Origin of the sequence: Xanthobacter aminoxidans, assembly GCF_023571765.1 — a bacterium.
Taxonomy (GTDB): domain Bacteria; phylum Pseudomonadota; class Alphaproteobacteria; order Rhizobiales; family Xanthobacteraceae; genus Xanthobacter; species Xanthobacter aminoxidans.
Genome location: NZ_JAMJXC010000005.1, coordinates 168099 through 281029, shown reverse-complemented (window position 1 = coordinate 281029; position 112931 = coordinate 168099). Strand labels below are relative to the sequence as shown.

106 protein-coding genes, 1 pseudogene and 1 riboswitch (2 of these 108 cut by a window edge) are annotated in these 112931 nt (G+C 68.9%); of the genes and pseudogenes, 73 read left to right on the top strand and 34 right to left on the bottom strand.

The window, feature by feature from the left end:
* The 5 genes from EJ105_RS11055 to EJ105_RS11035 all read left to right on the top strand — a co-directional run.
* Nucleotides 1–529: the 3' portion of a tetratricopeptide repeat protein gene (locus EJ105_RS11055; protein WP_250166365.1), read on the top strand. Its footprint begins 44 nt before the window's first position; the window shows 529 of its 573 coding nt (coding positions 45–573); its start codon lies off the left edge, out of view; it ends in the stop codon at nt 527–529.
* Nucleotides 529–1503 (top strand): vWA domain-containing protein, encoded by a 975-nt coding sequence (locus EJ105_RS11050; protein WP_250166364.1) that lies wholly within the window; start codon nt 529–531, stop codon nt 1501–1503. Before EJ105_RS11055 ends, EJ105_RS11050 begins: the two co-directional genes overlap by 1 nt.
* Nucleotides 1500–2048, top strand: a complete 549-nt coding sequence (locus EJ105_RS11045; RefSeq protein WP_250166363.1) for an SRPBCC family protein — start codon at nt 1500–1502, stop codon at nt 2046–2048. The genes EJ105_RS11050 and EJ105_RS11045 overlap by 4 nt, the downstream gene beginning before the upstream one ends.
* Complete coding sequence (locus tag EJ105_RS11040) at nt 2045–2992, top strand: YncE family protein (RefSeq protein WP_347881312.1); 948 nt, start codon at nt 2045–2047, stop codon at nt 2990–2992. Before EJ105_RS11045 ends, EJ105_RS11040 begins: the two co-directional genes overlap by 4 nt.
* A 144-nt stretch (nt 2993–3136) precedes the next feature.
* Complete coding sequence (locus tag EJ105_RS11035; RefSeq protein ID WP_250166361.1) at nt 3137–3928, top strand: bestrophin-like domain; 792 nt, start codon at nt 3137–3139, stop codon at nt 3926–3928.
* A gap of 62 nt (nt 3929–3990) precedes the next feature.
* Here EJ105_RS11035 and EJ105_RS11030 read toward each other — a convergent pair whose 3' ends face one another.
* Nucleotides 3991–5511, bottom strand: coding sequence for an aldehyde dehydrogenase (locus EJ105_RS11030; RefSeq protein WP_029554834.1), 1521 nt, complete (start codon nt 5509–5511; stop codon nt 3991–3993).
* 20 nt (nt 5512–5531) lie between these two features.
* A complete protein-coding gene (locus tag EJ105_RS11025; RefSeq protein ID WP_245279239.1) occupies nt 5532–6215 on the bottom strand; it encodes a GntR family transcriptional regulator in 684 nt (227 codons plus the stop codon).
* Nucleotides 6216–6362: 147 nt separating this feature from the next.
* Between EJ105_RS11025 and EJ105_RS11020 the strand changes: the two genes are divergently transcribed.
* From EJ105_RS11020 to EJ105_RS10995, 6 genes and pseudogenes are all read left to right on the top strand, one after another.
* Nucleotides 6363–7610: an ABC transporter substrate-binding protein gene (locus EJ105_RS11020; protein ID WP_250166360.1), complete on the top strand. Its 1248-nt coding sequence runs from the start codon at nt 6363–6365 to the stop codon at nt 7608–7610.
* Nucleotides 7611–7811: 201 nt separating this feature from the next.
* Complete coding sequence (locus EJ105_RS11015; RefSeq protein ID WP_250166359.1) at nt 7812–8672, top strand: branched-chain amino acid ABC transporter permease; 861 nt, start codon at nt 7812–7814, stop codon at nt 8670–8672.
* A complete protein-coding gene (locus tag EJ105_RS11010) occupies nt 8669–9655 on the top strand; it encodes a branched-chain amino acid ABC transporter permease (RefSeq protein WP_250166358.1) in 987 nt (328 codons plus the stop codon). Before EJ105_RS11015 ends, EJ105_RS11010 begins: the two co-directional genes overlap by 4 nt.
* Before the next feature lie 64 nt (nt 9656–9719).
* Nucleotides 9720–10391, top strand: a pseudogene (locus tag EJ105_RS11005) (ABC transporter ATP-binding protein); the annotation flags it as partial.
* Nucleotides 10384–11100 carry an ABC transporter ATP-binding protein gene (locus tag EJ105_RS11000; RefSeq protein ID WP_029876933.1) on the top strand — a complete coding sequence of 239 codons (717 nt, stop codon included), beginning with the start codon at nt 10384–10386 and terminating at the stop codon, nt 11098–11100. The pseudogene EJ105_RS11005 and the gene EJ105_RS11000, both read left to right, overlap by 8 nt.
* Nucleotides 11100–11918 carry an alpha/beta fold hydrolase gene (locus EJ105_RS10995; RefSeq protein ID WP_250166356.1) on the top strand — a complete coding sequence of 273 codons (819 nt, stop codon included), beginning with the start codon at nt 11100–11102 and terminating at the stop codon, nt 11916–11918. The genes EJ105_RS11000 and EJ105_RS10995 overlap by 1 nt, the downstream gene beginning before the upstream one ends.
* Nucleotides 11919–11927: 9 nt before the next feature.
* On the opposite strand, the gene EJ105_RS10990 is transcribed toward EJ105_RS10995, so the two are convergent.
* From EJ105_RS10990 to EJ105_RS10980, 3 genes are all read right to left on the bottom strand, one after another.
* Nucleotides 11928–12086 (bottom strand): hypothetical protein, encoded by a 159-nt coding sequence (locus EJ105_RS10990; protein ID WP_155982261.1) that lies wholly within the window; start codon nt 12084–12086, stop codon nt 11928–11930.
* A gap of 162 nt (nt 12087–12248) precedes the next feature.
* Nucleotides 12249–13223 carry an aldo/keto reductase gene (locus EJ105_RS10985; RefSeq protein ID WP_250166355.1) on the bottom strand — a complete coding sequence of 325 codons (975 nt, stop codon included), beginning with the start codon at nt 13221–13223 and terminating at the stop codon, nt 12249–12251.
* Between the two features lie 67 nt (nt 13224–13290).
* Nucleotides 13291–13992 carry a TetR/AcrR family transcriptional regulator gene (locus tag EJ105_RS10980; protein WP_250166354.1) on the bottom strand — a complete coding sequence of 234 codons (702 nt, stop codon included), beginning with the start codon at nt 13990–13992 and terminating at the stop codon, nt 13291–13293.
* Between the two features lie 84 nt (nt 13993–14076).
* Here EJ105_RS10980 and EJ105_RS10975 point away from each other — a divergent pair, with 84 nt between their 5' ends.
* Nucleotides 14077–14886, top strand: coding sequence for a crotonase/enoyl-CoA hydratase family protein (locus EJ105_RS10975; protein WP_250166353.1), 810 nt, complete (start codon nt 14077–14079; stop codon nt 14884–14886).
* Nucleotides 14887–14889: 3 nt separating this feature from the next.
* Nucleotides 14890–15309 (top strand): DUF1330 domain-containing protein, encoded by a 420-nt coding sequence (locus tag EJ105_RS10970; RefSeq protein ID WP_250166352.1) that lies wholly within the window; start codon nt 14890–14892, stop codon nt 15307–15309.
* A 37-nt stretch (nt 15310–15346) separates the two neighbouring features.
* Here the strand turns inward: EJ105_RS10970 and EJ105_RS10965 are convergent, their stop codons facing one another.
* Nucleotides 15347–16237 carry a LysR substrate-binding domain-containing protein gene (locus EJ105_RS10965; RefSeq protein WP_250166351.1) on the bottom strand — a complete coding sequence of 297 codons (891 nt, stop codon included), beginning with the start codon at nt 16235–16237 and terminating at the stop codon, nt 15347–15349.
* A gap of 97 nt (nt 16238–16334) precedes the next feature.
* On the opposite strand from EJ105_RS10965, the gene EJ105_RS10960 reads away from it, so the two are divergent.
* The 3 genes from EJ105_RS10960 to EJ105_RS10950 are packed head-to-tail and all read left to right on the top strand — an operon-like array spanning nt 16335 to nt 17678.
* Nucleotides 16335–16808, top strand: coding sequence for a cupin domain-containing protein (locus EJ105_RS10960; RefSeq protein ID WP_250166350.1), 474 nt, complete (start codon nt 16335–16337; stop codon nt 16806–16808).
* Between the two features lie 7 nt (nt 16809–16815).
* Nucleotides 16816–17214, top strand: a complete 399-nt coding sequence (locus EJ105_RS10955) for a VOC family protein (protein ID WP_250166349.1) — start codon at nt 16816–16818, stop codon at nt 17212–17214.
* On the top strand, nt 17211–17678 hold the full coding sequence (locus EJ105_RS10950; RefSeq protein ID WP_250166348.1) for a nuclear transport factor 2 family protein: 468 nt from the start codon (nt 17211–17213) through the stop codon (nt 17676–17678). Before EJ105_RS10955 ends, EJ105_RS10950 begins: the two co-directional genes overlap by 4 nt.
* On the opposite strand, the gene EJ105_RS10945 is transcribed toward EJ105_RS10950, so the two are convergent.
* The 3 genes from EJ105_RS10945 to uppP form a co-directional block, all read right to left on the bottom strand.
* Entirely contained in the window at nt 17591–18835 is a 1245-nt protein-coding gene (locus EJ105_RS10945; protein WP_250166394.1) for an MFS transporter, read from the bottom strand. The two genes, EJ105_RS10950 and EJ105_RS10945, sit on opposite strands and share 88 nt — an antisense overlap.
* A gap of 221 nt (nt 18836–19056) precedes the next feature.
* On the bottom strand, nt 19057–19659 hold the full coding sequence (locus EJ105_RS10940; protein WP_250166347.1) for a cation efflux transmembrane domain-containing protein: 603 nt from the start codon (nt 19657–19659) through the stop codon (nt 19057–19059).
* Nucleotides 19660–19724: 65 nt separating this feature from the next.
* Complete coding sequence (gene uppP, locus EJ105_RS10935) at nt 19725–20597, bottom strand: undecaprenyl-diphosphatase UppP (protein ID WP_029554852.1); 873 nt, start codon at nt 20595–20597, stop codon at nt 19725–19727.
* 455 nt (nt 20598–21052) lie between these two features.
* On the opposite strand from uppP, the gene hflK reads away from it, so the two are divergent.
* Genes hflK through EJ105_RS10920 form a run of 3 tightly spaced genes read left to right on the top strand, consistent with a single transcriptional unit; the run spans nt 21053 to nt 24258 of the window.
* Nucleotides 21053–22138 (top strand): FtsH protease activity modulator HflK, encoded by a 1086-nt coding sequence (hflK, locus tag EJ105_RS10930; RefSeq protein WP_250166346.1) that lies wholly within the window; start codon nt 21053–21055, stop codon nt 22136–22138.
* Complete coding sequence (gene hflC, locus EJ105_RS10925) at nt 22135–23118, top strand: protease modulator HflC (RefSeq protein ID WP_250166345.1); 984 nt, start codon at nt 22135–22137, stop codon at nt 23116–23118. The genes hflK and hflC overlap by 4 nt, the downstream gene beginning before the upstream one ends.
* A 39-nt stretch (nt 23119–23157) precedes the next feature.
* Nucleotides 23158–24258, top strand: a complete 1101-nt coding sequence (locus tag EJ105_RS10920) for a YjbE family putative metal transport protein (protein WP_250166344.1) — start codon at nt 23158–23160, stop codon at nt 24256–24258.
* 9 nt (nt 24259–24267) lie between these two features.
* Here EJ105_RS10920 and EJ105_RS10915 read toward each other — a convergent pair whose 3' ends face one another.
* The 4 genes from EJ105_RS10915 to EJ105_RS10900 form a co-directional block, all read right to left on the bottom strand.
* Entirely contained in the window at nt 24268–25023 is a 756-nt protein-coding gene (locus EJ105_RS10915; protein WP_250166343.1) for an ABC transporter ATP-binding protein, read from the bottom strand.
* Nucleotides 25020–26006, bottom strand: coding sequence for a FecCD family ABC transporter permease (locus EJ105_RS10910; protein ID WP_250166342.1), 987 nt, complete (start codon nt 26004–26006; stop codon nt 25020–25022). The genes EJ105_RS10915 and EJ105_RS10910 overlap by 4 nt, the downstream gene beginning before the upstream one ends.
* A complete protein-coding gene (locus tag EJ105_RS10905) occupies nt 26006–26905 on the bottom strand; it encodes an ABC transporter substrate-binding protein (RefSeq protein ID WP_250166341.1) in 900 nt (299 codons plus the stop codon). Before EJ105_RS10905 ends, EJ105_RS10910 begins: the two co-directional genes overlap by 1 nt.
* 63 nt (nt 26906–26968) lie before the next feature.
* A complete protein-coding gene (locus EJ105_RS10900; RefSeq protein WP_250166340.1) occupies nt 26969–28942 on the bottom strand; it encodes a TonB-dependent receptor plug domain-containing protein in 1974 nt (657 codons plus the stop codon).
* A 106-nt stretch (nt 28943–29048) separates the two neighbouring features.
* Nucleotides 29049–29247: riboswitch (cobalamin riboswitch) on the bottom strand.
* A gap of 328 nt (nt 29248–29575) precedes the next feature.
* Between EJ105_RS10900 and EJ105_RS10895 the strand changes: the two genes are divergently transcribed.
* The 11 genes from EJ105_RS10895 (at nt 29576) to EJ105_RS10850 (ending at nt 43390) form a co-directional block, all read left to right on the top strand.
* Nucleotides 29576–30796, top strand: a complete 1221-nt coding sequence (locus EJ105_RS10895; RefSeq protein WP_029554860.1) for an ABC transporter substrate-binding protein — start codon at nt 29576–29578, stop codon at nt 30794–30796.
* Nucleotides 30797–31117: 321 nt separating this feature from the next.
* Nucleotides 31118–32017 (top strand): branched-chain amino acid ABC transporter permease, encoded by a 900-nt coding sequence (locus EJ105_RS10890; protein WP_029554861.1) that lies wholly within the window; start codon nt 31118–31120, stop codon nt 32015–32017.
* A gap of 5 nt (nt 32018–32022) precedes the next feature.
* Nucleotides 32023–34014 carry a branched-chain amino acid ABC transporter ATP-binding protein/permease gene (locus EJ105_RS10885; RefSeq protein WP_024278225.1) on the top strand — a complete coding sequence of 664 codons (1992 nt, stop codon included), beginning with the start codon at nt 32023–32025 and terminating at the stop codon, nt 34012–34014.
* A 10-nt stretch (nt 34015–34024) separates the two neighbouring features.
* Entirely contained in the window at nt 34025–34747 is a 723-nt protein-coding gene (locus EJ105_RS10880) for an ABC transporter ATP-binding protein (protein ID WP_024278224.1), read from the top strand.
* A 391-nt stretch (nt 34748–35138) separates the two neighbouring features.
* On the top strand, nt 35139–35228 hold the full coding sequence (locus EJ105_RS10875) for a K(+)-transporting ATPase subunit F (protein WP_081762578.1): 90 nt from the start codon (nt 35139–35141) through the stop codon (nt 35226–35228).
* An 11-nt stretch (nt 35229–35239) separates the two neighbouring features.
* On the top strand, nt 35240–36949 hold the full coding sequence (kdpA, locus tag EJ105_RS10870) for a potassium-transporting ATPase subunit KdpA (RefSeq protein WP_029554862.1): 1710 nt from the start codon (nt 35240–35242) through the stop codon (nt 36947–36949).
* A 1-nt stretch (nt 36950) separates the two neighbouring features.
* A complete protein-coding gene (locus EJ105_RS27805; RefSeq protein WP_284145389.1) occupies nt 36951–37082 on the top strand; it encodes a hypothetical protein in 132 nt (43 codons plus the stop codon).
* Nucleotides 37083–37099: 17 nt separating this feature from the next.
* Nucleotides 37100–39163 (top strand): potassium-transporting ATPase subunit KdpB, encoded by a 2064-nt coding sequence (kdpB, locus tag EJ105_RS10865; RefSeq protein WP_250166339.1) that lies wholly within the window; start codon nt 37100–37102, stop codon nt 39161–39163.
* A gap of 188 nt (nt 39164–39351) precedes the next feature.
* Nucleotides 39352–39960, top strand: coding sequence for a K(+)-transporting ATPase subunit C (locus EJ105_RS10860; protein WP_250166338.1), 609 nt, complete (start codon nt 39352–39354; stop codon nt 39958–39960).
* Between the two features lie 38 nt (nt 39961–39998).
* Nucleotides 39999–42704, top strand: a complete 2706-nt coding sequence (locus tag EJ105_RS10855) for a sensor histidine kinase (RefSeq protein WP_250166337.1) — start codon at nt 39999–40001, stop codon at nt 42702–42704.
* Nucleotides 42701–43390, top strand: coding sequence for a response regulator transcription factor (locus EJ105_RS10850; protein WP_024278219.1), 690 nt, complete (start codon nt 42701–42703; stop codon nt 43388–43390). The genes EJ105_RS10855 and EJ105_RS10850 overlap by 4 nt, the downstream gene beginning before the upstream one ends.
* Before the next feature lie 10 nt (nt 43391–43400).
* Here EJ105_RS10850 and EJ105_RS28000 read toward each other — a convergent pair whose 3' ends face one another.
* The 8 genes from EJ105_RS28000 to EJ105_RS10810 form a co-directional block, all read right to left on the bottom strand.
* Nucleotides 43401–44309: a CopD family protein gene (locus EJ105_RS28000; RefSeq protein ID WP_250166336.1), complete on the bottom strand. Its 909-nt coding sequence runs from the start codon at nt 44307–44309 to the stop codon at nt 43401–43403.
* Entirely contained in the window at nt 44309–44674 is a 366-nt protein-coding gene (copC, locus tag EJ105_RS10840; RefSeq protein ID WP_250166335.1) for a copper homeostasis periplasmic binding protein CopC, read from the bottom strand. The genes EJ105_RS28000 and copC overlap by 1 nt, the downstream gene beginning before the upstream one ends.
* Before the next feature lie 41 nt (nt 44675–44715).
* On the bottom strand, nt 44716–45627 hold the full coding sequence (locus tag EJ105_RS10835) for a hypothetical protein (RefSeq protein ID WP_051678684.1): 912 nt from the start codon (nt 45625–45627) through the stop codon (nt 44716–44718).
* Nucleotides 45628–45672: 45 nt separating this feature from the next.
* Nucleotides 45673–46062, bottom strand: coding sequence for a hypothetical protein (locus tag EJ105_RS10830; RefSeq protein ID WP_250166334.1), 390 nt, complete (start codon nt 46060–46062; stop codon nt 45673–45675).
* Between the two features lie 279 nt (nt 46063–46341).
* Nucleotides 46342–47304: an amidohydrolase family protein gene (locus tag EJ105_RS10825; protein ID WP_250166333.1), complete on the bottom strand. Its 963-nt coding sequence runs from the start codon at nt 47302–47304 to the stop codon at nt 46342–46344.
* An 88-nt stretch (nt 47305–47392) separates the two neighbouring features.
* On the bottom strand, nt 47393–48232 hold the full coding sequence (locus tag EJ105_RS10820; RefSeq protein WP_250166332.1) for a hypothetical protein: 840 nt from the start codon (nt 48230–48232) through the stop codon (nt 47393–47395).
* A 657-nt stretch (nt 48233–48889) separates the two neighbouring features.
* On the bottom strand, nt 48890–49525 hold the full coding sequence (locus EJ105_RS10815; RefSeq protein ID WP_029554873.1) for an NrsF family protein: 636 nt from the start codon (nt 49523–49525) through the stop codon (nt 48890–48892).
* Between the two features lie 9 nt (nt 49526–49534).
* Nucleotides 49535–50080, bottom strand: coding sequence for a sigma-70 family RNA polymerase sigma factor (locus EJ105_RS10810; RefSeq protein WP_024278211.1), 546 nt, complete (start codon nt 50078–50080; stop codon nt 49535–49537).
* Between the two features lie 451 nt (nt 50081–50531).
* Between EJ105_RS10810 and EJ105_RS10805 the strand changes: the two genes are divergently transcribed.
* From EJ105_RS10805 to EJ105_RS10775, 7 genes are all read left to right on the top strand, one after another.
* Nucleotides 50532–51590 (top strand): carbon-nitrogen hydrolase family protein, encoded by a 1059-nt coding sequence (locus EJ105_RS10805; protein ID WP_024278210.1) that lies wholly within the window; start codon nt 50532–50534, stop codon nt 51588–51590.
* A 76-nt stretch (nt 51591–51666) separates the two neighbouring features.
* Nucleotides 51667–52860: a branched-chain amino acid ABC transporter substrate-binding protein gene (locus EJ105_RS10800; RefSeq protein WP_250166331.1), complete on the top strand. Its 1194-nt coding sequence runs from the start codon at nt 51667–51669 to the stop codon at nt 52858–52860.
* A gap of 265 nt (nt 52861–53125) precedes the next feature.
* Nucleotides 53126–54046: a branched-chain amino acid ABC transporter permease gene (locus tag EJ105_RS10795; protein ID WP_029554877.1), complete on the top strand. Its 921-nt coding sequence runs from the start codon at nt 53126–53128 to the stop codon at nt 54044–54046.
* A 7-nt stretch (nt 54047–54053) separates the two neighbouring features.
* Nucleotides 54054–55247 (top strand): branched-chain amino acid ABC transporter permease, encoded by a 1194-nt coding sequence (locus tag EJ105_RS10790; RefSeq protein WP_250166330.1) that lies wholly within the window; start codon nt 54054–54056, stop codon nt 55245–55247.
* A complete protein-coding gene (locus EJ105_RS10785) occupies nt 55244–56020 on the top strand; it encodes an ABC transporter ATP-binding protein (protein ID WP_250166329.1) in 777 nt (258 codons plus the stop codon). Before EJ105_RS10790 ends, EJ105_RS10785 begins: the two co-directional genes overlap by 4 nt.
* Nucleotides 56017–56763, top strand: a complete 747-nt coding sequence (locus tag EJ105_RS10780) for an ABC transporter ATP-binding protein (RefSeq protein WP_250166328.1) — start codon at nt 56017–56019, stop codon at nt 56761–56763. Before EJ105_RS10785 ends, EJ105_RS10780 begins: the two co-directional genes overlap by 4 nt.
* A gap of 91 nt (nt 56764–56854) precedes the next feature.
* Complete coding sequence (locus EJ105_RS10775) at nt 56855–57904, top strand: phenylacetaldoxime dehydratase family protein (protein ID WP_029554881.1); 1050 nt, start codon at nt 56855–56857, stop codon at nt 57902–57904.
* Between the two features lie 189 nt (nt 57905–58093).
* Here the strand turns inward: EJ105_RS10775 and EJ105_RS10770 are convergent, their stop codons facing one another.
* Nucleotides 58094–58987, bottom strand: coding sequence for a LysR family transcriptional regulator (locus EJ105_RS10770; RefSeq protein ID WP_024278203.1), 894 nt, complete (start codon nt 58985–58987; stop codon nt 58094–58096).
* A 182-nt stretch (nt 58988–59169) separates the two neighbouring features.
* Here EJ105_RS10770 and EJ105_RS10765 point away from each other — a divergent pair, with 182 nt between their 5' ends.
* A complete protein-coding gene (locus tag EJ105_RS10765) occupies nt 59170–60348 on the top strand; it encodes an amidase (protein ID WP_250166327.1) in 1179 nt (392 codons plus the stop codon).
* Nucleotides 60349–60460: 112 nt separating this feature from the next.
* On the top strand, nt 60461–61366 hold the full coding sequence (locus EJ105_RS10760; RefSeq protein ID WP_250166326.1) for an AEC family transporter: 906 nt from the start codon (nt 60461–60463) through the stop codon (nt 61364–61366).
* 77 nt (nt 61367–61443) lie between these two features.
* On the opposite strand, the gene EJ105_RS10755 is transcribed toward EJ105_RS10760, so the two are convergent.
* Nucleotides 61444–61743, bottom strand: a complete 300-nt coding sequence (locus tag EJ105_RS10755) for a putative quinol monooxygenase (protein WP_029554884.1) — start codon at nt 61741–61743, stop codon at nt 61444–61446.
* Nucleotides 61744–61927: 184 nt separating this feature from the next.
* Between EJ105_RS10755 and trxA the strand changes: the two genes are divergently transcribed.
* The 3 genes from trxA (at nt 61928) to EJ105_RS10740 (ending at nt 64114) form a co-directional block, all read left to right on the top strand.
* Nucleotides 61928–62401 (top strand): thioredoxin, encoded by a 474-nt coding sequence (gene trxA / locus EJ105_RS10750; protein WP_250166325.1) that lies wholly within the window; start codon nt 61928–61930, stop codon nt 62399–62401.
* Between the two features lie 94 nt (nt 62402–62495).
* Nucleotides 62496–62834, top strand: a complete 339-nt coding sequence (locus EJ105_RS10745) for a Rieske 2Fe-2S domain-containing protein (RefSeq protein ID WP_250166324.1) — start codon at nt 62496–62498, stop codon at nt 62832–62834.
* Nucleotides 62835–62890: 56 nt separating this feature from the next.
* On the top strand, nt 62891–64114 hold the full coding sequence (locus EJ105_RS10740) for an NAD(P)/FAD-dependent oxidoreductase (protein ID WP_250166323.1): 1224 nt from the start codon (nt 62891–62893) through the stop codon (nt 64112–64114).
* A 184-nt stretch (nt 64115–64298) separates the two neighbouring features.
* On the opposite strand, the gene aroB is transcribed toward EJ105_RS10740, so the two are convergent.
* Nucleotides 64299–66089: a 3-dehydroquinate synthase gene (gene aroB, locus EJ105_RS10735; protein ID WP_394042000.1), complete on the bottom strand. Its 1791-nt coding sequence runs from the start codon at nt 66087–66089 to the stop codon at nt 64299–64301.
* 404 nt (nt 66090–66493) lie between these two features.
* On the opposite strand from aroB, the gene EJ105_RS10730 reads away from it, so the two are divergent.
* From EJ105_RS10730 to EJ105_RS10710, 5 genes are all read left to right on the top strand, one after another.
* Nucleotides 66494–68806 (top strand): sensor histidine kinase, encoded by a 2313-nt coding sequence (locus EJ105_RS10730; RefSeq protein ID WP_250166322.1) that lies wholly within the window; start codon nt 66494–66496, stop codon nt 68804–68806.
* 391 nt (nt 68807–69197) lie between these two features.
* A complete protein-coding gene (locus EJ105_RS10725; RefSeq protein WP_250166321.1) occupies nt 69198–70130 on the top strand; it encodes a GumC domain-containing protein in 933 nt (310 codons plus the stop codon).
* Between the two features lie 54 nt (nt 70131–70184).
* Nucleotides 70185–71765, top strand: coding sequence for a serine hydrolase (locus EJ105_RS10720; RefSeq protein ID WP_250166320.1), 1581 nt, complete (start codon nt 70185–70187; stop codon nt 71763–71765).
* 22 nt (nt 71766–71787) lie between these two features.
* Nucleotides 71788–72285 (top strand): DUF6790 family protein, encoded by a 498-nt coding sequence (locus EJ105_RS10715; RefSeq protein ID WP_250166319.1) that lies wholly within the window; start codon nt 71788–71790, stop codon nt 72283–72285.
* Nucleotides 72286–72316: 31 nt separating this feature from the next.
* Nucleotides 72317–73663, top strand: coding sequence for an ABC1 kinase family protein (locus tag EJ105_RS10710; protein WP_250166318.1), 1347 nt, complete (start codon nt 72317–72319; stop codon nt 73661–73663).
* 179 nt (nt 73664–73842) lie between these two features.
* Here the strand turns inward: EJ105_RS10710 and EJ105_RS10705 are convergent, their stop codons facing one another.
* Together EJ105_RS10705 and EJ105_RS10700 are read right to left on the bottom strand one after the other, a co-directional pair.
* Nucleotides 73843–74553, bottom strand: a complete 711-nt coding sequence (locus EJ105_RS10705) for a sulfate transporter family protein (protein ID WP_250166317.1) — start codon at nt 74551–74553, stop codon at nt 73843–73845.
* A 284-nt stretch (nt 74554–74837) separates the two neighbouring features.
* Complete coding sequence (locus EJ105_RS10700) at nt 74838–75320, bottom strand: DUF3574 domain-containing protein (protein ID WP_250166316.1); 483 nt, start codon at nt 75318–75320, stop codon at nt 74838–74840.
* A gap of 196 nt (nt 75321–75516) precedes the next feature.
* On the opposite strand from EJ105_RS10700, the gene EJ105_RS10695 reads away from it, so the two are divergent.
* From EJ105_RS10695 to EJ105_RS10655, 9 genes are all read left to right on the top strand, one after another.
* Complete coding sequence (locus EJ105_RS10695) at nt 75517–76167, top strand: TetR/AcrR family transcriptional regulator (RefSeq protein ID WP_029554895.1); 651 nt, start codon at nt 75517–75519, stop codon at nt 76165–76167.
* Between the two features lie 101 nt (nt 76168–76268).
* A complete protein-coding gene (locus tag EJ105_RS10690; RefSeq protein ID WP_250166315.1) occupies nt 76269–77513 on the top strand; it encodes an efflux RND transporter periplasmic adaptor subunit in 1245 nt (414 codons plus the stop codon).
* On the top strand, nt 77513–80644 hold the full coding sequence (locus EJ105_RS10685; protein WP_250166314.1) for an efflux RND transporter permease subunit: 3132 nt from the start codon (nt 77513–77515) through the stop codon (nt 80642–80644). Before EJ105_RS10690 ends, EJ105_RS10685 begins: the two co-directional genes overlap by 1 nt.
* Nucleotides 80645–80763: 119 nt before the next feature.
* Nucleotides 80764–81228 carry a nuclear transport factor 2 family protein gene (locus EJ105_RS10680; RefSeq protein WP_250166313.1) on the top strand — a complete coding sequence of 155 codons (465 nt, stop codon included), beginning with the start codon at nt 80764–80766 and terminating at the stop codon, nt 81226–81228.
* Nucleotides 81228–81791, top strand: a complete 564-nt coding sequence (locus tag EJ105_RS10675) for a TetR/AcrR family transcriptional regulator (RefSeq protein ID WP_250166312.1) — start codon at nt 81228–81230, stop codon at nt 81789–81791. The genes EJ105_RS10680 and EJ105_RS10675 overlap by 1 nt, the downstream gene beginning before the upstream one ends.
* Nucleotides 81792–82083: 292 nt before the next feature.
* Nucleotides 82084–83214 (top strand): methionine ABC transporter ATP-binding protein, encoded by a 1131-nt coding sequence (locus EJ105_RS10670; RefSeq protein WP_250166311.1) that lies wholly within the window; start codon nt 82084–82086, stop codon nt 83212–83214.
* Nucleotides 83215–83284: 70 nt separating this feature from the next.
* Nucleotides 83285–83893, top strand: a complete 609-nt coding sequence (locus EJ105_RS10665; RefSeq protein WP_250166392.1) for a methionine ABC transporter permease — start codon at nt 83285–83287, stop codon at nt 83891–83893.
* A 32-nt stretch (nt 83894–83925) separates the two neighbouring features.
* Entirely contained in the window at nt 83926–84717 is a 792-nt protein-coding gene (locus EJ105_RS10660) for a MetQ/NlpA family ABC transporter substrate-binding protein (protein ID WP_394041994.1), read from the top strand.
* A 137-nt stretch (nt 84718–84854) separates the two neighbouring features.
* A complete protein-coding gene (locus EJ105_RS10655; protein ID WP_250166309.1) occupies nt 84855–85196 on the top strand; it encodes an NIPSNAP family protein in 342 nt (113 codons plus the stop codon).
* 154 nt (nt 85197–85350) lie between these two features.
* On the opposite strand, the gene tam is transcribed toward EJ105_RS10655, so the two are convergent.
* Nucleotides 85351–86124, bottom strand: a complete 774-nt coding sequence (gene tam / locus EJ105_RS10650) for a trans-aconitate 2-methyltransferase (protein ID WP_250166308.1) — start codon at nt 86122–86124, stop codon at nt 85351–85353.
* Nucleotides 86125–86416: 292 nt separating this feature from the next.
* A complete protein-coding gene (locus EJ105_RS10645) occupies nt 86417–87451 on the bottom strand; it encodes a glutamine synthetase beta-grasp domain-containing protein (RefSeq protein ID WP_024278179.1) in 1035 nt (344 codons plus the stop codon).
* Nucleotides 87452–87989: 538 nt separating this feature from the next.
* Here EJ105_RS10645 and EJ105_RS10640 point away from each other — a divergent pair.
* The 4 genes from EJ105_RS10640 to EJ105_RS10625 all read left to right on the top strand — a co-directional run bounded on the left by EJ105_RS10640 (nt 87990) and on the right by EJ105_RS10625 (nt 91298).
* A complete protein-coding gene (locus EJ105_RS10640; RefSeq protein WP_024278178.1) occupies nt 87990–88187 on the top strand; it encodes a DUF2735 domain-containing protein in 198 nt (65 codons plus the stop codon).
* A 108-nt stretch (nt 88188–88295) separates the two neighbouring features.
* Entirely contained in the window at nt 88296–88610 is a 315-nt protein-coding gene (locus tag EJ105_RS10635) for a hypothetical protein (RefSeq protein WP_024278177.1), read from the top strand.
* A gap of 225 nt (nt 88611–88835) precedes the next feature.
* Nucleotides 88836–90548, top strand: coding sequence for a uracil-xanthine permease family protein (locus tag EJ105_RS10630; protein ID WP_250166307.1), 1713 nt, complete (start codon nt 88836–88838; stop codon nt 90546–90548).
* Between the two features lie 81 nt (nt 90549–90629).
* Nucleotides 90630–91298, top strand: coding sequence for a hypothetical protein (locus EJ105_RS10625; RefSeq protein WP_250166306.1), 669 nt, complete (start codon nt 90630–90632; stop codon nt 91296–91298).
* On the opposite strand, the gene EJ105_RS10620 is transcribed toward EJ105_RS10625, so the two are convergent.
* The 4 genes from EJ105_RS10620 to EJ105_RS10605 are packed head-to-tail and all read right to left on the bottom strand — an operon-like array spanning nt 91258 to nt 96405.
* Nucleotides 91258–91857: a sarcosine oxidase subunit gamma gene (locus EJ105_RS10620; protein WP_250166305.1), complete on the bottom strand. Its 600-nt coding sequence runs from the start codon at nt 91855–91857 to the stop codon at nt 91258–91260. The genes EJ105_RS10625 and EJ105_RS10620 overlap by 41 nt on opposite strands.
* On the bottom strand, nt 91850–94855 hold the full coding sequence (locus tag EJ105_RS10615) for a sarcosine oxidase subunit alpha family protein (RefSeq protein ID WP_250166304.1): 3006 nt from the start codon (nt 94853–94855) through the stop codon (nt 91850–91852). Before EJ105_RS10615 ends, EJ105_RS10620 begins: the two co-directional genes overlap by 8 nt.
* Nucleotides 94855–95142, bottom strand: a complete 288-nt coding sequence (locus EJ105_RS10610) for a sarcosine oxidase subunit delta (protein WP_250166303.1) — start codon at nt 95140–95142, stop codon at nt 94855–94857. The genes EJ105_RS10615 and EJ105_RS10610 overlap by 1 nt, the downstream gene beginning before the upstream one ends.
* A 9-nt stretch (nt 95143–95151) precedes the next feature.
* On the bottom strand, nt 95152–96405 hold the full coding sequence (locus EJ105_RS10605; RefSeq protein WP_250166302.1) for a sarcosine oxidase subunit beta family protein: 1254 nt from the start codon (nt 96403–96405) through the stop codon (nt 95152–95154).
* Nucleotides 96406–96881: 476 nt separating this feature from the next.
* Between EJ105_RS10605 and EJ105_RS10600 the strand changes: the two genes are divergently transcribed.
* The 6 genes from EJ105_RS10600 to EJ105_RS10575 are packed head-to-tail and all read left to right on the top strand — an operon-like array spanning nt 96882 to nt 104348.
* Nucleotides 96882–97802, top strand: a complete 921-nt coding sequence (locus EJ105_RS10600) for an AAA family ATPase (protein WP_051460815.1) — start codon at nt 96882–96884, stop codon at nt 97800–97802.
* 13 nt (nt 97803–97815) lie between these two features.
* The gene (locus EJ105_RS10595; RefSeq protein ID WP_250166301.1) at nt 97816–98802 is read left to right on the top strand and encodes a DUF58 domain-containing protein; all 987 of its coding nucleotides are present in this window, start codon (nt 97816–97818) and stop codon (nt 98800–98802) included.
* Nucleotides 98799–99434, top strand: a complete 636-nt coding sequence (locus EJ105_RS10590) for a DUF4381 domain-containing protein (RefSeq protein ID WP_250166300.1) — start codon at nt 98799–98801, stop codon at nt 99432–99434. The genes EJ105_RS10595 and EJ105_RS10590 overlap by 4 nt, the downstream gene beginning before the upstream one ends.
* Nucleotides 99431–100489: a vWA domain-containing protein gene (locus EJ105_RS10585; protein ID WP_250166299.1), complete on the top strand. Its 1059-nt coding sequence runs from the start codon at nt 99431–99433 to the stop codon at nt 100487–100489. Before EJ105_RS10590 ends, EJ105_RS10585 begins: the two co-directional genes overlap by 4 nt.
* Nucleotides 100489–102555, top strand: coding sequence for a VWA domain-containing protein (locus EJ105_RS10580; RefSeq protein WP_250166298.1), 2067 nt, complete (start codon nt 100489–100491; stop codon nt 102553–102555). The genes EJ105_RS10585 and EJ105_RS10580 overlap by 1 nt, the downstream gene beginning before the upstream one ends.
* Nucleotides 102552–104348 (top strand): BatD family protein, encoded by a 1797-nt coding sequence (locus EJ105_RS10575; RefSeq protein WP_250166297.1) that lies wholly within the window; start codon nt 102552–102554, stop codon nt 104346–104348. The genes EJ105_RS10580 and EJ105_RS10575 overlap by 4 nt, the downstream gene beginning before the upstream one ends.
* Before the next feature lie 87 nt (nt 104349–104435).
* Here EJ105_RS10575 and EJ105_RS10570 read toward each other — a convergent pair whose 3' ends face one another.
* Entirely contained in the window at nt 104436–105329 is an 894-nt protein-coding gene (locus EJ105_RS10570) for a LysR substrate-binding domain-containing protein (RefSeq protein WP_250166296.1), read from the bottom strand.
* A gap of 126 nt (nt 105330–105455) precedes the next feature.
* On the opposite strand from EJ105_RS10570, the gene EJ105_RS10565 reads away from it, so the two are divergent.
* From EJ105_RS10565 to EJ105_RS10535, 7 genes are all read left to right on the top strand, one after another.
* A complete protein-coding gene (locus tag EJ105_RS10565) occupies nt 105456–106166 on the top strand; it encodes an isochorismatase family protein (protein ID WP_250166295.1) in 711 nt (236 codons plus the stop codon).
* 91 nt (nt 106167–106257) lie between these two features.
* Nucleotides 106258–107325 (top strand): ABC transporter substrate-binding protein, encoded by a 1068-nt coding sequence (locus EJ105_RS10560; RefSeq protein ID WP_250166294.1) that lies wholly within the window; start codon nt 106258–106260, stop codon nt 107323–107325.
* 11 nt (nt 107326–107336) lie between these two features.
* Nucleotides 107337–108263, top strand: coding sequence for an ABC transporter permease (locus tag EJ105_RS10555; protein ID WP_250166293.1), 927 nt, complete (start codon nt 107337–107339; stop codon nt 108261–108263).
* A gap of 7 nt (nt 108264–108270) precedes the next feature.
* Nucleotides 108271–109077, top strand: coding sequence for an ABC transporter permease (locus EJ105_RS10550; protein ID WP_029554920.1), 807 nt, complete (start codon nt 108271–108273; stop codon nt 109075–109077).
* Nucleotides 109078–109088: 11 nt separating this feature from the next.
* The gene (locus tag EJ105_RS10545) at nt 109089–110144 is read left to right on the top strand and encodes an ABC transporter ATP-binding protein (RefSeq protein WP_250166292.1); all 1056 of its coding nucleotides are present in this window, start codon (nt 109089–109091) and stop codon (nt 110142–110144) included.
* Between the two features lie 39 nt (nt 110145–110183).
* The gene (locus EJ105_RS10540) at nt 110184–111158 is read left to right on the top strand and encodes a dipeptidase (protein WP_250166291.1); all 975 of its coding nucleotides are present in this window, start codon (nt 110184–110186) and stop codon (nt 111156–111158) included.
* Nucleotides 111159–111183: 25 nt separating this feature from the next.
* On the top strand, nt 111184–111714 hold the full coding sequence (locus EJ105_RS10535) for a 4-vinyl reductase (protein ID WP_250166290.1): 531 nt from the start codon (nt 111184–111186) through the stop codon (nt 111712–111714).
* Nucleotides 111715–111784: 70 nt separating this feature from the next.
* On the opposite strand, the gene EJ105_RS10530 is transcribed toward EJ105_RS10535, so the two are convergent.
* Nucleotides 111785–112931, bottom strand: partial view of a carbohydrate porin gene (locus EJ105_RS10530; RefSeq protein WP_250166289.1) — the 3' portion only. It continues 338 nt past the right edge of the window; only the last 1147 of its 1485 coding nucleotides appear in the window; the start codon falls outside the window, past its right edge; it ends in the stop codon at nt 111785–111787.

Sequence of the window (112931 nt, the reverse complement as noted above, 5' to 3'; positions counted from 1 at the left end):
CTCCCTCGCGGTGTTGACAGTGGCACTGGCAATGCTGGCCATAACGGGAACCCGCATGGCCCTCCATGCCAAAGCCAACCGCACCATCGCGGCGCTCGCTGCAGGCCGCGATCTGCCGGTCGAACTCGATGCGCCGGATCGACTGCTCATGGCCCGCGCGCATTTCCTCATGATCCGCGACCGGCTGGACGAGGCGCAGCCGCTTGTGGATCGGCTCGCCGCGGACCGCAGCCCGCTTGCGGTGGCCGCACTCTACGATCTCGCCAACGCCCGCCTCGCGACCGCCATCTCGTTCCTGGAGAAGACAGAGATCGATCCCGCCGTGCCGCAGGTGCGTCTCGCCAAGGCGGGCTATCGCGCGGCGCTGGTGCGCGCGCCGGACTTCTGGGACGCCAAGTACAATCTCGATATCGCCATGCGCCTCGTGCGCGATTTCCCGCAGATCGAGCAGGACCAGCAGGACGAGGCGCAGGAGACGCCGAAGCGGCTCTGGACCGACCTTCCCGGCCTGCCCAAGGGACTGCCGTGATGGGGCGACCGGACGCCCGCAGCCTCACCCTCGCCGCGGCATTCCTACTGGCCCTGTCTGCCATCGTCGCGCCGAGGCTCCAACGGCCAACCGACGCCTACCGGCTGCTGGCGGTGGTGGACATCACCGGCTCCATGAATGTGCGCGACTACAGCTTCGAGGGCCGCCCGGCCTCGCGGCTCGACACCGTGAAGCGGGCTCTCAGCGGCCTCGCCGCCCGGCTGCCGTGCGGCTCGCGCATGGGGCTCGGTATCTTCACCGAGCGGCGCACCTATCTGCTGTTCGAGCCGGTCGAGGTCTGCTCCGACTTCGCGCCGCTCGATGGTGCCATCGGTGCGCTCAACTGGCGGATGGCATGGGAGGGGGACAGCTACATCTATTCCGGCCTCTATTCCGCCATCGACCTCGCCGGGCCACTCGACGCCGACCTCATTTTCTTCACCGACGGGCAGGAGGCGCCGCCGCTGCCAGCCTCGGGCGCGCCTGCCTTTTCCGGCGAGTCGAGCAAGGTGCACGGCTTGGTCGTCGGCGTCGGCGGCATCGAGCCGGCCCCCATTCCCAAATTCGACCGGGACGGACGGGAGATCGGCTTCTACGCCATGACCGACGTGCCGCAGGAGAACCGACACGGCCTGCCGCCCTCCGGCTCGGAGCAGCGCGAAGGCTGGCACCCGCGCAACGCGCCGTGGGGCGCCGACGAGGCGACCGGGCAGGAACATCTCAGCGCCGTCCGCACCGACCATCTCAAGGATCTCACCGAGGCGACGGGCCTTGCCTACGCGCCTCTGGCCGATGCCGGGACTCTCGCCGCCGAAGTCGAGGCATCGGCCCGCCCCCATCCGGTCGCCGGCATCATGGACACCGCGCCCCTGCCGGCCGCCCTCGCCTTGCTGCTGCTCACCGGGCTCTACCTCGCCCAAGTGTGGGACCGGCGCCCGACTTTCCTGCGCAACCGAAGGATTTCCACTTCATGATTTTTGCCCGCCTCTCCCGCCGCGCCGTCCTGCCCGCCCTCGGCGTCCTCCTCGCGCTTGCCGCGCCCGCACAGGCCCACGGCCCGACGCCGCAGAAGGCCGAGGCCAAGGCTACCATCGCCGCGACGCCCGACGCCCTGTGGAAAATCGCCGGCGATTTCGCCGGCATTGGCGCCTGGCATCCCATGGTCAAGGCGGTGAAAGCCAAGGGCGGCAATGTGGCCGGCGCGGAGCGTGTGCTGGTGCTGGAAAAGGGCGAGATCACCGACGGGCTCGATGATGTGGATGCAGCCCAGCGCAGCCTCTCGTGGCGGCTCAACACCGAGAATGTGGAGGCGCTGCCGGTCAGCTTCTACACCATCACCCTCAGCGTGAACGATGCCGGTGGCGGCAAGAGCGAGGTGGTGATGGCCGGCCGCTTCTATCGCGGCGATACCTCCAACTTCCCACCCGACGAACTCAACGACGAGGCTGCCGTCGCGGCCATGACGGCGTTCTTCGAGGCCGGCGTCAATGGGCTCAAGACCAAGGCCGAAGGCAAGTGAAGTTACTGGCGGCGCTTGTCTTTTCCTTTCTCGCCGCCCTGCTCCTCGGCTGCAGCGCGCCCGCGACCGCTGGCACGCTCCTCGCCCTGTGCCAGGGGGCCGCGGAGGTGGATGTGATCGACACCGCGACCGGTGCGGTGTCGATGCGGGTGAAGGTGGACAAGGTGCCGGCCGGGATCGCGATTTCTTCTGACGGCACAGCCGCTTACATCACCCACCCGGACATCGGCCTTCTCACCCGTCTCGATGTGAAGACATGGACAGTCGCGGGCACCGCCCATATCGGCGGCCAGCCGTTCGGCATCGTGGCGGCGCCGGATGGCGGGGCGTTGTATGTAAGTGACTGGTCTGGCGACAGAATTCTCCGCATTGATGCCCGCAGCCTCGCCGTCACCGGCACCCTTGCGGTAGGGCGGTCGCCGGCGCATCTCGCCATCGATCCGGATGGGCGCACGCTCTACAGCGCCGATCGTGAGAGCGATGAAGTGAGCATTATCAACGCCTTAGACTTCACCCGCACCGCCGTCATCCCGGTCGGACGGGCGCCTTATGCGCTGGATGCCTCCCATCCCGAATTGGTGGCGGTGGCGGATGTACGGAGCGGCGATATCGCATTGATAACAAAGGAAAAAAACAATACCAAACGCATCACCGGCATGAAGATGCCCTATGGCGTCGCATTCGTGCCCGGCAAGGGGCTCCTGCTGGCGACGGACCAGCAGGCGGGCATGCTCGATGTCATTGATATTGCGACCGAAACCATCATCCACCGCATCCGGCTGGGCGGTTCCCCGGAGGGGGTGGTGGTGGATGCGGCGGCGGGGCGGGCCTATGTTGCCGAATGGTTCGCCAACCGTATAACCGCTTTAAATATCGACGATTTTTCCATCGCGACGCGCATCCCGGTCTGCGACGGGCCGCGGGTGATGGCGCTCGTGCCCTGACCCTTCCCGGCATGACCGGATTCAGCTGCATTCGGCTGCGTTTCACCACCGGAATCGGTATGTTCAGGCCGGTGTCAGCGGACAGTCAGCGCGAGAGTCAGATTTTCGCGCCGCCCCCCGCCCGGAACGGATGACGAGTCGCACATGAACGCATGGGTTGCAGCCGGGGTTGCATTCGTCACCATGGCCGTGACGATGGCGGCGGGGATGGCCATCGGCAGCCGGCTGTCGAACTCCCGCTACGAGGACGGCTCGGTCAAGAACCTGCGGACCAGCGTCGCCATCATCGCGACCATGTCGTCCCTGCTGCTGGGTCTAATGGTGAACTCGGCCCGCTACAATTTCAGCGACGCCTATTCCGACGTCCAGAAATACGCCGCCGTCCTCCAGATCACCGACCTCAACCTGCTGAGCTTCGGCGCGCCGGCCTGCCCGCTCCGGGGCGACCTTCAGGCCTATGCCCGCCAGCTCGTGGCGGAGACCTGGACCACGGGCGAGGATGAGGCCTCAAGCTCCGCGCAGGTGTCGGCCCTCACCGCGCTGCTGCGGTTCGATGCCGGGGTGCGGAACCTCAAGAGCGAGACCGCCGACCAGCAGGACGTGCGGGGCACCCTGCTCGCTCTGTCGCGGCAATTGGTGGAGTATCGCTGGAAGGTGACGGGCGTCGCCCGCACCACCACGCCGGCCGGCTTCATCTTCGTGGTCATCTGCTGGTTCGCGCTGATCTTCCTCTATTCCGGCGTGTTCGCGCCGCGCAACGCGCTGGTGCTCACGGGCCATGCGCTGGGCATGATCGGCATCTCCGCCGCCATCTTCCTGGTGATGGAGATGGGCCAGCCCTTCACCGGGCCGATCAAGGTGTCCCCCGCCCCGGTGGAGCGCCTGCTGGCGCGCATGCAGGCGGAGCCCTGCCCCACGGTGGCGCCGCAGCGCTGAAACGGCGACGGCCGGATCGCGCAAAGCACGACCCGGCCGTCGAATGCCCCGGACGAAGCCGATCAGTTCAGGCGCGGCTGCTGCGACGTGCCCTTGTACCAGTCGAACGGCTTGCCCTCGGTGGAGAGCATCACCGACTTCACGTCGAAATGGTCGTTGAAGCTCTCGATGCCGAACTCGCGGCCAATGCCGCTGTCGTCCACGCCGCCCCAGGGCGAGGCGGGATCGAGGCGGTGGTGGTCGTTGATCCAGACGATGCCGGCCTTCACCTTCGCCGCCACGCGATGGGCGCGGTGCACGTCGCGGGTGCGGATGGCGGCGGCGAGGCCGAACGGGCTGTCATTGGCGATGGCGAGGGCCTCCTCCTCCGTCTCGAAGGGGATCACCACCGTGAACGGGCCGAACACCTCCTCGCGGGCGATGCGCATATGGGGCGCCACGTCGGCGAACACGGTGGGCTCCACGAAGAAGCCGTTCTCGTGGCCGGGCACGATGCGCCGCTGGCCGCCGGCCACGAGGCGCGCACCATCGTCATGGCCCGCCTGCACGAAGGAGAGCACGCGGTCGAGCTGGCGCTGGGAGACCACGGGGCCGAGCTGGGTCTCGGGATCGCGGGGATCGCCGATGCGGATGGCCTTGGTCTTGGCGGCGAGGCGCTCCACGAACTCGTCATAGATGGTCTTCTGCACGATGTGCCGGGCGGCGCAGACGCAGGTCTGCCCGGCGCCCACGAAGGCGCCGAAGGCGGCATAGTTCACCGCCTGCTCCACATCGTAATCGTCGAACACCATCACCGGCGTCTTCCCGCCCAGTTCCAGCGTCTGGTGGGCGAAGACCTTCGCCGCCGCCGAGCCGGCGATGCGGCCGGCCTCGGTGCCGCCGGTGAGCACCAGCTTGTTGATGTCGTGATGCTCGGCGAGGAAGCGGCCGGAACTGGCACCGATGCCGTTGACCACATTGAACACGCCGGGCGGCAGGCCGTTGTCGCTCATCAGCTTCGCCAGGCGCAGCGTGGTGAGCGGGGTGTATTCCGAGGGCTTCACCACCGTGGTGCAGCCGGAGGCCAGCACCGCCGCCAGCGACTTGCACAGGATCATCAGCGGGTGGTTGAAGGGCGTGCAATTGGCCACCACGCCGATGGGCGTGCGGCGGGTGTAGTTGAGATAATTGCCTTCCACCGGGATCACGTCATCGCGGCGGGCGAGCGCGAGGCCGCCGAAATAGCGCAGGAAGTCCGGCAGGCGGCCGAGCTGGGCGCGGGTCTCGTTCACCGGCCGGCCGTTGTTCTGGGTTTCGAGCTGGTACAGCTCGGGCAGCGCGGTCTCGAAGGCGTCGGCGATGCGGTTGATGAGCTTCACCCGCTCGCGGATGGCCATGCCGCCCCAGGCGTCGCCGTTGAAGGCGGCGCGGGCGCTCTTCACCGCCGCATCCACGTCCTCGCGGGTGCTGTCGGGAATGATGGCGATGACGGCGCCGGTGGCGGGGTTCTTCACCTCCACCGTGCCGCCGCCGATGCTCTCCACCTCGCGGCCATCGATGAAATTGCCCCGCGCCGCGACGGCGGCTTCGGCTTTGGCGTTCATGACGTTTCTCCGGTTTTTTCTCAAAGGACGACGGCGTGGCGCGACAGAGCCGCGACCACCCGTTTTTCGGCATCGGCGATATGGTCCCGCAGCAGGCGGGCGGCCTTGCGGCCGTCGCGGGACTGGAGCGCCTCGATGATGGCGACGTGTTCGGCGATCAGCCGGTCGGGGTCGCGCCCCTGCATGGTGCCGATGCTGACCAGCACCAGCCGGTCGGCCTGCGCGACCAGATCCACCACCTCTTCCCGCATGCGCCGATGGGGGGAGCACATGGCCACCGCGACATGGAAGGCGCGGTTGTAGCGGATGAAATCGGACTTCGACGCATCGAAGGTGCGGAAGGAATCAAGGGCGGCCAGCACCTCGTCGGTCGCGTGGCGGGCGGCGTCGGCCGCGCAGGCCGGCTCCATCACCTCGCGAAAGCGGAAGATGTCCCGCGCGTCGGCCAGCGACACCGGGTTCACCCGGTAGCCCTGGCGCGGCAGCACGGTGATGAGGCGCTCCTGCTCCAGCCGCAGCAGGGCCTCCCGCACGGGCTGCTTGCTCACCTCGAAACGCCCGGCCAGCTCCTGCTCGCGCAGCTCCTCGCCGGGCTGGAGACGGCAGCCGAGAATCTCGTCCTTCAGCCGCGCATAGACCGCGTCCCGCAGCAGCCCGGAGCCGCCCATGGCCTTATCAGAGGCGATGTTTTGATCGATCAACATATTTCATGCCCTGACGAACTGGCGGAAGTTTGGAGGAGAGATAACGACAGAACAACGGAAAAATGTCGCTTGACGTGGGTTTTCGGTTCTGTCTGAAATATCACGACAAAAAATTTAGCCGTCAAGAGCATCTCAGGGAGAGAAAAAATGCCCACACTCACGAAGCGCACAACAGCCTCGTGGCTCGCCGCGACGGCGCTGTCCGCGCTCGCGGCCCTGCCCGCGGCGGCTCAGCAGCCGCCCATCAAGATCGGCTTCATGACCGTGCGTTCCGGCGCGCTGGCGGCCGGCGGCAAGCAGATGGAGCAGGGCATGGAATATTGCCTTGCCGAGCGGAACGGCATGATGGGCGGCCGCAAGGTGGAACTCATCACGGTGGACACCGCCGGCCAGCCCGCCACCACCAAGACCCGCGCCCAGGAGCTGGTGGAGCGCGAGCGCGTCAACGCCATCATCGGCCCGCTCGCCGCCTTCGAGGCGCTGGCCATCGACGACTACATCCGGCAGGTGGGCGTGCCGGTGATCTCGCCCTCGGCGGCGGCGGAAGACCTCACCCAGCGCAAGCAGAATCCGTGGTTCGTGCGCGCCGTGGGCACCTCGGCCCAGGCCAACCATGCGCTCGGCGAATATGCCGCCAAGGATCTCAAGCTGAAGCGCGTCGTCACCATCGGCGACGACTTCGCCTTCGGCCACGAGGCCACCGCCGGCTTCCAGCGCGCCTTCGAGGACAATGGCGGTCAGGTGGTGCAGAAGCTGTGGCCGCCGCTGAACGTCGCCGACTACGGCAGCTACATCAGCCAGATCCGCACCGACGTGGACGCGGTCTACGCCGCCTTCGCCGGCGGCAACGGCCTGCGCTTCCTCCAGCAGTATGCCGAATACGGCGCGCCGGTGAAGGTGATCGCGCAGATGACCACGGTGGACGAGGGCATCCTCAAGTCCATGGGCAAGGAAGCCGTGGGCGTCATCTCCTCCGGCTGGTACACGGCGACCCAGGACGTGCCCGGCAACAAGGAATTCGCCGCCGGCATTCGCGCCAAGTACGGCGCTGATCCCGGCTACTACACCGCCGGCGCCTACGAGGCGTGCGCCTTCCTCGATGCGGCCGTGAAGGCCATCGACGGCAAGGTGGAGGACAAGCAGGCGCTCATGAAGGCGCTGCGTTCCGTCAAGCTGGAGAAGGGACCGTACGGCGAGGTCACCCTCGACGAATACGGCAACCCCATCATGAACGTCACCATCCGCAAGACCGAGGAGAAGGACGGGCGGCTGCAGAACGTGGTCATCAAGACCTATCCGAAGGTGACGCAGTTCTGGACCTACGACCCCAAGGCCTTCCTCGCCGAGCCGGTCTACAGCCGCGACTACCCGCCGGCGAAGAACCTGGGGAAGTGATTTCGGGGATTTAAGCCCCGGACTTCTCCCTGCTGAGAGCCGTCATGCCCCGGCTTGTCCGGGGCATCCACCACGCCGCTTGCCGGCTGCATGACTCCCGGCAACCGGCCCGGTCGCATCGTGGATCCCCCGGACAAGCCGGGGGATGACGGCTCGATAGGCATCGTCCCGGGCCCCCTCTTCCTTATCCGAGGACCAATCATGACCTTCTGGGTCAGCCAAAGCCTCAACGCCCTCGCGCTCGGCGGGCTCCTGTTCATGCTGGCGTCGGGCTTCAGCCTTATCTTCGGGCTGATGCGGGTGGCGAACCTCGCCCACGGCGCGCTGTTCATGCTGGGCGCCTATCTCGGCCTTGCCGCGGTGAAGGCCGGCTTCGGCTTCTGGGCGGCGGCGGCTTCGGCGGCGGTGGCCGTTGGGCTGCTGGGCGGCATCATCGAGCGCACGCTGCTGCGCCGCCTTGCCGGGCGCACCCTGCCGCAGGTGCTGCTGACGCTGGGCCTCGCCTTCATCATCGCCGACGCCTGCCTGATGATGTGGGGTGGCGACCCCATGCGCCTGCCGCCGCCGCCGGAACTCTCCGGCGCGGTGCGCATCGGCGATGCGGTGTTCCCGCGCTACCGGCTGTTTGTCATCGGCGCCTCGGCGGCGGTGGCGCTGGGGCTGTGGCTGCTGGTGGAGCGCACCCGCGCCGGCGCCATGATCCGCGCGGCGGTGGACGACGTGGGCATGGCCCGCGCCATCGGCGTCTCCGCCTCCACCCTGTTCACCGCCGTCTTCTGCCTCGGCACGGCGCTGGCCGGCCTCGGCGGGGTCATCGGCGGCCCCATCCTCTCGGTCTATCCCAGCCTCGACCAGGACATGCTGCCGCTGGCGCTCCTCGTCGTGATCCTCGGCGGCGCCGGGAGCCTCGCCGGGGCGTTCGTCGGCGCCTACGTCATCGGCTTCATCTACACATTCGGACAGGTGCTCGTGCCCGACCTCGCCTATGTGATCCTGTTCCTGCCCATGATCGCGGTGCTCTCCGTGGCGCCGCAGGGCCTGTTCGGCCGGAGGCTCGGATGAGCGCGCGCGCCCTCCCCTTCGCGGTGGCGCTGGCCGCCATGGCCATGGTGCCGCTGTTCTCCACCTCGCCCTTCTACGTGAACCTGACCAGCCAGGTGACCATCGCCGCCATCGGCGCGCTGGGCCTGAACGTGCTGGTCGGCCATGCCGGGCTGAATTCGCTGGGCTTCGCGGTGTTTCCGGGCCTCGCCGCCTATCTGGTGGCGTGGCTCTCCACCGTGGGCGGGATCGATCCGGTTTTCGCGGCGCTGGTGGCGCTGGGCGGGACGCTGGCGGTGGCCGCGCTGTTCGCCCTCGTCGCCTTGCGCACCACCGGCCTCGGCTTCGTGATGATCACCATGGCCCTGTGCCAGATCGTCTGGGGCGCCGCCTATCGCTGGACCTCGGTGACAGGCGGCGACAACGGCCTCTCCGGCGTGCCGCGCCCCGGCGGCGCGTGGCTGCCGCTGGAAAAGCCGGAATACTTCCTGTGGCTGTGCCTCGCGGTGCTGGCGCTGGCCCTCGTCCAGCTCGGCCGCTTCTTCGACAGCCCGCTCGGCGTCGCGCTGCGCGGCACGCGGGACCAGCCGCGCCGCATGGGGGCGGTGGGCTATGACGTGTGGCGCATCCGCTTCGTCGCCTGGATGCTCGCCGCCGCCTGGGGCGCCGCCGCCGGCCTGCTCTATGCCTGGTACCACCAGTTCGTCAGCCCGCACATGATGGCGGTGACGGCCTCCGCCGAGGTGCTGCTGATGGTGGTGGCGGGCGGGGCCGGGACGCTGGCCGGCCCGCTCATCGGCGCGGCGCTGGTGGTGCTCCTGAAGAACCTCGCCTCCATCTGGATCGACCGCTGGGTGATGCTGCTCGGCTTCACCTTCGTCGTCATCGTCCTCCTGATGCCGGACGGCATCGTGCCGGGCTTCAACCGCCTCACCGCGTCGCTGAAGCGGCTCAGGCCCGGCCCCGCCCCCAAACTCGTGCCGAGGGAGCGCGCCGATGGCTGAGCCCGCACTCCACATCGACGGCTTGACCAAGCAGTTCGGCGGCCTGCCCGCCATCGCGGACGTCAGCCTCGACATCATGCCCGGCGAGCGGCACCTGCTGCTCGGCCCCAACGGCGCGGGCAAGACCACGCTGTTCAACCTGATCTGCGGCGATCTCACCCCCACCGGCGGCTCCATCCGCCTGTTCGGATCGGAACTGGTGGGCCTGCCGCCGCGCAAACGCACCGGCTTCGGCCTCGCCCGCACCTACCAGATCCTCACGCTCTTCCCGCACGAGACCCTCTGCCGGAACGTGATGCTGGCCCTGAACGGACTGCGCCGTGACAAATGGCGGGCCTGGTCCCCCTTCGGTGCCGATGCGTCGCTGCGGGCGGAGGCGCTCGCCATCCTCGACCGGGTGAAGCTCGCCGACCTCGCGGACCGGCCGGTGTCCCAGACCGCGTATGGCGACCGGCGGCGGCTGGAAATCGCCATGGCCCTCGCCCTTGCCCCGCGCGTGCTGCTGCTGGACGAGCCCCTCGCCGGCCTCTCCCGCGACGAGCGGGTGATGGTGCAGGACCTCCTCGCCAATCTGCCGGAGGAGATGACGGTGGTGCTCATCGAGCACGACATGGATGTCGCCCTCGCCTTCGCCGAGCGCATCACCCTTCTTCATCACGGCCGGGTCGTGACCACCGGATCGCGCGCCGACATCGCCGCCGATCCCCGCACACGGGAGGTGTATCTCGGTGCCTGAAGCCCTCACTTTGTCCAACCTCCACGTCTATCACGGCGAGATCTGTGCCGTGCGCGGGCTGGACATCACCTGCGCCGAGGGCGCCGTGACCGCCCTGCTCGGCCGCAACGGCGCGGGCAAGTCCACGACCCTCTCGGCCATCGCCGGCCTCAACGACGCCCGGCAGGGCCGCATCGAACTGTTCGGCACGGCGCTGGAAAACCGCAAGCCGGAGGCCATCTGCCGGCTCGGCGTGGGGCTGGTGCCGCAGGGGCGGCGCATCTTCCCGTCCCTCACCGTGCAGGAACACCTCGCCATCGCCTACCGGCCGCCGCGCCACACCGCGGCGCGGGTGTTCGACATCGCCTCGGTGGAGACCCTCTTCCCGCGCCTCAAGGAAAGGCGCCGGCAGCTCGCCGGCTCCATGTCCGGCGGCGAGCAGCAGATGCTGGCCATCGCCCGCGCGCTCGTGACCAATCCGCGCGTGCTGCTGCTGGACGAGCCGGCGGAAGGGCTCGCCCCGCAGATCGTCGCCGAGGTGGCCGACGCCATCGCCGCCCTCAAGGCGGACGGACTTTCCATCCTCCTCGTTGAACACAATCTGCCGCTGGCGCTGCGGCTCGCCGACACCTGCGTCGTCCTGTCTTCGGGAGAGGTGGTCTGGCGCGGACCGCCTCAGGTCCTCGCCGACGATCCCGCCCTCATGGCCCAACATCTGGGAGTGCACTGATGCTCACCGCCAACACAAGCGCCGCCGGCCTCTCCGCGCACGTCACCGGCACCGGCCCCAGCATCGTGTTCCTGCATTCCCTGCTGTCCGATCGCGGCAGCCTCGAACCCATGGTGCCGCTGCTGTCCGACAGGTTCCGGCTGGTGCTGCTCGATCTGCCGGGCTTCGGCGGCTCACCGCGCGCGGGCGGGCTCGATGCGCAGGCGGATGCGGTGGCAGCGGCGGTGGCGGCGGCCTGTCCCGGCGAGACGCCGATCCTGTTTGGCAACGGCTACGGCTCGTTCCTCGCCCTCGCCACGGCCCTGCGCCATCCGCACCTGTCGAGCGGCCTGTTCCTGGCCGGCTGCGGCGCCGGCTTCACCGAGGAGGGGCGCGGGGCGTTCCGCTTCATGGCCGCGAAGGCCGGGACGGACGGGCTGGAGGCCATCGCCGAGACCGCCATGCTGCGCCTGTTCCCGGCGGCCATGGCGGCGCGGGTGCCGCAGACGCTGGCGGAGCGGCGGGCGGCCTTCGTCGCCACCAATCCGGAGGTGTTCGGCGAAGCCTGCGGGATTCTCGCGACGCTGGATCTGAAGGACGCGGCGCGGCATCTCGCCGTGCCCGTGTTCGCCTGCGCCGGGACGCTGGATGCGGCGACGCCGCCGGTGATGGCACGGGAACTCGCCGACCTCGTGCCCAACGGCACGTTCCACGAGATCGCCGATTGCGCGCACGTGCCGACCCTTCAGGCGCCGGCCGAGGTGGCGGTGCTGCTCACGGGGTTCGTCCGTACCGTGGAGGCGCCGCCGGAGCCGGTCGCCGCCTCCCAGGCGGGCTGAGCGCGCGCGTCAGGCGACGGTCGGCACGTCCATGGCGAGGGCCACCAGCGTGGCGCCGAGCGCGAGCAGGAAGTTGAGGCCGCCGCTGCCGCCGAACACAAAGGTGACGCCGACGCTCAGCAGACCGGCGACGACGGTGAGGAGAATTCCGAAAGCGATGCCCTTCATGGGTCTTGTCCAGAAACACGATCGGGCCAACCTGCCCGCTCTCGTCTGATGCTCCGGACGGCGGGCGGAATTTCGACGGCAAAGCGGCGACTTTGCTGCGGGCGGAGCGGACGCCCACAGATCGACGAAACGTGATCTTTTCGCCACGGCGGACGCGGGGGCTCAGTCCGTGAAGCCGGCGACGCCGTGCGGCACGTAAGGCGCCTCCAGCGCCTCGATCTCCTCCGCCGTGAGGGTCAGCGAGAGGGCGGCCACCGCGTCCGTGAGATGGCCGGGCTTGGACGCGCCGATGATGGGCGCGGTGACGCCCTTCTTCTGCAGCAGCCACGCGAGGGCCACCTGCGCGCGCGGCACGCCCCTGTTGGCGGCGATGGCGCCCACCGCGTCCACCACCTCCCGGTCGCCCGCCACATAGAGCGTCTTGCCGAATTCGTCGCTCTCCAGCCGATAGGTCGCCTCGTCCCAGGCCCGCGCCAGCCGGCCGCGCGCCAGCGGGCTCCACGGGATGACGGCCACCCCTTCCTCGATGCAAAGGGGCAGCATCTCCCGCTCCTCCTCGCGATAGAGGAGGTTCATGTGGTTCTGCATGCTCACGAAGCGGGTCCAGCCGTTGAGGCGGGAGATGTAGATCGCCTTGGCGAAGCGCCATGCCGGCATGGAGGAGGCGCCGATGTAGCGCGCCTTGCCCGCCTTCACCACATCGTGCAGCGCCTCCAGCGTCTCCTCGATGGGGGTCGCATGGTCGAAGCGGTGGATCTGGTAGAGGTCCACATAGTCCGTGCCGAGCCGGCGCAGGCTGGCGTCGATCTCGGCCATGATGGCCTTGCGCGACAGGCCCGCGCCATTGGGGCCGGGACGCATCCGGTTGAACACCTTGGTGGCGAGCACCACCTCCTCGCGCCGCACGAAATCCTTCAGCGCCCGGCCGACGATCTCTTCCGACGTGCCGTCCGAATAGACGTTGGCGGTGTCGAGGAAAGTGATGCCGAGATCGAGTGCCTGGCGGATGAGCGGGCGGCTCTCCTCCTCCTTCAGGGTCCAGGCGTGGGAACCCCGGTTCGGCTCGCCGAACGTCATGCAGCCGAGGCACAGCTTCGAGACTTCAAGGCCGGTCGCGCCGAATTTCACGTAGTCCACTGCCCGTCTCCCGCGATTGAGGCGCCTACCATCGCCGCCGGCGGCGGACTTGCAAGCACTCAATGCATCACGATACCGCGCTCGGGCTCGGCTGGCGCGGATGGGCGCGCACCAGTGCGCCGGCGGCGGCGCCCGCCTCCTCGAACCAGCTTGCATCCCGATGCACCAGCGAGGCGGAGAAGGCGCCGTCCAGCAGCAGCAGGATCTGCCGCGCCAGCGCCGTGGGCGCATCGAAGCCGGCGGTTTGCAGTTCACCCGCCAGCCACGTGGCGAAGGCCGCCTTGTGGCGGGCGCCGATCTTCACTGCCGGATGTCCCGGCAAGGCGGCGAGTTCCGCCGTGGTGCGCAGGAAGCCGCAGCCCTTCCATTTGGGATGCCGCGCGCTCTTGGCGAGCGCCGCGAAGATGGCCGCGACCTTCGCATCCGCACCACCCTCGGCGGCGGCGAACCACCCCGCCATCTGCGTCAGGTTGGGCTGGTCGCGGGCGTCGAGATAGGCGGCGACGAGGTCGTCCTTGCTGTCGAAATGATAATAGAGCGTGCGCTTGGTGACGCCCGCGTTCTCCGCCACCGCATCCATGCTCACCCGGCCGATCCCCTCCGCATAGAACAGCTTGGAGGCGGCCTGGACGATCTTCGCCCGTGTGTCCTTGGCGCGGATGTCCTGGGCCCGGCCGTCCTGGGCGCGCCGGTCCTGGGAACGGGCATTTTGGGCGCGGGCTTCTTGGGCGCGTTTGTCTTGAACGCGGGCATTCGGGGGCTTCTGCATGGCCGCAAGGTATACCGTACAGTGAGTATACTCAACCGGACGCCGCGGGCATGGTCGGGGCCTCATCGAACGGGGAGTTCCCTCATGACGGACCTTGTGCTGAAGACGGTCGACGGCGCCATCGCCACCCTCACCCTCAACCGCCCGGAAAAGCTCAACGCCCTGAGCTACGCCACCATCGAGACGCTGCTGCGCCACCTCGACGAAATCGAGGGCGACGACGCCATCCGCGGCGTCATCCTCACCGGCACCGGGCGCGCCTTTTCGGCGGGCGGCGACATTCCCGAATTCTCGCGCTCGGTGGCGCAGAGCCCCGAGGCGGCGTTGCGGGATTTCGTGGCGCGCGGGCAAAGGCTGACGGCGCGGGTGGAGGCGTTCCGCAAGCCGCTGGTGGTGGCGGTGAACGGCCTCGCCTATGGCGGCGGATGCGAGGTGACGGAGGCCGCGCCGCTCGCCATCGCCAGCGACCGGGCGGTGTTCGCCAAGCCCGAGATCCTGCTCGGCATGCCGCCCACCTTCGGCGGCACCCAGCGCCTGCCGCGCCTCGCCGGCCGCAAGCGGGCCATGGAGCTGCTGCTCACCGGCGAGACCTTCACGCCCCAGCGCGCGCTGGAGCTGGGGCTGGTGAATGCCGTGGTGCCCCACGACGAACTGCTGCCGCGCGCCCGCGATCTTCTGGAGCGCATCCTCGTCCACTCCCCGCTCGCCGTTTCCACCATCCTCACGGCGGTGACGCGCGGCATCAATCTGCCCATCGCCGAGGGCCTGCTGGTGGAGGCCGAACAATTCGCCCGCATGGCCCCCACCGCCGACCTGCGCGAGGGGCTGGACGCCTGGATCGCCCGCCGCGCACCGGCCTATCCCGGCCTCTGGACGGCGGTGGTGGAGGGCTGAGCCATGGAGGGACACACCAGCTTCTCCCGCGAGACGTTCGCCGCCTTCGCCGCCAACGACCGCCCCGGCCCGGTGCACCTGCTGAACCTCATCCGCCTGCGCCCGCGCGTGACTTATGCGGACGGCCGCGTCACCACCGGCCGGGAGGCCTATGAGGCCTACAGCCGCCTCAGCGCTCCGGTGCTGGCGGAGATCGGCGGGCGCATCGTGTGGCGTGGCGACTTCGAGCTGTCCCTCGTCGGGCCGCCGGAGACCCACTGGGACATCGCCTTCATCGCCGAATATCCCAGCCCCGATGCGTTCGTGCAGATGCTGCGGGATCCGCGCTATCGCGAGGCCATGGCGCACCGGCAGGCCGGCGTCGCCGACAGCCGGCTCGTGCGCTTCGATCCGCTGCCCGCCGGTGCCGGCTTTGCGGGATGATTGGCGGCGCGGCATCGCAGGGTGCCGCGCCGCTCCCTCAGTCCGAAGCGCCCGGCGGCCACCCGGCCTGCGGGGCCGCCTGGCCCTCGTCTTCCAGCCATCGCGCGAGGGCATCGACGTTGCGCGGATTGCGCGGCGCCCGGCTGCGGACGAAATGAAAGCCGCTCTCCAGCGCGATCACCGGCCCCAGCACCCGCAGCCGCCCGGCGGCGAGGTGCGTGTCCAGATAACGCGCGTCGGTAAGGACGACGCCGGCCCCGGCCAGCGCCGCTTCCAGTGCCTGCGCCCGGTTTTCCACCACCATGCCGCCGGCCGGAGCCTCGCCCTTCTGCCGCGTCTGTTGCCACCACAGCGGCCAGTCGCGGAAGCGGGCGCGGGCGCGGATGACCGGCCAATCGGACGGCCGGCCCAGCGCGAGGCCGGGCGCGGCGGCGGGCACCAGCGTCTCGCGGAAGAGCAGCCGCGCCTGAATGCCGGGCCAGTCGCCCATGCCATTGCGGATGGCGCAGTCCACATCCTCGCCGTCGAGGTCCACCACCCGCTGGGTGGTCAGCACCGCGATCTCGATGTCGGGATGGGCGCGCTGGAAGCGCGGCAGGCGGGGCAGCAGCCAGTTGGCGGCCAGCGTGTTCACGGTGGAGAGCCGGATCTGCCGCAGCCGTCGCTGCAAGGGCGCCACCGCCGCCTCGATCCGGCCGATGGCATCGCCCATGGCGGCGAGCAGCGCGGTGCCCTCGTCGGTCAGCATGGAGACGCGGCCCGAACGGGTGACGAGCCGCGCGCCCAGTTCCGCCTCAAGGTCCGCGATGCGGTGGGAGAGAGCCGAGCGCGAGATGCCCAGCGCCTCGGCCGCCGCCCCCTGCCTCTTGTGCCGCGCCAGCGCATCGAGGGCCGCAAGGCCCCGGAGCGAAGGCAGATTGGACGACATGGACGCTTCCCCGCACGCATCGGACAGGTGAGGATTTCTCACCCATTTGAGCCCAAACATCCGCTAGCTTCCAGCAGGATCTTGATGAGGACACCCGATGACCGGCCCCGCCCGCACCCCTCTTTCCGCCGAGGACGTGCCGCCGCGCACCAAGCCCTCGAACTATCCCGCGCCCTTCGCCGCGCGCATGGCGGGCCGGGAGAAAAGGCAGCTCGGTGATGCGTTCGGCCTCTCCCGCTTCGGCGTGAATCTCACCACGCTGGCGCCCGGCGCCCAGTCCGCGCTGCTGCACCGGCACTCAAGGCAGGAGGAGTTCGTCTATATTCTCTCCGGCACGCCCACTTTGCGCACGGACGAGGGCGAATTCCCGCTCGGCCCCGGCATGTGCATCGGCTTTCCCGCCAACGGGCTCGCCCACCACCTCGTCAATCAGAGCTCGGAAGACGTGCGCTATCTGGAAATCGGCGACCGCGACCCGCAGGATGCCGGCACCTATCCCGAGGACGATCTGGTGGCGCATTTCTCCGCCGCCGGCTGGTCCTTCACCCGCAAGGATGGAACGCCATGGTGAGACCCGCATGATTTCCCACGTGAATGTTGGCACCAACGACATCGTCGCCGCGCAGGCCTTCTACGACCCGCTGATGGCGCGGCTCGGCTGGCGCCTGCGCTTCTTCGATGCCGCCGACGGCAAGGCCGGATGGCAGCCGGCGGAGGGGCGCTTTCCCCTGTTCCTGCTGTGCCGGCCCTTCGATGGCGGCCCGGCCACCCCCGGCAACGGCGCCATGGTCGCGCTCCTCGCGCCGGACCGCGCCAGCGTGGACGACATCCACCGCATGGCGCTGGCCGCCGGCGGCAGGGACGAAGGCGCCCCGGGCCTCAGGCCCCACTATCACCCCAACTATTACGGCGCCTACTTCCGCGACCGCGACGGCAACAAGATCTGCGTCTGCTGCCACGCGGCGGAGGAGGCATGAGCCAGTCCGAGGACCCGACCGTGACGCTCACGCGCGAGCAGATGCTCCACCATGCCGATGCCTGGATCGCCGCCTGGAACCGGCGCGACGTGGAGGCGGTCCTCTCCGCCTTCACCAACGATGCCCGGTTCCGCAGCCCCATCGCCCTGCAGATGACCGGGAGCCCCACGCTGGAGGGCCGCCCGGCCATCGAGGCCTATTGGCGCGCCGCGCTGGCGCGGATCGAGCGGCTGGAGTTCCGCCTGCTCGCCGCCATCTGCGACGAGCAGGGCCAGCGCATGGTGGTCCACTATGAGGCGACGCTGGGCGACACCGCCCGCCGCGCGTGCGAAATCTTCGTCTTTCGCGGCGGGCTGAAGAGCGAGGCCGAAGCGCTCTATGGCGATACGGTCGCGCTGCCGGGCGGCGGCACGGCGGGTTCCTTGGTGCCCGCAGCCCCCGTCTCCGGCATGGCGAACAGATAGAGCAGGAAGCCCGCCGCCCCGATGGCGGAGAGGGTGAGGAAGGCCGCGCTGTAGCCGGCGGAGACGATGATGACGCCGGCGATGGAGGCCGAGAAGGCCGCCCCCAGCCCCTGCGCCGTGGCCACCGCCCCCTGGCTGACGTTGAACCGCCCGGTGCCGCGCGTGAGGTCCGCCACCACCACGGGGAAGAGCGCGCCGAAGATGCCGGCGCCCACGCCATCGAGGCACTGCACGGCGAACAGCCAGAACGGATCGTTGGACAGGGGATAGAGCGCGCCGCGCAGCGCCAGCACCGCGAAGGCGACGAGGAAGATGGGCTTGCGGCCCCACGCGTCCGCCCTCGCGCCCACCATGATCGCCATGGGCACCATCACGCATTGCGCCGCCACGATGCAGAGCGCGATGAGGGAGGTCGCCTGATCCTTGCCCACCACATAGGTGAGCAACTGCCCGGTGGTGGGCAGCATCGCCGCGTTGGAGAGGTGGAAGAGGAAGCAGGTGAGCGCGAAGATCAGCAGCGGCCGGCTCGACAGCAGCATCTTCAGGCCGGAGGGCTGCTCGTGGTGGGCGGGATCATGGGAGAGGCCGCGCGCCAGCGTGTCGTCGATCTCCCGGCGCGGCACCGCCAGCATGGCGCCGATGCTGAGCACCGCCAGCACCGCCATGAGCCAGAACACCACGATGGGGCCGAAGATGACGGCCGTTCCGGCGGCGATGGCGGCGGAGACCGCGTTTCCGAGATGGTTGAACGCCTCGTTGCGCCCGATGCGCCGCGCGAACGCCTTCGGCCCCACGAGCCCCAGCGTGATGCCCGAGAGCGCGGGCGGGAAGATTGCCCCCGCCATGGCCGCCAGCGACTGGCTGCCCGCCACCAGATAAAAATTCGACAGGAAGGGCAGCGAGAGGCAGGTCAAGGTCACCGCCAGCGCACCGGCGATGACGATGGCCGGCTTGTTGCGGCTGCTGTCGATGAGCGCGCCGGCCGGGGTCTGCGCGAGCAGCCCGGTGAGCCCGGCGATGGTCATGACGAAGCCGACGGTCGCCTCCGTCCAGCCCTGCTCCGGCCCGCGCACGGCGAGCAGATAGATGGCGAGATAGGGCCCCAGCCCGTCGCGCACGTCAGCCAGGAAGAAATTGAGCGCATCCAGCCCCAGCATCGCGCGGCGCGACGGCCCCGGGTGGGCCGTCTCCGCGCCGGCGCCATCCCGCCCCACCCTTTGAACATCACCCGTGACCATCGGCAGCCCCCAAACTCGTCATTCCATGCGCGGAAAAGGCGGCCGAAGCGTCCCGCCATCCGGCAGGAAGCAGCGGCAGCGTGACAACGCCGCTTGGTGCTGTCCAGATCCAGTTCGTGCTCAAGATCGCGACGGCTGCTTCACGGCTCGGCGCGATGCTCCTCGCGGGCGGCTTCCCACACTTCGCGTGCAGCATCGAGGTTGAGGGCGGCGATGGCGAGGCCGACGATCAGGTCGGGCCACGCCGAGCGCCACAGGAAGGCGGTGACGGCGCCGGCCGCGATGATCGCCACATTGGCGAAGGCGTCGTTGCGCGCCGAGAGGAAGGCCGCCTTCGTCAGGCTGCCGCGATGGTGCCGATAGCGGGCGAGGAGGAAGGCGCAGGTGAGGTTCACCCCCAGCGCACCGAGGCCGGTGAGCGACAATGCGAGGGGCTGCGGCGCCACCGGATCAAGGAATTTGTCCCAGGCGGTCCACACCGTGGCGAGGCCGGGAATGAGCAGGATCAACGCCAGCGCCATGCCCACCTTCGCCCGCGCCCGCGCCGACCAGGCGAGAGCGACGAAGATCAGGAGGTTGACGCTGGCGTCTTCCAGAAAGTCCACGCTGTCGGCGAACAGCGAGACCGAGCCGATGGCCAGCGCCACCGCGAACTCCACGCCGAAATAGGCGAGGTTCGCCAGCGCCACCACCAGCACGGTCCGGCGCAGGCCGGCGTGGTCCGCAACCTGCCCTTCCGTCATCGCGCCCCCTCTTTCCTCTCGGCCGTGGCGCAGAGGTTACGCGAGGCGCCCGGTGTGTCGAGCGCTCAGGAGAGCACGCCCCGCCACACCGCCACCAGCAGGAACACGCCCATGCCGATGCGGTAGAACACGAAGGGCCAGGAGGAGAGGCGCTCCATCACCCGCATCAGCGTCCAGATGGCGACGAAAGCGGAGAGCGAGGCGGTGAGGAGGCCGACGCCCAGCACCTCCCAGCCCTGCATGTCGAGGCCGGCGTGGTGCAGCTCCAGCAGCTCCTTCACACCCGCGGCGAAGATGGCCGGCAGGCCGAGCAGGAAGGAGAAGCGGGCGGCATCCTCGCGGCGCAGGCCGAGGAACATGGCCGCCGTCAGCGTCGAGCCCGAGCGCGACACGCCGGGAATGAGCGCGCCCACCTGCGCGAGGCCCACCACCAGCGCGTCAGGCAGCTTGATCTGCGCGAAGGTGCGGGTGTGGCGGCTGGTCATTTCCGCGATGCCCAGCAGGAGGCCCATGACGAGGCTGGCCGCGCCAATGACCCACAGTTCGCGGAAGGACGAGCCGCAGGCGTTCAGCTTGCTCTTCAAGAGCACGCCGGCGATGACGATGGGGATGGTGCCGAGGATGATGCCGAGCACGGTCTTCGGCGCATGGGCGGTGAAATCGCCGGCGCGCACGGCCGAGATGGAGCCGCAGGCCAGAGCGCGCAGGTCGCTCCAGAAATAGGTCACCACCGCGAACAGAGCGGCGAGCTGCATGGCCGCCGAGAAGGCGGAGCCGGGATCGGGCCAGCCGAGCACCGCCGGCACGAGGCGCATGTGCGCCGTGGAGGAGATGGGCAGAAGCTCGGTGATGCCCTGGACGACGCCGAGGACGGCCACCTTGCCGGTGCCGAGGGCGACGAACCCGGTGTCCACCCCATTGGTGCAGACGCTGGCCATGGTGTCGAATTCCGCTTGCTGTGAGGACGGCGTGGCGCCCGCAGGAAGAGCGCGCGCAAGCACGAGCAGGCGCGCGCGAATACAGGCGTCCCTTGCTATCTGCTTCGCACGCGCGACGGAACCGGGCGGGGTGCGCGTTGTCACCGCAGTGCCGCAGCGGAAGACTTGCGCAACGACGGTTGCCCGCTCCTCCCGGTGCGCCACCTCGCGGAACGGAAGGGATGCCGCGCGCAGCCGGCCAGGCCCGAGAAGCACCAGCCAACACACTGTCAAATAGAATAAAATTGCACTTCACCGGGGCTGGAACCGGGGCCGCGAGATGCCGCACCCAAGGCGAGACGCGGGCAATTGCGAACAGAGATTGAAATCTTCTATGGTCCGTCGCCATCCATTGGGCCTGCGCCGCCCATTACTTTAGGTAATATCAAAAATTACCTGACCTGAGGTCAGCCTGAATGGCGAATATTGAAGCCGTGCCGCCTACTGAAGAGACTTCACCGCCCGCGGGCGTTCCGGAACCGGCGCATCCGCAGCCGTTCGAGGGGCTGGCGCGGGAGCAGGTATCGGAGATGCTGCGCCTGCCCCATTTCGGGCGGCGCGGGGCTTGGGTGGCGGTGGGGCTCATCGCGGTGCTGTGGGCGGCGAGCGGCTTCTACCGGGTGCAGCCGGACGAGCAGGGCATCGTGCTGCGCTTCGGCAAGTGGGTGGCGACGGAGCCCTCGGGCGTTCACTACCACTGGCCCTACCCCATCGACACCATCCTGCTGCCCAAGATCACCCAGATCAACCAGATGGTCCTCGGCTCCCGCGATGGACGGCGCGAGCGCAGCCAGATGCTGACCGGCGACGAGAACATCGTCGAGGTGGACTGCGTGGTGTTCTGGCGCATCCGCGATGCCGGCCAGTTCCTGTTCAACGTCGCCGATGCGGAAGGCACCCTGCGCGTGACCGCCGAGAGCGCCCTGCGCGAGGTCATCGGCCAGAACCCCATCCAGGCGGCCCTCTCCGACAAGCGCCAGCAGATCGCCCAGCAGACCGAGGTCGTGCTCCAGCGCCTGCTCGACAAGTATCAGGCCGGCATCGTCATCACCCAGGTGCAGTTGCTGCGCATCGATCCGCCCGCCGCCGTCATCGACGCCTTCAACGACGTGCAGCGCGCGCGGGCCGACCAGGAGCGGGCGCGCAACGAGGCCGAGGCCTACCGCAACGACATCCTGCCCCGCGCCCGCGGCGAGGCCGAGCGCATCGTGCAGGAGGCGCAAGCCTATGGCGAGCAGGCGGTGGACCTCGCCAAGGGCGAGGCCCAGAGCTTCCTCGCCGTCGAGGCCGCCTATGAGCGGCACAAGGATGTGACCCTGCGCCGCCTCTATCTGGAAGGGGTGGACGAGGTGCTGAAGCACTCCGGCCGGGTCATCGTGGACCTCTCCGCCCACGGCAGCAGCATCGTGCCCTATCTGCCGCTCACCGAGGCGGAGAAGCGCGCCGCCACCCTCCCCGCCCCGCCCGTCGCGGATCAGGCCAGCACGGGAGGCACCAAGTGAAGCGCGCCGGTTTCATCGCGCTGGGGGTGGGCATCCTCCTCGTCGCCTTCGCCTCCTCCTTCGCCTTCACGGTGCAGCAGACCCAGCGCGCGCTGGTGGTGCGGCTCGGCATGCCCATCGCCATCCACGACCAGCCGGGGCTCTATTTCAAGGCGCCGTTCATCGACACCGTGATCTATTTCGAGCGCCGCCTGATCTCGCTGGAGCCGCCCGCCGAGCAGATCATCCTCGGTGACCAGAAGCGCATCGAGGTGAGCACCTACACCCGCTTCCGCATCACCGATCCGCTCGCCTTCTACCAGGCGGTGGGCGGCGTGGAGCAGGGCCAGTCGCGGCTCGCGCAGATCGTCAGCTCGGCGGTCCGCCGGGAGCTGGGACAGGCCAAGCTGGTGGATCTCCTCTCCACCGAGCGCGACCGCATCATCGACAAGATCCGCAACGAGGTGATCGAGCGCGGGCGCTCCCTCGGCGTGGACGTGGTGGACGTGCGCCTGCTGCGCGCCGATCTGCCGGCCGAGACCAGCCAGGCCATCTATGACCGCATGAAGTCCGAGCGCCAGCGCGAGGCCAAGGAGCTGCGCGCGCAGGGCTTCGAATGGGCGCAGGAGATCCAGGCCCGCGCCGACCGCCAGCGCACCGTCATTCTTGCGGAGGCGCAGCAGAAGTCCAAGGTCGCCCGCGGCGAGGCCGACGCCAAGGCCTCCCAGATCCTCGGCGAGGCCTATGACCACAGCCCCGCCTTCTACACTTTCCTGCGCACCCAGCAGACCTACCGGCAGACGCTCGCGGGCGCCTCGCCCATGCTGCTGCTCTCGCCGGATGCCGACTTCCTCGGCGCCCTGACGCGCGGACCGACCCTCGCCGACGGCATGAGCGCAACAGGCGTGAGCGCGACAGGCGTGAGCGCAACAGGCCCGGGCGGACCGGCCAAGGGCACGCCCCTGCCCGGCCCAGCCCCGACCGGCACCCCGAAGCCCTGACCGGCCGCCCCCCGACGCATTTGAGAAGGACACCCGGCGATGGATCTCGGCGCTGACCTTTCCTGGTTCGGCACGAGCCTGAAGATCTTCCTCATCGACATCCTGCTGAGCGGCGACAACGCCTTGCTCATCGCGCTCGCCTGCCGCAGCCTGCCGGCGGAGCAGGTGCGCAAGGCGGTGATGCTCGGTGCGGCGGGGGCGGTCTTCTTCCGGCTGGTCATCGCGGCCCTCGCCGGTACGCTCATGGCCATCCCGCTCCTGAAGATCGGCGGCGGGCTGCTGCTGGCCGTCATCTCCATCAACCTCCTGGCCGGCGAATACCGGCGGCGGCGCGAGGGCGACCGGGAGGTGGAGCTCGACCCCTCCCTCGGCCAAGGCGGCGGCCTGCTGGGGGCGGCGCTGGTGATCCTCATCGCCGACGCCATCATGAGCCTCGACAATGTGGTGGCGCTGGCCGCCGTATCGGAAGGCCACCTCTCCTATCTCGTGGGCGGCGTGCTTCTGTCCGTGCCGCTCATCTTCTTCGGCAGCTTCGTGATGGCCGAGGCGATGAAGCACATCCCCGCCCTCACCTTCATCGGCACGGCCTTCCTCGGCTGGATCGCGGGCAGCCTCATCGTCACCGATCCGCTCTGGTCCGGCTGGGTCGCGGCCAATGCGGAAGCCCTGTTCGTGCTGGTGCCGCCCGCCGCCGCCATCTTCGTGCTCGCCAACGCGCGCTTCACGGCGGATGCGCGGACCGCCGGAGACGGGAAAAAACAGGCCCCACCACCCAAGCGCGGACGCATCCTGCCGGCGGGCGCAACGCCGGCACCGGTGGCCGTGGCGGTGCCCGTGAGTGTTGCGGCGCCCGTGATTGCGGCCGCTGCCCCCGTCCCCGCCCCGATGGCCATAGCCGCAGCTGCCTCCATTCGCACGGCGGAACCCGTCCTCCCCGCCGCGCCCGTCGCCGCGGTGGCGGAAATGCCGGCGGCCCCGCCTCCCGCCCGGCCCGCAGCTCCGGTGCGGCGGCCGTCCCAGAACCTGCCGCCTGCGCCCGATTATTCGGACAAGGTGATGATCTACGGGCTGATCGGGCTGTTCGGCCTCGTCGCCGTGGTCATGATCAGCGTGCTCATCATGGCCCACGGGGTCGGCTGAAACGGCGCTCTATCCGCGCCGCGCCCACGGCAGCACCACCGTCTCGCCGTCATGGGTGAGGCGCACGGCGTCCACGCCGAAGGCCTCGGCGAGATAGGCGTCATCGAGCACCGCGGCCGGCGCACCCTCGGCGAGGAGCCGGCCGTCCTTCATCAAAGCGAGGCGATCGCAGAAGCGACCGGCCAGCGTCAGATCGTGCAGCACCGCCACCACCACCGCGCCGCGCCGGGCGGTGTCGCGCAGCAGGGCCATCACTTCCAGCTGGTGCAGCGGATCGAGCGCGGCGGAGGGCTCGTCGGCGAGGAGGATGGGTGCCTCCACCGCCAGCGCGCGGGCGAGCAGCACCCGCGCCCGCTCGCCGCCGGAAAGGATGTCGGCAGAGCGGGTGGCCAGCGCCTCCACCCCGGCCGCCGCCATGGCCCGCCGCGCGGCCTCATCCACCGCCGCCGTGCCGTGCGGCAGGCGCCCGAGCGCCACCACCTCCTCCACCGGCAACGGCCAATGGATGCGCCCGTCTTGCGGCAGGTAGGCGATGGTCCGCCCGAGCCCGCGCCGGCCGATCTCGGCGGCGGCGCGGCCATCGTAGAGAACGTTGCCCGAGGTCGGCACTTCGAGGCCGGCCAGCACCCGCATCAGGGTCGTCTTGCCGGCGCCGTTGGGGCCGAGCAGGCCGAGGAAGGTGCCGCCCTCCACGTCCAGCGAAAGGTCGCGCACCAGAGTCGCGGCGCCGCGCGTGACGCTGACGGAACGGGCGGCGAGCCTCATGCCTCCCTCCCCCTGAGCCGGGCGAGGAGGAACAGGAAGAAGGGCGCGCCGATGAGTGCCGTCACCACGCCGAGCTGAAGCTCCGGCCGGGTGGGCACGAGCCGCACCACGATGTCCGCCCCGAGGGTCAGCGCCGCGCCGGCAAGCCCGCTCGCGGCCAAGAGCCGGCCCGGCCGGTGGCCCACCAGCGGACGCACCAGATGCGGCACCACCAGCCCCACGAAGCCGATGGCCCCCGCCACCGCCACGCTCGCCCCCACCGCCGCCGCCGTGCCGCCGATGACCAGCAGCCGCACCCGGCGCAGCGGGAAGCCGAGGCTTTCGGCCGCGTCCTCGCCCAGTGTGAGGGCATCGAGCGCCGGGCCGGTGGCGAGCACCAGCCCCCAGCCCACCACCATGAAGGGCAGCGCCAGCGCCACATGCACGAGGCTGCGGTCGGCGAGCGAGCCCATGAGCCAGAACACCAGCTCCAGCGCCGCATAGGGGCTCGGCGCAAGATTGAGCGCCAGCGCGGTGAGCGCGCCCGCGAGGCTGGAGAGAGCGACGCCGGCGAGGATCAGCATCACCGTCCCCGCCCCCCGCGCCGCGAGCGCCAGCAGCACGGCGGTCGCCGCCGCCGCGCCCATCAGCCCACCCAAGGGCAGCGCCAGCGCGAAGGAGGCGGAGAAGCCGAAATAGAAGGCGATGACCGCCCCCAGCGCCGCCGCGCCGGAGACGCCCACCACGCCGGGATCGGCCAAAGGATTGCGCATCAGCCCCTGCAAGGCCGCTCCGGTGAGGCCGAGGCTGAAGCCCACCGCCGCGCCGAGGATGGCGCGCGGCAGGCGCAGTTCGGACAGCACCAGCGCCGCAAGGCTCTGCCGGCCGGCGAGAAGATCGCCGAAGGCGGCCCGCAAATCGAGCGGCGCATAGCCCACCGCCACCGAGGCTGAGAACAGCACCAGCACCAGAAGGCCAAGGGCGAGGACCACGCGCGACGGCATCAGCGCATACCCTCGGCGGATGCGTGGTGGACGGCCGCCGGTCGCGCCGCTTCCGGACCGGCGAGCCGCGCCCGCGCCGCCGCGAGCTGCGCCGCCGCCTCGGCGAGGTCCGGCCCGGCGCAGGTCCACAGCTTGAGCGGCAGCGCCAGCGTGCGGTCCTTGAAGGGGGCGAGCGCGGGGTGGTGCAGCAGGGCGTCGGCGAGCGAGGGCGCCGCCGCCTCATCGGCATTCACCACCACGAGATCGGGCGCGGCGCGCACGATCTCCTCCAGCGCCAGCTGGCCCATCTTGTCGGTGGGGAGCTGGGCCGCGAGGTTGGTGAGGCCGGCCTTCTCCATCAGTTCGTCCGCCAGCGAGCCGCGGCCGGTGGTGAAGCCGTTGGGCCGCAGCACCACGGCGGTGGGGCGCGGCCCCGCCACCGGCGGCAGGCGGGCGAATGCCTCTTTCATCTCCCGCACCATGGCCTCGCCCCGCTGCGGCACGCCGAGCCGCGCCGCCACCATGCGGATCTGCGCATAGGCCTCGTCGAGGGTCTGCGGTTCCGTCAGCTCCAGCACCTCGAAGCCGAGGCGGCGCAGCACGGCGGTGGCGGTGCGGGTGGTGTAGGCGCCGGCAAGCACGAGGTCCGGCTTCAGCGGCACCACCTCTTCCGCCAGCCCGCGATTGACCGGCACGTCGCGCGCGATCTCCGCCACGTTGGAGGCGAGCGGATCGCGCGCGAGATGGGTGATGGACAGCACCTGCCCGGGATCGGCGAGGCGCAGGGCCAGCTCGTCCGTGCACAGATTGAGGGAGACGACGCGTGGCCGGGCGAGCGGCGGACCATGGGCCTCCCCCGCCCGCGCCGGAGCGCAGGCCAGAAGGGCCGCGAGCATCAGCCCGGCCGCCGCGCCTTTCACCAAAACCTCACCGATCAAACCTCACCGATCATTCCTCACCAATCAAACCTCACCAACCAAACCTCACCACGTGAGCTTCACCCCGCCATAGGCACCGAAGCCGGGGGCGAGGAAGCCGTTGGGGTTCTCGTAGGTCTGGTTGAACAGATTGTCGATGCGCCCGAACACGGTGGTGACGGTATTCAGCCGGTAGTTGGCCGCCAGATTCACCACGGTATAGCCGGGCTGGTCGATGTAGTTCGACGTGAGGCGCACGATGTCCCACCAGGAGGAGGCATAGACGAGGCTCGCCGCCAGATCGAGTTCGTCGGTCGGCCGCCAGCCGAGGGTGAGGCTCACCTTGTTGTTGGGCCGGCGCAGGGGATAGCAGGAGGTGGCGTTGATGGGCGCGCAGGCGGCACCGAAGGGCTGGCCCGGCGGCACATAGCCCACCACGTCGGTGTAGGTGTAGTCCACCCGCGCATCGATGCGGTCCGTCACCTTCACCGCCACGAACGCCTCCACGCCCTGGGTCACGGCGCTGGAGATGTTGACGTTCTGGAACGTCACCGGATCGTAGCTGATGAGATTGGTGATGTTGTTGTGGAAGTACGTCACACCGAACAGTACCCGCTCGCCGAACGCCTTCTGCTCGAAGCCGGCATCCCAGCCTTCGCTCTCCTCCGGCTGGAGGTTCAAATTGCCGTAGTAGGGCGCGTAGAGCTGGTAGAGCGTGGGCGCCTTGAAGCCGGTGCCGTAGCTCGCCTTCAGCTTGGTGCCGGTCTCGTCGAACAGCAGCGCCGGGGCGAGGCGGAAGGTGGTGTGGTCGCCGAAGCTGTCGTCGGCGTCGTAGCGCACGTTGGCGGCGAAGAAGAGCCGGTTCCAGACGTTGCCCTGGTACTCGGCATAGACGCCCGTGTCGCCGGTGGAAGCGTCCACACTGGTGTAGGCGGTGGAGGAGGTGATGGACTCGTTCCGCCGCTCGGCGCCCACCAGCAGGTTCTGGCCCGGCGCCATCAGATAGTTGGAGCGCACGTAATAGACCTGCCGGTCGCCGTCATAGGTGCCGTTCACGCTCGGGTTCGGCCCCACGGTGGGGTTCGACGTGGTCAGCTCGCTCGCGCCGAAGGAGGTGACGAGAGCGCCATCCAGCGCGGTCCACACGCCCTCCCCCTTGGTGAAGAACATGCCCGTATAGGCGGTGGAGCGCAGCGCCGCCGGGATGCCGGCATAGGTGGGCGGGGGGAAGACGTCCGGCGTGAAGGCGAGGCTGGTATCGATGTAGCGGGCGACGAAATTCACCGCGAAGGTTTCCGTGGCCTGCCAGTCGAGCCGGGTGGAGTAGGTCCAGTTGTCATAGGCGTTGGGATTGCGCGGCCAGAAGGGGGGCACGATGTTCTGCGGCGTCACCGGGATCTCGGTGGACGAGAAGTGGGTGACGTTGAACGAATAGGCCAGCTTCTCGGTGGCGCCGGTGAGGCTCGCATACTGGTTGAAGGTGCCGAGCGCGCCGCCCTCCGCATAGGCGGAAACCTTGGGCGGCCCCTCCCCCTTCTTGGTGGTGATGGAGATGACGCCGCCGATAGCATCCGAGCCGTAGAGGCCGGACTGCGGGCCGCGCAGCACCTCCACCCGCTCGAGATCGGACGCCAGCAGCTTGCCGAAATCGAACGCGCCGTTGGTGGCGGCGGGGTTGCCGGCGTCGATGCCGTCGATCAGCACCTTCACATGGTTGGAATTGGTGCCGCGGATGAACACCGAGGTGGTGCCGCCCGGCCCGCCGGTCTGCACCACGTTGAGGCCGGGCAGCGATTGTAGCACGTCCGGCAGGGTGCGCTGCTGGTTGCGGGCGATGTCCTGCTCGGTGACGATGCTGACGGAACTCGCCACCTCGGTCTCGGGCGTGGGAATGCCGGTGGCGCTCACCACCAGTTCGGGCAGGTCGCCCGCATTCTGGTCGTCCGCCGTCTGGGCGAGCGCGGGCGGAACACAGGCGAGCGTGAGCAGGGCCGCAGCCGGCAGCGCGCGGCGGGATCGGGACAGGACGGCGGAAGACATGAAGGCACTCGACGGCACGGGTGGTCCGTCACCGCGAACGAGGCATCCCCGGCCACATCGGGCCCGGAAAAACCGCCATCAGGAGAACCCCGCCCGACGTGCTCGCGCGTGACCACGGCTGACGGCAGGTCTCCTGGCTCGCGGGTCATCGCCCAGACTGCCGCCTTCCCAGGTCTCGCGACCCAGTGGCTGATGGCAGAGGACTCGCCGCTTACAGTTGCGGGGGCAGCCACGGCATTTCCGGTGAGACCGGAGCACCGCGTTCCCTTTTGATCCCTTGCGGGAACCGTCACCGCGACCATAGGCGGCGGCTGCCCCCTGCGTCAACGACACCTTCGCAGATGCAAAAACCTGAACGCAACTGCGGGAAGACCGCGCCGGGAGGCGTATCGCGCGATCACATCTTGCTCATTGCTTCAACAATGCGTGGTCCGAAATCACCGGCGACCCGTATCGCGAGCGTGCGGCTGCCTGCAAAAACGGCAGCAGCAAAGGCCGAACCCGACATTCCGCTAGGTTATGGTGGCGCGCCCCGCTCAATTCGCTTAAACGATTGAGAGCCGCCCCGCCACCGAGCGGGCGGGTACTACAAAAGTATAATAACCGAATAATCGGGAACACAGGGAGTAGAAGATGCGACTGAGGAGCATGGTCGCGGCTTTGGCCGCAGGCGTTGCCGTTTTCGGGCTTGCCTTTTCCGGTGCAGCTTACGCCGCCGACCCCATCAAAATCGGCCTGACCGGCCCCTTCACCGGCGGCTCGTCCTCCATGGGCGTCAGCATGCGCGACGGCGTGAAGCTCGCCGTGGAAGAGGTGAACAAGGCCGGCGGCGTGCTCGGCCGTCCGCTGCAGCTCATCGAACGCGATGACGAGGCCAAGAACGAGGTGGGCGTGCAGATCGCCCAGGAGCTGATCAACAAGGAAGGCGTCGTCGCCACCCTCGGCTACATCAACACCGGCGTCGCCCTCGCCTCCCAGCGCTTCTATCAGGAAGCCGAGATTCCGGTGATCAACAACGTGGCCACCGGCACCCTGATCTCCAAGCAGTTCGTGCCGCCGGACAACAAGAACAACTACATCTTCCGCACCTCCGCCAACGACGCCATCCAGAGCGCCATGATCGCCGAGGAAGCGGTGAAGCGGCAGGGCTTCAAGAAGCCGGCCATCCTCGCCGACTCGACCAATTACGGCCAGCTCGGCCGCGCCGATCTGGTGAAGGCCCTCGCCACCATGGGCGTGAAGCCGGTCGCCGAAGAGAAGTTCAACATCGGCGATACCGACATGACCGCGCAGCTGCTGCGCGCCAAGGAAGCCGGCGCCGACGTGGTGCTGACCTACGCCATCGGCCCCGAGCTGGCGCAGATCGCCAACGGCATGGCCAAGCTCGGCTGGAAGGTGCCCATGATCGGCTCGTGGACGCTCTCCATGGCCAACTTCATCGACACCGCCGGTGCCAACGGCAACGGCGCGATGATGCCGCAGACCTTCATCCAGCTGCCCGACACCCCCAAGCGCAAGGCGTTCATCGAGGCCTATCAGGCCGCCTACAAGATCGATCGCATGCCTTCGCCGGTCTCGGCCGCGCAGGGCTATGATTCGGTCCTGCTGCTCGCCGCCGCCATCAAGCAGGCCGGCTCCACCGACGGCCGCAAGGTCCGCGACGCGCTGGAAAACCTCAACACCAAGGTCGAGGGCGTCGTCACCGTCTACGACAAGCCCTTCTCCGCCACCGACCACGAAGCCATCACCGCCAACATCCCGGTGTTCGGCCTCGTCAAGGACGGCCGCGTCGTCGCCGCCCATCCCGAAGACATCGCCGGCGACAAGGCGGTGCGTGTGAAGCCCAAGAACTGAGGCTGAGCGGCCTCGAGTTCCGGCCGCCCCGCCCTCGACTGCACCGTCGTCCCCCGGCTTGTCCGGGGGACCCACGGAAAGTCTGGGAGGCCGCCCGGATGAAAGGGCGCCGGCCCAGCGGCGAAGTGGATGCCCCGGACAAGCCGGGGCATGACGGCACTGGGAGGGGCCGGCGGGGGCGGGCTCTGGCAGCCCCTTCCCCCGACCGCCACCCGCCCCTTCGCCCACACCATTCGGATCGCCGCGCCAATAGAGCGCGGCGGCCGGTTCGCCCGGAACCCTGCCCCGACGCGGGGGCCGCGCCCCCTTCCGGAGACCGTCATGAACGTCCTGTCGCAGCTCATCGTGAGCGGCATCGCCGTAGGCATGATCTACGGCGTCATCGCCTTCAGCTACCAGCTCACCTTCGCCACCTCGAAAACCCTGAACTTCGGCCAGGGCGAGGCCCTGATGCTGGGGGCGCTGGTGGGCCTCACCACCATCAATTTCCTCATCGGGCAGGCGCTCGGCACCCTGTGGGCCTATCTGCTCATGCTGCCCATCGTCTTCGCCTTCGGCCTCGCGCAGGGCGCGGTGGTGGAATGGCTCGGCGTGCGGCAGGCGGTGAAGGCGAAGTCCGAAGCCGGCTGGATCATGGCGACCATCGCCCTCGGCATCATCTTCCGCAACCTCGCCGAGAACATCTGGGGCCGCGACGCCTTGCGCTTCCCCTCCCCGCTGCCCGAGGCGGCGCTCACCATCGGGCCGGTGCGCATCCAGCCCATGGAGATCGCCATCGTCATCGGCGCGCTCGCCATCATGCTGGCGGTGGAAATCTTCAACCGGCGGTCCATCTTCGGCAAGGCCGTGGTGGCCACCGCCAATGACCGCGACGCGGCGGGCCTGATGGGCATCGACACGCGGCGCGTCATCACCTTCTCCTATGCCCTCTCCTCCATGACCGCGGCCTTCGCCGGCGTGCTCATCGCCCCCGTCACCCTCACCGGCGCCACCATGGGCGCGGTGCTGGGGCTGAAGGCGTTCGCGGTGGCCATCATCGGCGGCCTGTCCAGCGGCATGGGCGTCATCGTCGGCGGCCTCATCCTCGGCATCACCGAGACGCTGACCGGCTACTACATCTCCACCGGATACAAGGACGTGCCCGGCCTCGTCCTGCTGCTGCTGGTGCTCTCGCTGAAGCCCTCGGGCCTGTTCGGCCGCGCCACCATCAAGAAGGTCTGAGCCCCATGCTCGCGCGCCGCCTCCTCTCCTCCACGGGGTCGCTCCTCGGCCTCGCGGTGCTCGTCGTTCTGCCCTTCGTGGTGACGAGCCCCTATTATCTCCACCTGCTCGTCACCATCGCCATCTTCTCGATCCTGCTGCTCGGGCTCGATGTGGTGTTCGGCTATACGGGCGAGGTGTCCATCGGCCATGCCGCGCTATTCGGCATCGGCGCCTACACGGCCGGCTGCCTCGCCATGCATTTCGGCATCGGCTTCTGGCCGGCGCTGCCGCTGGCGATCATCGTTGCCTCCGTGTTCGGCGTGGTGCTGGCGCTGCCGGCGCTGCGCGTCACCGGCCCTTATCTTGCCATGGTGACGCTGGCGTTCGGCACGATCGTGCAGATCCTCATCAACGAGATGACGGACCTCACCAACGGCCCGCTCGGCATCAAGCTGACCACGCCCCTCTTCCTCGACCTGCGCTGGCTGGGCGACAGCATTCCGCTGTTCGACATGTCGCTGAAGCGCATGAAGGAAGTGGAATATTACTACATCGCCGCCATCGCGCTGGTGCTGACGCTCATCATCATCAACCGCATCCTCGCCTCCCATCTCGGCCGGGCGTTCGAGGCGCTGCGCGACAGCCCCATCGCGTCCGATTGCATGGGCGTGTCGGTGTACAAGCACAAGGTGCTGGCCTTCGTGGTCTCCGCCGGCCTCGCGGGCCTCGCGGGCGCGCTGTTCGCCTATTCCGAGCAATATATCGCGCCGAACAATTTCGGCTTCGAGCTGTCCGTGCAGTTCCTGCTGGCGGTCACGGTGGGCGGGCGCAAGTCGCGGCTGGGGCCCATCCTCGGCGCCGTCATCATCGTGTTCCTGCCGAACCTGCTCTCCGACATCGAGCTGTTCCGCTACATCGCCGGCACCATCGCGCTCATCGCCGTCATCGCCGGCGCGCGGGCCTTCGTGAAGGACCCGGAGAACCGGGTGCGCAACGCCATCCCCGTGGTGCTGTGCCTCGCCTTCTTCGTCTTCTCGCTGCTGCTGCAGAAGATCACGGACTACAAGCTCGCCGTCTTCGGCGTGATGATCCTGTTCGTGGTCTATTACCTGCCGGATGGCATCGTCGGCTTCCTGAAGCGCGCCGCCGCCCAGCTCTGGCCGAGCCTCGTGCAGACCCACGCGGTGATCCATGCCGATACCCACGGCAAGGCCGTCACCGCCTCGCATGAGGGCCATGAGGGCGTGCTGCTCCACGTGGACAATGTGGTGATGCAGTTCGGCGGCCTCAGGGCGCTGGATCAGGTGTCCATCGAGGTAAAGCCCGGCACCATCCACGGCCTCATCGGGCCGAACGGCTCCGGCAAGAGCACCATGATGAACGTGCTCACCGGCATCTATGTGCCCACCGCCGGCGCCGTCCGGTTCAAGGGGCAGGCGGTGACCGGCAAGACCTCCGCCGACATCGCCAGCGAGGGCATCGCCCGCACCTTCCAGAACGTGCAGCTCTTCGCCGAGCTGACGCTCATCGAGAACGTGCTGGTGGGCCTCCACCACACCTATCAGGCGACCTTCGCCGAGGTGGCGCTGGGCCTGCCGCGCATCAGGCGGGAGGAAAAGGCGGCGCGCGAGCGGGCCATGAGCCTGCTCCACTTCGTCGGCCTCGCGGACCTCGCCAACGAGGAGGCGCGCAACCTGCCCTACGGCAAGCAGCGCCTGCTGGAAATCGCCCGCGCGCTGGCCCTCGACCCGGCCCTGCTGCTGCTCGACGAGCCCGCCGCCGGCCTCACCGCGCCTGACATCAAGCACCTGGTGGAGATCATCCGGAAGGTCCGCCACGCGGGGCTCACCATCGTGCTCATCGAGCATCACATGGATGTGGTCATGGGCCTGTGCGACACGGTGACGGTGCTCGATTTCGGCCAGAAGATCGCCGAGGGCAAGCCGGCCGAGGTGCAGGCCAACGAGCGCGTCATCGAGGCCTATCTCGGCGGCGTCGCCGCTGCGGCGGAATGAGGAGATCGCCATGCTCGAAGTGAACGATCTCGTCGCCGGCTACGGCAAGGTGAAGGTGCTGCACGGCCTCTCCCTCCATGTGGAGGAAGGCCGGCTCGTCACCCTCATCGGCTCCAACGGCGCCGGCAAGACCACCACGTTGCGCGCCATCTCCGGCATGATCGTGCCGGAATCGGGCACGGTGCGCCTCGGCGGGGAGGACCTGACCGGCCAGCCCTCCTTCAAGATCACCAAGAAGGGCCTCGCCCACTCGCCCGAGGGGCGGCGCGTATTCCCCACCCAGAGCGTGAAGGACAACCTGCTGCTCGGCGCCTTCCCCCGCCTCACCGGGGCGCGGGAGCGCGGCGACGTGGAGGGCGACCTCGACCGCATGTTCACCCTCTTCCCGCGCCTCGCCGAGCGCCGCGCGCAGCTTGCCGGCACCCTCTCCGGCGGCGAGCAGCAGATGCTGGCCATGGCCCGCGCGCTGATGCTGAACCCGCGCGTGCTGTTGCTGGACGAGCCCTCCATGGGCCTCGCCCCGCGCCTCGTGGCGGAGGTGTTCGCCACCATCGCGCGGCTCAAGGAGCAGAAGATCACCATGCTGCTGGTGGAGCAGTTCGCCGCCGCCGCGCTGGAGGTGGCCGACTTCGGCTATGTGCTGGAAAACGGCCGCGTCGCCGCGAAAGGCCCGGCCGAAGCCCTGCGCAACGACGCCGCCGTGCGCGCCGCCTATCTCGGTCACGCTCACTAGGGGCAACCGACTGAACCCATGCGAAGGGCGCCCCCACGGGCGCCCTTTTTGCTTTTGCGCAGGCCTCCGCCACCGCTCTTTTCTTTATGCGATTTTTATTTCGGCCCATTGCGGCCCGTCTCGAATCTTTATGCGCAAGGTGACACCTTCCCATCGCTGAGCAGCGGCCGGGCAAAAGGTTCCCGGCGCTGCGGCCGACCGCGACGCAGGTCTTCCCGCGTCTTCGCGGCCCGACACTTCTGCGAGACCAACGTCACCATGCTCGACATTCTGATGCTCGCCCTGGCGGCAGGGCTTTTCGCCCTGGCCATCGGCTACGGCTACGCCTGCGAGCGGCTCTAGAGGCGGCCGAATACAGGCCGCGAACGCGGCCGTATCGAAGGAAACTCCAATGACCCTCGATTTCGCACTGGGAGGCCTCATCACCGTGGGCCTCCTCTTCTACCTCACACTCGCGCTCCTGAAGCCCGAGCGGTTCTGAGGAGGCCCCCGATGACTCCCAACGGCTGGATCCAGATCGCCCTGTTCTGCGCGATCATCCTTGCGCTGACGCCGCTGCTCGGCGGCTACATGACCCGCGTGTTCGCGGGCGAGCGCACCTTCCTCTCCCCTGTCCTGCGCCCGGTGGAAGGCGCCCTCTACGGCCTCGCCGGCGTGGACCCGAAGCGCGAGCAGACGTGGCTCGGCTACACCCTCGCCATGCTGGTGTTCCATGTCGGCGGCTTCCTGATCCTCTATGCCATCCTGCGCCTCCAGGACCTGCTGCCGCTGAACCCGCAGGAGATGGCGGCGGTGCCGCCGGACCTGTCGCTGAACACGGCCATCAGCTTCCTCACCAACACCAACTGGCAGAACTACGGCGGCGAGAGCACGCTGAGCTATCTCGCCCAGATGCTGGGGCTGACCCACCAGAACTTCCTTTCCGCCGCCACCGGCATCGCGCTGGCGGTGGCGCTGATCCGCGGCTTCTCCCGCGCCTCGGCGCAGACGGTGGGCAATTTCTGGGTGGATGTCACCCGCTGCACCCTCTACGTGCTGCTGCCGCTCTGCATCCCCTACACCCTGTTCCTGGTGTGGCAGGGCATCCCGCAGACGTTCGGCCCCTATGTGGATGCGACGACGCTCGAAGGCGCGAAGCAGACCATCGCGGTCGGCCCCGTGGCCTCGCAGGTGGCCATCAAGATGCTCGGCACCAATGGCGGCGGCTTCTTCAACGCCAATGCCGCCCACCCGTTCGAGAACCCCACCGCGCTCTCCAACTTCGTGCAGATGATCTCCATCTTCGCGCTGGGTGCCGGCCTCACCAACGTGTTCGGCCGCATGGTGGGCGACGAGCGCAAGGGCTGGGCGATCCTCGCCGCCATGGGCGTCATCTTCGTCGCGGGCGTCGCCGTCACCTACTGGGCGGAAGCGTCAGGCACGCCGGGGCTGAATGCGCTGGGCCTCACCGGCGGCAACATGGAAGGCAAGGAGGTGCGCTTCGGCATCGTCGCGTCCGCCCTGTTCGCCGTCATCACCACCGCCGCCTCCTGCGGCGCGGTGAATGCCATGCATGACAGCTTCACGGCGCTGGGCGGCATGATCCCGCTCATCAACATGGAGCTGGGCGAGATCATCGTCGGCGGCGTGGGCGCGGGCATGTACGGCATGCTGCTGTTCGTGGTGGTGGCCATGTTCGTGGCCGGCCTCATGGTGGGCCGCACGCCCGAATATGCCGGCAAGAAGATCGAGGCCAAGGAAGTGAAGATGGCCATGCTCGCCATCCTCGTCCTGCCTTTGATGATGCTCGGCTGGACCGCGGTCGCGACGGTGCTGCCGGGAACGGTGGCGGCCATCAGCAATCCCGGCCCGCACGGCTTCTCCGAGATCCTCTACGCCTTCACCTCGGCGACGGCGAACAACGGCTCGGCCTTCGCGGGGCTTTCCGCCAACACGCCCTTCTACAACGTGACGCTGGCCGTCTCCATGTTCATCGGCCGCTTCATGATGATCGTGCCGGCCATGGCGCTGGCGGGATCGCTGGCGGCGAAGAAGACAGTGCCGGCCTCGGCGGGCACCTTCCCCACCCATGGCGGGCTGTTCGTCGGCCTGCTGGTGGGCGTCATCCTCATCGTCGGCGGCCTCACCTTCTTCCCGGCGCTCGCGCTCGGGCCGATCGTGGAGCACCTCGCGGCCGTGGCCGGCCAGACCTTCGGGGGCTGAGATGGCACGCCGCACCCTGCACGCGCGGGCTCCGGCCCTGCGCACCTCCGAACTCATTCTCCTCGTGACCCTCGCCGCCTTCGTCCTCGTCGCCGCCATCCAGATGGTGGTGCTCGTTGTCGGCACACCCTGATCTATCGGGAGCCATAAATGGCCAAGCCCCGTTCCAGCAGCATCCTCGACCCGGCCATCCTGGTGCCGGCCATCGGCGCGTCGTTCAAGAAGCTAGATCCGCGCGCGATGGTGAAGAACCCGGTGATGTTCGTGGTGGAGGTGGTCGCCCTCCTCACCACCGTCCTCTTCGTGCGTGACCTCGCCACCGGCGGGAGCGGCCTCGGCTTCTCCTTCCAGATCATCCTGTGGCTGTGGTTCACCGTGCTGTTCGCCAATTTCGCCGAGGCGGTGGCGGAAGGGCGCGGCAAGGCGCAGGCGGATTCGCTCCGCCGCACCCGCACGGAGACGCAGGCGAAGCTCCTCACCGGCTCCGGCAATGACTGGCGGGAGGTGCCCGGCACGTCGCTGAAAGTCGGCGACGTGGTGCTGGTGGAGGCGGGCGATGTGATCCCCTCCGACGGCGAGGTGGTGGAAGGCGTCGCCTCGGTCAACGAGGCGGCCATAACAGGCGAGAGCGCGCCGGTGATCCGTGAGAGCGGCGGCGACCGCTCGGCCGTTACCGGCGGCACCACGGTCATCTCCGACCACATCAAGGTACGCATCACGGCAGCGGCGGGCTCCACCTTCCTCGACCGCATGATCCACCTGGTGGAGGGCGCCGAGCGGCAGAAGACGCCGAACGAGATCGCCCTCAACATCCTGCTCGCGGGCATGACGCTGATCTTCGTCTTCGCCACCGCCTCCATCCCCAGCTTCGCCGCCTATGCGGGGGGCACCATCTCCGTGGTCGTGCTGGTCGCGCTGTTCGTGACGCTGATCCCCACCACCATCGGCGCGCTGCTCTCGGCCATCGGCATCGCCGGCATGGATCGCCTCGTGCGCTTCAACGTGCTCGCCATGTCCGGCCGCGCGGTGGAGGCGGCGGGCGACGTGGACACCCTGCTCCTCGACAAGACCGGCACCATCACGCTCGGCAACCGGCAGGCGGCGGAATTCCGCCCCGTGCGTGGCGTGAGCCCGCAGGAGCTGGCGGACGCGGCACAGCTCGCCTCGCTCGCCGACGAGACGCCGGAGGGCCGCTCCATCGTGGTGCTGGCGAAGGAGAAATACGCCATCCGCGGCCGCGACATGGCGACCCTCAACGCCCATTTCGTGCCCTTCACCGCCCAGACCCGCATGAGCGGCGTGGACGTGGACGGCACCGTGATCCGCAAGGGCGCGGTGGATGCCATCCTGAAGGATCTCCAGTCCCCCGGTTCGGCCGTGCGTCCCGTCTCTCCGGAGACGCTGCGCGAGGTGCAGGCCATCGCCGAGGAGATCGGCAAGGCCGGCGGCACGCCGCTGGCCGTGGCCCGCGACGGCAAGGTGCTGGGCGTCGTCTATCTCAAGGACATCGTGAAGGGCGGCATCCGCGAGCGCTTCGCCGAGCTGCGCCGCATGGGCATCCGCACGGTGATGATCACCGGCGACAACCCGCTCACCGCCGCCGCCATCGCCGCCGAGGCGGGTGTGGACGACTTCCTCGCCGAGGCCACCCCCGAGGCGAAGCTGAAGCTCATCCGCGACGAACAGGCCAAGGGCAAGCTGGTCGCCATGTGCGGCGACGGCACCAACGACGCCCCGGCCCTCGCCCAGGCGGATGTGGGCGTCGCCATGAACACCGGCACGGTGGCCGCCCGCGAGGCCGGCAACATGGTGGACCTCGACAGCGACCCCACCAAGCTCATCGAGATCGTGGAGATCGGCAAGGCGCTGCTGATGACGCGCGGCTCGCTCACCACCTTCTCCATCGCCAACGACGTGGCGAAGTATTTCGCCATCATCCCGGCCATGTTCGTCGCCTTCTACCCGCAGCTCGGCGCGCTGAACGTGATGGGGCTGGCCTCGCCGCAGAGCGCCATCCTCTCGGCCATCATCTTCAACGCCCTCATCATCATCGCACTCATTCCGCTGGCGCTGAAGGGCGTGAAGTTCCGGCCCATCGGCGCGGCGGCGCTGCTCAAGCGGAACCTGCTCATCTATGGCCTCGGCGGGATCGTGGTGCCGTTCGCCGGCATCAAGATCATCGACGTGGCCGTCACCACCCTGCACCTCGTCTGAACGTCTGAAAAGGAGCACGCCTCCCTTCTCCCTTACGCCGTCATGGCCGGGCTTGTCCCGGCCATCCACGTCCGGCGGCCGGGCGCCCGCAAATCGAGCAGCGCACCAGCGGCACGACGTGGATGCCCGGGACAAGCCCGGGCATGACGCAGGTGAAGGCAGGCGCCACGGCTCCAGGGAGATAGATCATGCTCAACACTCTTCGCCCCGCCTTCGTCCTCATCGTCCTGCTGACGGGGATCACCGGCCTCGCCTACCCCTTCGCCATGACCGGCGCCGCGCAGCTCGTCTTCCCGTCGCAGGCCAATGGCAGCCTCATCGAGAAGAACGGCACCGTGGTCGGCTCCGCCCTCATCGGGCAGAATTTCACGTCCGACCGCTACTTCCACGGCCGCCCCTCCGCCACCACCGGCGCCGATCCGGCGGATGCCTCGAAGACCGTGCCGCAGCCCTACAATGCGGCCAATTCCATGGGATCGAACCTCGGCCCCACCAACCCCGCCCTCATGGAGCGGGTGAAGGGCGACATGGCGGCGCTGAAGGCCGAGAATCCCGGCGCGGCCGTGCCTGTGGATCTCGTCACCACCTCCGCCTCGGGGCTCGACCCGGACATCTCGCCGGAGGCCGCCTTGTTCCAGGTGCCGCGCATCGCCAAGGCGCGCGGCCTCAATGAGGACGTGCTGCGCCGGCTGGTGGCGCACGAGACGAGCGAGCGCACCTTCGGCCTCCTCGGCGAGCCCAAGGTGAATGTGCTTGCCCTCAATCTCGCGCTGGACCGCTTCGCCGGCGCAAAATAGAACAGGCGGGACCTGAGCGGCCCGGCCGGGAGACGGCAATGCCCGAAGAGCGCGAGAGCGACCACCGCCCCTCGCCGGACGCCCTCCTGAAGGAGGCGCAGCGGGAGAGCCGTGGCCAGTTGAAGATCTTCCTCGGCGCCGCCCCCGGCGTCGGGAAGACCTACGAGATGCTCGCCTCCGGCCGCACCCGCCTGAAGGAAGGCGCCGACGTGGTGATCGGCGTGGTGGAAACCCACGGCCGGCGCGAGACGCAGGCGCTGGTGGAGGGCTTCGAGATCGTCCCCCGCCGCAGGGTCTCCTACAAGGGCCGGCAGCTGGAGGAGATGGACCTCGACGCCATCCTCGCCCGCAAGCCCGACCTGGTGCTGGTGGACGAGCTGGCCCACACCAACGCCCCCGACAGCCGCCACGCCAAGCGCTACATGGACGTGGAGGAACTGCTCGCCGCCGGCATCAATGTCTATTCCACGCTGAACATCCAGCATGTGGAGAGCCTGAACGACGTGGTGGCGCAGATCACCCGCATCCGCGTGCGCGAGACGGTGCCCGACGCCATCATCGACCGCGCCGACGAGATCGAGGTGATCGACATCACCCCCTCCGATCTCATCCAGCGCCTGCACGACGGCAAGGTCTACGTGCCCGACACCGCCCGGCGCGCGGTGGACAACTACTTCTCCCCCGGCAACCTCACCGCTTTGCGCGAGCTGGCCCTGCGCCGCACCGCCCAAAGGGTGGACGAGCAATTGCTCAGCCACATGCGCGCCCATGCCATCTCCGGCCCGTGGGCGGCGGGCGAGCGGGTGCTGGTCTGCATCAGCGAGGACAAGCGCTGCGCGGCCCTCGTGCGCTACGCCAAGCGCCTCGCCGACCGGCTGCGCGCGCCGTGGGTGGCGCTCTATGTGGAGACCCAGCGCAGCTTCCAGCTCGGCGACACCGAGCGCGACCGCATCGCCGAGGTGCTGCGCCTCGCCGAGCGGCTGGGGGCGGAGGCCGTCACCGTGCCCGGCGGCGCGCACATCGCCGACGACGTGCTCGGCTATGCCCGCTCCGCCAACGTCACCCAGATCGTCATCGGCAAGTCGGACCGCTCGCGCTGGTTCGAGATTCTGCACGGCTCGGTGGTGCACGACCTCGTGCGCCGCTCCGGCAACATCTCCGTCCATGTGATCGCCGGCGATGCCGGGCCGCCGGCATCGGAGGAGGCGCGCGCGGTCGCCCCGCTGCCGGTGCGCCGGGAGGTGCGGGCCTATGCGGAGGGCGCGGTCCTCGTCGCCGCCGCGACCCTCGTCGGCGTCGCCCTGCAACGGCTGCTGGGGTTGCAGAACGTCGCCCTCGTCTTCCTCACCGCCGTGCTGGTGAGTGCCGTGCGCTCCGGCCTGTGGCCGGCGCTGGCGACCTCGGTCGCCGCCATGCTGGCGTTCAATTTCTTCTTCATCCCGCCGCTCTACACCTTCACCATCGCCGATCCGGAAAACGTGATCGCGCTGTTCTTCTTCCTGGTGGTGGCGGCCATCGCCAGCAATCTCACGGCGCGGGTGCGCGGGCAGGCGCTCGCCGCGCGGGCGCGGGCGAAGACGACGGAGGACCTCTATCTCTTCTCCAAGAAGCTCGCGAGCGCGGTGAGCCTCGACGATCTTCTCTGGGCCACCGCCTTCCAGATCGCCTCCATGCTGAAGGTGCGTGTGGTGATGCTGCTGCCGGAGGATGGCGCGCTCACCGTGAAGGCCGGCTACCCCCCGGAAGACGCCATCGACGCGGCGGATCTTGCCGCCGCCAACTGGACCTATGAGAACAACCGCCCCGCCGGCCGCGGCGCGGACACGCTGCCCGGCGCGCGCCGCCTGTTCCTGCCCATGCACACGGGGCGCGGGGCGGTGGGCGTGGTGGGCATCGACAAGGACAAGGAAGGCCCGCCCCTCTCACCCGAGGAACGCCGCCTGCTCGACGCCCTCGCCGATCAGGCGGCGCTGGCCGTGGAGCGGGCGAACCTCGTCTCCGACGTGGAGAAGGCGCGGCTCGATGCCGAGACCGACCGGCTGCGCTCGGCCCTGCTCACCTCCATCTCCCACGACCTAAAGACCCCGCTCGCCTCCATTCTCGGCGCGGCGGGCACCTTGAGGAGCTTCGCCGCCGCCCTCACCGAGGAGCAGCGCGGCGAGATGCTGGCGACCATCGAGGAGGAGGCGTTGCGGCTCAACCGCTTCATCGCCAATCTGCTCGACATGACGCGGCTCGAATCCGGGGCCATCGTGCCCAATGCCTCGCCCAATGACCTCGCCGAGATCGTCGGCAGCGCCATGCGGCGGGCGGCCTCCATCCTCAAGGACCACCGGGTGGAGATCGACCTTGCGCCGGACCTGCCCATGCTGAACGTCGATCCGGTGCTGTTCGAGCAGGCGCTGTTCAACCTCCTCGACAATGCCGCGAAATACGCGCCCGCCGGCTCCCTCGTCTCCCTGCACGGCTGGGCCGAGAATGGACATGTGACGTTGCAGGTGCTGGACGAGGGGCCGGGCATCCCGGACGAGGATGTTGACAAGGTGTTCGACAAGTTCTTCCGCGCCCGCAAGCAGGATCAGGTGCGCGCGGGCACCGGGCTCGGCCTCGCCATCTGCCGGGGCTTCATCGAAGCCCTGGGCGGCACCATCGCCGTGGCCAACCGGGCCGACCGTTCCGGCGCCGTCTTCACCATCGACCTGCCGGCGCGGGCGCTCGCCCCCATGCTGGAGGCGGCCCCGTGAGCGCGGCCGTGAAGCTCCTCGTGGTGGACGACGAACCCGCCATCCGCCGCCTGCTCGCCACCGGCCTGCCGACGCAGGGCTACGGGGTGGAGAGCGCCGCCACCGGCGCCGAGGCACTGGCGCTCATGGCCGCGGGCGCGCCCGATCTCGTCATCCTCGACCTCGGCCTGCCCGACATTCCCGGCCGCGACCTGCTGCGCCGCTGGCGCGAGGAGGGGCTGACCTGCCCCATCATCATCCTCTCCAGCCGCACCGACGAACCCGGCATCGTGGAGGCGCTGGAGGCGGGGGCGGATGATTACGTCACCAAGCCCTTCGGCATGAACGAGCTGGTCGCCCGCATCCGCGTCGCTCTGCGCCACCGCCTCCAGCAGCAGGGCGAGAAGCCCCTGTTCGTGGTGGGCGACCTCTCGGTGGATCTGGTGCGGCGGATCGTGAAGGTGAAGGACCGGGAGGTGAAGCTCTCACCCAAGGAATACGCCATCCTGCGGGTGCTGGTGCAACATGCGGGCAAGGTTCTGACCCACCATTATCTGCTCTCGCAGGTGTGGGGCGAGATGCACGATCTGCAATATCTGCGCGTCTATGTCCGCCAGCTCCGGCAGAAGCTGGAGGATAACCCCGAAAAGCCCCGCTACATCCGCACCGAGACCGGCGTCGGCTATCGCCTCGCGGAGCCGGAGTGAGCCGACCCGGCTAAAGCTGCGGATCGCTCATGCCCAGCAGCGCCGCGAGGAAGACGGCGACAAGGGCCAGCGCCACCTCCAGCCGGCTGTTCATCGCGATGCGCGCAAGGTCCGCGCCCCGTGCGTCCGAGCGGGCGAGGCGCAGGGCGATATGCCGGTTGCGCAAGGCGAGGCAGACGAGGCCGGCGAACATCGTCGCCTTCAGCAAAACGATGCGCCCGTAGATCGTCCCCGGCAGCGCGGCTGGCGTCTCGATGTGCAGGATCGCGGCAAGGCTACCGCCAAAGCCCACCATCAGCACCGCCCCGATGCCGACGCAGGAGAACCGCCGCAGCACGGCGCCCGGCGCCTTTCCGGCTTCATCAGGCGCTTTCGCCCAGCCGTCCAGCAGCACGATGAGCGGCAGCAGCCCGCCGATCCACACCGCCGCACCCGTGCCATGGACGGCATGCACCGCCACCAGCATCACCGCCCGCGCCCCTTCGGCGGCACCGGGATGGCCGAGCAGGCTTTCGCTCGCCATCAGCACCCCCCCCGCCGCCACGATCGCCGCCAGCCGCCGCCGTCCGCGCAGGGCAAGCGCCGCGAGCGCGGCCAACACGAGCACGACAAGCCGGAACGCCATGGCCCGGCCGAACCCGGTTTCCAGCAGGAAGCCGGAGACGAGGCTCGGGTCGGCTAGGCTCGCTGGCGTGCCGGTGATGTCCACCAGCGACGCCCCCGCCCACACGAGGGCGGAGACGAGCGCGACCGGCAGCGCGAGCAAAGCCATCCGCTCCGCCGCCCGCACGGCCGAGGCGCCCGCTGCCCCGGCCCACGCCGGAACGGCGGTGAACACGAACAGCGGCGCACCGAGCAGCACCAGCCCCGCCGCGAAATGCACGAAGCGTGCGGCGAGGATGAGGGGAAACACGTCCACTATTTGCCGACCTGGAAGCCGAAGCTGCCCTCGGTCTTGTGGGTGTCAACGGAGACGATCTTCCACTGCACCTTGTAGCTGCCGGCCGGCAGCGCCGCCCCCAGCTTCAGCACCAGCGCCTTGGGATCGGAGGCATCGGCCGCCGCGCCGGAGGCCACGGCCGAGCCGTCCGCGCGGGTGACGACGATGGAGGAAAAGCGGGGCTCCACCGCCTCGCTGAAGACGAGGCGGACCTCGCTGGGGCCGGCGGAAACGGTGGCGCCGACGCCCGGCACCGCCTTTTCCAGATGGGCATGGGCGAAGGCGGCGGAGGCGGACAGGAGGCCGAGGGCGGCCGCGGCGACGAGGGTTGCGATGCGCTTCATGATGGATCTCTCGAAAAGGGGATCAGGGAAGGAACGGACGTTCAGGGAAAGAGAGGCTTTCCGATGCCGTTCGGGAAGATGTCGTCCAGGAAGAAATGCAGCTGGCCGATCACGCCCACATGGCTGCCGCTCTGGGCATTGATGGGAATGAGCGCCTCAAGGCCCACCTGCACCGCGCCATTGGACCAGATGACACCGGGATTGATGGTGCCCGTGGTGATGCGCGCACCGTCGCCGATGTTGGAGACCGGCGACTGGAAGCTCGCTTCGATGATGGGGGTGAGCTGCTTGATGAAATCCGGCTGCCCGGTCATCTCGCGCACATTCTGGTTGAGGTAGGGCAGACTGTATTGCAGCGACAGGCCCCAGGTGAGCACACGCGGGTTGGATTCGAAGGTCAGCGGATCGGTGAGCTGGGTGGGCAGGCCATAGCCCAGCTGGCCGGTGATGGCGAAGGGGCGGAGCAAGGCGAGGCTGTCCGGCAGATCGCCGAAGCCCTTGCCGAAATAGAGGTTGGGCGACACCGTGGTGTAGCTGTCCACCACCTTGGAATTGCCGGTGCCACCCCATTCGATGCTGAGGCCCACCGAGAAGATGAATTCATGCTCCGCATTGTTGAGGAGCATCCATTTCAGCGTCGTCTCGATATTGTCGAAGCCCGAATGGCCGGGGGTATTCTGCAGCCAGCCGCTTTCGACCGAGATGCCGAGCCACGGGGTGATGGTCTTGGCATATTCGAACGAATAGCCGGTGCCGCCGACGCCGTCGCTATCCTTCAGATATTGCACGGTAGGCAGAGCGAGCTCATCGGCCACGGCCGGATCGTCGAAGGTGAGGGTCGCCGGGAACACGCGGTCGCCCGCGATTCCATGGGCGTGCGCGGAGGGCGGATGCGCAGCGAGAAGAAGGCCGGTCAGCGCGCAAAGGCTGACGGCACTGTGAAGCCGGGTCATGAAAAATCCTCGTGAGAAACCGAAGGCGCGCGCTCGCGCGCCGGTTCAGGCGGCCTTGACGGCGGTCACGAGGTGGGGAGGTGCGCGCGGCGGCGGCCCGCGCTTGAAGGGAAATTGGGTGGCGAGCTGGACGGCCGGAAGATCGGCACGCACCATGTGGAATCTGCCCACGGCACCGAGGGCGACCGGCGTCGGCGGCGGCGCCAGCATCCCGTCGGCACAGGGACAGGCGATGCAATCCGCGCAGCAGGGATGGGCGGGGGATTGATCGGGGGCGGAAGAGCCCGCCTGCCCGCTCTCGTGCTCGCACAGCAGGCCAGCGGCGACGAGCCCGTCGACCTCGACCGCATTCCACCTGAGGCCCGCGGCATTGCCGGCCTGAACGAAGGTGGCGACACCGTTGACGAGGATCAGGACGACGAAAAGCAGACGCAACGCAACGGGAAGGCGCAGGACGACCGGAAGGCGCAAAGCCGCGTGTGCGCGTCCGGCCCATCCGGCCGCGCGGTCACGCGCCTCACTGCCTGCCCCGCCCCGCATCCCACCCTGCGTGTGTTCGTGTCCCGAAGGCTGCGAGAATACCAGCGAAGATGAGGATGACGCAACCAACGGCTCGGTTCGTCTTGCCGCATTCGTCGAATTACAGAGAAAAACCGGAAATGACGCTAGGTAAAACTACGCCACCCCTCCCCACACAACCTGGGCGCGCAGCCCCTATCCGCCGAAGAACACCCGCTCGGCCGTTCCCCGCAGCAGAAAGTCCCTTTGTTGATCGTCGAGGGGCGCGCGGCGGGCGATGAAATCGAAAGCCGCCTGGAGGGTGTTGGGCGGCTCGCGCTCCAGCACCGGCATGTCGCTGCCCCACATCAGCCGGCCGGCGCCGAAGGCGGCGAGGAGGGCGACGAATTGCGGGATCACCCGGTCGTAGGGAGGCGTGTCATACTTGTTGAGGCCGGAGACCTTCACCGTCACGCCCGGAAAGGCGGAAAGCGCCAGAAGCCTGTCCAGCTGCCGGGTGTCGCCGGGCTTCACATGGGCCATGTGGTCGAGGCAGACATTCGTCGCGGGGTAGCGCCGGCACATCTCGGCCACATGCACGAGCGCGTCGTCGCTCATATCCGGGCTGTCGCGCAGGAGCGGGCACAGCACGAGGTTTTCTTCCGCCGCCGTCGCCCAGATGGTGGCCATCACCGAAGAGGTGAGCCAGGAGGCGGTATTGACGCCCCTCAGGCGGACCCCCTTCACGCCCGCCGTCTTGGCCGCCTGCATGGCCTCCGGCGCGTCGGCCCGCCGATCGTCCACCGCGCCCACCACCGCGAAGGTGCCGGGGTGCGCCCGCGCGGCATCCGTCAGATAGGAGCTGTCGAAACCGAAATAGCCGATGTGCTGAACCAGCACGACCCGCGACACCCCGATGGCCGCCTCCCGCGCCAGCACGGTGTCGATGTCGTAGTCCGGCGGATCGCGGTCGCGTGCCGTCTGGCCGTTGACCATGGGATAGCGGGAGAGATCGCCGCCCCAGCTGTGGCTGTGTGCATCAATGAGCCCGCCGGCCGCGGCCCGTGCGCCCGAAGCGATACCCCCGGCGGCGGCGAGTGCCGCCGCGCCTTTCAGCAGGCTGCGGCGATCAAAGCCGCCTCTGTCCCGCGCCCCGACCCGGCCCTCGCCTTGCGACATCGCCTGCCTCCCGCCCGGAACAGCCGCGCCCTAGATGGGCACGGCCCGCGCCGTTCTGGCAAGAGCATCGGCTGCTGCCGGCCGCGGATCAGATCAGCGCGTCCGCGCTCCCGTGCACGGGATGAAGCACGTCATGCACATGCGCCGCCAGCGCCGCCGCCCGGTCGGACAGCTCGTGCACCAGCGCGGGATGCGCCGACTGCGCATGGTCGAGAATGGATGAACCGATGGCCTCGAGATAGTCGGCGACCGCCGCCGGCAGATGGAGGTCCGGCAGGTGATCCATGGCGAGCGCCCCATGGGCGTGCGACGCCGCCTCCAGCAACCCCGCCGCCCGCGCCTCCAGCGTGGCGAACACGGCGGAGAGATCGTCCGGCGCGCCCGACGCGGCCGCCTTCAGGGTCGCGAAGGGGTCGGAGACCATGGCATTGGCGGAGAGAAGGGTCGGAGCGTCCGCTTCGAAACCCAGCGCGACATGCGCGCTCGTCGAACTCTTCTCGGCGTCGGTGACGGTGAAGGTCACGTCCCGCGCGCCGCTCGGGGCGGAGGCGGCGGTGGAGCGATAGGAGACCTGCTCGGCGAGTTGGCTCGCCTGCGCATCGGAAATGGCGGCGGAGAAGGTGAAGGCGAGGTCGTGCCCGTTGTGTCCATCGGCCGAGACCGTGCCGACCTGCTTTCCATCGAGATAGAGCTTCTTGCAGGTGATGCTGAAATGCCCATCCGACAGATAAAGCTGATCGGTCGCGGTCGCGCCGGCGAGATGGACTGCGAGCTTGCCGCCCTTGAAGCCGGTGAGGTCGGGGTTGGCGACATGGACGTCGGCGTCGATGACCACACCGGCAGTCGCCTGCGAGGCGGAATGGACCGACTGGGCGTCGAGGCCGGAGAACACGGGCAGGTCATTCTCAGGCTTCAGCTTGAGCAGCATGGTGGCTGAGGTATCCGCGCCGGACGAGTTTAAAACTCTATAAGTGACGACGCGACCGAACGCTGAGGGCGCGTCGCCATCGTAGTAATATGACACCGCCCTCGCCGCCCTCGCCATAGCGGTCATAGATTCTGCTGTTACGTTCGGCTCAAGAGTGACCGATATGTACGGACCGCCTGACGTGACTGTTCCGACCAGCACATCATTATAATAAACAGATCCAAAGTCTTGTCCGTAAACGACCTTTATCCCCCCACCCTCTTTAAGGTAGAAATGGTCATTCCCACCAAAATTGGCAACATCGACAAGAAAGTATCCTTGGGTGAAAATATCAGGCGATGACGCCGTAAACGTCACATTCGAATCCAGCACCACCGGACCCGCATTCACCGTGTTCTCCGCCAGCGTCTTGCTCCTATCGAGCCCGCTGAAGCCGGTTTTCGCCTTCGCCGCCATGACCGCAACTCTCCCTGACCAGAGTTGCAATTAGGGGTAGCTAAGCGCCGTGGCGCGGTCTAGGCGGTGACGGAACGGCAGGCGGAAGACGGAGCCGGCAAGCGACCAAAGGGCAACAGTGACGGGCGGCGGCGCCGGCCGCCGAAGAGCCGCCCGCTCGCAACCCGCGGCAACGGCGGCGCGGGAACCGGAGCCCCTGCCCTACCAGCGCAGCAATCGGCTACCCACGAGCGCGCCCACCGCCGTCACCACCGCCACCGCGATGCTGTACCAGGCGAGGACGAACAGCGGGGAATCGTCCACGCAATGGAGGGCGTAAAGCGCGGCGCCGATGCCGCCCGCAGCGAGGCCCGCGGCGGCGCCGGCCAGCGTCGGGTGGGTGGGGGCGCCGCGCCGCAGGGCGAGCAGGAGCGCGCCCAATGCCGGGGCGGCGATCATCGGAATGAGCGTCGTGCAATAGATGGCGTAACGGCCGACGAGTTCGTGCCGCCACTGGCTCGCGGGCGTCGTCACCAGCTCGGACGCAACACCCGCCGCAAGCAGGAGGGCCGGCACCAGCAGGGCCCGCGCTGCCCGTCCCACCGGCGCGCCGGGTTGCGACAGGCGCAGCGCCAGCACCACCGCCGATGCGGCGAGCGTGAGCGTCACCGCGAACTTGAAGGCGAGGCGCCATTCCACCAGTTGCGTCAGAAGATGCGGCCGCGGCGAAAGACGCAGGGCGAAGACGCACGCCGCCGCCACGACGCCGACGACAAGCGCCAGCGCCAGCGTGCTCCTGAAGCTGCGCACCGGCCGCGCGTCGGCGGCGAGGGCGCGTATGAGGTCATCGGTCTTCACGTCGTTCCTTCACTCCTCCCTCAGGCGGGCCGAAAGGCTCGCAAAGGCGCGATGCAGCGCCACGCGCACCGCGCCGGGCGTCATGCGCATCCGCTCCGCCGTCTCGGCGACGGAGGCGCCCTCCACCGCCACCGAGCGCAGCACCGCCTGCTGCTTCTGCGGCAGCAGGGCCAGGTGCTGTTCCACCTCCATGGCCCCGGTGTCGGGCCGCTCCTCCGGCGCCGGGAGGAATTCGGCGAAATCCTCCACCGGCACCTCCACCCGCCGCCCCCGGCGGCGCAGATGGTCCACCATCTTGTTGCGGGCGATGGTCCAAAGCCAGGGCCCGAGGGGGTCCTCGGTGCGCCAGGTGTGCCGCTTCAGATGCACCGCCAGCAGGGTCTCTTGCACAATGTCCTCCGTCTCCGCCGTGGGCGCGCCAAGGCGGACAAGGCGGCGCTGGACCACCATGCGCAGCGCGGGCGCCAGCTCACGGAGCAAGTGCTCATAGGCCGCGCCATCGCCGGCAAGCGCGCTCCGCATCAATTGCGCCCACCGCAGTTCGCGGTCGTCCATCTACACGTTCCCGAGGGTCAGTTCGCATGCACCCATCCGAACGTTACAGCCCGAACCGGCGACGCGCTCATTTTTCGCAAGGATCATTCTTCGCCGCTTCCCGCAAGGCAATGGGCGAAGGCGGGGCGCTTGGCCGCGCCACGCGGATATTGGCCGCCCCCGAACCTCGCCGCGCCATCGGAAATCGTGCAAGGCGCGGTGCGCAAAGAGGGCGATGGTCGGCCCGAAGGCCATCCTTTGCGCACCGCGCCTCATCCGCAGGCGGCGCGCAGCCGGGCAATTGCGCCCTGTCGAGGCAAAGCACCCCCGGCACCGGTCCGGGAACCGCGCCCACACCTGCCGCATAGGAATATGCGCAAGTGCCCCTGCACATTTGCGCCCTTCCGCGCACGGGACACCACGCCATCATGAGCCGGCGTACCCACCGCCGCCCCACTGGCAGAAGAGCCCGATGACCGTCCAATATCCCCGCTTCAAGGCCGCCGCCTGCCACGCCTCGTCCGTCTTCCTCGATGCGGACAAGACCGCCGAGAAGGCCTGCGACCTCATCGCCGAGGCCGCCGCCAACGGCGCCGCGCTGGTGGTGTTCCCGGAATCCTTCCTGCCGGGCTTTCCGGTGTGGGCGGCGCTGCAGGCGCCTATCTACAATCACGGCTTCTTCCGCGCGCTGGTTGCTGAGGCGCAGAAGCTCTCGGACGGCGCCATCCGCACCATCCGCATGGCGGCGCGCCGGCATGGCGTGCACGTCTCCCTCGGCTTCACCGAGGGCACCGACGCGAGCGTCGGCTGCATCTGGAATTCCAACGTGCTGATCGGGCCGGACGGCGCGATCCTCAACCACCACCGGAAGCTCGTCCCCACCTTCTACGAGAAGCTGGTGTGGGCGAACGGCGACGCGCGCGGCCTGCGCGTCACCGCCACCGAGATCGGCCGGGTCGGCATGCTGATCTGCGGAGAGAACACCAATCCCCTCGCGCGCTATGCCCTGATGGCGCAGGGGGAGCAGGTGCACATCTCCTCCTATCCGCCGATCTGGCCGACCCGTCCCCCGGAGGAGGATGGCGCCTATGACCTGAAGCGCGCCATAGAGATCCGCGCCGGCGCTCATGCCTTCGAGGCCAAGGTGTTCAACATCGTCGCCTCCGGCTTCGTCGATGCCGCCATGCGCGAGGCCATGGGCAGCATGGGGAAGGCGAGCCTCGACGTGATGGACAATTCCCCGCGTGGCATCTCCATGGTGCTCGATCCCACCTCGCAGGTGGTGGGCGAGGTGCTGGGCGAGCACGAAGGCATCCTCTACGCCGAGATCGATACCGCCCGCTGCGTGGAGCCCAAGCAGTTCCATGACGTGGTGGGCTATTACAACCGCTTCGACGTGTTCCACCTGGAGGTGGACCGCTCCGCCCGCGAGCCGGCCTATTTCTCCGAAGGCGCGGCTATCGCCCGCGCCGCCGAGGACGGGGCGCTCGACCCCACGGCGGACATGCTCTTCGCCGATGGCGCGGCCTGATTTTTCCTCGACCGGGGCCGGCAACGACCGGCGCCGTACGGCCTCACCAGAACAAACCCTTCCAGAGGATCATCACATGGCAACGGATCAAATGCTTGCCCGCCGAAAACTGCTCAATGTCGCGGGCGCGGCGCTCGCCGCACTGTCGCTGGCGACGGCGCCCGCGCTGGCCCGCGACACGGTGAAGATCGCCTTCATCGGCCCGCTCACCGGCGGCAATTCCGCCACCGGCCTCGGCGGCCGCAATTCCGCGTCGCTGGCCGTGGACCTGCACAACGCCAAGCCCGACGCCAAATACACCTACGAGCTCGTGCCGTTTGACGACGAATGCAAGCCGAACGTGGGCGTTCAGGTGGCCACCAAGGCGGCCTCCGACAAGTCCATCATCGCCGGCATCACCCACTACTGCTCGGCGGTGGCCATCGCGACGGTGGACACCTACAACCGCTTCGGCCTGCCGGTGGTGGTGTGGGGCGCAGTGCTGCCGGAGATCACCTACGGCAACGACTACAAGGAAATCCACCGCGTCAACGGCACGATGATCAATGAAGGAAAGATGGCCGCGGAGTTCCTCACCAAGCAGGGCTTCAAGACCTTCGTCGTCATCCACGACACCACCGATTACGGCAAGGGCCAGAACAAGTATTTCGCAGAGAATCTGAAGCCCCAGGGCGGCGAAATCCTCGCCACCTTCCCGGTGCCGCCGGACCAGCAGGACTTCACCGCCGAACTCACCAAGGTGAAGGAGCTGAAGCCGGACGTGGTGTTCATCGGCGGGCTCACCCCGCTCGGCGTGCGCGTGCGCTCGCAGATGGACCGGCTCGGCATCCCGGCGCAGCTTGCCGGCGTCTCCGGCATCATGAGCGCCGGCTTCATCGAGGGCGCCGGCCCGGCGGCCGAGGGCACCGTCTCGTTCCACAACGGCGCGCCGCTGACCAAGTATGCCGACGGCAAGGCCTTCATGGACGCCTATGCCAAGGCCGGCTATCGCGAGGACCCGGACGCCTACGGCCCGTTCGCCTTCTCCGCCGCCAACCTCATCATGGACGCCATCGAGAAGGCCGGCCCGGACCGCAAGAAGGTGCGCGACATCCTCAACACCACCAAGGGCTACAAGGCGCTGGTGGGCGAGATCAATTTCGACGACCACCGGCAGAACATCGTCTCCGCCAACGTCTATGTCTCGCAGGACGGCAAGTGGGTCTACTGGCCCGACAGTGCCTATGCGACGGGCACCAAGAAGCTGCCGGGGAAGGCAGCGAGCAACTGACGCCCTCCCTGTGCCCCGGACCAGCGACACCGCAGGTGGAGCGCCGATCCGGGGTCCAGGGGAAACGTCGGCGAAGCCGGCAACACCCCGCGGTGCGGGGAATGGAGCCGCCTTCGGCGACGTGACGCGCTGGGCCACGGCTCTCCTTCCACGGCGCTGCGCTCCGTTCCAGTCGGCCGAGGCGCGAGGGTGGTGCCCCGATCAGAAAATCCCCCGGCGCCCTTCTTGCAGCGCGCCGGCCTGTGCTCCCCTTGAGAGACCCGCCATGGACCCCGGACTTCTCGCCCAGTACCTGTTCAACGGGCTGATGCTCGGCACCATCTACGCCATCGTCGCGGTCGGCTTCTCGCTGTTCTTCGGCGTGCTGGACGTGATCAAGTTCTCCCACGGCGACGTGGTGACGGTGGGCGCCTTCTCCGCCTTCGGGGCGGCGGGGCTAATGGCGGCGCTCGCCACCCTCTCCGGCCCGCTGGCGCTGGCGGTGGGGCTCATCGCGGCGCTCGGGGCGGGCGCGCTCTCCGGCGTCATCATCGGCCGGCTTTTGGTGCTGCCGCTGAAGAACGCGCCGGGCGTGAACGTGCTGCTCGCCACCCTCATGGCCGGCACCGTGCTGCGCGAGGCCATCCGCCTCGGCGTGCCCAACGGCGGCAATCCCAAGCCCTTCCCGGCCCTGCTGCCGGAGGGGGTGCTGAAGGCGGGATCGTTCAGCGTCGGCATCGACAGCGTCATCATCCTCCTCGCCGGCCTCGCGGTGGTGCTGGCGACCCATCTCGTCATCACCCGCACCCGCCTTGGCCTTTCCATCCGCGCGGTGGCGCAGGACGAGGAGGTGGCGCAGCTCGCGGGCGTCAGCTTCAACCGCACCGTGCTCGGCACCTTCGCTCTGGGATCGATGCTCGCTGGCCTCGCGGGGCTGATGCTCGGGCTCTACTACCGGGAGATCAACTTCAACATGGGCGTCATGCTGGGCATCATCGGCTTTGCCTGCGCGGTGGTGGGCGGCCTTGGCAGCCTCATCGGGCCGATCATCGGCGGCTTCCTGTTCGCGGGCGTGCAGACCCTCGTCACCGTCGTGCTGCCCTTCACCAGCGCCTACAAGGACGTGGTGGCCTTCGCCGTCATCATCGCCCTCATCGGCCTGTTCCCCACCGGCCTCATCGCCGAGAAATCCAGCGAGCGGGTGTGAGATGAGCATGGCGGACCTTGCCCCCTCCGTTCCCGCGCAGACGGCCCGCAGCGGCGGCCTCGCGCGCCTTGCCGTGGCTGCCACCGTGGCCCTCCTGTTCGCCGGCGGCGGCTTCCTGCTCCATGCCGAACAGCAGGGCCAGGTGATCGCGCTGCTCGCCGCCTTCGTCGCGGTGTTCGCGCTGGCCGAGAAAGTGCCCGTGGGCCGACGCATCGTCGGCCTCTGCCGCGCCCATCCCGGCACGGTGAACCTCACCGCCGCCGTGAGCATCCTCGCCATCGCCGCCGCGCTGCGCGAGGAGCATTACACGCTGCTGATGATGGCAACGGTCGCCCTCTTCGCCACTGCCGCCGCGGGCCTCACCTTGCAGATGGCCTTTGCGGGCGTGCCCAATTTCGCCGGCGCCGCCTTCTTCGCGGTGGGCGCCTATGTGGCAGCTCTCTTGGGGAATACGGGCATCCCGCACCTTCTCGTCCTGCTCATCGCCGGCCTCGCGGCGGCGGTGCTGGGGCTCGTCCTGCTGCTGCCGGTGCTGCGCACGCGCGGCCACTATGCCGCCCTCGTCACCATCGCCTTCGGCCTCTTGCTGCGCGCCTTCCTAGAGGTGAACGACGTGCTGGGCGGCCCGCAGGGCATGAAGGTGAAATCCTTCTCTTTGTTCGGCCTCGACTTCAGCCGGATGACCGAGATCGGGCCCTACGACGTCTCCTTCTATCTGCCCTATGCGCTCGCCTCCTGCGCCCTGTTCGGCCTCGCCTTCTTCCTGGTGCGGCGGCTGGAGACCTCGTTCGTGGGCGTGGCGCTCGATGCGGTGCGCTCGGACGAGGTGGCGGCCAGCGTGTTCGGCCTTTCCATCGCCCGCTGGAAGGCCACCGCCTTCCTGCTCGGCAACGCCATGATCGGTGTCGCCGGCGCCCTCTACGGGATGATGAACGGCTTCGTGAATCCCAACAGCGCCAATTTCGGCGACAGCCTCATCATGCTGTCCATCCTCGTGCTGGGCGGGCTCGGCAATCTGTGGGGCGCTGTGGTGGCGGCGGTGGTCATCCTCGTCATTCCGGAGAAACTGCAGGCGATCCAGGAATTCCGCCTCGTCATCTTCGCCCTGCTGGTTATCGCCATCCTGCGCTTCCGCCCGTCCGGCCTCATGCCGCGCGCGGCGCGCGATTTCTCCGCGCTCGTGAAGGGAGGGGCGAAATGAGCCCGCTGCTCGCCTGCTCCGGCCTCACCATGCGCTTCGGCGGCCTGACGGCGCTGGACGCCCTCGACATCCGCGTCGGCAAGGGCGAGACCATCGGCCTCGTCGGGCCGAACGGCTCGGGCAAGACCACCTTCTTCAACGTGCTCACCGGCCTCTACAAGCCCTCCGCCGGGGCGGTGCAGCTCGCCGAGCAGGACCTGTTCGCCCGCTCGGCGCAGGAGATCGGCCGGGCCGGCGTCGCCCGCACCTTCCAGCGCTCGCGCCTGATGCTGGACCAGACGGTGTTCGACAACATCGCGCTGGGCGCGCTCGGGCGGCTCGACCTCAGCCTACTCTCCGCCCTCGTGCTGCGCGGCCGCTTCCGCCGCCAGCTGTCCGAGCTGGTGGAACGGGCGACAGCCCTCACCCGCCGCTTCAACCCGCAGATCGCGGCCAATCTGTTCAAGCCGGCCGGCAGCTTCACCATGATCGACCGGCGGCGCATCGAGATCTGCCGCGCCCTCGTCGGCTCCCCGCGCCTCCTCTTGCTGGACGAGCCCTCCGCCGGCATGACCCATGAGGAGACGCGGGCGCTGATGGACGACCTCCTCGCCTTCCGGGAGGAGATGCCGGACCTCGCCATCGTCCTCGTGGAGCATGAGATGGACGTCATCCGCCGCATCTCCGACCGCTGCATCGTGCTCAACTTCGGCAGGAAGATCTTCGAGGGGCCGTTCGATGCCCTCATCGCCGACCGCGAGGTGCAGACCGCCTATCTCGGAGGTGCGCAATGAGCCGGACCGAAGCTCCCCGTCCCGAAGCCTCCCGCCGCCTCTCCGTCTCCGGCGTCACCACCGGCTATGATCGGGCGGACGTGCTGCACGACGTCTCCATCGAGGCGAAGCCGGGCCGCATCACCTGCATCCTCGGCGCCAACGGGGCGGGCAAATCCACCCTCATCCGCTCCATCCTCGGGCTGACGCCGGTGCGGCGCGGATCGGTGGCGTTCGGCGGCGACACCATCACCAACCTCGCCACCCACCGCATCGCCGCGCTGGGCATCGCCACCGTGCCAGAGGGCAACCGCGTGCTGCCGCGCATGACCGTGCTGGAAAACCTGAAAGTCGGCGGCCTGCTCGAGAAGGACCGCCACCGCCTCGCCGCGCGCATGGAGCGCATGTTCGAGACCTTCCCGCGGCTGAAGGAGCGGCGCAACCAGCTCGCCGGCACCCTCTCGGGCGGCGAGCGCTCCATGCTCTCCATCGCCCGCGGGCTGATGACCGATCCCGAGCTGATCGTCTTCGACGAGCCCTCCCTCGGCCTGTCGCCGCTGTTCGTCTCGGAGGTGTTCCGCATCGTGCGGCAGCTCAAGGAGGAGGGCTACACCATCCTCCTTGTGGAGCAGAACGTGCGGCAGACGCTGGATGTGGCAGATGACGGCTATGTGCTGGCCCAGGGCCGCGTCGTCGCATCAGGCACCAGCGCGGCGCTCGCCGCCGATGGGGAGCTGCACAAGGCCTATTTCGGCGTTCATTGAACCAGATCACAATTAGCCCGCGCGGCGCATGAGCGGGCCGACTTGGCATCGGTCGAAGACCGAGGCCGATGGCAAAAGAGGAAAACGACCCATGGCCATGCCCGTCTATGACCGCGTCCATCCCCTGCGCAAACCAAAGGGCTTCGAGCCCGTCGTGCAGCGCTGGTCCACCGCCTTCGCCAACAACTGCCGCGCGCTCTGCGTCGCCTTCCACGGCGTGCAGGGGCGGAGCGCGGAGGAGGTCCACGCCTCCCCCTTCTTCGGCTGGATCGAAAAGGCGCTGGCCCTGCAGGACGGCCCGACCGTCAGCGACCATGCCGCCTTCGTGGACCCGAACGGGCTCTATACCCACATCCTTGCCGCCTACTGGCTGGATGAGGCCAAGCGCGACCGCTTTCTTGCCGACCCGGTCGTCGCCGGCTGGTGGGAGGACGCCGCCCGCCTCAGCGAACCCACCGGCTATTTCCGCGAGAGCATGACCGTGCCGGTGGAGCGGCAGGAGAGCATCTACTGGCAGGACTATGCCGGCGGCCTCTCAGCCGCGCCGGATGTGGCGCTCTATCCCACGCCGTGGTGCGGCTATTACGGCGCCATGCGCGACCGCATTCCGCTGGCCGCCGCCGACACGCTGGAAAGCCCTGTCCCCGCGCTGGTGCAGGTGGAGCGTGAGACGAAGGGCGCTCGCTGGCGGCTCGCCATTCCGCACAATTTCGCGGTCATCCGCTCCGCCGCCTTCTGGGGCCGCTGCGATCCCGAGCAGGCGGAGAACTACATGCGCGAGCTGCGCGAACCGCTGCTCAAGGGCATGGACTTCCTGAAAGAGAATGGCGAAGCATCCGGCTGCGCCTCCCTGCGCTTCCAGCAGACCTGCGACGCGGCCGGCGTGCCGGTGCTGGAGACCCACGCGCTGGGCTATTTCCTCTCCCTCGGCCATCTGGAGAACTGGGCCGAGCACCACCCCACCCACGAAGCCATCTTCTCCGCCGCCATGGCCCGCTATCGCAAATACGGCAAGGCCAACCAGCTGCGCACCTGGCACGAGGTGTTCGTTCTGCCAGAGGGCGACACGCACCAGTTCGAGTATGTGAACTGCGCGCCGGGCACGGGGCTGCTGGGGTTCTTGCCGGGGGAGCGGGTGTAGGGGCGCTCACGCGGGCGCCGTCATAGCCGACGCGCCCTGCCTGAAGCCGTCATGCCCCGGCTTGTCCGGGGCATCCACCGGGCCGCATGTCCACCGCAAACTGCGAAGCGCCGGCCCGGCCGTTCCGTGGATCCCCCGGACAAGCCGGGGGATGACGGCTGTTCGGGCGCCCGGCGGCCGCCGATCGGCTCAAAACTCCGTCAGATAGGCCGCGTCCCGCTGCACCACCTCGGCGAGGTGCTGGAGCACGGCGCGGAAGCGGCCCATGAATTCCAGATCCTCGTGGACGCTCACATAGATGTCGCGCATCACCACCACCTCGTCGGTGAGGATGGGGATGAGGCGCGGATTGCTCTTGGCCGAGAACAGCGGCAGGAGGCCGATGCCGGCGCCGCGCGCCACCGCATTCTGCTGGGCGTGCATGGAGGTGGAGCGGAACGACACCTTCAGCGGCTCCAGCACATCCAGCAGCCAATGCACCGGCTGGATGGCGACGAGATCCTCCACATAGTCCACGAAGGTGTGGGCGGGCAGCTCCGCCCGCGTCCTCGGCATGCCGAAGCGGCGCACATAGTCCGGCGCCGCATAGAGCGCGAGGCGGAAGGCTCCGAGGCGGCGCACGGCGAGGCGCTGGCCCTGCGGCGGCACGAAGGAGATGGAGATATCCGCCTCGCGCTTGGTGAGATTGATGAGGTGGCGCTCGGTGACCAGCTCCACCACCAGCCCCGGCTCCTTCTCCGCCAGTTCGGCGAAGCGCTCGGCGAGGTAGAAGGCGCCGATGCCCTCCATGGAGGCGACGCGCACATGCCCGCGCGGCGCGCTGGGAGCCGCCTGCAGCGTCTCCTCGACGCCCACCGCCTCCTGCTCGATGCGCTCGGCCACCGCGAACAGGCGATGGCCCGGCTCGGTCAGCACGAAGCCGTCGGGCTTGCGGTCGAACAGCTTGAGGGAGAGATCCTTTTCCAGCTCGCTGATGCGGCGGGAGACCGTCGTGTGGTCCACCTTCAGCCGCCGCGCCGCCGGCATCAGCCGGCCCTGCCGCGCCAGTTCGAGGAAGAAGATCAGGTCGTTCCAGTTGAACATGGCTGAAGATCCTCGGGCGCCCGCCCGGTGATAGCAGCAGCAGGCGCCCCGCCCAACCCCGCCCCGGTTGCAGGACACGGCACGCGAAGACACTGGAGCACGCGGAGACACGAGCGCGCGGATCGGATAAGCCTTGTCGCCTCACCCTGCCCTCTCGCCACCCGCCGCCCCACGGATCGCTCATGCCGGTGAATGACACGCTCGACGCCTTCGTCTCCCATGGCCATTTCGAGCTTGCCCCCACAAGCACGGGGCCGCTCGAAGGCCTCACCTTCGCGCTGAAGGACCTGTTCCACGTGGCCGGCGTGCCCACCGCGGCCGGAAGCCCGGCGTGGCTGGCGAGCCATGGGGTGCCGGCCGAGAATGCGCCTGTCGTGGACATGCTGCTCGGTGCCGGCGCGCGCCTCGTGGGCAAGACCCATACGGACGAGATGGCCTGGAGCCTCAACGGCGAGAACCACCATTACGGCACGCCCATCAACCCCGCCGCGCCGGAGCGCATTCCCGGCGGCTCCTCCTCCGGCTCCGCGGCGGCGACGGCGGGCGGGCTGGTGGATTTCGCCATCGGCTCGGACACCGGCGGCTCGGTGCGGCTGCCCGCGAGCTATTGCGGCCTGTTCGGCCTGCGGCCGACCCACGGGCGCATCCCCATCGCCGGCGCCGTGCCGCTGGCACCCTCCTACGACACGGTGGGCTGGTTCGCGCGCGATGCGCAGACCTTCGAGAAGGTGGGCGCCGTGCTGCTGGGCGATCCCGTGGTGCCCCCCGCGCCGCGGCTGCTGCTGGCCCGCGACCTGTTCGAGGCAGCCGGGCCGAAGGTGACGGCGGCGCTGGCGCCGGCCCTCGCACGCATGACCGCGCTTTATGGTCCGGCGGAGGCCGTGGACGTGGCCCACGGCGCCCTGCCCCACTGGCGCAATGTCTTCCGCATCCTGCAATCGGCCGATGCATGGGCGGCGCATGCCGACTGGGTGCGCGCCGCGCAGCCGGACTTCGGCCCCGGCGTGAAGGAGCGCTTCGCCGCCGCCGCCACCCTCGATCCCGCAGAAGTGGCCGAGGCGCGCGCCTTGCGGGCGCAGGTGCGCGCCCGGATCGATGCGCTGCTGGGAGAGGACGGCATCCTCCTTCTGCCCACGGCGCCCGGCATCGCGCCCCTGCGCGGCACGCCCTTGGCCGATCTGGAGGCGTTCCGCGCCCGCGCCATCGAGCTTCTGTGCCTCTCCGGCCATGCCGGAACGCCGCAGATCTCCCTGCCGCTCTCAACGCTCGAGGGCTGCCCGCTCGGGCTCTCCGCCATGGCGCCGCGCGGCAAGGACGAGATGCTGCTCGCCTTGGCCGTCGCCGTCGCTCGCGCTCGATGATGGGCTCGGGCAGAGCGTCCGTCTGCGGATAGCACTGCCCCGCCTATTCCCTTGCGGTGAAGCCCAAGCCATTGTCCCCGGGATTGGCGGTGCCGGGGGGAGGGGCATCGGGATGCACGAGATTTCCTTGATCGTCACCTGCCTCCTGATCGGCGTCCTGCTGCGCTGGTCCGGCCGGCTGCCTGACACCGCCACCAAGGCCTTCGGTGGCTGGGTGATCAATGTCGCGCTGCCGGCCACCGCCCTGCGGAGCGTCCATCACCTGAAGATGGATGACAGCTGGTGGCTGGCCGCGGCCACGCCGTGGATGGGCGCCCTCCTCGCCATCCTCGTCATCGTGCCCCTGTGCCGCGCCCTCGGCTGGTCGCACCGGCGGGCGGGCGCATTGCTGCTGGTGGGCGGCTGGGGCAACACCTCCTTCGTCGGACTGCCCATGATCGCGGCCTTCGCCGGCAGCCAGTGGCTGGGGCTCGGCATCGTCATCGACCTGTTCGGCTCCTACCTCGCCTTGTCCACGCTGGGCCTCGCCATCGCCGCCGTGGCGAGCGCGGGGCATTTCGACTGGCGGGCGGTGGCGAAGCGGATCGCCACCTTCCCGCCCTTCTGGGCCATCCTCATTGCCTTCGCCACCAACGATCTGCCGCGCCCGGAGTGGCTCGACCATCTGGTCGAGGCGCTGGCCCAGACGCTCACCCCCATCGCCCTCGCGGCCGTGGGCTTTGCCCTTCGACTGGACCGCTTTTCCGGCCGGGTCGGAGCGCTGGCGGTGGGGCTCGGCTATCGGCTGCTGCTGGCGCCGCTGGCCATCTTCCTGATGTATGCGGCGCTCGGACGGACCGGCGATCCGATCGCGCAGGTGGCGATGCTGGAAATGGCCATGCCGCCCATGCTGGGCGCCAGCATCATCGCGCTGGATCACGATCTGGAGCCGGACCTCGTGGCGCTGGTCATCGGCATCGGCGTGCCGTTGTCCATGCTCACGGCGTGGATGTGGTGGGGCCTCGTCATCCACCCATGAGCAGCGGGGTACCGGCCGCAAATCCTTGGAAGTCCAGAGATTTCAGCCGGCAGGCGCTTATTCGTCAGGCCACCTTTTCAGGCAACCTTCGCCATTCGGTGGATCACCTTGTCGGCGATCAGGTCCCCTCCGCCGGCCGCGGCGAAATTGGCCAGCGCCGCGCCGTCGATATGGGCGCGCCACTTGGCCTCCGTCTCCCAGGTCTCGACGAAGATCAGGATGCGCCCGTCGTCCAGCGACTGGTTCAGCTCGTAGCGCAGGCAGCCATCTTCCTTGTGCGTCTCCACCACCAGCTTCTCCTGAAGCGCGCGCAGGGCGCTCTCCTGCCCCTCCTTCGCGGTGATGATGGCGATGACGGTGAGGGGTGCTGCGCTCATGTCTCAATTCCCTAAAGCGTTTCCCCGCGAAGTGGGTACCGGTTCGCGGACAGGAAACGCGGTCTCGATCTCAGCCGCCCGGCGCGGCCGGCGCCACCATAGCGCATGGGCGGCGGGACGCACCCCTCCCCCGGCCCCGTTCTTGCTCGGCCATTCCCACACGCCCGCGCCCCGAGGAGCCGTGATGACCGAAGCCGACACCGCCACCCGCCTGCGGACCATCGCCTGCCCCGCCTGCCACACGGTGGCGCCCGTGCCGGCCGGTACGGACGCCCGCGCGCTTTCGTGCCCGGCCTGCGGCGGGCCGCTCTTCACCGGCAAGCCCATGACGCTCACCGCCGAGAGCTTCACCGCCCACACATCCGAAAGCGACCTGCCCCTCGTCATCGACTTCTGGGCGGACTGGTGCGGCCCCTGCAAGACCATGGCGCCGGTGTTCGAGGCGCTGGCGGCGGAGTTCGAGCCCCATGTGCGCTTCGCCAAGGTGGACACGGACAAGGAGCGCGAGCTGGCCGACTATTTCCGCATCAGCTCCATCCCCACCCTGAGCTTCATCGCCAACCGCAATGAGGTGGCGCGGGTGGCGGGCGCCCTGTTCGCGGGCGACCTCAGGCGCTGGCTCTATGACGCCCTCTCCCGCGCCGGGGAGGCGAAATAGGAACGTCGGATTTCCGACAATTGGAAGGGGTCCGGGCTGGCCCTGATCTTGCGATGCGCTCTGCCGAAGCTTCACCGGACAGGACGCACGCGCCATGGCCTTCACTGTCATCTGCAACAAGGATGCCCTCGTCGAGGGCGCGATGGGCCTTTTCCAGGTCGGCAAGAAGAGCGTGCTGCTGGTGTGGCCGGCGGGCGGGGAGATCAAGGCCTATCGCGGCCGCTGCCCCCATGCCGACATGCCGCTGACGGAAGCCACCTTCGACGGCAAGACCCTCATGTGCACGCACCACATGTGGGGCTTCGACTGCGCCACCGGCAAATGCTCCACCCACCTCGTGCGCAATGCGCTCCATCCCTATGAGATCAAGATCGAGGGCGACGAGATCCAGGTGGATGTCGGCCCGGTGAAGCCCGCCCGGACGCCGGCCTGATCGCCGGTCGCCGGCTCTTCGCGCCTGTCCTATGCTGGGGCCGGGAGGCTCCGGCAATGACACAGAACGCGGGGACACAGCGCATCGTCGTGATCGGAGGCGGCTTCGCCGGCCTGTGGGCGGCCGCCGCGGCGGCGCGGGCGCGGGAGCTGTTCGGCATCGATCCCGGCGCGCTGGAGATCGCCCTCGTGGCGCCGGAGGCGTTCCACACCATCCGCGTGCGCTGCTACGAGGACAACCTCGCCGCCATCCGCCTGCCGCTGGACGATCTGCTCGCCCCCATCGGCGCGACGCGCATCGCGGCGGCCGTGACGGCCATCGATCCCGCCGCGCGGAGCTTCGCCACCGCGGCCGGGCCGCTCGCCTATGACCGGCTGATCCTCGCCGCCGGCAGCGCGCTGCGCGTGCCGGACATCCCCCGCGCGCAGCCCACCTTCGACGTGGACAGCTACGCCGGTGCCGAGCGGCTCGCGGCGCACCTTGCCAGCCTCGCCGCCGGCCCGCGCGATGCGGCGACAGGAACCGCCGTGGTCATCGGCGGCGGACTGGCGGGGGTGGAGATCGCCTGCGAGCTGCCGGGCCGGCTGCGTGCCCTTCTGGGCGAAGGCGCCCCGGTGCGCGTCGTTCTCGTGGATCGCCACGAAATCGGCGCCGCCATGGGTGCGGGCGCGGCCACGGTCCGCACCGCCCTCGCGGCGTCCGGCGTGGAGGCGCGCGACCATGCGGGCATCGCGGCCGTGGAGGCCGACGGTGTGCGGCTCGCGGACGGCACTTCCATCCCCGCCCGCGCGGTCGTCTTCACCACCGGTGCCCATGCGAGCCCGCTTGCCGGACAGCTCGGCGTGCCGCTCGACCGGCTGGGGCGGGTGGCGGTGGACGCCTTTCTGAAGGTGGAGGGCGTCACAGATGTCTATGCGGCGGGGGATTGCGCGGTGGCGGCGGCGGACGCTCTCGGCCACGTCACCGTCATGTCCTGCCAGCACGCCCGCCCCATGGGCCGCCTCGCCGGCCACAATGCGGTGTGCGACCTCGCCGGCCGGCCGCAAGACCGCGTCGCCTTCTCCGCGCCGGACTATGTGACGGTGATGGACCTCGGCCCCGAGGGCGCGGTCTACACCTCCGGCTGGGATCGCGGCACGCTGGTCGCGTCGGGTGCCGCCGCCAAGACGGTGAAGCAGACCATCAATTGCAGCCGCATCTACCCGCCGCTGCCCGCGACGAAGGAGGCCATGTTCGCCGCCGCCGCACCGGTGATTCAGGCGCCGCCGGCGACGAAGTGAGGGAGCTATGGGCCGGTGTTCGGGCCCGTACCGCCGTCATGGCCGGGCTTGTCCCGGCCATCCACGTGGGCTGGCCGGGGACATCTCTTCGGGCATCGTGCCTGCGGCCCGACGTGGATGCCCGGGACAAGCCCGGGCATGACACCCATGCTGGAGGAGCCGCAGTTCACAGGAAAGACGCCCCTCACCGCATCTCGGCGAGAAAAGCGCGGACCTCTTCGGGGTTCACGTCCTTGGCGATGAAGGCTTCGCCGATGCCGCGCACGAGGATGAAGGTCAGCGCGCCACGGCTCACCTTCTTGTCCTGGGCGATGAGTGTCATCAACCCGTCCGTGTCGGGCAGTTCGCCGGGCACGTCGGAAATCTTCGTCGGCAGGCCCACGGCCTCCAGATGCCGCACCACCCGCGTCACGTCCTGCCCGGAGCACAGGCCGAGCTTCGCGGAAAACGCAAGGGCCAGCGCCATGCCGATGGCGACGCCCTCGCCGTGGAGGAGGCGCTGGGAATAGCCGGCGCCGGCCTCCAGAGCGTGGCCGAAGGTATGGCCGAGATTGAGGAGCGCCCGGTCGCCGGTCTCCTTCTCGTCCCGGGCGACGATGGCGGCCTTGGCCATGCAGCTCGCGGCCACCGCCGTGATGCGCTCCTGCCCGCCGCCGATCACGCCCGGCCAGTCCCGCTCCAGGGTCTCGAACAGCGCGTAATCGCCGAGCAGGCCGTATTTCACCACCTCGGCATAGCCGGCCTTCACCTCGCGCACGGGCAAGGTGTTCAGCGCGGCAGTATCGGCCAGCACCAGAACCGGCTGGTGGAAGGCACCGATGAGGTTCTTGCCCTGGGGCGAGTTGATGCCGGTCTTGCCGCCCACGGAGGAATCGACCTGGGAGAGCAGCGTCGTCGGCGCCTGCACCACGTCCACGCCCCGGCGCAGCACCGAGGCGGCGAAGCCCGCGAGGTCGCCCACCACGCCGCCGCCCAGCGCCAGCACGAGGTCGCGGCGCTCGATGCGGGCGGCGATCAGCCCTTCCACCACCTGCTCCAGCCCCGGCCAGCCCTTGGTCTTCTCGCCGGGCGGCACGACGATGGCGGTGTGGGGGATGCCGGCGGCATCCAGCGAGGCGGCAACGGTGGCGAGATGGCCGGCGGCCACCACGTTCTCGTCGGTGACGATGGCGACGCGCGCGCCCTTGCGCAGGGCCGTCACATGGGTGCCGGCCTCGGCCAGGAGGCCGGGGCCGATATAGATGTCATAGGGCTTGCCGGCCACGTCCACGCGCACGGTGCTGCGGGTGATCTCGCCCATGGGGAGGCCTTCCGCCTCGGCGGAGATGGCGGTGGCGGAGGAGAGGGGCGCCATGGCAATGCTTTCGGGATGCGCGACGAGATGGGCGTGGACGGCGCCGATCACCTCTTCCACCACCAGCTCGTGGACCACGTCGCGGCTGTCCACGGTCACGTCGGCGAGGGCATAGGTGTCGGCCCGCTGGGCGTGCAGCGCGGCGAGCTTCTGCGCCGGGTCGCCCTGGGCGAGGAGGGGACGGTCGGTGCGCTTCTTCACGCGCCGCAAAAGGGTGTTGAGATCGGCGCGCAGCCAGACGGAGACGCCATGACGTCCCACCGCCGCGCGGGTGTCCGCATTCATGAAGGCACCGCCGCCGGTGGCGAGCACGCAGGGGCCGGATTGCAGCAGGCGCGCGACCACGCGCTTCTCGCCCTCGCGGAACTCGGCCTCGCCGTGGCGGGCGAAGATTTCCGGAATGCTCATGCAGGCGGCGCGCTCGATCTCCTCGTCGGCATCGACGAAGGTGAGCCCCAGCCGTTTCGCAAGGCGCCGCCCCACGGAGGACTTGCCCGCGCCCGGCATCCCCACCAGCACGATGGAGCGTCGCCCCAGCCGCTTCAGCATCTCGGGGGAGGAGATCGGCCCCGTCGTCTCGGTCTCGCCGGTGCGGGGCTCGGGGAACTTCTGCGTCTGCACCGGTGGGCCTCGTTCAGCGCGCTCAGGACGGATGGGGGATCGGGCCTCAAGGATTTCCACCCTTGCCGAGCCTGCGGCTCTAGCATCCGCCGCGCGAGCGGGCAATCAGGGCTGTCCCCAGCCCCGGCGTCCGCAGGCACCATTCCTCCCCAGCCGACAGCCCTGCCACGGGCAACGCCCCAATCACCCTCCCGGCCTACCGCCGCAAGGCTTTGCCCCTTCACAAACCGAGGCGTGGCCGTAGTTTTGTGCCTCTTGACTCACGCGGACTCTAGACAACAGCCCCCCGATTCGATTCCAATGGCCTTGATTCGGAGAGATGCGGCACGTCCCTCCAGATCGAGGACGTGGGGGCGTGGGACTTAGGCCGTCCGGTGCCCCCGGAGACCCGGAGGAGACCGGCGATGGCACGCGCCAACGCTGCGAGCGTAGGCGCGCGCGACCAAGCCATGCGAGGCCTGGCAAGGTCGATCGCGCGCCCTGCCTACCAGCGCCTGCTGGATGCGGAGCCGGTCCTGCGCCGGATCGTCCCGGCCCTCATTGTCACCTTCCTCGGCGTCATCGGCGTCGGCGCGGTCGTGCAGGTGCACGCCCATCGCGTCGCCGAGCTGAACAACGCCAAGGACGACATTGCCCTTCTCGCCCTCGCCACCGCCGATGCGCTGACGCTGCGCGCGGGCAATGCGCTCGCCAAGGTGCCCGGCGCCCTCGCCGAGAGCCTGCCCCCCCGCGCCACCGAGGCCGGACGGCGGGTGTTCGTCACCGACGGGCAAGGCCACATCATCGCCGCCGCCCCGACAGGCGAGGCTCCGGCCAATCTCTCCGACATTCTCGATCCCTCCCAGCCCCTCGTCATCTTCGCCGAGCGGGCGGGCGTGCTCGAAGTGCCCTACGGCACCGGGACCGCGCTCGCCACCGTGCGCAATCTCCAGGCGCCGCTGGGCCAGATCGTCTATCTCCAGCCCACCGAGAAGGCGCTGGCCGCGTGGTCGGACACCACCACGCTGACGGTGACGCTGTTCACCACCACCGGCGCGGTGCTGCTCATCCTCGGCTTCTCCTTCCACTGGCAGGCGAGCCGGGCGCGTGAGGCGGACGTGATCTACGAGACGGTGCGCCGCCGCATCGACACCGCCCTCAACCGCGGCCGCTGCGGCATGTGGGACTGGGACATGGCGCGCGGGCGCATGTACTGGTCCGACACCATGTTCGAGATCCTCGGGCTGGAGCACCGCGACGAGCTGGTCTCCTTCGGCGAGATTTCCCGCCTCGTGCACCCCGACGACGGCGACCTCTACGAGCTGGCGCAGGAACTCGCCGAGCGGCCCGGCACCCCGGTGGACCGGGTGTTCCGCATGCGCACCGCCAAGGGCGACTTCGTGTGGCTGCGCATGCGCGCCGAAGTGGTGCAGCAGGCGGGCGAGGACGGCCCCCACCTCATCGGCATCGCCATGGATGTCACCGAGGCGCAGCGTATGGCGGAACGCACCGTCACCGCCGACATGCGCCTCAGAGACGCCATCGAGAGCATTTCCGAGGCGTTCGTGCTGTGGGACAGCCAGAACCGCCTCGTGCTGTGCAATTCCAAGTTCCAGTCGCTGCACGAACTGCCCGACGAGACCATCGTCGCCGGCACCTCCTTCGACACCATCGCCTCGGTCGGCCGCCACCCGGTGACGCGCACCCCGCTGAAGCCGGAAGACAAGCCGGAGGAAGGCTCCCGCGCGTTCGAAGCGCAGCTCTCCAACGGCCGCTGGCTCAAGATCGCCGAGCGCCGCACCAAGGATGGCGGCTACGTCTCGGTGGGTACTGACATCACCACCATGAAGCGCCACGAAGAGCGCCTCATGGACAATGAGAAGCGCCTGATGGCGCTGGTCGCCGACCTGCGCAAATCCCAGCAGACGCTGGAGCATCAGGCCCAGCAGCTCGCGGAACTTGCCGAGAAGTATTCGGAAGAGCGCAACAAGGCCGAGGACGCCAACCGCGCCAAGAGCGAATTCCTCGCCAACATGTCCCACGAGCTGCGCACGCCGCTCAACGCCATCATCGGCTTCTCGGAGATCATGGAGAGCGGCATGTTCGGCCCGCTCGGCTCGGCGAAGTACGCGGAATACTGCTCCGACATCAAGGGCTCGGGCACCTACCTCCTCGACGTCATCAACGACATCCTCGACATGTCGAAGATCGAGGCGGGCCGCATGCAGCTCGAGGTGGAGAACGTGGCCCTCGGCGAGATCATCGCGGACGCCATGCGCGTCACGGCGGTGAACGGCGACGAGAAGGGCGTGGCCATGACCATGGAGGCCGCCGACAACCTCGTCATCAAGGGCGACCGCCGCGCGCTGAAGCAGATTTTGCTCAACCTCCTCTCCAATGCCGTGAAGTTCACCCCCGAGGGCGGGCGCATCGCGGTGAAGGCGCGGGTGAACGGGGCGGCGGCGGTGATCGCCATCGAGGACACCGGCATCGGCATCGCCAAGGGCGCGCTCGCCCGCATCGGCCGGCCGTTCGAGCAGGTGGAAAGCCAGTTCACCAAGACCCACAAGGGGTCCGGGCTGGGGCTCGCCATCGCCAAGTCGCTGGTGGAGCTGCACGGCGGCGCCATGCGCATCCGCTCCATCGAAGGCTCCGGCACCACCGTCTTCGTCCGCCTGCCGGTGGACGGACGGGCGGCGAACTCCAACGAGACGCCGAGGCTGGCTGCGGTGATGTGAGGGAGCGGGGGCGTCCACGTCCCTCCCTCTGACAAGCCCCTCCCATCGGCCACCGTCCCACCTACCCTCAGCCGTCATCGCCCGCCTCGTGCGGGCGATCCACTTCGGGGCCAGAGGGGTGCCCGGATTTGGGGCAGGCCGACGAACGCAGGAGTGGATCCCCCGGACAAGCCGGGGGATGACGGCCCCCAAGCGTCATGGCCGCGTCACCCGTTGTCATTCCCCGCCGCAAGCCCGAACGGCCCGGCTGTGATCCTGAGGCAGAAGCCGACGCCCGGCGCGTAGTCGAGCACCAGCGAGAGGCCCCGAAGCCGAGCTATCGGCCGTTGACATGCTCAGTGCAAACTGAACCATCTAAACTGAAAATTGCATCAGTCAGTCGGGGGGCGACGTGCCTGCCATCAAGCTTGGACCTGGAGTCAGGGCGACACTGCGAAACGTCTCCATTTCTGGCTTCGACGTTGGAGTCGAGGGAGACGTTGGAGCTTCTGTGGATGCAGAGCGGGTTCATTTCGATCGCGTCGCGCAGCCTTGGCTGTTTCCAGATGCTGGCCCCAGTCGTATTGCCGAGACAAGAATCAAGAACCAACCTGAGAAGCCTCCCAGTTCCACTAAAGGATGGAGGCGGCTCGGACCACCGCTTCCCGCCTTTTGCCCCCGTTGCAAATGCGTATTTCCATCGCGCTCTTACGAGATAAGAAACCCGAGATTTCTATCTAAAGATAATGAAGAGACGTGCAGAAACTGCGGATTTGAACACGCCAAGGTGAGTGACGGCCTGTTCGAATTGACAACAGACGTCTTACACGTAATTGATGCGCCAGATTTCACTCATGCAATGTTGGCATCTCTCGTCGATCTTGCGTCTTCGGTCGTAAATGAAAAAATAGATGCTGCAGAAGCAGTCGATTGCTATACACAAATCAGCCCCACGCTTGGGCAAATTGCGAAGTCTGCCTTATCCATTGGAGCGAGTGCCCTGATGTATATATCAGCGGCAGCCGCGATCTACGGCGCCGTGCTGCAGAAGGAGGCACTCACGATCTCTCAAGAGCAGCTCAAGCTTCAACGGGAAAGCAACGCTTCGTCGGACCAAGCCCTTGAGCGAACACTCGGAGCGCTTTCAGAAATAAAATTTACCCTAGAGCGACTACCAAGCCAGATCGATCAAAAACAGAAAACGGATTTAGGCGAGAGCAAAGTGGAAAAGCAGAAAGGGCAAGTCGAACTCAAACCAAAGCGCAAAATAAAAGCTCGGGAAGCCCGAAGACAGATTGAGGCGGCGCGCAGGCAGGCGTTTAACCCACGTCCAGGGAAGCCATAGATCTCTGCATTTAATAGCTCCAGATAAACGATGCCCGCCACCGGAGGCCGCCCCATGATGACCCCGCATCGCCTCACCCTCCTCGCCCTCGCCGCTTTCCTCGCGACCGCGCCCCTCCCCGCCCTCGCCCACGACCCCATCGACGGCTCGAAGCCGCCGCCGCAGACCTCGGGCGTCTCCATCCCGCCCGGCCAGATCGCGCGGGCGGTGAAGGAGATCGATTCTCTGGCGCAGGAGATGATGGCGCGTTCCGGCGTGCCCGGCCTCGCCGTGGTGGTGGTGCAGGACGGCAAGGTGCTGGCCCTCAAGGGCTATGGCGTGCGCAAGGCGGGCGAGGCGGCGCCCATCGATGCGGACACCGTGTTCCAGCTCGCCTCTTTGTCCAAGGCGGTGGGCGCGGGCGTGGTGGCGCATGAGGTGGGGAAAGGCCGGGTGAAGTGGGACACGCCGGTGCGCACCCTGCTGCCGTGGTTCGTGCTGAGCGACCCGTGGGTGAGCGATCACGTCACCCTCGCCGATCTCTACAGCCACCGCTCCGGCCTGCCGGACCATGCGGGCGACGAGTTGGAGAGCATCGGCTTCGACCGCCGGCAGGTGCTGGAGCGGTTGAGGCTGCTGCCGCTGGCGCCGTTCCGCGCGAGCTATTTCTATACCAATTTCGGCCTCACCGCCGCCGCCGAGGGCGTCGCCACCGCCGCCGGCAAGGAGTGGGCGGACCTCTCGCAGGCGGTGCTCTACAAGCCCCTCGGCATGGCGGCGACCTCCTCGCGCTTCGCCGATTTCATGGCCCGCCCCAACCGCGCCATCCCCCATGTGCGGGCGGACGGGAAGGCGGACGGCAGCTTCGTGCCGAAATACCAGCGCGATCCCGATGCCCAGGCGCCGGCGGGCGGGGTGTCCTCGTCCGCGCGGGACATGGGGAAGTGGCTCGCCTTCGTGCTCGGCAACGGCACGGTCGAGGGCAAGGAGATCGTCCCCGCCGCCGCGCTGCTGCCGGCCATGCGGGGCGAGACCATCTCCTCCCCCGCTTATGCGGTGGATGCCCGCCCCGGCACCTATGGCTACGGCTTCGGCGTCGGCGTCTCCCCGGCCGGGCGGGTGACGCTGGACCATTCCGGCGCCTTCATCCTCGGCGCGGCGACGAACTTCGTGCTGCTGCCCTCGGAGAAGCTCGGTATCGTGGTGCTCACCAATGCCCAGCCCACCGGCGCCCCCGAGGCGCTGGCCATGAGCTTCATGGACTTCGTGCAGTTCGGCGGGCTGACGCGGGACTGGTACGCCGCCTATCAGCCGCTCATTTCGCCCATGTACAAGCCGGCCGGCGACCTCGTGGGCAAGGCTCCGCCGCAGAAGCCGGAGCCGGCCAAGCCGCTGGCGAACTATACCGGCACCTATGCCAACGCCTATTTCGGCGACGCCACGGTGGCGGAGGAGGCGGGCGGCCTCGTGCTCATCATCGGCCCCCTGCCCCGCCGCTACCCCCTCGCCCACTGGAGCGGCGACACCTTCACCTTCCGCCCGGTGGGCGAGGAGACGTTCCCGCCGGGCACCATCTCACAGGTGAAATTCGCCGACGGGCGGATGAGCGTGGAGATCTTCAACGACAACGGGCTCGGCACCTTTGCCCGCAAGTGAGAGCGCCTGAAGGGAGAGCGCCATGGTCTTCTGGGTTCCGCTCATCGCCTATACGGCGGTCCTCCTCCTGTCGGCGCTCTCCTTCGCCCGCCAGCCGGCGCCGCGCCGGCTGATCGATCTCGCGCGGGCGCTCCTGCGATACATCAATCTCTTCCCCGTGGGCCTCATGGGGTTGTGGGGGGCGCTCGGGCATATCGTGTTCCCGGCGCAGTCCGCCGCCGCCATCGGCTGGGCGACCAGCCCGTTCCAGACCGAGGTGGGCCTCGCCAATCTCGGCATGGGGCTCGCGGGAATCATCGCTGCCTTCTGGCGCGACTGGGGCTTCCGCGCCGCCGTGGCGGTGATGATGGCCGGCTTTCTCGGCGGGGCGGGCATCAACCACATCATCCAGATCGGCAAGACCGGCAATTTGGCCGCAGGCAATGCCGGCCCCATTCTCTACACGGACCTCCTCACGCCGCTTTTGCTCATCATCCTCCTCGCCCTGACCTACCGATCCGACCGGGCCGCGCGCCCGTAGGACGGGATAGAGCTGGAGCGCCTGGACGGGCATGGTGGACGAGGAAAGAAACCGCTTCTCCGCGCGGGCCGCGCGCTATGCCCGGGTGGGCGCCAATGTGGGCGGGGTCGCCGCGCGCATCGCAGGCGCCCGCCTCATGGGGCTCGATCGCGACGGCAACAACGCAGCCGCCCTCGCCTCCGCCCTCGGCGGGCTGAAAGGGCCGCTGATGAAGGTGGCCCAGCTCATGGCCACCATTCCGGACGTGCTGCCCCCCGAATATGCCGCCGAACTTCAGAAGCTGCAGAGCGATGCCCCGCCCATGGGCTGGGCCTTCGTGCGCCGGCGCATGATGGCGGAGCTGGGCCGCGACTGGGAGCAGAAATTCGCCAGCTTCGAGCACGCCCCCTCCGCCGCCGCCTCCCTCGGGCAGGTGCACAAGGCGGTGACGCTGGAGGGCGCGCGCGTCGCCTGCAAGCTCCAGTATCCGGACATGCAGGCCGCCGTGGAGGCGGACCTCTCCCAGCTCGATGTGCTCTTTTCCATCCATCGCCGCATGGACGGCGCCATCGACACCCGCGAGATCGCCCGCGAGATCGGCGAGCGGGTGCGCGAGGAGCTGGACTATCGCCGCGAGGCCAAGCACGCCGCGCTCTATGCCCACATCCTGAAGGACGAGCCCAAGGTCCGCGTGCCCGGCACCCATGCCGATCTCTCCACCGGCCGGCTCCTCACCATGGACTGGCTGGACGGGGAAAAGATCCTCGGCTTCACCGACCATCCGCTGGCCGAGCGCAACGCGCTGGCCGAAGCCATGTTCGCCGCCTGGTGGCAGCCCTTCTCGCGCTTCGGCGTGATCCATGGCGATCCCCACCTGGGCAACTACACCGTCTTCTCGGTAGAAGGGCGGCCGGCCGGCATCAACCTGCTCGATTACGGCTGCATCCGCATTTTCCCGCCGGCCTTCGTGGCGGGCGTGGTGGACCTCTATCGCGGGCTGATGGCGGGCGACGACGCGCGGGTGGTGCACGCCTACGAGACGTGGGGCTTCAAGGGGCTGAAGCGCGAATTGATCGATGTCCTGAACATCTGGGCGCGCTTCATCTACGGCCCCCTCATGGACGACCGGGTGCGCACCATTGCGGATGGCGTGTCGCCCGCCGCCTATGGCCGCAAGGAGGCGTTCACCGTCCACACCGCGCTGAAGCAGCTCGGGCCTGTGACGGTGCCGCGGGAGTTCGTGTTCATGGACCGCGCCGCCATCGGCCTCGGCGGAGTCTTCCTGCATCTGAAGGCGGAACTCAACTTCCACCGCCTGTTCGAGGATGCCATCGCCGATTTCTCCGCCGAGGGCGTCGCCGCCCGGCAGGCGGAGGCGCTGAAGGTGGCGGGTCTCTAGGCCTATCGCGTCCCGGACCAGCGACACCGAAGGTGGAGCGCCGATCCGGGACCCAGGGGAAAAGGCGGCGAAGCCGGCAATGCCTGCCGCATCCCCGCTTGAGCCGCCTTCGGCGTACCTTCGCGCTGGACCCCGGCTCTCCCTCCGCTCACGCTCCGCTCGGCCGGGGTACAGAGCCGCTAGACCGGCCGCCCCTCGATCACCAGCGCACCATCCCCCGCCCGCGCCGGCAGCGGGGCGAGGCGGCGGTGGAGGTGCACCATGAAGGCGGTGCCGAACACCGGCAGGATCAGGTTGAGGATCGGCACGAACAGGATCGGCGCGATGAGCAGGCCGGCGACGAACACCGTCACCCCGTTCGCCCGCCTGAGCGCCCGTGCCTCTTCCGGCGTACGATAGCGCATGGCGGCCAGCTCGAAATATTCCCGGCTGATGAGATAGGCGTTGGCCACGTAGAAGATGATGACGTTCACCCCCGGCACCAGCAGCAGGAGCAGCGCCGCGAGGTTCACCAGCAGCACCAGCCCGAAGAAGCGCACCGAATAGAACAGCGCGCGCAGGAAGGGCTGCGGCTGGCCGGGCGGATCGTTGGGATAGGTCGTGGTCTCCACCCGCTCGGCCACCTCGTCGAGGAAGAGGCCCGCCACCAGCGATGATACCGCCGGCATCAGATAGACGATGCCGAACACCAGCCCCAGCCCCGCGATCACCGCCAGTGTGGTCTCGATCCACGGATAGGACGAGATTTCGACGAAATGGGTCAGCGCGGCCTCCAGTCCCACGGCGAGGGCGATGAGCAGCGCCAGCGCCAGCCCCATGGATTTCAGCAGTACGCCGCGCAGCAGCGGCGAGAAGGTCTGTCGCAAGGCGAGGATGGCGGCGGCGAGCATGATCGTTCCCGGTAAGCGCGGACCTTCTGGCGCAGGCGAGAGGTAGGGTCTGCGGCGCTGGGGCTCAAGTGCGTATCGTCTGAAACGCGTTCCAAAAGCAGGGTCGCCCCAGACAGCGCGCTCGTCATGCCCGGGCTTGTCCCGGGTATCCACATCGGGCCGACAGAATAGTCCTCGAAAAGCCGTTCCCGGCCGCTCCACGTGGATGGCCGGGACAAGCCCGGCCATGACGGTGGTGAGCGCTGACGAGCGCTTGGGGACTGATCGTCGACAACCCCACCACTTCACAGCGTGACGCGCACCGCGTTCGTCACCTGCAGCACGCCCCACTGGTGGAAGCGTTCGGAATAGAGCTTGCGGATTTCGGCGAGCTTGGCGGCCGCCTCCGGCGTATCGGGGTGATAGATGAGCACGAGGCGCATGCCCTCGCGCACCACCTGCGCCGTGCCGTGGGCCTCGCCCTTCACCTGCCCATAGGCCGCGATCACGGTAAGTCCATCCGGGAAGCGGGGCGTCACCTCGGTGGTGAGGAAGCTCTCCCATTCCTGCTCGCTCACCCCGCTGCCGTCGGCGCTGGCGAGGCCGAACAGCAGCTTGGTTTCGATCATCACCACGCTGATGCCCGGCTTGAGCGTCGCGGGGGCGGCTTCCTCCGCGCGGGCGGGGGCAGGCGGGAGGCCGGTGGACAGGAGGAGGCCGGCGAGCAGCAGCGCGGCGCATCGCCACGCTTCGCGTCTGCTGGCGGGAAAGGGCGTCGGAAGCGGCATCGGGAATCAGGGCTCCGCTAAGGAAGCCTGAGCATTGGCGGCCCCGCGCCCGGCCGCAAGCGCCCGCCGCCGTGCGCGCGGGAGCGGTCCTCGCCCGGACCGAGAACGAACGTTCACTCTTGCGCCGCAATCGTGCCCGCAGTATTGCGAACGAACATTCGCTCTCGCTCATGTCCCAAGGTGCCGATCCGCGCTGATGTCACGCCCCATCCCAGAGACCGCGCTGCGCGAAGCCGCCGCCCCGCGCCCCGACCACCGGCAGGAGCAGCGCAAGCGCATCCTTGATGCCGCCAAGGCCTGCTTTGGCCGCGACGGCTTCCATGGCGCCTCCATGCAGAAGATCTGCGCCGAGGCGGACATGAGCCCGGGGGCGCTCTACCGTTATTTCCCCTCCAAGGAATCCCTCATCGCCGCCATCGTCGAGAGCGAGCGAGCCGAACGGCTCGGCATGTTCGACATGATCACCAGGGCGCCGTCCGTGCTGGGCGCCCTGTCGTCCTGCCTCGCCCTGCTGCTGACCGAGGATCACATGGCCTCGGCCCGGCTCGGCCCGGAGATCATGGCCGAGGCGATCCGCAATGCCGACCTGCGCAAGACCATCGACGCCTGCGAGGCCGAAACCAGCACCCTCCTGGCCGATGCGCTTGCGGCCGCCGTGAAGCAGGGCGAGATCGACCCCGCGCTCGACATCGAGAGCGTCGCCATCGTGATCCAGCTCATCGGCGACGGCGTGCTGCTGCATCACCAGCTCCATCCCGAATGGAAACTGGAGGAGCGGATGCCCGCCATCGAGGCGATGGTGCGCCGGATGCTGGCCCCGGCCCAACCGAAAGCGGTGCCGGAATGACACGCACCATCGAGAACTGCATCTTCGCCCCCTTACGTCACGGGAATGCCGCGGTTGAACCGCACGTTCCCGCGCCCATCCGGAACGAGGTTCTTTCCGCCATGTCCGCGTCCGTCCGTCCGGCGCTCCGTCCCGCCCGCTCCGCGGCCTCCCGCCTTGCCGTCTCGGCCTTCGCCGTTCTCGCCGCCGGCGCCCTTGCCGCGCCCCCTGCGACTGCGGCCGAGCCCGCGAAGGCGGCCGACGCGGCCCGCGCGTCGGCGCTTTCGGTGACGGTGGTGAAGCCCCGGCCCGATACCCTGACCGACACGCTGCTCGTCACCGGCTCCATCAAGCCGCGCGAAGAGATCGAGGTGGGGCCGGAGATCGAGGGCTATCGCCTCATGGAGATCCTGGTGGAGGCCGGCGACCGGGTCCAGAAGGGCCAGGTGCTGGCCCGCCTCTCGCGCGACGTGCTGGAGACCCAGCTCGCCCAGAATACCGCCTCCGCCGCCAAGGCCCGCGCCGCCATCGCCCAGCAGCAGGCGGCGCTCGATCAGGCCATCGCGCAGGAAACCGAAGCCACCTCCGCCGTGGAGCGCACCCGCCAGCTCAGCAAGACCGGCACCTCCTCGCAGGAGCAGCTGGAGCAGCGCGAGCGCGCGGCCAAGGTCGCCACCGCCCAGGTCGCCGCCGCCCGCGAGACGCTGATCGCCGCCCAGGCGGAAGCGGTGTTCGTGAAGGCGCAGCGCGACGAGATCGAGGTGAAGCTGAAGCGCACCGATGTGCGCGCCCCCGCCGCCGGCCTCGTGCTGTCGCGCGAGGCCAAGCTCGGCGCCATCGCCCTCTCCACCCGCGCCGCGCCGCTGTTCCGCATCGCCGAGGACGGCGCCATGGACCTCGACGCCGACGTGCCGGAAGGCGCCATGCCGCGCATGAAGGACGGGCTTTCCGTGCAGGTGGTGCCGGCCGGCTTCGACGAGCCCATCGGCGGCAAGGTCCGCCTCGTCTCCGCCGAGGTGGACCGCGCCTCGCGCCTCGGCAAGGTGAAGATCGCGCTGCCCGACGACCCGCGCCTGAAGTCCGGCGCCTACGGCCGCGCGGTGATCGCGCTCGGCGAGGTGAAGGGCCTCAGCCTGCCCCAGTCCGCCGTCATGTTCGACGCGGAGGGCGCCTATGTGCTCACCGTCACCGACGGCATCGTCGGCATCCAGCGCATCACGCCCGGCCTGAAGAAGGAGGGCCGCATCCTCGTCACCGAGGGGCTCTCCGCCGACGCCGACGTGGTGGCGCGGGCCGGCAGCTTCCTGCGCGACGGCGACCGGGTGACGCCGGTGACGGCGCCCGTCTCCCTGGGCGAGGCGCGCTGATGGCCCTCAACGTTTCCGCCTGGGCGATCCGCAAGCCCGTCCCCGCGCTCGTCTTCTTTTTCATCCTGACGGCGCTCGGCATCGTGCATTTCCGGGAACTCCCGGTGACGCAGATGCCGAACATCGACCTGCCCATCGTCATGGTCACCGTCACCCAGTCCGGCGCCGCGCCGAGCGAGCTGGAGACGCAGGTGACGAAGAAGGTGGAGAACGCCATCGCCGGCATCTCCGGCGTCAAGCACATCACCTCCTCCATCAGCGAGGGGGCGAGCGTCACGCTGGTGGAATTCCACCTGGAGACGCTGGTGGACCGCGCCGTGAACGACACGCGCGACGCCATCACCAAGATCCGCATGGACCTGCCTCGCTCCATCGACGAGCCGCAGATCCAGCGCATCGACATCGAAGGCCTGCCCATCGTCACCTACGCGGTCTCCGCGCCCAACATGACGACGGAGCAGGTGAGCTGGTTCATCGACGACACCCTCGCCCGCGCTTTGCAGGGCGTGCGCGGCGTGGCGCAGGTGAAGCGGCAGGGCGGCGTGGACCGCGAGATCCGCATCTCCCTCAATCCCGACCGGCTGATGTCGCTCGGCATCACCGCCGCCGAGGTGAGCCGGCAATTGCGCGCCACCAATCTCGACGTCTCCGGCGGCCGGGGCGAAGTGGGCACGCAGGAGCAGCCCATCCGCACGCTCGCCGGCGCGTCCTCGGTGGAAGCGCTGGCCGACACCCGCATCGTGCTCTCCAACGGCCGCTCCGTGCGGCTGGGGGAGCTGGGCAGCGTGGTGGACGGCGCGGCGGAGCAGCGCGTGTTCGCCCGGCTCGACGGCAAGAGCGTGGTGGCCTTCGGCGTCTACCGCGCCAAGGGCTTCTCGGACGTGACGGTCTATGACCGCGTGACCGAGGAACTCGCCAAGCTGCGCGCCGCCCATCCCGACGTCACCATCACCGAGATCGACACCACGGTCCGCTTCACCAAGTCGGACTACCAGAGCGCCATGCACACGCTGATCGAGGGTGCCATCCTCGCGGTCATCGTGGTGTTCCTGTTCCTGCGCGACATCCGCGCGACGCTGATCACCGCGCTTGCGATCCCGCTCTCCATCCTGCCCACCTTCTGGGTCATGGACATGCTGGGCTTCTCGCTGAACGCGGTGAGCCTGCTCGCCATCACGCTCGTCACCGGCATCCTGGTGGACGACGCCATCGTGGAGATCGAGAACATCGTCCGCCACATGCGCATGGGGAAATCTCCCTATCGCGCGGCCATTGAGGCGGCGGACGAGATCGGCCTCGCGGTGGTGGCGACCACCCTCACCATCGCCGCCGTGTTCGCGCCCGTGTCCTTCATGGGCGGCATCGCGGGCCAGTACTTCAAGCAGTTCGGCCTCACGGTGGCCATCGCCGTGCTGTTCTCGCTGGCGGTGGCGCGGCTCATCACGCCCCTGGTGGCGGCCTATTTCCTGAAGGACACCGGCCACCGCGAGGGCCGGGACAGCCTCGTGATGCGCGGCTACGTGCGCCTGCTCTCCTGGTCGGTGAAGCACCGCTTCGCCACCATCGGCATGGGCATCGCCATCTTCGCCGGCTCCATCTGGCTGTCCACGCTGCTGCCCTCCGGCTTCCTGCCCACCAACGACATCTCCCGCGCCCTTCTCTCGGTGGAGCTGCCGCCCGGCAGCACGCTGGCGGAGACGCAGAAGGTGTCGGACGAGATCGCCCGCGCGGCCCTCAGCCTGCCCGAGGTGAGGAGCGTCTACGCCACCGCCGGCTCCGGCGGCTCCGGCGGCCTCGCCCTCACCTCCGGCGAGGTGCGCAAGGCGCAGGTCGTCATCAACCTGAAGCCGCGCAGCGAGCGCAAGATCGACCAGAAGACCTTCGAGACCCAGTTCTCGAAGACGCTGGCCGCCATGCCGGACCTGCGCGTCTCCTGGAGCCAGAACGGGCAGAACACCCAGCGCGGCTTCCAGGTGATCCTCTCCGGCAGCGATGGCGCGTCCGTCGCGGATGCCGCCGTGGCGGTGGAGAAGGCGGTGCGCGCCGACGTGCCGGAACTTGCCAACGTTGTCTCCTCCGCCGCCCTGGACCGGCCGGAGATCCGCATCGTGCCCAAGCTGGACGAGGCGGCGGAGCTGGGCGTCTCGGTGGACACCATCGCCGAGACGGTGCGCATCGCCACCATCGGCGACATCTCCGCCAACCTCGCCAAGTTCTCCGCCAAGGACCGGCAGATCGACATCCGCGTGCAGCTCGCCGAGAACGCGCGGACCCGGCTCTCCACCTTCGACGCACTGAAGGTGCCCACCGCCTCCGGCGGCGCGGTGCCGCTCTCCGCCGTGGCGGATGTCCAGTTCGGCAAGGGCCCGACGGCGCTGGACCGCTACGACCGCGCGCGGCGCGTGGCGGTGGAGGCGGACCTCGTGGGCGACACGCCTTTGGGCGACGCCCTCGCCAAGGTGAAGGCCCTGCCCGCTTCGCAGAACCTGCCTGCCGGCGTGACGCTGAAGGAGGCCGGCGACGCCGAGATCATGGCGGAGGTGTTCTCCGGCTTCGCCATGGCCATGGCGGCGGGCCTGATGCTGGTTCTGGCGGTGCTGGTGCTGCTGTTCCACGACATCCTCCAGCCCATCACCATCCTGGTCTCCCTGCCGCTGAGCGTGGGCGGCGCCTTCATCGCACTGCTCATCACCGGCAATTCGGTATCCATGCCGGTGGTCATCGGCTTCCTCATGCTGATGGGCATCGTGACGAAGAACGCCATCCTGCTGGTGGATTTCGCCATCGAGTCCATGCACCAGGGCGTCGACCGCTTCACCGCCCTCATCGAGGCCGGCCGCAAGCGGGCGCAGCCCATCGTCATGACCACCATCGCCATGGTGGCGGGCATGGTGCCCTCGGCCATGGCGCTGGGCGAAGGCGGCGCCTTCCGCGCGCCCATGGCCATCGCGGTCATCGGCGGCCTCATCACCTCCACCGTACTGTCGCTGGTGTTCGTGCCGGCGGTGTTCACGGTGATGGACGATTTGAGCCACATCCTCGGCCGCATCTTCGGTCGCTTCATCGGCGCCAAGGACGAGCCGGATGGCCACGATCTGCCTCCGGCCCTGCACCATCCGGCAGGCGAGTAGCCGAGCCATCCACCCACCGCGAGCGGCCCTCCCCTCCACCCGGACGGGAGGGCCGCTTGACTCGCGTCGCTATCTGTACCAATTGGTACATTATTGACCAATTAGTACAGGAGACACCCATGGCCCGCCCGCCGCTGCCACCCTTCACCGTCGAGACCGCCACGCAGAAGGTGCGCATGGCGGAGGATGCCTGGAACACCCGCGCCCCCGAGCGCGTCTCCCTCGCCTACACGCCGGACAGCCGCTGGCGGAACCGCTCCGACTTTCTCACCGGCCGGCCGGAGATCGTCACCTTCCTCACCGCCAAGTGGCGGCGGGAGCTGGACTATCGCCTCATCAAGGAGCTGTGGGGGCTGAACGACAACCGCATCGCGGTGCGCTTCCAGTATGAGTGGCACGATGCCGATGGCGCGTGGTACCGCTCTTATGGCAACGAGCAGTGGGAGTTCGACGCCGAGGGCCTGATGCGCCGGCGCGAGGCTTCCATCAACGACGTGGCGATCGCCGAGAGCGACCGCCGCTTCCTCTGGCCCCTCGGCCCGCGTCCGGCGGACCATCCGGGCCTCACCGAACTGGGGATGTGATGGCACGAACGGTGGCCGAGCGCGCGGACATCCTGCCCCTCCTGGGCGAGGTGTTCCGCGAGCACGGATACGAGGGGGCGAGCCTCGCCCACATCACCGCCCGCACCGGGCTCGGCAAGGGAAGCCTCTATCACTTCTTCCCCGGCGGGAAGGAGGAGATGGCGGCTGCCGTGCTCGCCGAGATCGACGGCTGGTTCGAGGTCAATGTCTACGCGCCCCTGCGGGCAGACGGCGACCCCGCCGCCGCCGTGCGGGACATGCTGGCCCGCACCGATGCCTATTTCCGCTCGGGCCGGCGCGTCTGCCTTGTGGGCGTGTTCGCTTTGGGCGAGGTGCGGGACCGGTTCGGCGCAGCGGTCGCCTCCTACTTCGCCCGCTGGCGGGATGCGCTGGCCGCCGCCCTCACCCGCGCGGGCTTCCCCTCCGCTCAAGCGGACGACCGGGCGGAGGAAGCGGTGCTCGCCATCCAGGGCGCGCTGGTGCTGGCCCGGGCGCTGGATGATCCCGCCGTGTTCGGCCGGGCGCTGGAGCGGCTGGGCCAGCGGCTGCTGGACGGACTCTAACCAGACAAATATAATCAACTTAATTCAGACTTGACGCGTTCGATAAAACGAACAATATTGCCGCCATGTTCGCCCCGGAACGGATGGGCCTTCCTATGATGATGTGTCGCTGACAGCCGCTGGAGCGGCGTGAAACCGCCGAATGCCGCGCAGAGCGTGGCCCTGTCCCGGTTGCGCCGACACCCATCCCTTCCCGAGCCGCCTGTTCCCCCGTCCTCCGCTCCCTCCCGCGGCGTCTCCGCGCCGGACGAAAGACCGGATTGACGAACAGCCGGCAATGCCGGAGCCTTTCATGAACGCCCCCCTGACTTTGGCGGCCGCCGTGCCTACCCTTCCAGACCCGTCTGCCGCCCCCGCCGCCATCCCCGCGCCCGCGCGCTCCATCATCCGCTTCGAGCGGGTGGCGAAGACCTTTCCCGCCCGGAGCGGCCACGCGGCGGTGCATGCCCTCTCCGACATCACGCTGGACGTGCCGGAGGGCGCCATCCTCGGCGTCATCGGCCGGTCGGGGGCGGGCAAGTCCACCCTCATCCGCCTCGTCAACGGGCTGGAAAAGCCCTCCGGCGGGCGCGTGCTGGTGGATGACGTGGACATCGGCGCCCTCGACGAGGCCGCGCTGCGCAAGGAGCGGCGCTCCATCGGCATGATCTTCCAGCACTTCAACCTGCTGGCGCGCCGCACCGCCTTCGACAATGTGGCCCTGCCGCTGGAGATCGCCGGCGTGCCGCGCGCCGAAATCAAGGCGCGGGTCGAGCCGCTGCTCGATCTCGTCGGCCTGTCCGACAAGCGCGACCGCTACCCGGCCGAGCTCTCCGGCGGCCAGAAGCAGCGCGTCGGCATCGCCCGCGCGCTCGCCACCCGCCCCCGCGTGCTGCTCTCCGACGAGGCCACCTCGGCCCTCGACCCCGAGACCACCGAGCAGATCCTCGCTTTGCTGCGCCGCGTGAATGCGGAACTGAACCTCACCGTGCTGCTCATCACTCACGAGATGGCGGTCATCAAGGCGGTGGCCGACAAGGTGGCGGTGATCGACGGCGGCCGCATCGTGGAGGACGGCGCCACCTATGAGGTGTTCGCCCGGCCGCGCCACCCCACCACCCGCTCCTTCCTCGCCGCCCTGACCGCGAAGAGCCTGCCGCGCCGCGTCGCCGAGCAGCTTTCCGCCGAGCCGCGTGACGGCCGCGACCAGGCGGTGCTGCGCATCGTCTTCACCGGCCAGCACGCGCAGGACCCGGTACTGTCGCGCGTGTCGCGCCTGCTCTCGGTGGACGTGAACATCATCCAGGCCCAGGTGGACGAAATCGCCGGCACGCCCTTCGGCGTCATCGTGGTCTCGGTGCCGGGCGACGCGCCCACGCTCAGCGCCGTCATCAATGCCGTGGAACGGCTCAATCTGACGGCGGAGGTCCTCGGCTATGTTTGACATCACCTTCGGCCTGCTGCCGCCCACCATCGTCGACCTCATCATCGACGCCACCCAGCAGACGCTCTACATGGTGGCCGTCTCCGGCGCTCTCGGCACGCTCATCGGCCTGCCGCTCGGCGTGTTCCTCGCCACCAGCCGGGCGGGCGAGCTGTTCGCGGCGCCGTGGCTCAACCAGTCCCTCGGCCTCGTGGTGAATGCGGCGCGCTCCACGCCCTTCATCATCCTCGTGGTCGCCATCATCCCCTTCACCCGCCTTGTGGCGGGCACCTCCATCGGCACCAGCGCGGCCATCGTGCCTCTGACGGTGGCGGCAGCTCCCTTCATCGCGCGGCTCATCGAGGCCGCCATCCGCGAGGTCGACCAGGGGCTGGTGGAGGCGGCGCGGGCCATGGGCGCAAGCCCCATCCAGATCGTCGCCAAGGTGCTGCTGCCTGAGGCGCTGCCCGCCATCACGCTGGCCCTCACCCTCGCGGCGGTGTCGCTGCTCGGCTATTCGGCCATGGTGGGCGCGGTGGGCGGCGGCGGGCTCGGCGACCTCGGCATCCGCTTCGGCTACCAGCGCTTCATGCCTGAGGTGATGGCGGCGGTGGTGCTCGTGCTCATCCTTCTCGTGCAGGCGGTGCAGACCCTCGGCGACCGCCTCGCCCGCCGCCTCGACAAGCGCAGCCGCGGCTGAGCCCCGGCGCACACAGACCCTTACAAATTCAGATGGAGGTTTCCATGAAGGCCCTCGCTCTGGCGCTCGCCGCCGGCATTTCCCTCGTCGCGTTCTCTGCTTCCGCCGAGACCATCAAGGTCGGCGTCACCCCCGGCCCCCACGCCCAGATCCTGGAGAAGGTGAAGGAAGAGGCGGCCAAGAAGGGGCTCGACATCAAGGTGATCGAGTTCTCCGACTATGTGGTGCCCAACGCCGCCTTGTCGTCCGGCGACATCGAGGCCAACTCCTTCCAGCACCAGCCCTATCTCGACAACCAGATCGCCGATCGCGGCTACAAGATCGTTTCCGTGGGCAGCACGGTGAACTTCCCGATCGGCATCTATTCCACCAAATACAAGAAGTTCGAGGACATCCCGGCCGGATCGTCCATCGGCATCCCGAACGATCCCACCAATGGCGGCCGCGTGCTGCTGCTGCTCGCCGACAAGGGCCTCATCAAGCTGAAGCCCGGCGTGGGCGTGAAGGCTTCGGCGATCGACGTGGTGGAGAACCCCAAGAAGCTGAAGTTCGTGGAGATCGACGCGGCGCAACTGCCGCGCTCCCTCCCCGACCTCGCGGCTGCGGGCATCAACACCAACTACGCCAAGGAGGCCGGGCTCGATCCGGTGAAGGACCCCATCCTGCGCGAGGACCCCAAGGGGCCCTATGTCAACGTCATCGCCGTGCGCGCGCAGGACAAGGACAAGCCGTGGGTGAAAACCTTCGTCGAGATCTACCAGTCGCCGGAGACACGCACCTTCATCCTCGAAACCTTCAAGGGCGCCGTTCTGCCGAGCTGGTGAAGCGCTTCGCGGGCGCGGCTATGCTGCCGCATGCGGTCCAGAGTCCACGGCGATTCCAGACGGTGTTGAAAGCCTCCCGGGAACCGCCGCGCAGACGCGATCGCCAAAGATGACATACCCGTCGGAAAGCAGCGCCCGTGATCAATCAGCTTCGTCTCTATCGCATAAACCCCGATCTCAAGGATGTCTTTCTGGCCCGCTTCCGCGATCACGCCGCGCGGATCATGCGCGAAAGATATGGGTTCAAGATTGTCGCCATGTGGCTGTCGGACGAGCCGGACAATCTCAGATTCGTCTATATCCTCTCCTGGCCAGACCTTCCCGCGAAGGAGGAGGCGTGGCGGCGTTTCATGGCGGATGAGGAGTGGAATGAGATCAAGCGGGTGACCCGCGAGACGAGCGGAGAGCCCGTGCAGGGGATCGAAGACATCCTGCTCAATGCCGTCGGCTTCTCCGCGCCGCTCGGCGTGCAAGGCTAGGCACGGCACCTTCCAAGGCACCTCGGCTTCGGAGCGGCCGGGGGAAGATCGCGGCCGGGTATCGGAGCCTCACCTCCCGTCGCGGTTCGGTGTCGAGACTCCGCCAACCTCAGGTCTCCCCCGATCCCGGCGGGCGCCGGGGCGCCGCAGGCCTTTATTTCACCGCCACGATGAAGAAGCGGGGGAAGGCGAGGAGCACCTTGCCATCCACCCGCGGCAGGTAGGAATCGGCGAGGCGGGCGGCGTATTCCTCCAGAAACTGCGTGCGCTCGTCCCCCTCCAGCGGATCGATGAAGGGCCGAAGGCCCGTGCCCTTCACCCATTCCACAATGGCCGGGATGCCGTCGAGCGGGTGGTTGTAGATGGTGTGCCACACGTCCACCGCCCCCGCGTGGGGCTTCAGCATGTCGTAATAGGCGCCGGGCTCCGGCAGCACGGTGCGGGCGCGGGTGGCGGCGTGGAGCTTATCCGCCCACGGGCCGGCCATGGCCGTCTCGCGCATGGCGACGTGGGACGGCTCTTCCAGATTGTCCGGCATCTGCACCGCCAGCACCCCGCCGGGCGCCAGCAGCGACATGAGGCGCGGCAGGAGGGTGGCGTGGTCCGGCACCCATTGCAGCACGGCGTTGGCGTAGATGAGGTCCGCCGGCTTCGGCAACGTGAAGGTTGAGGCGTCACCGAGCGCGAAGGTGACGCCGGGCAGGCGGGCGCGGGCCGCCTCCAGCATGGCCGGCGAGGTGTCGAGCCCGAGCAACTCCGCGCCGGGAAAGCGCTGCGCCAGGATTTCGGTGGAATTGCCGGGGCCGCAGCCAAGATCCACTACGAACGCCGCGCTCTGAAGCGGCACCGCCGCGAGGAGATCGCGCGCCGGGCGGGTGCGCTGGTCCTCGAACTTCAGATATTGGCTGGCGTTCCAGTCGGCGGGCATCGGCGGCTCCGGGCGCGAGGAGGTCGGCGGCGCCACGGCGCGGCGCCGCAAGGGATGTCCCCCGCTTATACCAGCTTCGCCGCGGAGGGCGATCGGCACGGCGCAGTTCTCATCCCCAAGGGACGGGCTTGCCGAAGATAGGACGGAAAATCAGGCGCGAATGGCGCGGGCTCGACGGCAAAGGCCGGAGGGAGAGCGCGAGAAGAAGCGCGCGCGGCAGTCGGCGGAACGAACAGGTCGTCACGGCCTCAAAAAAACGCCACGGCGCGCGGAGGGCGCCGTGGCGAAGGCGTCAGGCCGCAGCCGAGACGTCGGTGGAAACCGAAGAGATGGTCTTCAGGATCTGCGAGGCGATCTGGTAGGGGTCGCCCATGGAGTTGGGGCGGCGATCCTCAAGATAGCCCTTGTAGTCGTTCTTCACGAACGAGTGCGGGACGCGGATGGACGCGCCACGGTCCGCAACGCCGTAGGAGAACTTGTTCCACGGCGCGGTCTCATGCTTGCCGGTGAGGCGCATGTGGTTGTCCGGGCCATAGACGGCGATGTGGTCGTCGAGGTTGGCCTCGAACGCCGCCATCAGCTTCTCGAAATACGCCTTGCCACCCACTTCACGCATGTAGGAGGTGGAGAAGTTGGCATGCATGCCCGAGCCGTTCCAGTCGGTGTCGCCGAGCGGCTTGCAGTGGAACTCGATGTCCACGCCGTACTTCTCGGTGAGACGCAGGAGCAGGTAGCGGGCCATCCACACTTCGTCGGCGGCCTTCTTGGAGCCCTTGCCGAAGATCTGGAATTCCCACTGGCCCTTCGCGACTTCCGCGTTGATGCCCTCGTGGTTGATGCCGGCGGCGAGGCAGAGGTCGAGGTGCTCCTCGACGATCTGGCGGGCGACGTCGCCCACGTTCTTGAAGCCGACGCCCGTGTAATAGGGGCCCTGCGGTGCGGGATAGCCGGCCTCGGGGAAGCCGAGCGGGCGGCCGTTCTTGTAGAAGAAGTACTCCTGCTCGAAGCCGAACCAGGCGCCGGCATCATCGAGGATGGTGGCGCGCTTGTTGGTCGGGTGCGGGGTGACGCCGTCCGGCATCATCACTTCGCACATCACCAGGGCGCCGTTGGTGCGGGCCGGGTCGGGATAGACGGCGACCGGCTTCAGCACGCAGTCCGAGCTGCGGCCCTCGGCCTGCTGGGTCGAAGAACCGTCGAAGCCCCACAGCGGCAGCTCCTCGAGGCTCGGGAACACGTCATATTCCTTGATCTGGGTCTTGCCCCGGAGATTGGGAACCGGGGTGTAGCCGTCGAGCCAGATATACTCGAGCTTAAACTTTGGCATTGCAGTCTCTCTGAGCCGATGACGTGAAATTCGGGACTTTACTTCTCGAACTCTTTGATTCAGGAACTCTTTGCAGCGTCCGGCCGTGAAGGGTCCACCGGCCGCGGGGGCCGGCGCATATCTAGCAATCCGCGTGCCAGCAGCGACCCCATAGCCGGACAACGGCTTTTTAACCGCCGCCGCAACGTCAGCTGCCCATTACTGCATCAGGATTAGGCCGAACCCTTAGGCGCCCCGCACACCCGCTGTGCAGCCACCCCGTGCGCAGCGCGGCGCCAGGAACATTCGCCATCGCCCGGGAACAAAAGCGCGGCTCCCACGCTTGGAACAAGGCATTCCGCTGCACTGCGAAAGACGCGCGCGGGCCATGCAGCAAACGCGCAAATAAAAGAGATAAGTGACGTCAATTTATATCCGCCTAAAAAATAGGCACTAAACTAAAATATACCGGCCTTGATGTATATGCAGGGTGCAAATCATGTTATGAAGATCCCAAGTGATGGCGCCCAGGAGGCTCATCGGACAGGAGACCGGAGTGATGACTGCGAACCACGAGCGCGAGACCGCGAAAATCTATGTCTTCCCGGTGAAGAATGACGCGAAGAACGGCATGCCCTCCAAAGAGGCGAAATGGGCTGCCGAGATCGCTGCCGTGGGAGCCGCGCAGGCCGTGATCGGAAGCAGCTGGTATCACGAAGAGGCGGTGAAGGCCGCCGATCTCCCCAACCGCCGCTGAACCATCGGGCTTGGGTCGGCGCCCTGCGCGCCGGCCATCCCGCGTCAGCGATGGACCGCTTCTTGCGTGACGTCCTCCCCGAGACCTCATCGGGTAGGACTTGCGACAATGGCCCTCGACCTCAACACAGACTGGACGAACGCGGAGCTTGCGGCCCTCATCGGCTCCGTGGTGGATGATCGCGACTGGCGTCTGGAAGTGAGCAAGGACGGCATCGCCTCCCTCGCCGACAAATCCGCCAATCCCACCGGCGCGGATTACGACGAGGGCCTGCACGGCTTCTTCGAGACCTGGATGGCCGGCACCGATTTCGTCGGCCCCTCGGCTGCGGGCGACAAGGACCTGATCGGCAAGATCGCCACCGCGCTCCGCGCCAACTACCCCACCCTGAAGGCCGACAAGTTCATCTACGTGGCGCTGTAGGCGCGCCGCACGCTCTGCCGGCAACGGTCCCGCGTGCAGCACGCGGGACAAGCCTCTGGAGCGCTTTCCCCTTTTTCCCAAACCCTTTAGGTTCACCCGGCCGGTTTCCGCCGGATCGCCTCATGCCGTCACGCGCCATGCAAGATGAGTCGCGCGGGCCGCCCTGAGCGGGGTCTCGGCAGGGCAGACAAAGAGCCGCCAAGCGGCCGGGTTCGGGAGGGGCGCGTGGGAACGGGCAGGCTGCGATACGATCACGAGTCCCATCCGCCGTTCGCCGTGCTCGTCGGCTCGGTGGCGCAGCACATGGGCCTGATGGCGGTGACGCTGGTGTTTCCGCTGCTGGTGGCGCAGGCGGCCGGCGTCGATGCCGAGATGCAGCGGCGCTATATCGACCTCGCCATGCTGGCCATGGGCGTCGCGACCCTCTTCCAGTGCTGGGGCCGGCCTGTCCTTTTCCTGCCCCGCATCGGCTGCGGCTATCTCCTGCCCGCGGTCTTCACCGCCGCCTATCTGCCCGCCGCCCTCTATGCCGCCCGCGCCGGCGGGCTGGGCGCGGTGGCAGGCATGACCATCGCGGCCGGCCTCGCGCAGGTGCTGTTCAGCCGCGTGATGCATCGGGTCCGCCCCTTCCTGCCCATCGAGATCGTCGGGCTGGTGGTGATGCTCATCGGCATCATCCTCGGCGTCGTCGCCATCAAGCTGATGGTGGGCTACAGCCCGTCGATGGCGCAGGTGACCCTCACCGGTACCGGCGGCGCATTGGCCGGCCTCGCGGTGATGGTCGCCCTCGCCGCCTGGGGCAGCCCGCCGCTGCGCGCCATGGCGGTGCTGGCGGGGCTGGCCGCCGGCACGCTGGTGCATGTGGGCCTTGGTTTCGGCCTCGGCGCGCCGCGGCCGCCCGTGGCGGTCGCGCCCCTGCTGGAGCCGATCCGCTGGCCGCTGGCGGTACCGAGCTTCAGCGTCGGGCTGCTGCCCGGCTTCCTCGCGGGCGCCCTCGCCTGCATCCTGCGCAGCTTCGGCGACATGGTGGCGAGCCAGCGCGCCAATGATCCGAACTGGCGCCGGCCGGACTATGCCAACATCGAGGCCGGCGTGATGGCCGACGGCCTCGGCACGCTGTTCGCGGGCCTCATCGGCACCATGGGCCTCAACACCTATTCCGCCAGCGTCGGCCTGTCGGTCGCCACCGAGGTGAAGGCCCGGCGGGTGGGGCTGGGCGTCGGCCTCGGCTGGATCGCCCTCGCCTTCATTCCCGGCTCGTCCGTGGTGGTGATGGCCATTCCCCGGCCGGTGCTCGGGGCCGCCTTGCTGTTCGCCTCCGCCTTCATCGTGCTGTCGGGCATTTCCATCCTCGGCCAAAGGATGCTGGATGCGCGGCGCACCATCGTGGTGGGCCTCGGCTTTCTCGTCGGCATCTCCTTCGACGAGATTCCGGATTTCTACGCCCGGGCGCTCTCCGCCTCGGCGCAGGAATTGCTCACCTCGTCGCTGGTGCTGGGCCTGTTCACCGCGCTCGGCCTCAATGCCTTGTTCCGCATCGGGGCGGTGAAGAGCCGCCACCTCGTCTGGACGCCGGCGGCGGGCCATGCGGTGCTGCGCCAGTTCCTCATGGATAGCGCCGCCGCCGATGGCGCCCGCACCGAGGAGGTGGGGCGCATCGCCCAGATCGCCGAGGAATTCGCCACCGCCGCTCCCTCCCTCGTGGAGGGGCCGGTGGAGGTGACGACACGATTCGACGAGTTCGTGCTGGACGTGGCCTTCGCCTGGACCGGCGGCGCACTCCAGCCGGGGCCGGTGCCGAGCTTCGATGCCGGCGTGGACGAGGACGCCATGCTCAACGGCATCACCTTCCACCTCATCCAGCGACTCGCCGACCGCACCCACCGCCGCACGCTGCCGGATGGCCGGCAGGAACTGCGCTGCGAGGTGGACCAGTAGGCGGATGGCGGGCAGCAACTGCGGGTGGTATGCCTGACGCGGTTGGTCGCACTATCTTTCGGGGGCAGGATGATGCCGGACATGCGCGCCGTCGGGGCGACCCTTGTCACCCTGGCCTTCGGACTTCTCGTCCCGGCGGGCGCCACCATGGCGGCGACAGCGCCGGGGTCGACCGATTCGAAGAAATTCCAGAGCTATCTCTATTCGGACGCCTACCGGGCCGCGCTGGCCGCCGCGTGGAAGAAGGTGCCCCCGGTCTCCCTGCCCGCCTGCACCAACCTCTCGGATGGCGATGTCTCGGTGACGCTGCAGCAGGAGGTGTCCTTCGACGCAAAGGGCCTGCCCAAGTCCGGCGCGTGGTGGGGACATTATCCCATCAAGGGCTGCGGCACGGAGCGCACCATCAACATCCTGTTCCGGGCCGAGCCTTCGGGCGTGCGCTTCCTCGTGACGCTGCCGGGGCACACCCGCGCCAACATCGTGCTCCAGCGTGATGCGCTCACCTATGCCTTCATCGGCGCCGGCACCAAGGTGGCCGACTGCAAGGACATGGAGGTGGCCGACACCGCGTTCGACGGCTTCGGCCTTACCCCCGGCGACAAGTCGGCGCCAGAGAGCGGGCCATGGCGCGAGACCTGGACGGTCGCGGCCTGCGGCAAGATGCTGGCGGTGCCGCTGGAATTCATCCCCGACGCCACCGGCACCACCATCAACCAGCGCCCTGCCGAGATCCGCGAGTTGAAGAAGTAGCACAGCCGAATTCCCGCGCCGCCTCCTGAAGGAAAGCGTGCACATAGGGCGCGAACGAGCGCCAGCACTCCAGCCGGAACGCGTCACCCACCCGCACCACCACCACCTCGGCCTTGCCGAGCAGCGTGCGCGTGGCCGAGCCGGGTGGGAAGGCGGCATCCGAGAGGTCGAGGGCGATCCCGGCGTTGAGAATGTCCGCCGCATGGGTACCGCTCAACAGGAACGCCGCATTGCGGTGCCCCACCGCCACCAGCGAAAAGAAGCGGCCGGCGAGATCGCTGGCGATGGCCGGCCCGGCGGCAGCCCCCTCCCCTGCGGGACAGACGAGGAGCCATTCCCCCGGCCCGAGGCGGGCGGCGAAGCGCTCCGGCGTGCCGCGCACGGTGTTAAGCGGACCGGAGAGATCGAAGCCCCCGGCGCTTGCCGGCAGCACGGCGCCGCGCGGCGCCTTCATCTGCAGCACGAAGCGGTCGGCGGGCGGCAGCACCCGCACGAGGCCGGACGCCGAAGGGGCGAGGATGGGCGCGCGCCGCGCGTGGATGGCAACCGGCTCAGGCATGAACGCCTCCTTCCACAAGACCTTCCACCCTTTTGCCCTCGGGATCGAGGAACACCGGGGCCACCACCTTCACCGCCGTGAAACCGGCCGGCGTCGTCACAAACAGCGTCTCGCCCATCCGCGCCCGCCCGCCGGAGACTACCGCCAGCGCGATGGGATGATTGAGGGTGGGGCTGAGATAGGACGAGGTGACATGCCCCAGCATGGTCATGGGCAGGGCCTGCCTGGTATCGGCGACGATCTGCGCGCCCTCCTCCAGCACCGTCCGCCCGTCCGCCGAGAGCAGGCCGACCAGTTGCTTGCGATCCGCCCGCGCCATGTCCGGCCGGGCGAGCGAGCGCTTGCCGACGAAATCCTTCTTCGCCTTGGAGACCATGCCGGAGAGGCCGACATCATCCGGCGTCACCGTGCCATCCGTCTCCTGCCCGACGATGATGAAGCCCCGCTCCGCGCGCAGCACATGCATGGCCTCGGTGCCGTAGGGCGTGATGCCGAAGCGCTGGCCGTAGCCGAACAGCGCCTCCCACACCGCTTGCGTGAAATCCGCCGGCACGTTGATCTCGAAGCCCAGCTCGCCGGTGAAGGACACGCGCATGAGCCGCGTCGGCACGCCGAGGATCTCCCCCTCGCGGACCGTCATCTGGGGGAAGGCCTGGGGCGAGAGGTCGATGCCCGTCACGAACGGCGCGATCACCTCGCGCGCCCGCGGCCCCTGCACGGCGATGACGCCCCATTCCTCGGTGATGGAGGTGAGGAACACATCGAGGTCCGGCCACTCCGTCTGGAGATAGTCCTCCATGTGTGCCATCACCCGCGGCGCACCGCCGGTGGAAGTGGTGACATGGAAGCGGTCCGGCGCCATGCGGGCGACGATGCCGTCATCGAAGATGAAGCCGTCTTCCTTCAGCATCAGGCCGTAGCGGCACTTGCCCGGCTCCAGCTTGGTCCAGCCGTTGGGATACATGCGGTTCATGAACTCGGCCGCATCCGGCCCCACCACCTCGATCTTGCCCAGCGTGGAGGCATCGAGCAGGCCGACGCTCTCGCGCACCGCCCGGCATTCGCGGGCCACCGCCGCGTGCATGTCCTCCCCCGGCTTGGGGAAGTACCAGGCGCGGCGCCACAGGGAGACGTTCTCGAACTTCGCGCCCTGCTTCACCGCCCACTCATGCACCGGCGCGGTGCGGATGGGGTCGAAGGTCTCGCCCCGCGCCGTGCCGACGATGGCGCCGAATGTGACGGGCGTGTAGGGCGGCCGGAAGGTGGTGGTGCCCACCTGCGGAATGTCCTTGGCCAGGATCTCCGAGACGAGGCCGAGGGCGGCCATGTTGGAGGTCTTGCCCTGGTCGGTGGCCATGCTGTTGGTGGTGTAGCGCTTCACATGCTCGACGCTCTCGAACCCCTCGCGCACCGCAAGGCCGATGTCCTTGGCGGTCACGTCGTTCTGGAAGTCGAGGAAGGCGCGCACGTTCTTCGGGTCGGCATCGGTGGGCAGCACCCGCGCCGCCTTGAAGCCGGTGGGCGTGGCCGGCGTTGCAGCGAAGGCGCGGGTTGACGGCGCGCCGGCCGCATCCGCGCCCGCCGCCCAGCCTTCGGCGAGGATGCTCGCGAGGTCATAGGTGCCCTTGCATGCGCCGGCCGAGCGCTCCGCCTGCACCGACGTGCCCGGCACGAAGGCGTCGATCTCAGTGCGGAAGGTGAGCTTGCCGCGCGACTGGGAGAAGAGATGCACGGCCGGCGTCCAGCCGCCGGACATGCCGACGCAATCGCAGGCCAGCGTCCGCCGCGCGCCGACGCTGCCGCCCGACAGCGGCGCCACAATCAGCCCCGTCACCGCCTTGCCGCCGGTGGAGCCGACGACCGTATGGCCGGCGAGAAGCTCGATCCCGGAGAGGAGCGCCCGCTCAGGGCCGATCTCGGCCTCGGGGCGCAGGTCCACGAGGGTCACGTCCAGCCCCACCGCCTTGGCATCCGCCGCCGCGCGATAGGCGGAGGCGCCGTTGGTGGCGAAGACGATGCGCCGGCCCGGTGCAACGGCGTAGCGGTTCACATAGGTGCGCACGCTATCGGCCAGCATGATGCCCGGCCGGTCGTTGTCGGCGAAGCCGAGCGGACGTTCATGGGCGCCGGTGGCGAGCACCACCTCCTTCGCCCGCACCTGCCACAGCCGCTCGCGCGGCAGCTTCGGGTCAGGGGCGGCGAGGTGATCGGTGACGCGCTCGGTGAGGACCACGTGGTTGTGGTTGTAATAGCCGAACGCCGTGGTGCGGCTGAGCAGCGTCACGTTCGCCCGCCCGGCCAGCGTCTTCAGCGCCTCGGCGACGAAGGCCGAGGCGGGCTTGCCATCGATGGTGGAAGTGAGATCGGCGAGGAGGCTGCCGCCCATCTCCGCCTGCTCGTCGGCGAGGATCACCCGCTTGCCCGCCTCCGACGCCGCCAGCGCGGCCGCGAGGCCGGCCGGGCCCGCGCCGACGACCAGCACGTCGCAATGGGTGTTGCGATGGACGTAGCGGTCCGCATCCGGCGCGTCCGGCGCGACGCCGAGACCGGCGGCGGCGCGGATGGCCGGCTCGTAGAATTTGTCCCAGAAGGACCGCGGCCACATGAAGGTCTTGTAGTAGAAGCCCGCCGTCAGCACCGGGGCGACGAGGTCGTTCACCTGCCCGATGTCATGCTCCAGCGAGGGCCAGTGGTTCTGCGAGGAGACCGTCAGGCCGGCGACCGCCTCCACCACAGTGGCGCGGTTGTTGGGATCGGCCCGGCCGGTGCCGCGATCCACCTGGAACAGGGCGTTGGGCTCGTCCGCGCCATGGGTCAGCACGCCGCGCGGGCGATGATACTTGAAGGAGCGGCCCATCAGCCGGATGCCGCTGGCGAGCAGCGCCGAGGCGAGCGTATCCCCTTCATAGCCCCCGACGGTGCGGCCGTTGAAGGTGAAGGCAATGGGCTTCTTGCGGTCGATGCGGCCCCGGCCGGGAAGACGGAAATCCTGGGCCATCAGCGATCTCCCGCGATATCGGGGCGCGGCTGGCCCATCTCGTAGGTGGTGATGAAGGCGTCGCTCACCGTGTTGCGCAGCGCGTTGAACCAGCGGCCGCAGCCGTGGGCGTGCAGCCAGCGCTCGGCATGGAGGCCCTTCGGGCTGGTGCGGGCGAAGAGATATTCGGCCCAGGCGGCGTCATCGAGGGCATCGGGATCAGCCGGGCGGGCGATGTGCGCCTCGCCGCCGCAGCGGAATTCCACCTCGGGGCGCGGCCCGCAATAGGGACAGGGAACGAGCAGCATGGCCTGATCTCAATGCGCCACCGCCGCCGCCGCCGCCTCGTCGATGAGGCGGCCGGTGCGGAAGCGGTCGAGGGTGAAGGGGGCGTTGACGGGGTGGGGCTCGTCGCGGGCGATGGTGTGGGCGAACACATGGGCCGAGCCCGGCGTCGCCTTGAAGCCGCCCGTGCCCCAGCCGCAATTCACATAGAGGCCCTTCACAGGCGTCTTGCCGATGATGGGCGAGCGGTCCGGCGTCACGTCGACGATGCCGCCCCAGTTGCGCAGCATCTTCATGCGCGTGAACTGGGGAAACAGTTCGCAGATGGCGTCCAGCGTGTGGGTGGTGATGTGGAGCCCGCCCTGCTGGCTGTAGGAGACATACTGGTCCGTGCCCGCGCCGATCACCAGCTCGCCCTTGTCGGACTGGGAGATATAGGCGTGCACCGCGTTGGACATGAGCACGCAGGGAAAGCACGGCTTCACCGGCTCGGAGACCAGCGCCTGAAGGGGGAAGCTTTCCAGCGGCATCCGCACCCCGGCCATGGCCATGACCATGGAGGTGTGCCCCGCCGCCGAGACGCCGATCTTCTTCGCGCCGATCGGCCCGCGCGTGGTCTCCACCCCGGTCACGGCGCCGTCCGGCCCGCGATGGATGGCGGTGACCTCGCAATTCTGGATGATGTCGACACCGAGCGCGTCCGCGCCACGGGCATAGCCCCACACCACCGCGTCGTGCCGCGCCGTGCCGCCACGCCGCTGGAGGGCGCCGCCGAGCACGGGATAGCGGATGTCCGGCGAGATGTTCAGCTGCGGGCAGAATTCCTTCGTCTGTTCCCGCGTCAGCCACTCGTTGTCGATGCCGTTGAGGCGGTTGGAATAGACGTGGCGCTTGAAGCTCTGCACGTCGTGCTGGTTGTGGGCCAGCATCAGCACGCCGCGCTGGGAGAACATGACGTTGTAGTTCAACTCCTGCGAGAGCCCTTCCCACAGCTTCACCGCGTGCTCGTAGAGGGCGGCGCTTTCGTCATAGAGGTAGTTGGAGCGGATGATGGTGGTGTTGCGGCCGGAATTGCCGCCGCCGATCCAGCCCTTCTCCAACACCGCGATGTTGCGGAGGCCATGCTCCTTGGCGAGGTAGTAGGCGGCGCCGAGGCCGTGGCTGCCGCCGCCGATGATGAGGACATCGTAGGCCGGCTTGGGCGTCGGGTTGCGCCACTGGCGGCTCCAGCCCGTGTGGGCATTCAGCGCCTCGGCGAGGAGGGTAGGAAGGGAGAAGCGGCGCATGGGTGTCTCTGAATGGAGAAACCGGGGGTGTCCCCTGTTCGACCGCGACAATGCGCCTGCCCGGTGCCCGGCTCTCGTGGAAATGCGACGGCAAACTGGAATGAAAGCGACACAGACGCCCGTCTGCCGCTGCGCCGTATGCCCCTCCGGCACCGGCGCGGCCGGGCAGAAAATGGCGCCATCCCTCAAAAATGAACGCAAGATAAGGTGTGACGCGGAAGCCGCGACGCTATAAGGAGCCGATGAGGCGCTCTCCCGGCGGTGGTGCGGGGGGAGCAGCCGCCCCGCCATGGCGCCGACGGGCCCCGTGGCCGAACCCGAGAGTCGAGCGCGAGCAAGAGATGAGCACGAGCCGAGACGCGTCCTTCCTCGATGCCGCACGCCGGGAGCCGCCCGCCGCCTCGTCTGCCCGCCCGCGCCCGCCGGTCATCGACCGCAGCAGCCTCGCCCGCGCCTTCGACGACCTCTCGGTCTATATGAATGCCTGCATCCTCGGTCAGCCGGCCTTCGTGGAACTGCTGCTGATCGCCGTGCTCGCCGACGGCCACCTGCTGGTGGAAGGCGCGCCGGGCCTTGCCAAGACCAAGGCCATCAAGGCGCTGGCCCACGCCATCGACCTCACCGACCAGCGCATCCAGTTCACGCCGGACCTTCTGCCCTCCGACCTCACCGGCACCGACATCTACCGGCCCGAGGACGGCAGCTTCCAGTTCCAGGAAGGGCCGGTGTTCCACAACTTCATCCTGGCAGACGAGATCAACCGCGCGCCGGCCAAGGTGCAGTCGGCGCTCTTGGAAGCCATGGCGGAGCGTCAGGTGACGGTGGGGCGCACCACCCGCCGCCTGCCGCCGCTCTTCATGGTGATGGCGACCCAGAACCCCATCGAGCAGGAGGGCACCTATCCCCTGCCCGAGGCGCAGCTCGACCGCTTCCTCCTGCATGTGCGCATCGACTTCCCTGACCTCGACGCGGAGCGCCAGATCCTGCGCCTCGTGCGCGGCGAGGCCCGGGGCGAGTCGCCGGATTTCGGCGCGCCCTTGCCGCAGGAAGTGGTGTTCGCCGCCCGGCGCGAGGTGCTGGCTGTGCACATGGCGGAGCAGGTAGAGGAATATCTGCTCCAGCTGGTACAGGCGACGCGCCGTCCCGAACTTTACGGTGCGGATCTCCAGGGCCTCGTCGGCTTCGGCGCCAGCCCGCGCGGCACCATCGCCCTCGACCGCTGCGCCCGCGCCCATGCGTGGCGGCGCAAGCGCGATTATGTGATCCCCGAGGACGTGCAGGCCATCGCCAAGCCCGTGCTCCGCCATCGCGTGCTGATGACCTTCGAGGCCGAGGCCGACGGCGTGACCAGCGACGACTTCATCGACCTGCTGCTCGCCCGCGTGCCGGTGGGCTGAGGCGACACACGCCATGGCCGAGCGCGATCCGCTCCGGGGCGTCGTTGCCCGCCTCGCCGACCTTGTGGCGGCGCGTCCGCGCGTCCAGGGCGGCTTCTCGGGCGGCAAGCGCGTCAGCAGCCAGCTCTACGGGGGTCACAGCTCCTCCTTCCGCGGCCGCGGCATGGAGTTCGACGAGGTGCGCGTCTACCATCCCGGCGACGACGTGCGCACCATCGACTGGCGGGTCACGGCCCGCACCGGCAAGACGCACACCAAGCTGTTCCAGGAGGAGCGCGAGCGCCCGGTGCTGGTGCTGGTGGATGCGCGCGCCTCCATGCGCTTCGGCACCCGCGACTGCTTCAAGTCGGTGCTGGCGGCCAAGGCGGCGGCGGTGCTGGCGTGGATCGGCATCGGCGGCGGCGACCGGGTGGGCGGGCTGGTGCTCTCCCCCTCCGGCATCATCGCGCTGCGCGCCGAGCGCACCCGCCGGCGCATCCTCGCCTTCGTGCGCTCCATCGCCGACGCCACCGCCGAGCGCCTCGGCCCGCCCGGCTCCGAACCGACGCTGGGCGAGGCACTGGCCCGTCTGCGGCCGCTGGTGAAGCCCGGCACGCTCATCTTTCTCGTCTCCGATTTCGCCGACCTCGACGAGCACGCCGCCCGCGAACTCGGGCGCATCGCGCTGGACGGGCATGTCACCTGCCTGTTCGTCTATGACCGGCTGGAGACGCAGATGCCCTCCGGCGGCGTCTTCCCCGTCACCGACGGGATAGCGGTCGCCCGCCTCGACGACAGCCGCGCGTCGGCCCGGGATGGCTATGCCCGGCGCTTTGCCGAACGGCGCGGCGCGCTGGAGCGCCTCTGCCGCGAGCGCGGCCTCACCCTGATGGACCTCGAGACCGGCTGCGACCCGGCGGAAGTCCTCAACCCCGAGCGGATGCGGCAGGCGGCGGTCTCGGCGCGCGCGGGCGCAGCCGGGGCGATCGCCCCCGGCGCAGGACGGACGGCGGCGCGATGACCACCCCCGCCATCGCGCCCGCAACCACCGCGCCGGGGGCCGCCGCCGGCCCCACCCAGCTCATTGCGCCCGGCGGTGCTCCGGCGGCGACACCGCCCAATTTCCAGACGCCGGATTTCCTCAACGGAGCGCCGCCCGCCCCACCCGTGCCGGGCTCGGCCGAGGACCCGCTGGCGGCGCTGCGCGACATCCATCTGCCCCCCAACGTGCCCCTCTTTCCGCTGGCGCCGGGCTGGTACGTGCTGGCCGGGCTGGTGGTGCTGGTGCTCATCATCCTCGCCGTGCGCGAATGGCGCTGGCGGCAGACGCTCGCCTACAAGGCCCTGAAGATGTTCGATGCCGAGGTCGGCCGCGCCGAACCGGACGATACCCACGCCGTCGCGGTCGCCGCCTCGGACGTGCTGCGCCGGCTGGTGCGTGCCGAGTCCGGCGAGGCGAAGGCGACGCTCACCGGCGAGGCCTGGGCCCGCCTGCTCGTCACCGGCCGTGCGCCCTTCGCCCCGCGGGAAGCCGCGTTCCTCGCCCGCGCCCCCTACATGCCGGCTCAGACGGCGGAGCAGGTCGCCGCCGGCAGCATCACCCCCGCCACCCTCGCCGACGCGGTGCGGCGCCATATCCGGGTGCGCCGATGATCACGCTCGCCTGGCCCTGGATGCTGGCACTGCTGCCGGTCCCCCTCCTCGCTTACTTCGCGATACCCCGCGCCCGCGAGCAGAAGGCCGGTGCGCTGCGCCTGCCCTTCTTCGCCGCCCTCGCCCGCGCCGGGCTGGTGACGCCGGGCCGGCCGGCGTGGCGCAAGACGCGCCTCGCCGCGCTGGCCTTCATCTGGACCCTGCTCGTGATCGCCGGCGCCCAGCCCATCTATGTGGGCCGGCCGGTGGAGGTTCCGGTGGAGGGGCGGGAGATCATGCTGGTCATCGATCTCTCCGCCTCCATGGCGCAGCGCGACCTTGCCCTCAACCAGCCGATGGACCGGCTGCAGGTGGTCAAGAAGGTGGCGGACGACTTCATCGCCCGCCGCGCCGGCGACCGGGTGGGCCTCATCCTGTTCAGCACCCGCGCCTATGTGCAGGCGCCCCTCACCCTCGACCGCCGGGCGGTGCGCGAACTGCTCGCGCAGGCCACCATCGGCATGACCGGACGCAACACCTCCATCGGCGACGCCATCGGCCTCGCGGTGAAGACCCTGCGCGACGGGCCGGAGAAGGAGCGGGTGGTGGTGCTGCTGACCGATGGCGCCAATACGTCAGGCGTGCTCGATCCGCTCCAGGCCGCGGCCATCGCCGCCAAGGAGCATCTGCGCATCCACACCATCGGCGTCGGCTCCGATGCCGGGGAGTTCGTTCCCGGCGCGCCCATGAACCCGTCCTCGGACTTGGACGAGGGCGCGCTCAAGGCCATTTCCGGCCTCACCGGCGGCAAGTATTTCCGCGCCCGCGACCAGCAGGCGCTCGCCGGCATCTATGCCGAGATCGACAAGCTGGAGCCGGTGGCCGGCGACCCGCAATATGTACGGCCGGCCCTCACCCTGTTCTTCTGGCCGCTCGGCGCCGCGCTGGTCGCGAGCTTCCTGTTCGCCGCCGCTCTGTTGCTGCGGCTGCCGGCCCGCCGCGCGGCCGATGCGCCCGCGCCGCAGGACGGCCCGGCGGCCGATGCCCCGGCCCTGCCGGTTGCGGAGGCGCGCTGATGGCGAGCTTCCACTTCCTGCGGCCGGAATGGCTCCTGGCGCTGCTGCCCGCGGCGATCCTCGCGGGCCTGCTCCACCGCCGCCTGCGCGAGGGCCGCAACGACTGGGCGCGCGAGGTGGACCCGCACCTCCTCGCTCACCTCGCCCTGCCGGGACGGCGCGCCTCGGGCCAATGGCCGGCCGTGCTGCTGTTCGCCGGCTGGGTCGCCGCCGCCTTCGCCATGGCCGGCCCCACTTGGCAGAAGCTGCCGCAGCCGGTGACGGGCCGGCTCGATCCCCTGGTGATCGCGGTCAACCTCTCGCCGACCATGAACGCGCCCGACGCCAGCCCCTCGCGCCTCGTCGCCGCCCGTTACAAGATCGCCGACGTGCTGCAGCAAATGCGCGGCAGCGAGGTGGCGCTGGTGCTCTATTCCGACATCCCCTTTGCCGCCGCGCCGCTGACCGAGGACGCGCACGTGGTGGCGCAGATGCTGCCGGACCTCTCCACCAGCCTCATGCGCGGCAATGCCAACCGCCCGCAGGCCGCCATCGCCATGGCCGTCGACCTGCTGAAGGGGGCCGGGGCGGCCAGCGGGCGCATCCTGCTCGTCACCGACGGGCCGGGCGACGAGCCGGGCAAGACCCAGGCGGCGGCGAAGGCGGCCGCGGCGGAGGGCTACAAGGTCAACGTGATCGGCGTCGGCGCGGATGGCGCCAACGGCGCGCCGGCGGTGGACACCGCCGCCCTGAAGGCCATCGCCACCGCCGGACAGGGGGGCTATACGCCGCTCACCGCCGATGACCGCGACATCGCCGCGGCCCTGCCCCCGGTGGCGACATCGAACGGCGCCGTCACCGACAGCGAAGGCTTCACCGCCGACGTGTGGGCGGACATGGGGCCTTACGTGCTGCTGCTCGCTCTGCTGCTCGCCCCCCTCGCCTTCCGCCGCGGCTGGATCGCCGTCCTCGCCGTCACGGCCCTCGGCGGCCTCGCGACGCCGCAGCGGGCGGAGGCGCAGACGATCCAGGAGACCGTGTCGCAGAACCTGCCGCAGAGCTGGGCCGACCTGTGGTGGCGGCCCGACCAGCAGGGCGCGGCGGACTACGCCCGGGGCGACTATTCCGCCGCCGCGCAGAAGTTCGAAGACCCCGCCTGGAAGGCCGATGCGCTCTACAAGGCCGGCGACTATTCAGGCGCCTCCGCCGCGCTCTCCCGCCTGCCGGGCCGCGACTACAACCGCGGCAATGCGCTGGCGCGCGCCGGGCAGCTCGAGGAGGCGGTGGCCGCCTACGACAAGGCGCTGGCCGCAAACCCCGACAATGCCGACGCCAAATTCAACCGCGACCTCGTGCAGAAGCTGATCGACGCGAAGAAGAAGCAAGAGGAAGACAAGCAGAAGCAGAACCAGGCCGGCGGCGGCGGCGGCGGTGGGCAAGACCAGAACAAGGACCAGAACAAGGACCAGAAGCCCGACCCCAAGTCCGACCAGAAGCAGAAGCAGGACCAGAAGCCCGGCGGGGACAAGCCGCAGGAGGCGCAGAACAGCCCGCAGCCGGGCCCGCTCCCCCCGCCTGCGCCGCTGCCGCCACGCCGTCCGCCCGAGCTGGCACAGCAGCCGCCCGCCCCGCCCCGGCAGCCGCCGCAGGAGCCGCCCCCGCAGGAGCAGGCGCAGCAGGCGCCGCCGCCCGATTCCCCGCCGGCCCAGCCGCCGCTGCAGAATCCCCAGCAGCCTCCGTCCGAGCAGCCGGAGGCCATGGCCGGCGGCATACCCGCCACGCCGGTGACGCCCAAGGAGCCGCCCCCGCCCATGCCGGACGACAAGGGCGACGGGCAGGAGGCGGGCAAGCAGGACCCCAACTCAGCCTTCGCCGCGCCCCCGCCCTCGCCCGCCCAGGTCGCCCAGCCGAAGCCGGCCCAGCCCGCGCCCCAGACGCCGCCGACCGTGGCGTTCAGCGACGACGACCAGAGCCGCGAGCAGGCGCTGCGGCAGGTGCCGGACGATCCCGGCGGGCTGCTGCGCGCGCGCATCCGCTCCCAATATACCGGCGCGCCCGTGTTCCTCTCCGAGGGGGACGCGCAATGATCCGCGCCGCGCTCCGCACAGGCCTGTTCTCCCTCGCCCTCGCGCTGTGGGCGACGGCAGCCCTCGCCGCATCCTTCAAGGCCACGGTGGAAAAGCCGCCGACGGACCAGGGCGACACCTTCGAGCTGGTGCTCAGCGTCATCGGCCGGGACAGCCTGGAGCCGCCCAACATCGCGCCGCTCAACAAGGATTTCGAGATCCTCGACCGCGGCAAGCGCAGCCGCATGGAGAGCCTGAACGGCCGCATGGTGGAGGTGAACGAGTGGGTGCTGACGCTGGCGCCCAAGCGCGCCGGCCATCTCGTCATCCCGGCGCTCACCCTCGGCAGCGAGACGAGCGCGCCCATCGAGATGAACGTGGCGCCCGGCTCCACCGCCGAGCCGCCGGACGACGGCCCCATCGCCCTCTCCGTGGATGTGCTGGGCACGCCACCCTTCTATCTCCAGAGCGAGATTCCCGTGGTCGTGCGCATGTATGACCGCGTGGGCGCCCTGGAGGCGTCGGCCGACCAGCCGGCGGCGGATGGCGCCACCTTCACCCCCGACGGGACGCTGAAGCGCTTTTCCCGCATCTACGGCCGCCAGCGCTACCGCGTGGTGGAGCTGCGCTACATCATGCGGCCGCAGCGCACCGGCACCATCCAGATCTCCTCGGTGGCCCTGCGCGCCTCCATTCCCACGTCCCCGCCGGGCGCGCAGGAGCAGGCGCGGGCGCTGGGCCGCCCCGCCATGCCGTGGCTCGGCGGCGGCTTCGATTCCGGCCGCAAGGTCACGGTGTTCGCCAATCCGGTGGAGGTGACGATCCTGCCCCGCCCGGCCGGCGTCACCGGATGGTTCCTGCCGGCCCGCGCGGTGCGCCTCAAGGAGACCTGGAGCAGCCCGCCGGCCAAGGCCAAGGTGGGTGTCGCCCTCACCCGCACGCTGCGGCTGGAGGTGCAGGGCGCCAGCCCCGCCCAGCTGCCGCCGCTGAAGCCGGCGGAGACGGACGGCGTGCGCCAATATGCCGACGAGGAGCATCCCGAGGCGGCACAGGTGGGCGGCGCGCCCGGCGCGGTCGCCGAAGTCCACATCACCGTCGTGCCCACCCGTGCCGGGTCGATCACGCTCCCCGCCGTCACCGTGCCCTGGTGGAACATCGCCACCAACCGCGCCGAGACGGCCCAGCTGCCGCCGGTGACGCTGCAGGTGGCGGGATCGGCCGATCCTGCCGGTCTCGTCCCGCCCCCGGCGCCGGCGGCGAAGTCCGCGCCCAAGCCGCAGGCGACACCGGCCGACGACGCCCCCCTGCCCTGGCGCGACATCGCCGCCATCGCGCTGGTGGTGGTGATCATCGCCAGCTTCCTGCTGTTTTCCGGCCGGCGCGCCGGACGCAGGGCGAGCGCCATTCCCCAGCCGCCGGAGCGGCCCGTCGCCGCCCCGCCAGCGAGGCCCGGCCGCCCGACACCGACGCGCCCCGCCGTACGCCGGCCGGTCGTGATAGCGCCGGATGAAAGGGCCGCCGCCGGTGCGGTGGAAACCGCGTGCAAGGCCGGACACGCCACGGCCGCCTATCGCGCCTATCTGGACTGGAACCGCGCCTCAGGGCCGGGCCACTCGGGCACAGCCTCAGCCCGCACTCCGGCCATGGCGGCAGCGCTGCATGAGGTCAGCCGCCACCTCTATGCAGGGGAAGGGGACACCTGGGACGGCCGCGGCTTCCGCTCCGCCTTCGCCGCCGAGCGTAAGGCTGCCCTGAAGCCGACGAAGGCACGCACCGCGCGGGGCCTCGCCCCGCTCTATCCGAAGGCGCGCTGAGGGCGGCTGCGCCGCCCCTTCCCAGCCCGCGCGGCGCCTGAGCGAAAGCAACATCAAAACTGCCTGGCGCCTGAGCGAAAGCAACGCTCAGGTCCCGCCCCATACCCGCCGCATGTAATCGGTGAAGACCGTCACGGCCGGCGCGCGCACCGGGGTGGCCCAGGCAGCGCAGGTGATGAGCTTGTCGGCCACGTCGTCGAGATCGCGGATGACGATGCCGCGCCGCTGCAGGTTGCGCACGCAGCTCGCATAGACCGAAACCCCCGCCCCCGCCGCCACCAGCCCGAAGATGCCTTCGGAGGACGACGCCTCCTGCACGATGCGCGGGGTGAAACCGGCGCGGTGGCAGACGGCGAAGAAGGCGGTGCGGAAGGCGCCCCAGTTCTCGCCCGAGCCCAGCACGAACGGCTGGTCGGCAAGGTCCGCGAGGCGCAGCACCCGCACGTTGGAGAGGGGATGGGTGATGGGGAGCAGCGCCACGTAGCGATGGTCGTCGAAGGTGTAGCTCTCCATGCCCGCCTCCTCGAACGGCCCGATCATGAAGCCGATGTCGATGCGCTCCACGAGGAGCGCCTCCTGCTGCTGAAGCGTCGGGGTGAACGACAGCTCCAGCCGGATCTCCGGCCGGTAGCGGCTGAAGGCGTTCAGGAATTCCGGCAGGCGGCCGTTGATGGCGAAGTCCATGTAGCCGATGCGCAGCACGCCCACCTCGCCGCCCGCGGTGCGCCGCGCGCTGGTCACCGCCCGCTCCAGCCGCGCCAGCGCCTCTCGGCTTTCCGCAAGGAAGGCCTTGCCCGCCTCGGTGAGCACCACGGTGCGGGTGGTGCGGGCAAACAGCGGCACGCCGACATCCTGCTCCAGATCGCGGATGAGGCGGCTCATGCCCGGCTGGGTCATGTGGGCGCGCTGGGCGGCGCGGCCGAAATGCAGCTCCTCGGCGAGGATCACGAAGCAGCGGACGTGGCGGAGATCGAAGCGCATGCCTATTAATACCACAAAAGATATCAATAGCGCCGAAATTAGAATTTCCCAAGCCGACTGACCTCGCCCAATCTTCTCCCTGCGAGCCCGGTGGCAACGGGCACAAAACCATCAGGGATCAAGGACATGGCCTTCGAGGAAGACCTCGACGCAGCGCTGACGCGCGCCTTCGAGCAGGCAACCCAGCTTTACCAGCGCAACGGCTTCCAGCGGCGGGTCGGCTTCGGCCGGCGGCCGGCGCTCATCAATGTGGACCTCGCCAATGCGTGGACCCGCCCGGGCAACCCGTTCACCTGCGAGAAGATCGACGACCAGATCATCCCCGGCGTGCAGGCGCTGCTCGCCGCCTGCCGTCGCAACGGCCATCCGGTGGTTCATGTCACCACCTGCTATCAGGTGACGGACGAAACCAAGGCCGCCACCGACATGGGTCTGTGGCACCACAAGATCCCGATCGAGGTGGTGGATCAGGCCAAGCCCGAGCTGTGGGCCATCGACAGCCGCATCGAGCCGGTGGCGGGCGAGCAGGTGCTCATCAAGAAGCGGGCCTCGGCCTTCCACGGCACCTACCTCGCCGGCTTCCTGCGCGCCAACAACGTGGACACCATCCTCGTCACCGGCGTCACCGCCTCGGCCTGCGTGCGCACCACTTTGTGCGACGGCCTTGCGGAAGGCTTCCGCACCATCGCGGTGAAGGAATGCATCGGTGATCGCGTGCCCGGCGCGGTGGCGTGGAACCTGTTCGACATCGACGCCAAGTTCGCCGACGTGGAACCGCTGGAGCGCTGCATCGCCTATCTCGACGAGGCGGGCGGCAAGTCCAAGGCGGCCGCGTGAGGCCGAAGTACTTCTGAAAAGACCTGCCGGTGGCGCCTCCCGCGCCGCCGGCTTTAAGCGTTCGACTTCAAATCATAATCCAGAGGCGAACATGACCAAGCTCATTACCCAGCTCACCGGCGCCCCCTCCCGCCGTGCCGTCCTTGCCGGCCTCGGCGCGGGCGCCACCGCCCTTGCCATGCCCGGCCTCGCCCGCGCGCAGGACAAGACCCTCGTCGTCTCCAACTGGGGCGGCGACTGGAACGAGCGCACCATCAAGTTCGTGGAAGCCCCGCTCGTGGAGAGCCAGGGCATCAAGATCGTCCGCGACCTCGGCATGGAGCCCGAGCGCAAGGCGAAGCTGATCGCCGAGAAGCGGCTGCGCCGCGGCACCATCGACGTCATCCACATCAACGAGGGCGACAGCGTCGAGCTGTACGGGCAGGAGGTGATCGAGAACATCGACTTCTCCAAGGTGCCGAACTACGCGAACGTCGTCCCCGCGCTGAAGTCCAAGCCCTTCTTCGTGCCGTGGCTCTACAGCGGCGTGACCATCATCTACAACAAGGACAAGGTGCCGAACCCGCCCAAGTCCTATGCCGAGCTGTGGGACAAGAAATGGGCTGGCAAGATCGGCCTCACCAACCAGCTCTATTTCAACTACATCATGATGGCTGGCCTGATTAAGGGCGGCAACGTCACCAATACCGAGGAAGGCAAGGCCCGCCTCATCGAGCTGAAGGAACTCACCCAGCCGCGCATCTACGCCGCGCACCAGCAGCTCGGCGCCGGCCTCGTCAATGGGGAGGTGGACATCGCGGTGAACTACAAGGCGCGCGGCCTGCAATGGGCCAATGACGGCGCCCCCCTCGCCATCGGCTATCCCTCCGAGGGCGCCATCGCGGTGATGTTCGGCGCGGCCCTGCCGAAGAAGGCGCCGAGCCCGGATTTGTCCTACATCTATTTCAACGCCATGCTGGACCCGAAAGCCATGGCCGGCCTTGCCGGCGCGAGCTTCTACGCCCCGGCCAACGGCAAGGCGGAGCTTTCGCCCGAACTCAAGGCGAAGGTGGACTTCACCGCCGCCGAGGCCGCCGCACTGAAGTTCCCGGATTATGCGCACGTGGCCAAGAATACGGCGGAATGGCTGGAGTGGTGGAACAAGAACATCGCCCGCTGAGCGAGGCCCCCATGACCTCCTCCGCAAGCTCCGGCGCCACCGCGCCGGTGGCAACAACGTCTCCGCCCGCGCCGAGCGGGCGGGAGGGGCGGCGGCTCGCCCCCGCCTACGGCCTCACGGCGCCGGCCACGATCTTCGTGCTGGTCGCGCTGATGGGGCCTCTGGCGCTCATGTTCCGCTATTCGCTGAACCGGTTCGTGCCGGGGCAGATGATGGTGGAGGCGCTGACGCTGGACAATTACGCCCGCTTCTTCGCCGACAGCTTCTATCAGGAGGTGCTGGGCACCACGCTGTGGATCTCCGCCCTCTCCACCCTGCTGTGCCTCGTGGCGGGCTTCCCGGTCGCCTATTTTCTGGTGCGGCAGGCCAGCGACAAGTGGAAGGGTCGGCTGCTCCTGCTCATCGTGCTGCCCCTCCTCATGGGCAATGCGGTGCGGACGGCGGCGTGGATGGTCATCCTCGGCGACAAGGGGCTGTTCAACGCCGTCATCGGCGCCGTCGGCCTCTCGCCGGTGAAGCTCATGTACACGCCCACCGCCGTGGTCATCGGTCTCGTCTCGGTGTTGCTGCCCTTCATGATCGTGACGCTGCAGAGCGTCATCGAGGGCATCGACGCGAACCTTGAGTCCGCGGCCCAGTCGCTGGGCGCCTCCCACCTCACGGTGCTGTGGCGCGTGGTGCTGCCGCTGGCTCTGCCCGGCATCCTCGCCGGGACGATGCTCTGCTTCATCCTCTCCATGAACGCCTATGCGACGCCCGTCCTCATCGGCGGACCGAGCTTCCACATGATGGCGCCCACCGTCTACCAGCAGGTGGCGAAAGCCATGAACTGGCCGTTCGGCGCGGCGCTCGCCTTCGTGCTGATGGCGGTGACTCTGGTGCTCACCACCACCGCCAACGTCTTGGTGCAGCGCCGCTACCGGCGCTGGAGCGAGTGAGGGACCGATGGGACTTCTCGCCGTCAACCGCATCTATGCCGCCATCACCGCCCTCGTGCTCGCCTTCGTGGTGCTGCCGCTGGGCGCGGTGATCTGGGTCAGCTTCTTCGCCAACCGCATCCTGTCCTTCCCGGCGACGGGCTACACGCTGGACTGGTACGCGCGCGCCTGGCAGCTCGACTCCTTCCGCAACGGCTTCATCACCAGCGTCGAGACGGCGCTGGTGGCGGTGGCCCTCTCGCTGGCGCTCGGCGTGCCGGCGAGCCTCGCGCTGGTGCGCTACCGCTTCCCCGGGCGCGATGCCATCCAGACGCTTCTGCTCTCGCCCATGGTGGTGCCGGGCATCGTCGGGGGCGCCGCGCTGTTCATGGCCTTCATCGAGCTGGAGATCCTGCTGGACGTAGACATCTCCGGCACCCTGCCGGGCCTGTTCGTCGCCCACGGCCTCATCGCCTTGCCGTGGACGGTGCGGCTCGTCACCGCCTCGCTGGTGGGCATGAGCCCGTCCTATGAGGAAGCGGCGCAATCGCTGGGGGCGGGCCGGCTCACCACCTTCTTCCGGGTGACGCTGCCCATCATCAAGCCGGGCATCGTGGCGGCGGCGCTGTTCTCCTTCGTCATCTCCTTCATCGATCTGGAGAAGTCGATCTTCCTCGTGGGGCCGGGGCGCACCACGCTGCAGATCGCGCTCGTCTCCTATCTCGAATGGAACCTGGATTCGACGGTGGCGGCGGTGGCCACCGTGCAGATCCTCATCATCGGCGTGCTGCTCCTCGTCTCGGATCGCTACGCCCGCCTCTCCCGCGCCTTCTGAGGAGCGTGCTCATGTCCGATGTCGTGCTGCAATCCATCGTCAAGCGCTACGACGCCATGACCGCGGTGGACCATGTCTCCCTCACCATCGGCGAAGGCGAGTTGGTCGCTCTGCTTGGCCCCTCGGGCTGCGGCAAGACCACGACGCTGCGCATGGTGGGCGGCTTCATCCCCGTCACCGAGGGGCGCATCCTGGTGGGCGGGCGTGACCTCACCCACCTGCCGCCGAACAAGCGCAACATGGGCTTCGGCTTTCAGAACTACGCGCTGTTCCCACACATGACCATCGCCGAGAACGTCGCGTTCGGCCTGGAAATGCGCAAGCTGCCCAAGGCGGAGATCGCCGCGAAGGTGAAGACCGCCCTCGACCGGGTGAAGCTCTCCCACCTCGCCGAGCGCCTGCCCAAGCAGCTCTCCGGCGGCCAGCAGCAGCGCGTGGCGCTGGCCCGCGCCCTCGTCATAGAGCCGGACGTGCTGCTGCTGGACGAGCCGCTCTCCAACCTCGACGCCCAGCTGCGCCACGAGATGAAGACCGAGATCCGCACCCTGCAGCAGCAGCTCGGCATCACCACCATCTTCGTCACCCATGATCAGGACGAGGCACTGTCGGTGGCTGATCGCGTGGTGCTCATGCGCAATGGCAGGATCGAGCAGCAGGGCTCGCCGGATGATCTCTTCGGCCGCCCCGCCTCGCGCTTCGCGGCCGAGTTCATGGGCGTGACGAACCTGCTGTCCGGCGAACTCGCCGGTGTCGGCCGCTTCCGGCTGGCGAGCGGCGAGGAAGTGCGTGTCGATCCGGCGGGCCTCTCCGGCGAACTTTCCCTCGCGGTGCGGCCGGAGCGGCTGGTGCTGGACGGCGCAGAGGAGGACCACAACGCGCTTCCCGCCGTGGTGGAGCTCGCCACCTACCGCGGCCTCGTCATCGACTATCGCGTGGCCACCGCCTCCGGCCTCGCCCTCATCGCCCGCCGCCCCTCACCCGCCGTGGGCGGCCCCGCACCGCTCAAGCCCGGCCAGCCCGTGCGCGTCTCCTGGCATCCAAACGCCGGAACGCTGGTGGCCGCCTGAGCCTTCCTGAATTTCGTTTCCAATAAAGGGGAAAACCCGGTGTCCGACCTTCACGACAAGCTCATCGTCATCGACGGGCTCATCATCTCCGACTTCTCCCGTCCGGTGTTCGAGGACATGCGCAAGGGCGGCCTCACCGCCGCCAACTGCACCTGCTCCATCTGGGACAATTTCACCGAGACGATGCGCAACATCGCCCGGTGGAAGAAGGATTTCGCGGCGAATGCGGACCTCATCTCGCAGGTCTACACCACCGCCGACATCCTGAAGGCGAAAGAGGAGGGCAAGACCGGCATCATCCTCGGCTGGCAGAACACCACCGCCATAGAGGACCACCTGGAATATCTCGAGCTGTTCCACGAACTGGGCGTGCGCATCATCCAGATGACCTACAACACCCAGAACTGGGTGGGTTCCGGCTGCTACGAGGGCCGCGACAGCGGCCTCTCCGACTTCGGCCGCGACGTGGTGGCGGAGATGAACCGCCTCGGCATCCTGTGCGACCTCTCCCACGTCGGCCCGAAGACCTCCGAAGACACCATCCTCGCCTCCAAGCAGCGCGTCGCCTATTCCCACTGCCTGCCGGCCGGCCTCAAGGCGCATCCGCGCAACAAGACCGACGAGCAGCTGCGCTTCATCGCGGACAAGGGCGGCTTCATCGGCGTCACCATGTTCCCGCCCTTCCTGAAGAAGGGGCCGGCCTCCACCGTCGCGGACTATGTGGAGGCGATGGAATACGTCATCGACATCGCCGGCGAGGACATGGTGGGCGTGGGCACAGACTTCACCCAGGGCTATGGCAAGCCCTTCTTCGACTGGATCACCCACGACAAGGGCAATGGCCGCAAGCTCACCGACTTCGGCGACGTCATCAATCCCGAGGGCTTCCGCGTGATCGGCGACTTCCCCAACCTCACCGCGGCGATGGACAAGCGCGGCTGGTCCACGGGGCGCATCGAGAAGGTGATGGGTGGAAACTGGCTGCAATTGCTGAAGGATGTGTGGGGGAAGTGAGTCGCCGCACCCTAGCGAGGCCCTGATGGCGAAGCCTGAAATCGAGATCGATGTGGACGAGGCCACCGGCCGCTGGTTCGTGGACAAGATGCCCATGATCCTGGTGCCGCAGCACTTCTACAACAACAACCACTTCGCCATCGAGGCGGCGCTGGGGGCCGAGGCGTTCGACGCGACGCTGGCGCCCGCCGGCCGGCTCTCGGCCTTCGTGTGGTGCGAGCGGCAGGCGCAGGTCTATGGCCTCGCCGGCACCGACGTGTTCGCGCACTACATGAAACGGCTGTCGCAGCGCGGGTGGGGGCGCTTCTCCATCCTCGCGCTGGACCCGGTGGCGGGGACCGGGACGATCCGGCTGGATCACTCCTCCTTCGTCACCGAGGCGACCAAGGGCGCGGGCCGCAAGCTCTGCTACATGTTCGCGCCGTGGCTGGCCGGAGCGCTGGAATTCGTCTGCGAGCAGGCAGGCGCACCGCGCCGGATTCAGGCCCGCGAGGCGCAATGCGCCGCCGAGGGCTTCGACCACTGCCTGTTCGAGGTGGCTCCCGCCGCAGATTGAGCGCCAGCCGGCACGCCGGACGCAGAAAAGCCGGGCGACCTCGCGGCCGCCCGGCTTTTCTTTGGATCGATCAGTAGTTGATGGTGGTGCGCACGCCGAACACGGCGGCATTCTTCACAAGCGAGATGCCGAGGGGATCGTTCGGGTTCAGCACGCCGCCACCGGGGTTCCAGATGTACTGGAAGTCGGGCTGGATGGTCCAACCGGGCATCACCTGCGCCGAATAGGTCACTTCCAGCACCGTCTCGCTGCTGCGGATGGGGTAGTAGGACCCGTTGTAGAGGGCGGTGTAGAGGTCGGCCTGCTGGGCCGCGTTGGTCACCCGCGCATTGCCGAAGGCGACGCCGAACGAGTCGTCCTCGCGGCCCGGGACGAGGCCCTTGAAGGTGATGCCGCCATCCCAGTAGAAGCCGAGCTGGTTCTGCTCGCTGGGGGCCGCCGTCACGCGCCCGAAGACGCTGATGCCCTTGTCCTTGGTGCCGGGCTTGCGCCAGATCATCTGGTCGATGATGGCGTAGAAGGCGTAGTCACCCTGGATCTGGTTGGGCAGGCCGATGGAAGCGGGGCTCGCCAGCGGCACGCCGAAGATGTCGTAGACTTGGCTGTTGAACGAATTGGAATTGTACCAGCCACCCACCTTCACGGTGCCGGGCAGCCACGCCGCATTCTCGGCCTTGTTGTAGCTGTAGGCCACTTCGCCGATCACGAACACGCCCTGATCGACGATGAAGTTCAGGCCATACTTGTTCTCTTCCTGGGGGTCGCCGCAGCAGGGCGCGGGGTTGCCGTTGAACAGGCCGACGAGCACCGTCCACTGGTCGTCGGGCACCCACTTCACGCGCACGCCGGGGGTGGCGAGGGGATAGGCGGGACCGCCGCTCGGCAGATCGGCGGCGAACAGGGCCGGCCAGCCGAAGGTGGAGTTCAGGAACAGCGAGCCGTTGTCCGAGATGGCAAATTCCGAATCGGCGGAGAGCTGGCCGAAGCGGATGGAGGACTTGCCGTCACCGAATGCCTGCTCGATGTACAGCTCGAACAGGCGGGTGGTGGAGAGGGCGTCCACGTTGCTGACGCCCATGATGTTGCCGAGATACTGGCCGGAGAAGCCCGAGCCCTGGATCTGCAGCACGCTGGCGTGGAAGGTCGCGCCCTTCCAGTTGAACAGCTTGTCGAGGTCCGCATCGAGGGAGAACTGGAAGCGGCCGTTGTAGGCGGTG

Coding starts and splice junctions, on each gene's coding strand:
- EJ105_RS10545 (WP_250166292.1), top strand. CDS start 109,089: ATGTCCGATGTCGTGCTGCAATCCATCGTCAAGCGCTACGACGCCATG.
- EJ105_RS10680 (WP_250166313.1), top strand. CDS start 80,764: ATGGCCCGCCCGCCGCTGCCACCCTTCACCGTCGAGACCGCCACGCAG.
- EJ105_RS10810 (WP_024278211.1), bottom strand. CDS start 50,080: ATGGACGACCGCGAACTGCGGTGGGCGCAATTGATGCGGAGCGCGCTT.
- tam (WP_250166308.1), bottom strand. CDS start 86,124: ATGCCCGCCGACTGGAACGCCAGCCAATATCTGAAGTTCGAGGACCAG.
- EJ105_RS10970 (WP_250166352.1), top strand. CDS start 14,890: ATGGAGGGACACACCAGCTTCTCCCGCGAGACGTTCGCCGCCTTCGCC.
- EJ105_RS10660 (WP_394041994.1), top strand. CDS start 83,926: ATGGAGGTTTCCATGAAGGCCCTCGCTCTGGCGCTCGCCGCCGGCATT.
- EJ105_RS10605 (WP_250166302.1), bottom strand. CDS start 96,405: ATGCGCCGCTTCTCCCTTCCTACCCTCCTCGCCGAGGCGCTGAATGCC.
- EJ105_RS10590 (WP_250166300.1), top strand. CDS start 98,799: ATGACCACCCCCGCCATCGCGCCCGCAACCACCGCGCCGGGGGCCGCC.
- EJ105_RS10645 (WP_024278179.1), bottom strand. CDS start 87,451: ATGCCAAAGTTTAAGCTCGAGTATATCTGGCTCGACGGCTACACCCCG.
- EJ105_RS10880 (WP_024278224.1), top strand. CDS start 34,025: ATGCTCGAAGTGAACGATCTCGTCGCCGGCTACGGCAAGGTGAAGGTG.
- EJ105_RS10670 (WP_250166311.1), top strand. CDS start 82,084: ATGAACGCCCCCCTGACTTTGGCGGCCGCCGTGCCTACCCTTCCAGAC.
- EJ105_RS10575 (WP_250166297.1), top strand. CDS start 102,552: ATGATCCGCGCCGCGCTCCGCACAGGCCTGTTCTCCCTCGCCCTCGCG.
- EJ105_RS10560 (WP_250166294.1), top strand. CDS start 106,258: ATGACCAAGCTCATTACCCAGCTCACCGGCGCCCCCTCCCGCCGTGCC.
- EJ105_RS10910 (WP_250166342.1), bottom strand. CDS start 26,006: ATGCCGTCGCGCGTGGTCCTCGCCCTTGGCCTTCTGGTGCTGGTGCTG.
- EJ105_RS10780 (WP_250166328.1), top strand. CDS start 56,017: ATGAGCCGGACCGAAGCTCCCCGTCCCGAAGCCTCCCGCCGCCTCTCC.
- EJ105_RS10960 (WP_250166350.1), top strand. CDS start 16,335: ATGACCGGCCCCGCCCGCACCCCTCTTTCCGCCGAGGACGTGCCGCCG.
- EJ105_RS10715 (WP_250166319.1), top strand. CDS start 71,788: ATGGTCTTCTGGGTTCCGCTCATCGCCTATACGGCGGTCCTCCTCCTG.
- EJ105_RS10800 (WP_250166331.1), top strand. CDS start 51,667: ATGGCAACGGATCAAATGCTTGCCCGCCGAAAACTGCTCAATGTCGCG.
- EJ105_RS10795 (WP_029554877.1), top strand. CDS start 53,126: ATGGACCCCGGACTTCTCGCCCAGTACCTGTTCAACGGGCTGATGCTC.
- EJ105_RS10920 (WP_250166344.1), top strand. CDS start 23,158: ATGGATCTCGGCGCTGACCTTTCCTGGTTCGGCACGAGCCTGAAGATC.
- EJ105_RS10595 (WP_250166301.1), top strand. CDS start 97,816: ATGGCCGAGCGCGATCCGCTCCGGGGCGTCGTTGCCCGCCTCGCCGAC.
- EJ105_RS10890 (WP_029554861.1), top strand. CDS start 31,118: ATGAACGTCCTGTCGCAGCTCATCGTGAGCGGCATCGCCGTAGGCATG.
- EJ105_RS10585 (WP_250166299.1), top strand. CDS start 99,431: ATGATCACGCTCGCCTGGCCCTGGATGCTGGCACTGCTGCCGGTCCCC.
- EJ105_RS10975 (WP_250166353.1), top strand. CDS start 14,077: ATGACGGACCTTGTGCTGAAGACGGTCGACGGCGCCATCGCCACCCTC.
- EJ105_RS10720 (WP_250166320.1), top strand. CDS start 70,185: ATGATGACCCCGCATCGCCTCACCCTCCTCGCCCTCGCCGCTTTCCTC.
- EJ105_RS11050 (WP_250166364.1), top strand. CDS start 529: ATGGGGCGACCGGACGCCCGCAGCCTCACCCTCGCCGCGGCATTCCTA.
- EJ105_RS10640 (WP_024278178.1), top strand. CDS start 87,990: ATGACTGCGAACCACGAGCGCGAGACCGCGAAAATCTATGTCTTCCCG.
- EJ105_RS10755 (WP_029554884.1), bottom strand. CDS start 61,743: ATGAGCGCAGCACCCCTCACCGTCATCGCCATCATCACCGCGAAGGAG.
- EJ105_RS10690 (WP_250166315.1), top strand. CDS start 76,269: ATGTCCGCGTCCGTCCGTCCGGCGCTCCGTCCCGCCCGCTCCGCGGCC.
- EJ105_RS10550 (WP_029554920.1), top strand. CDS start 108,271: ATGGGACTTCTCGCCGTCAACCGCATCTATGCCGCCATCACCGCCCTC.
- EJ105_RS10950 (WP_250166348.1), top strand. CDS start 17,211: ATGAGCCAGTCCGAGGACCCGACCGTGACGCTCACGCGCGAGCAGATG.
- EJ105_RS11025 (WP_245279239.1), bottom strand. CDS start 6,215: ATGTTGATCGATCAAAACATCGCCTCTGATAAGGCCATGGGCGGCTCC.
- EJ105_RS10995 (WP_250166356.1), top strand. CDS start 11,100: ATGCTCACCGCCAACACAAGCGCCGCCGGCCTCTCCGCGCACGTCACC.
- EJ105_RS11015 (WP_250166359.1), top strand. CDS start 7,812: ATGACCTTCTGGGTCAGCCAAAGCCTCAACGCCCTCGCGCTCGGCGGG.
- EJ105_RS10885 (WP_024278225.1), top strand. CDS start 32,023: ATGCTCGCGCGCCGCCTCCTCTCCTCCACGGGGTCGCTCCTCGGCCTC.
- EJ105_RS10900 (WP_250166340.1), bottom strand. CDS start 28,942: ATGTCTTCCGCCGTCCTGTCCCGATCCCGCCGCGCGCTGCCGGCTGCG.
- EJ105_RS10710 (WP_250166318.1), top strand. CDS start 72,317: ATGGTGGACGAGGAAAGAAACCGCTTCTCCGCGCGGGCCGCGCGCTAT.
- kdpB (WP_250166339.1), top strand. CDS start 37,100: ATGGCCAAGCCCCGTTCCAGCAGCATCCTCGACCCGGCCATCCTGGTG.
- EJ105_RS10535 (WP_250166290.1), top strand. CDS start 111,184: ATGGCGAAGCCTGAAATCGAGATCGATGTGGACGAGGCCACCGGCCGC.
- trxA (WP_250166325.1), top strand. CDS start 61,928: ATGACCGAAGCCGACACCGCCACCCGCCTGCGGACCATCGCCTGCCCC.
- EJ105_RS10700 (WP_250166316.1), bottom strand. CDS start 75,320: ATGCCGCTTCCGACGCCCTTTCCCGCCAGCAGACGCGAAGCGTGGCGA.
- EJ105_RS11045 (WP_250166363.1), top strand. CDS start 1,500: ATGATTTTTGCCCGCCTCTCCCGCCGCGCCGTCCTGCCCGCCCTCGGC.
- EJ105_RS11010 (WP_250166358.1), top strand. CDS start 8,669: ATGAGCGCGCGCGCCCTCCCCTTCGCGGTGGCGCTGGCCGCCATGGCC.
- EJ105_RS10805 (WP_024278210.1), top strand. CDS start 50,532: ATGACCGTCCAATATCCCCGCTTCAAGGCCGCCGCCTGCCACGCCTCG.
- EJ105_RS10600 (WP_051460815.1), top strand. CDS start 96,882: ATGAATGCCTGCATCCTCGGTCAGCCGGCCTTCGTGGAACTGCTGCTG.
- EJ105_RS10665 (WP_250166392.1), top strand. CDS start 83,285: ATGGTGGCCGTCTCCGGCGCTCTCGGCACGCTCATCGGCCTGCCGCTC.
- EJ105_RS10835 (WP_051678684.1), bottom strand. CDS start 45,627: ATGACCCGGCTTCACAGTGCCGTCAGCCTTTGCGCGCTGACCGGCCTT.
- EJ105_RS10695 (WP_029554895.1), top strand. CDS start 75,517: ATGTCACGCCCCATCCCAGAGACCGCGCTGCGCGAAGCCGCCGCCCCG.
- EJ105_RS27805 (WP_284145389.1), top strand. CDS start 36,951: ATGGCACGCCGCACCCTGCACGCGCGGGCTCCGGCCCTGCGCACCTCC.
- EJ105_RS10820 (WP_250166332.1), bottom strand. CDS start 48,232: ATGCTGCTCAAGCTGAAGCCTGAGAATGACCTGCCCGTGTTCTCCGGC.
- kdpA (WP_029554862.1), top strand. CDS start 35,240: ATGACTCCCAACGGCTGGATCCAGATCGCCCTGTTCTGCGCGATCATC.
- EJ105_RS10625 (WP_250166306.1), top strand. CDS start 90,630: ATGCGCGCCGTCGGGGCGACCCTTGTCACCCTGGCCTTCGGACTTCTC.
- EJ105_RS10580 (WP_250166298.1), top strand. CDS start 100,489: ATGGCGAGCTTCCACTTCCTGCGGCCGGAATGGCTCCTGGCGCTGCTG.
- copC (WP_250166335.1), bottom strand. CDS start 44,674: ATGAAGCGCATCGCAACCCTCGTCGCCGCGGCCGCCCTCGGCCTCCTG.
- EJ105_RS10915 (WP_250166343.1), bottom strand. CDS start 25,023: ATGAGGCTCGCCGCCCGTTCCGTCAGCGTCACGCGCGGCGCCGCGACT.
- EJ105_RS11030 (WP_029554834.1), bottom strand. CDS start 5,511: ATGAACGCCAAAGCCGAAGCCGCCGTCGCGGCGCGGGGCAATTTCATC.
- EJ105_RS10965 (WP_250166351.1), bottom strand. CDS start 16,237: ATGTCGTCCAATCTGCCTTCGCTCCGGGGCCTTGCGGCCCTCGATGCG.
- EJ105_RS10855 (WP_250166337.1), top strand. CDS start 39,999: ATGCCCGAAGAGCGCGAGAGCGACCACCGCCCCTCGCCGGACGCCCTC.
- EJ105_RS10610 (WP_250166303.1), bottom strand. CDS start 95,142: ATGCTGCTCGTTCCCTGTCCCTATTGCGGGCCGCGCCCCGAGGTGGAA.
- EJ105_RS10785 (WP_250166329.1), top strand. CDS start 55,244: ATGAGCCCGCTGCTCGCCTGCTCCGGCCTCACCATGCGCTTCGGCGGC.
- EJ105_RS10730 (WP_250166322.1), top strand. CDS start 66,494: ATGGCACGCGCCAACGCTGCGAGCGTAGGCGCGCGCGACCAAGCCATG.
- EJ105_RS10635 (WP_024278177.1), top strand. CDS start 88,296: ATGGCCCTCGACCTCAACACAGACTGGACGAACGCGGAGCTTGCGGCC.
- uppP (WP_029554852.1), bottom strand. CDS start 20,597: ATGGCCAGCGTCTGCACCAATGGGGTGGACACCGGGTTCGTCGCCCTC.
- EJ105_RS10765 (WP_250166327.1), top strand. CDS start 59,170: ATGCCGGTGAATGACACGCTCGACGCCTTCGTCTCCCATGGCCATTTC.
- EJ105_RS11035 (WP_250166361.1), top strand. CDS start 3,137: ATGAACGCATGGGTTGCAGCCGGGGTTGCATTCGTCACCATGGCCGTG.
- EJ105_RS10770 (WP_024278203.1), bottom strand. CDS start 58,987: ATGTTCAACTGGAACGACCTGATCTTCTTCCTCGAACTGGCGCGGCAG.
- EJ105_RS10620 (WP_250166305.1), bottom strand. CDS start 91,857: ATGCCTGAGCCGGTTGCCATCCACGCGCGGCGCGCGCCCATCCTCGCC.
- EJ105_RS10685 (WP_250166314.1), top strand. CDS start 77,513: ATGGCCCTCAACGTTTCCGCCTGGGCGATCCGCAAGCCCGTCCCCGCG.
- EJ105_RS10860 (WP_250166338.1), top strand. CDS start 39,352: ATGCTCAACACTCTTCGCCCCGCCTTCGTCCTCATCGTCCTGCTGACG.
- EJ105_RS10775 (WP_029554881.1), top strand. CDS start 56,855: ATGGCCATGCCCGTCTATGACCGCGTCCATCCCCTGCGCAAACCAAAG.
- EJ105_RS10875 (WP_081762578.1), top strand. CDS start 35,139: ATGACCCTCGATTTCGCACTGGGAGGCCTCATCACCGTGGGCCTCCTC.
- EJ105_RS10555 (WP_250166293.1), top strand. CDS start 107,337: ATGACCTCCTCCGCAAGCTCCGGCGCCACCGCGCCGGTGGCAACAACG.
- EJ105_RS10745 (WP_250166324.1), top strand. CDS start 62,496: ATGGCCTTCACTGTCATCTGCAACAAGGATGCCCTCGTCGAGGGCGCG.
- hflK (WP_250166346.1), top strand. CDS start 21,053: ATGGCGAATATTGAAGCCGTGCCGCCTACTGAAGAGACTTCACCGCCC.
- EJ105_RS10895 (WP_029554860.1), top strand. CDS start 29,576: ATGCGACTGAGGAGCATGGTCGCGGCTTTGGCCGCAGGCGTTGCCGTT.
- EJ105_RS10570 (WP_250166296.1), bottom strand. CDS start 105,329: ATGCGCTTCGATCTCCGCCACGTCCGCTGCTTCGTGATCCTCGCCGAG.
- EJ105_RS10955 (WP_250166349.1), top strand. CDS start 16,816: ATGATTTCCCACGTGAATGTTGGCACCAACGACATCGTCGCCGCGCAG.
- EJ105_RS10940 (WP_250166347.1), bottom strand. CDS start 19,659: ATGACGGAAGGGCAGGTTGCGGACCACGCCGGCCTGCGCCGGACCGTG.
- EJ105_RS10760 (WP_250166326.1), top strand. CDS start 60,461: ATGCACGAGATTTCCTTGATCGTCACCTGCCTCCTGATCGGCGTCCTG.
- EJ105_RS10705 (WP_250166317.1), bottom strand. CDS start 74,553: ATGCTCGCCGCCGCCATCCTCGCCTTGCGACAGACCTTCTCGCCGCTG.
- EJ105_RS10675 (WP_250166312.1), top strand. CDS start 81,228: ATGGCACGAACGGTGGCCGAGCGCGCGGACATCCTGCCCCTCCTGGGC.
- EJ105_RS10825 (WP_250166333.1), bottom strand. CDS start 47,304: ATGTCGCAAGGCGAGGGCCGGGTCGGGGCGCGGGACAGAGGCGGCTTT.
- EJ105_RS10615 (WP_250166304.1), bottom strand. CDS start 94,855: ATGGCCCAGGATTTCCGTCTTCCCGGCCGGGGCCGCATCGACCGCAAG.
- EJ105_RS10990 (WP_155982261.1), bottom strand. CDS start 12,086: ATGAAGGGCATCGCTTTCGGAATTCTCCTCACCGTCGTCGCCGGTCTG.
- EJ105_RS10980 (WP_250166354.1), bottom strand. CDS start 13,992: ATGCAGAAGCCCCCGAATGCCCGCGTTCAAGACAAACGCGCCCAAGAA.
- EJ105_RS10565 (WP_250166295.1), top strand. CDS start 105,456: ATGGCCTTCGAGGAAGACCTCGACGCAGCGCTGACGCGCGCCTTCGAG.
- EJ105_RS10945 (WP_250166394.1), bottom strand. CDS start 18,835: ATGCTGGGGCTGGATGCGCTCAATTTCTTCCTGGCTGACGTGCGCGAC.
- EJ105_RS11020 (WP_250166360.1), top strand. CDS start 6,363: ATGCCCACACTCACGAAGCGCACAACAGCCTCGTGGCTCGCCGCGACG.
- EJ105_RS10740 (WP_250166323.1), top strand. CDS start 62,891: ATGACACAGAACGCGGGGACACAGCGCATCGTCGTGATCGGAGGCGGC.
- EJ105_RS10790 (WP_250166330.1), top strand. CDS start 54,054: ATGGCGGACCTTGCCCCCTCCGTTCCCGCGCAGACGGCCCGCAGCGGC.